At 72.1% G+C, this 115,343-nt stretch carries 103 protein-coding genes, 1 tRNA gene and 2 pseudogenes (1 of these 106 running past the window's edge); 66 read left to right on the top strand and 40 right to left on the bottom strand.

The window, feature by feature from the left end:
- Positions 1 to 148 precede the first annotated feature (148 nt).
- The 3 genes from bagB to G443_RS15080 form a co-directional block, all read right to left on the bottom strand.
- The gene (gene bagB, locus G443_RS15090; protein WP_051313498.1) at positions 149 to 1,315 is read right to left on the bottom strand and encodes an ATPase BagB; all 1,167 of its coding nucleotides are present in this window, start codon (positions 1,313 to 1,315) and stop codon (positions 149 to 151) included.
- Complete coding sequence (gene bagA / locus G443_RS15085) at positions 1,312 to 2,316, bottom strand: ATPase BagA (protein ID WP_026417663.1); 1,005 nt, start codon at positions 2,314 to 2,316, stop codon at positions 1,312 to 1,314. Before bagA ends, bagB begins: the two co-directional genes overlap by 4 nt.
- Before the next feature lie 89 nt (positions 2,317 to 2,405).
- Positions 2,406 to 2,657, bottom strand: a complete 252-nt coding sequence (locus G443_RS15080; RefSeq protein WP_026417662.1) for a hypothetical protein — start codon at positions 2,655 to 2,657, stop codon at positions 2,406 to 2,408.
- Positions 2,658 to 2,770: 113 nt separating this feature from the next.
- Here G443_RS15080 and sp36 point away from each other — a divergent pair, with 113 nt between their 5' ends.
- From sp36 to G443_RS15065, 3 genes are read left to right on the top strand one after another with little or no spacing between them, the layout of a single operon-like run.
- Positions 2,771 to 2,926, top strand: a complete 156-nt coding sequence (gene sp36, locus G443_RS15075) for a Sp36 family protein (protein ID WP_016696652.1) — start codon at positions 2,771 to 2,773, stop codon at positions 2,924 to 2,926.
- A gap of 10 nt (positions 2,927 to 2,936) precedes the next feature.
- Positions 2,937 to 3,410, top strand: a complete 474-nt coding sequence (locus G443_RS15070; RefSeq protein ID WP_245588699.1) for a RidA family protein — start codon at positions 2,937 to 2,939, stop codon at positions 3,408 to 3,410.
- A 25-nt stretch (positions 3,411 to 3,435) separates the two neighbouring features.
- Complete coding sequence (locus tag G443_RS15065) at positions 3,436 to 4,062, top strand: hypothetical protein (protein WP_051313615.1); 627 nt, start codon at positions 3,436 to 3,438, stop codon at positions 4,060 to 4,062.
- On the opposite strand, the gene G443_RS15060 is transcribed toward G443_RS15065, so the two are convergent.
- Positions 4,025 to 4,414 (bottom strand): hypothetical protein, encoded by a 390-nt coding sequence (locus G443_RS15060; RefSeq protein WP_253860224.1) that lies wholly within the window; start codon positions 4,412 to 4,414, stop codon positions 4,025 to 4,027. The two genes, G443_RS15065 and G443_RS15060, sit on opposite strands and share 38 nt — an antisense overlap.
- Positions 4,415 to 5,052: 638 nt before the next feature.
- Here G443_RS15060 and G443_RS15055 point away from each other — a divergent pair.
- Positions 5,053 to 5,817 (top strand): hypothetical protein, encoded by a 765-nt coding sequence (locus G443_RS15055; RefSeq protein ID WP_253860223.1) that lies wholly within the window; start codon positions 5,053 to 5,055, stop codon positions 5,815 to 5,817.
- Between the two features lie 19 nt (positions 5,818 to 5,836).
- On the opposite strand, the gene G443_RS15050 is transcribed toward G443_RS15055, so the two are convergent.
- Positions 5,837 to 6,760, bottom strand: a complete 924-nt coding sequence (locus G443_RS15050) for a Gfo/Idh/MocA family protein (RefSeq protein WP_026417659.1) — start codon at positions 6,758 to 6,760, stop codon at positions 5,837 to 5,839.
- A 135-nt stretch (positions 6,761 to 6,895) separates the two neighbouring features.
- Positions 6,896 to 7,333, bottom strand: coding sequence for a hypothetical protein (locus tag G443_RS15045; protein ID WP_155886036.1), 438 nt, complete (start codon positions 7,331 to 7,333; stop codon positions 6,896 to 6,898).
- Between the two features lie 53 nt (positions 7,334 to 7,386).
- Here G443_RS15045 and G443_RS15040 point away from each other — a divergent pair, with 53 nt between their 5' ends.
- Together G443_RS15040 and G443_RS15035 are read left to right on the top strand one after the other, a co-directional pair.
- Positions 7,387 to 8,313: an NUDIX hydrolase gene (locus G443_RS15040; RefSeq protein ID WP_253860222.1), complete on the top strand. Its 927-nt coding sequence runs from the start codon at positions 7,387 to 7,389 to the stop codon at positions 8,311 to 8,313.
- Positions 8,291 to 9,100, top strand: coding sequence for an MBL fold metallo-hydrolase (locus G443_RS15035; protein WP_026417656.1), 810 nt, complete (start codon positions 8,291 to 8,293; stop codon positions 9,098 to 9,100). The genes G443_RS15040 and G443_RS15035 overlap by 23 nt, the downstream gene beginning before the upstream one ends.
- A gap of 23 nt (positions 9,101 to 9,123) precedes the next feature.
- On the opposite strand, the gene dnaN is transcribed toward G443_RS15035, so the two are convergent.
- From dnaN to G443_RS15015, 4 genes are all read right to left on the bottom strand, one after another.
- Positions 9,124 to 10,263: a DNA polymerase III subunit beta gene (dnaN, locus tag G443_RS15030; RefSeq protein WP_026417655.1), complete on the bottom strand. Its 1,140-nt coding sequence runs from the start codon at positions 10,261 to 10,263 to the stop codon at positions 9,124 to 9,126.
- A 54-nt stretch (positions 10,264 to 10,317) separates the two neighbouring features.
- The gene (locus tag G443_RS15025) at positions 10,318 to 11,625 is read right to left on the bottom strand and encodes an MFS transporter (protein ID WP_035291460.1); all 1,308 of its coding nucleotides are present in this window, start codon (positions 11,623 to 11,625) and stop codon (positions 10,318 to 10,320) included.
- Positions 11,626 to 12,399: 774 nt separating this feature from the next.
- Positions 12,400 to 13,074 carry a Crp/Fnr family transcriptional regulator gene (locus G443_RS15020; protein WP_016700099.1) on the bottom strand — a complete coding sequence of 225 codons (675 nt, stop codon included), beginning with the start codon at positions 13,072 to 13,074 and terminating at the stop codon, positions 12,400 to 12,402.
- A gap of 92 nt (positions 13,075 to 13,166) precedes the next feature.
- A complete protein-coding gene (locus tag G443_RS15015) occupies positions 13,167 to 13,421 on the bottom strand; it encodes a hypothetical protein (RefSeq protein WP_026417654.1) in 255 nt (84 codons plus the stop codon).
- A 318-nt stretch (positions 13,422 to 13,739) separates the two neighbouring features.
- Between G443_RS15015 and nth the strand changes: the two genes are divergently transcribed.
- The 4 genes from nth to G443_RS14995 are packed head-to-tail and all read left to right on the top strand — an operon-like array spanning position 13,740 to position 17,003.
- Positions 13,740 to 14,519: an endonuclease III gene (gene nth / locus G443_RS15010; RefSeq protein WP_245588722.1), complete on the top strand. Its 780-nt coding sequence runs from the start codon at positions 13,740 to 13,742 to the stop codon at positions 14,517 to 14,519.
- The gene (locus G443_RS15005) at positions 14,516 to 15,079 is read left to right on the top strand and encodes a TlpA family protein disulfide reductase (RefSeq protein ID WP_026417653.1); all 564 of its coding nucleotides are present in this window, start codon (positions 14,516 to 14,518) and stop codon (positions 15,077 to 15,079) included. The genes nth and G443_RS15005 overlap by 4 nt, the downstream gene beginning before the upstream one ends.
- Entirely contained in the window at positions 15,076 to 15,822 is a 747-nt protein-coding gene (locus G443_RS15000) for an NUDIX hydrolase (protein WP_026417652.1), read from the top strand. The genes G443_RS15005 and G443_RS15000 overlap by 4 nt, the downstream gene beginning before the upstream one ends.
- Positions 15,819 to 17,003, top strand: coding sequence for a MarP family serine protease (locus G443_RS14995; protein ID WP_026417651.1), 1,185 nt, complete (start codon positions 15,819 to 15,821; stop codon positions 17,001 to 17,003). Before G443_RS15000 ends, G443_RS14995 begins: the two co-directional genes overlap by 4 nt.
- Before the next feature lie 55 nt (positions 17,004 to 17,058).
- Here the strand turns inward: G443_RS14995 and G443_RS14990 are convergent, their stop codons facing one another.
- On the bottom strand, positions 17,059 to 18,015 hold the full coding sequence (locus G443_RS14990) for an alpha/beta fold hydrolase (protein WP_026417650.1): 957 nt from the start codon (positions 18,013 to 18,015) through the stop codon (positions 17,059 to 17,061).
- Positions 18,016 to 18,027: 12 nt separating this feature from the next.
- Positions 18,028 to 18,540, bottom strand: coding sequence for a phage holin family protein (locus tag G443_RS14985; RefSeq protein ID WP_030226157.1), 513 nt, complete (start codon positions 18,538 to 18,540; stop codon positions 18,028 to 18,030).
- A gap of 6 nt (positions 18,541 to 18,546) precedes the next feature.
- On the opposite strand from G443_RS14985, the pseudogene G443_RS14980 reads away from it, so the two are divergent.
- A pseudogene (locus G443_RS14980) lies at positions 18,547 to 19,482 on the top strand (sulfite exporter TauE/SafE family protein); the annotation flags it as partial.
- A 47-nt stretch (positions 19,483 to 19,529) separates the two neighbouring features.
- Here G443_RS14980 and G443_RS14975 read toward each other — a convergent pair.
- On the bottom strand, positions 19,530 to 20,270 hold the full coding sequence (locus tag G443_RS14975) for a Fic family protein (RefSeq protein WP_026417649.1): 741 nt from the start codon (positions 20,268 to 20,270) through the stop codon (positions 19,530 to 19,532).
- Positions 20,271 to 20,517: 247 nt separating this feature from the next.
- Here G443_RS14975 and acs point away from each other — a divergent pair, with 247 nt between their 5' ends.
- On the top strand, positions 20,518 to 22,518 hold the full coding sequence (gene acs / locus G443_RS14970) for an acetate--CoA ligase (protein WP_051313492.1): 2,001 nt from the start codon (positions 20,518 to 20,520) through the stop codon (positions 22,516 to 22,518).
- 70 nt (positions 22,519 to 22,588) lie between these two features.
- Here acs and murQ read toward each other — a convergent pair whose 3' ends face one another.
- The 6 genes from murQ to G443_RS14940 form a co-directional block, all read right to left on the bottom strand.
- A complete protein-coding gene (gene murQ, locus G443_RS14965) occupies positions 22,589 to 23,515 on the bottom strand; it encodes an N-acetylmuramic acid 6-phosphate etherase (protein ID WP_026417647.1) in 927 nt (308 codons plus the stop codon).
- A 5-nt stretch (positions 23,516 to 23,520) separates the two neighbouring features.
- Positions 23,521 to 24,453, bottom strand: a complete 933-nt coding sequence (locus G443_RS14960; protein ID WP_245588698.1) for a MurR/RpiR family transcriptional regulator — start codon at positions 24,451 to 24,453, stop codon at positions 23,521 to 23,523.
- Between the two features lie 351 nt (positions 24,454 to 24,804).
- On the bottom strand, positions 24,805 to 26,079 hold the full coding sequence (locus G443_RS14955) for a serine hydrolase domain-containing protein (RefSeq protein ID WP_245588697.1): 1,275 nt from the start codon (positions 26,077 to 26,079) through the stop codon (positions 24,805 to 24,807).
- Positions 26,080 to 26,081: 2 nt separating this feature from the next.
- Positions 26,082 to 27,422 (bottom strand): exo-beta-N-acetylmuramidase NamZ family protein, encoded by a 1,341-nt coding sequence (locus G443_RS14950; RefSeq protein ID WP_051313491.1) that lies wholly within the window; start codon positions 27,420 to 27,422, stop codon positions 26,082 to 26,084.
- 6 nt (positions 27,423 to 27,428) lie between these two features.
- Positions 27,429 to 29,249 carry a glycoside hydrolase family 3 protein gene (locus tag G443_RS14945; protein WP_026417643.1) on the bottom strand — a complete coding sequence of 607 codons (1,821 nt, stop codon included), beginning with the start codon at positions 29,247 to 29,249 and terminating at the stop codon, positions 27,429 to 27,431.
- A 798-nt stretch (positions 29,250 to 30,047) separates the two neighbouring features.
- The gene (locus G443_RS14940) at positions 30,048 to 30,878 is read right to left on the bottom strand and encodes an HAD-IB family hydrolase (protein WP_026417642.1); all 831 of its coding nucleotides are present in this window, start codon (positions 30,876 to 30,878) and stop codon (positions 30,048 to 30,050) included.
- Between the two features lie 875 nt (positions 30,879 to 31,753).
- Here G443_RS14940 and ssd point away from each other — a divergent pair.
- From ssd to G443_RS14900, 8 genes and pseudogenes are all read left to right on the top strand, one after another.
- Positions 31,754 to 32,854 (top strand): septum site-determining protein Ssd, encoded by a 1,101-nt coding sequence (gene ssd, locus G443_RS14935; RefSeq protein ID WP_026417641.1) that lies wholly within the window; start codon positions 31,754 to 31,756, stop codon positions 32,852 to 32,854.
- Positions 32,851 to 34,059, top strand: a complete 1,209-nt coding sequence (locus G443_RS14930; RefSeq protein WP_026417640.1) for a TadA family conjugal transfer-associated ATPase — start codon at positions 32,851 to 32,853, stop codon at positions 34,057 to 34,059. The genes ssd and G443_RS14930 overlap by 4 nt, the downstream gene beginning before the upstream one ends.
- Complete coding sequence (locus G443_RS14925; RefSeq protein WP_155886034.1) at positions 34,047 to 34,853, top strand: type II secretion system F family protein; 807 nt, start codon at positions 34,047 to 34,049, stop codon at positions 34,851 to 34,853. The genes G443_RS14930 and G443_RS14925 overlap by 13 nt, the downstream gene beginning before the upstream one ends.
- Entirely contained in the window at positions 34,850 to 35,578 is a 729-nt protein-coding gene (locus tag G443_RS14920; protein WP_030226171.1) for a type II secretion system F family protein, read from the top strand. Before G443_RS14925 ends, G443_RS14920 begins: the two co-directional genes overlap by 4 nt.
- 243 nt (positions 35,579 to 35,821) lie before the next feature.
- A complete protein-coding gene (locus G443_RS14915; protein WP_269808388.1) occupies positions 35,822 to 35,995 on the top strand; it encodes a DUF4244 domain-containing protein in 174 nt (57 codons plus the stop codon).
- A pseudogene (locus tag G443_RS14910) lies at positions 35,995 to 36,363 on the top strand (TadE family type IV pilus minor pilin); the annotation flags it as partial. The gene G443_RS14915 and the pseudogene G443_RS14910, both read left to right, overlap by 1 nt.
- Before the next feature lie 465 nt (positions 36,364 to 36,828).
- The gene (locus G443_RS14905; RefSeq protein WP_162147271.1) at positions 36,829 to 37,206 is read left to right on the top strand and encodes an Rv3654c family TadE-like protein; all 378 of its coding nucleotides are present in this window, start codon (positions 36,829 to 36,831) and stop codon (positions 37,204 to 37,206) included.
- Between the two features lie 443 nt (positions 37,207 to 37,649).
- A complete protein-coding gene (locus G443_RS14900; RefSeq protein ID WP_026417639.1) occupies positions 37,650 to 38,285 on the top strand; it encodes a bifunctional DNA primase/polymerase in 636 nt (211 codons plus the stop codon).
- A gap of 26 nt (positions 38,286 to 38,311) precedes the next feature.
- Here G443_RS14900 and sftH read toward each other — a convergent pair whose 3' ends face one another.
- Positions 38,312 to 40,684 (bottom strand): DEAD/DEAH box helicase, encoded by a 2,373-nt coding sequence (sftH, locus tag G443_RS14895; protein ID WP_026417638.1) that lies wholly within the window; start codon positions 40,682 to 40,684, stop codon positions 38,312 to 38,314.
- 219 nt (positions 40,685 to 40,903) lie between these two features.
- On the opposite strand from sftH, the gene G443_RS14890 reads away from it, so the two are divergent.
- From G443_RS14890 to G443_RS14865, 6 genes are all read left to right on the top strand, one after another.
- A complete protein-coding gene (locus G443_RS14890; protein WP_026417637.1) occupies positions 40,904 to 43,222 on the top strand; it encodes a sodium-translocating pyrophosphatase in 2,319 nt (772 codons plus the stop codon).
- A 606-nt stretch (positions 43,223 to 43,828) separates the two neighbouring features.
- A complete protein-coding gene (gene topA, locus G443_RS14885) occupies positions 43,829 to 46,558 on the top strand; it encodes a type I DNA topoisomerase (RefSeq protein WP_030226182.1) in 2,730 nt (909 codons plus the stop codon).
- A 231-nt stretch (positions 46,559 to 46,789) separates the two neighbouring features.
- Entirely contained in the window at positions 46,790 to 47,077 is a 288-nt protein-coding gene (locus G443_RS14880) for a hypothetical protein (RefSeq protein WP_155886032.1), read from the top strand.
- A gap of 354 nt (positions 47,078 to 47,431) precedes the next feature.
- A complete protein-coding gene (locus tag G443_RS14875; RefSeq protein ID WP_026417634.1) occupies positions 47,432 to 49,459 on the top strand; it encodes a bifunctional MFS transporter/dTMP kinase in 2,028 nt (675 codons plus the stop codon).
- A gap of 70 nt (positions 49,460 to 49,529) precedes the next feature.
- The gene (locus G443_RS14870) at positions 49,530 to 50,774 is read left to right on the top strand and encodes a DNA polymerase III subunit delta' (RefSeq protein ID WP_051313598.1); all 1,245 of its coding nucleotides are present in this window, start codon (positions 49,530 to 49,532) and stop codon (positions 50,772 to 50,774) included.
- Between the two features lie 168 nt (positions 50,775 to 50,942).
- Positions 50,943 to 51,016 (top strand) — tRNA-Thr (locus G443_RS14865).
- A 207-nt stretch (positions 51,017 to 51,223) separates the two neighbouring features.
- Here G443_RS14865 and G443_RS14860 read toward each other — a convergent pair.
- The 6 genes from G443_RS14860 to G443_RS14835 all read right to left on the bottom strand — a co-directional run bounded on the left by G443_RS14860 (position 51,224) and on the right by G443_RS14835 (position 55,539).
- Positions 51,224 to 51,700 carry a hypothetical protein gene (locus G443_RS14860; protein WP_026417632.1) on the bottom strand — a complete coding sequence of 159 codons (477 nt, stop codon included), beginning with the start codon at positions 51,698 to 51,700 and terminating at the stop codon, positions 51,224 to 51,226.
- A gap of 497 nt (positions 51,701 to 52,197) precedes the next feature.
- The gene (locus G443_RS14855) at positions 52,198 to 52,875 is read right to left on the bottom strand and encodes a hypothetical protein (RefSeq protein ID WP_026417631.1); all 678 of its coding nucleotides are present in this window, start codon (positions 52,873 to 52,875) and stop codon (positions 52,198 to 52,200) included.
- 36 nt (positions 52,876 to 52,911) lie between these two features.
- Positions 52,912 to 53,628, bottom strand: a complete 717-nt coding sequence (locus G443_RS14850; protein WP_026417630.1) for a hypothetical protein — start codon at positions 53,626 to 53,628, stop codon at positions 52,912 to 52,914.
- Entirely contained in the window at positions 53,622 to 54,761 is a 1,140-nt protein-coding gene (locus tag G443_RS14845; RefSeq protein ID WP_026417629.1) for a WXG100 family type VII secretion target, read from the bottom strand. Before G443_RS14845 ends, G443_RS14850 begins: the two co-directional genes overlap by 7 nt.
- Positions 54,758 to 55,090, bottom strand: coding sequence for a hypothetical protein (locus G443_RS14840; protein ID WP_026417628.1), 333 nt, complete (start codon positions 55,088 to 55,090; stop codon positions 54,758 to 54,760). Before G443_RS14840 ends, G443_RS14845 begins: the two co-directional genes overlap by 4 nt.
- A gap of 8 nt (positions 55,091 to 55,098) precedes the next feature.
- On the bottom strand, positions 55,099 to 55,539 hold the full coding sequence (locus G443_RS14835) for a YbaB/EbfC family nucleoid-associated protein (protein ID WP_051313483.1): 441 nt from the start codon (positions 55,537 to 55,539) through the stop codon (positions 55,099 to 55,101).
- A gap of 321 nt (positions 55,540 to 55,860) precedes the next feature.
- Between G443_RS14835 and G443_RS14830 the strand changes: the two genes are divergently transcribed.
- From G443_RS14830 to G443_RS14820, 3 genes are all read left to right on the top strand, one after another.
- A complete protein-coding gene (locus G443_RS14830) occupies positions 55,861 to 56,082 on the top strand; it encodes a hypothetical protein (RefSeq protein ID WP_155886031.1) in 222 nt (73 codons plus the stop codon).
- Between the two features lie 189 nt (positions 56,083 to 56,271).
- The gene (locus tag G443_RS14825; RefSeq protein WP_026417626.1) at positions 56,272 to 57,063 is read left to right on the top strand and encodes a S1 family peptidase; all 792 of its coding nucleotides are present in this window, start codon (positions 56,272 to 56,274) and stop codon (positions 57,061 to 57,063) included.
- Positions 57,064 to 57,959: 896 nt separating this feature from the next.
- The gene (locus G443_RS14820; protein WP_051313481.1) at positions 57,960 to 59,720 is read left to right on the top strand and encodes a DHA2 family efflux MFS transporter permease subunit; all 1,761 of its coding nucleotides are present in this window, start codon (positions 57,960 to 57,962) and stop codon (positions 59,718 to 59,720) included.
- Between the two features lie 85 nt (positions 59,721 to 59,805).
- Here the strand turns inward: G443_RS14820 and G443_RS14815 are convergent, their stop codons facing one another.
- Entirely contained in the window at positions 59,806 to 60,294 is a 489-nt protein-coding gene (locus tag G443_RS14815) for an inorganic diphosphatase (protein ID WP_026417624.1), read from the bottom strand.
- 1,268 nt (positions 60,295 to 61,562) lie between these two features.
- Here G443_RS14815 and dacB point away from each other — a divergent pair.
- The 11 genes from dacB to G443_RS14760 all read left to right on the top strand — a co-directional run bounded on the left by dacB (position 61,563) and on the right by G443_RS14760 (position 73,159).
- Positions 61,563 to 62,903, top strand: a complete 1,341-nt coding sequence (gene dacB, locus G443_RS14810) for a D-alanyl-D-alanine carboxypeptidase/D-alanyl-D-alanine endopeptidase (protein WP_253860221.1) — start codon at positions 61,563 to 61,565, stop codon at positions 62,901 to 62,903.
- 99 nt (positions 62,904 to 63,002) lie between these two features.
- Complete coding sequence (locus G443_RS14805) at positions 63,003 to 64,085, top strand: Rv3626c family coenzyme F420 biosynthesis-associated protein (protein WP_245588696.1); 1,083 nt, start codon at positions 63,003 to 63,005, stop codon at positions 64,083 to 64,085.
- 34 nt (positions 64,086 to 64,119) lie between these two features.
- Entirely contained in the window at positions 64,120 to 65,112 is a 993-nt protein-coding gene (gene tilS, locus G443_RS14800; protein ID WP_026417621.1) for a tRNA lysidine(34) synthetase TilS, read from the top strand.
- Positions 65,113 to 65,175: 63 nt separating this feature from the next.
- Positions 65,176 to 65,730, top strand: coding sequence for a hypoxanthine phosphoribosyltransferase (hpt, locus tag G443_RS14795; protein WP_026417620.1), 555 nt, complete (start codon positions 65,176 to 65,178; stop codon positions 65,728 to 65,730).
- Between the two features lie 337 nt (positions 65,731 to 66,067).
- On the top strand, positions 66,068 to 68,617 hold the full coding sequence (gene ftsH / locus G443_RS14790; RefSeq protein WP_026417619.1) for an ATP-dependent zinc metalloprotease FtsH: 2,550 nt from the start codon (positions 66,068 to 66,070) through the stop codon (positions 68,615 to 68,617).
- A gap of 18 nt (positions 68,618 to 68,635) precedes the next feature.
- Entirely contained in the window at positions 68,636 to 69,262 is a 627-nt protein-coding gene (folE, locus tag G443_RS14785) for a GTP cyclohydrolase I FolE (protein WP_026417618.1), read from the top strand.
- A gap of 133 nt (positions 69,263 to 69,395) precedes the next feature.
- The gene (gene folP / locus G443_RS14780; RefSeq protein WP_035291504.1) at positions 69,396 to 70,220 is read left to right on the top strand and encodes a dihydropteroate synthase; all 825 of its coding nucleotides are present in this window, start codon (positions 69,396 to 69,398) and stop codon (positions 70,218 to 70,220) included.
- Positions 70,217 to 70,597, top strand: a complete 381-nt coding sequence (gene folB / locus G443_RS14775; RefSeq protein ID WP_026417616.1) for a dihydroneopterin aldolase — start codon at positions 70,217 to 70,219, stop codon at positions 70,595 to 70,597. Before folP ends, folB begins: the two co-directional genes overlap by 4 nt.
- Positions 70,594 to 71,094 carry a 2-amino-4-hydroxy-6-hydroxymethyldihydropteridine diphosphokinase gene (gene folK / locus G443_RS14770; protein WP_026417615.1) on the top strand — a complete coding sequence of 167 codons (501 nt, stop codon included), beginning with the start codon at positions 70,594 to 70,596 and terminating at the stop codon, positions 71,092 to 71,094. Before folB ends, folK begins: the two co-directional genes overlap by 4 nt.
- A 43-nt stretch (positions 71,095 to 71,137) precedes the next feature.
- On the top strand, positions 71,138 to 71,620 hold the full coding sequence (locus G443_RS14765; RefSeq protein ID WP_026417614.1) for a DUF3180 domain-containing protein: 483 nt from the start codon (positions 71,138 to 71,140) through the stop codon (positions 71,618 to 71,620).
- A 153-nt stretch (positions 71,621 to 71,773) separates the two neighbouring features.
- Positions 71,774 to 73,159 (top strand): DUF6779 domain-containing protein, encoded by a 1,386-nt coding sequence (locus G443_RS14760; RefSeq protein ID WP_026417613.1) that lies wholly within the window; start codon positions 71,774 to 71,776, stop codon positions 73,157 to 73,159.
- A gap of 10 nt (positions 73,160 to 73,169) precedes the next feature.
- Here G443_RS14760 and G443_RS14755 read toward each other — a convergent pair whose 3' ends face one another.
- Both G443_RS14755 and G443_RS14750 read right to left on the bottom strand, forming a co-directional pair.
- The gene (locus G443_RS14755; RefSeq protein WP_026417612.1) at positions 73,170 to 74,330 is read right to left on the bottom strand and encodes an NADH-quinone oxidoreductase subunit D-related protein; all 1,161 of its coding nucleotides are present in this window, start codon (positions 74,328 to 74,330) and stop codon (positions 73,170 to 73,172) included.
- Positions 74,331 to 74,498: 168 nt separating this feature from the next.
- A complete protein-coding gene (locus G443_RS14750) occupies positions 74,499 to 75,539 on the bottom strand; it encodes an SAM-dependent methyltransferase (protein WP_026417611.1) in 1,041 nt (346 codons plus the stop codon).
- Positions 75,540 to 75,690: 151 nt separating this feature from the next.
- Between G443_RS14750 and G443_RS14745 the strand changes: the two genes are divergently transcribed.
- From G443_RS14745 to G443_RS14725, 5 genes are all read left to right on the top strand, one after another.
- Positions 75,691 to 76,926 carry a PrsW family intramembrane metalloprotease gene (locus G443_RS14745; RefSeq protein WP_372493016.1) on the top strand — a complete coding sequence of 412 codons (1,236 nt, stop codon included), beginning with the start codon at positions 75,691 to 75,693 and terminating at the stop codon, positions 76,924 to 76,926.
- A gap of 152 nt (positions 76,927 to 77,078) precedes the next feature.
- Positions 77,079 to 78,044 (top strand): Rossmann-like and DUF2520 domain-containing protein, encoded by a 966-nt coding sequence (locus tag G443_RS14740; protein ID WP_051313477.1) that lies wholly within the window; start codon positions 77,079 to 77,081, stop codon positions 78,042 to 78,044.
- Complete coding sequence (gene panC, locus G443_RS14735; protein ID WP_026417608.1) at positions 78,041 to 78,958, top strand: pantoate--beta-alanine ligase; 918 nt, start codon at positions 78,041 to 78,043, stop codon at positions 78,956 to 78,958. Before G443_RS14740 ends, panC begins: the two co-directional genes overlap by 4 nt.
- Positions 78,959 to 78,992: 34 nt before the next feature.
- Positions 78,993 to 79,478 (top strand): aspartate 1-decarboxylase, encoded by a 486-nt coding sequence (panD, locus tag G443_RS14730; RefSeq protein WP_026417607.1) that lies wholly within the window; start codon positions 78,993 to 78,995, stop codon positions 79,476 to 79,478.
- Between the two features lie 43 nt (positions 79,479 to 79,521).
- Positions 79,522 to 80,307 (top strand): type III pantothenate kinase, encoded by a 786-nt coding sequence (locus tag G443_RS14725; protein WP_026417606.1) that lies wholly within the window; start codon positions 79,522 to 79,524, stop codon positions 80,305 to 80,307.
- Positions 80,308 to 80,341: 34 nt separating this feature from the next.
- Here G443_RS14725 and G443_RS14720 read toward each other — a convergent pair whose 3' ends face one another.
- Complete coding sequence (locus tag G443_RS14720) at positions 80,342 to 81,121, bottom strand: class I SAM-dependent methyltransferase (RefSeq protein ID WP_026417605.1); 780 nt, start codon at positions 81,119 to 81,121, stop codon at positions 80,342 to 80,344.
- A 114-nt stretch (positions 81,122 to 81,235) separates the two neighbouring features.
- Here G443_RS14720 and lysS point away from each other — a divergent pair, with 114 nt between their 5' ends.
- The 3 genes from lysS (at position 81,236) to G443_RS14705 (ending at position 84,777) form a co-directional block, all read left to right on the top strand.
- Positions 81,236 to 82,699 carry a lysine--tRNA ligase gene (lysS, locus tag G443_RS14715; RefSeq protein ID WP_051313594.1) on the top strand — a complete coding sequence of 488 codons (1,464 nt, stop codon included), beginning with the start codon at positions 81,236 to 81,238 and terminating at the stop codon, positions 82,697 to 82,699.
- 173 nt (positions 82,700 to 82,872) lie between these two features.
- A complete protein-coding gene (locus tag G443_RS14710; protein ID WP_016700451.1) occupies positions 82,873 to 83,223 on the top strand; it encodes a histone-like nucleoid-structuring protein Lsr2 in 351 nt (116 codons plus the stop codon).
- 702 nt (positions 83,224 to 83,925) lie between these two features.
- Positions 83,926 to 84,777, top strand: a complete 852-nt coding sequence (locus tag G443_RS14705; protein WP_030106765.1) for an ABC transporter ATP-binding protein — start codon at positions 83,926 to 83,928, stop codon at positions 84,775 to 84,777.
- 100 nt (positions 84,778 to 84,877) lie between these two features.
- Here G443_RS14705 and G443_RS14700 read toward each other — a convergent pair whose 3' ends face one another.
- Together G443_RS14700 and G443_RS14695 are read right to left on the bottom strand one after the other, a co-directional pair.
- Positions 84,878 to 85,030, bottom strand: coding sequence for a (2Fe-2S)-binding protein (locus tag G443_RS14700; protein ID WP_253860220.1), 153 nt, complete (start codon positions 85,028 to 85,030; stop codon positions 84,878 to 84,880).
- Positions 85,027 to 85,761: a hypothetical protein gene (locus G443_RS14695; RefSeq protein ID WP_253860219.1), complete on the bottom strand. Its 735-nt coding sequence runs from the start codon at positions 85,759 to 85,761 to the stop codon at positions 85,027 to 85,029. The genes G443_RS14700 and G443_RS14695 overlap by 4 nt, the downstream gene beginning before the upstream one ends.
- A 559-nt stretch (positions 85,762 to 86,320) precedes the next feature.
- Here G443_RS14695 and G443_RS14690 point away from each other — a divergent pair.
- Positions 86,321 to 88,879, top strand: coding sequence for an ATP-dependent Clp protease ATP-binding subunit (locus G443_RS14690; RefSeq protein WP_026417601.1), 2,559 nt, complete (start codon positions 86,321 to 86,323; stop codon positions 88,877 to 88,879).
- Positions 88,880 to 89,027: 148 nt separating this feature from the next.
- The gene (locus tag G443_RS14685) at positions 89,028 to 92,348 is read left to right on the top strand and encodes an AfsR/SARP family transcriptional regulator (RefSeq protein WP_051313475.1); all 3,321 of its coding nucleotides are present in this window, start codon (positions 89,028 to 89,030) and stop codon (positions 92,346 to 92,348) included.
- A 14-nt stretch (positions 92,349 to 92,362) separates the two neighbouring features.
- On the opposite strand, the gene G443_RS14680 is transcribed toward G443_RS14685, so the two are convergent.
- The 6 genes from G443_RS14680 to G443_RS14655 all read right to left on the bottom strand — a co-directional run bounded on the left by G443_RS14680 (position 92,363) and on the right by G443_RS14655 (position 97,356).
- Entirely contained in the window at positions 92,363 to 93,175 is an 813-nt protein-coding gene (locus G443_RS14680; protein WP_026417600.1) for an ABC transporter permease, read from the bottom strand.
- Positions 93,172 to 94,155 (bottom strand): daunorubicin resistance protein DrrA family ABC transporter ATP-binding protein, encoded by a 984-nt coding sequence (locus tag G443_RS14675; protein ID WP_026417599.1) that lies wholly within the window; start codon positions 94,153 to 94,155, stop codon positions 93,172 to 93,174. Before G443_RS14675 ends, G443_RS14680 begins: the two co-directional genes overlap by 4 nt.
- Positions 94,156 to 94,572: 417 nt before the next feature.
- Complete coding sequence (locus G443_RS14670) at positions 94,573 to 95,403, bottom strand: SIR2 family NAD-dependent protein deacylase (protein ID WP_026417598.1); 831 nt, start codon at positions 95,401 to 95,403, stop codon at positions 94,573 to 94,575.
- Positions 95,400 to 95,717, bottom strand: a complete 318-nt coding sequence (locus tag G443_RS14665; RefSeq protein WP_026417597.1) for an antibiotic biosynthesis monooxygenase family protein — start codon at positions 95,715 to 95,717, stop codon at positions 95,400 to 95,402. Before G443_RS14665 ends, G443_RS14670 begins: the two co-directional genes overlap by 4 nt.
- 86 nt (positions 95,718 to 95,803) lie before the next feature.
- The gene (locus G443_RS14660; RefSeq protein ID WP_026417596.1) at positions 95,804 to 96,331 is read right to left on the bottom strand and encodes a 2'-5' RNA ligase family protein; all 528 of its coding nucleotides are present in this window, start codon (positions 96,329 to 96,331) and stop codon (positions 95,804 to 95,806) included.
- Positions 96,332 to 96,471: 140 nt separating this feature from the next.
- Positions 96,472 to 97,356 (bottom strand): iron-sulfur binding domain-containing protein, encoded by an 885-nt coding sequence (locus tag G443_RS14655; protein ID WP_026417595.1) that lies wholly within the window; start codon positions 97,354 to 97,356, stop codon positions 96,472 to 96,474.
- A gap of 217 nt (positions 97,357 to 97,573) precedes the next feature.
- Here G443_RS14655 and G443_RS14650 point away from each other — a divergent pair, with 217 nt between their 5' ends.
- The gene (locus tag G443_RS14650; protein WP_051313473.1) at positions 97,574 to 98,308 is read left to right on the top strand and encodes a hypothetical protein; all 735 of its coding nucleotides are present in this window, start codon (positions 97,574 to 97,576) and stop codon (positions 98,306 to 98,308) included.
- Positions 98,309 to 98,545: 237 nt separating this feature from the next.
- Positions 98,546 to 100,786, top strand: coding sequence for an Ig-like domain-containing protein (locus G443_RS25520; RefSeq protein WP_026417594.1), 2,241 nt, complete (start codon positions 98,546 to 98,548; stop codon positions 100,784 to 100,786).
- A gap of 24 nt (positions 100,787 to 100,810) precedes the next feature.
- Here the strand turns inward: G443_RS25520 and radA are convergent, their stop codons facing one another.
- Positions 100,811 to 102,205, bottom strand: a complete 1,395-nt coding sequence (gene radA, locus G443_RS14640) for a DNA repair protein RadA (protein WP_026417593.1) — start codon at positions 102,203 to 102,205, stop codon at positions 100,811 to 100,813.
- A gap of 139 nt (positions 102,206 to 102,344) precedes the next feature.
- A complete protein-coding gene (locus G443_RS14635) occupies positions 102,345 to 103,025 on the bottom strand; it encodes a copper chaperone PCu(A)C domain-containing protein (protein ID WP_155886030.1) in 681 nt (226 codons plus the stop codon).
- Positions 103,026 to 103,322: 297 nt separating this feature from the next.
- On the opposite strand from G443_RS14635, the gene G443_RS14630 reads away from it, so the two are divergent.
- From G443_RS14630 to G443_RS14565, 14 genes are all read left to right on the top strand, one after another.
- Positions 103,323 to 103,811: a CarD family transcriptional regulator gene (locus tag G443_RS14630; protein WP_016698477.1), complete on the top strand. Its 489-nt coding sequence runs from the start codon at positions 103,323 to 103,325 to the stop codon at positions 103,809 to 103,811.
- A gap of 191 nt (positions 103,812 to 104,002) precedes the next feature.
- Positions 104,003 to 104,773 carry a 2-C-methyl-D-erythritol 4-phosphate cytidylyltransferase gene (ispD, locus tag G443_RS14625; protein ID WP_026417591.1) on the top strand — a complete coding sequence of 257 codons (771 nt, stop codon included), beginning with the start codon at positions 104,003 to 104,005 and terminating at the stop codon, positions 104,771 to 104,773.
- A 4-nt stretch (positions 104,774 to 104,777) separates the two neighbouring features.
- Entirely contained in the window at positions 104,778 to 105,248 is a 471-nt protein-coding gene (gene ispF / locus G443_RS14620; protein ID WP_030226214.1) for a 2-C-methyl-D-erythritol 2,4-cyclodiphosphate synthase, read from the top strand.
- Between the two features lie 106 nt (positions 105,249 to 105,354).
- The gene (locus G443_RS14615) at positions 105,355 to 106,056 is read left to right on the top strand and encodes an HAD family hydrolase (protein WP_026417589.1); all 702 of its coding nucleotides are present in this window, start codon (positions 105,355 to 105,357) and stop codon (positions 106,054 to 106,056) included.
- Positions 106,057 to 106,191: 135 nt separating this feature from the next.
- Positions 106,192 to 107,613, top strand: coding sequence for a cysteine--tRNA ligase (cysS, locus tag G443_RS14610; RefSeq protein WP_026417588.1), 1,422 nt, complete (start codon positions 106,192 to 106,194; stop codon positions 107,611 to 107,613).
- A complete protein-coding gene (rlmB, locus tag G443_RS14605) occupies positions 107,613 to 108,572 on the top strand; it encodes a 23S rRNA (guanosine(2251)-2'-O)-methyltransferase RlmB (RefSeq protein WP_026417587.1) in 960 nt (319 codons plus the stop codon). Before cysS ends, rlmB begins: the two co-directional genes overlap by 1 nt.
- A 39-nt stretch (positions 108,573 to 108,611) precedes the next feature.
- Complete coding sequence (locus G443_RS14600; RefSeq protein WP_026417586.1) at positions 108,612 to 110,045, top strand: MBOAT family O-acyltransferase; 1,434 nt, start codon at positions 108,612 to 108,614, stop codon at positions 110,043 to 110,045.
- A gap of 226 nt (positions 110,046 to 110,271) precedes the next feature.
- Positions 110,272 to 110,700: a hypothetical protein gene (locus tag G443_RS14595; RefSeq protein WP_081715284.1), complete on the top strand. Its 429-nt coding sequence runs from the start codon at positions 110,272 to 110,274 to the stop codon at positions 110,698 to 110,700.
- Positions 110,701 to 110,741: 41 nt separating this feature from the next.
- A complete protein-coding gene (locus G443_RS14590; protein ID WP_253860218.1) occupies positions 110,742 to 111,296 on the top strand; it encodes a DUF3558 domain-containing protein in 555 nt (184 codons plus the stop codon).
- Between the two features lie 298 nt (positions 111,297 to 111,594).
- Positions 111,595 to 112,194 carry a DUF3558 domain-containing protein gene (locus tag G443_RS14585; protein ID WP_308208857.1) on the top strand — a complete coding sequence of 200 codons (600 nt, stop codon included), beginning with the start codon at positions 111,595 to 111,597 and terminating at the stop codon, positions 112,192 to 112,194.
- A 347-nt stretch (positions 112,195 to 112,541) separates the two neighbouring features.
- Positions 112,542 to 113,096 carry a DUF3558 domain-containing protein gene (locus tag G443_RS14580; protein WP_103055814.1) on the top strand — a complete coding sequence of 185 codons (555 nt, stop codon included), beginning with the start codon at positions 112,542 to 112,544 and terminating at the stop codon, positions 113,094 to 113,096.
- 320 nt (positions 113,097 to 113,416) lie between these two features.
- On the top strand, positions 113,417 to 114,016 hold the full coding sequence (locus G443_RS14575; RefSeq protein WP_308208856.1) for a DUF3558 domain-containing protein: 600 nt from the start codon (positions 113,417 to 113,419) through the stop codon (positions 114,014 to 114,016).
- A gap of 298 nt (positions 114,017 to 114,314) precedes the next feature.
- On the top strand, positions 114,315 to 114,914 hold the full coding sequence (locus tag G443_RS14570) for a DUF3558 domain-containing protein (RefSeq protein WP_308208855.1): 600 nt from the start codon (positions 114,315 to 114,317) through the stop codon (positions 114,912 to 114,914).
- A 335-nt stretch (positions 114,915 to 115,249) separates the two neighbouring features.
- On the top strand, positions 115,250 to 115,343 hold the beginning of the coding sequence (locus G443_RS14565) for a DUF3558 domain-containing protein (RefSeq protein WP_253860217.1). It continues 464 nt past the right edge of the window; the window shows 94 of its 558 coding nt (coding positions 1–94); the start codon lies at positions 115,250 to 115,252; its stop codon lies beyond the right edge, outside the window.

Raw genomic sequence — 115,343 nt, 5'->3', positions numbered from 1 at the left:
GTGACGCCGGGCCGGCGCGACGAGGGCGTCGGCCCGGCGGCCCCGCCGAATTGCGTGATCAACCAGTTGTCCGCCCATTGGCCGGCCGTCCGGCCAAATTCCAGGCGATTCCCGATCGCTTTCGCCATTAGCGCGGGAGCGCGTGGGGCTAACCGGCGTCGGGCCTACTCGCGAGTCGTTCGCCGATCTCACGGAGACCCCGCATATCGTGAACATCTTTCGCGAGTGCTGGGACACCGATGATCGGCACTCCCGGATGAGCCCTGGTGAAGCGTGACAGCAACCGGAGTTCGCGGTCCGCGACCGACACCCGGTCGGCGTGCAGGCGGAGCACGGCGGCGGCGAGCGGGGCACCTCCACCGAGCTGGTCCGCCGCCGCGAGGGCGCTGGCGGCCGGCAGGTCGGTGAGCACCGGGTGGGTGCGGTTGGCGACGAGACCCGCCAACGGCATCCGCTCGGTGGCGAGCCGGTCGACGAAGTAGGAGGCCTCCCGCAGGGCATCCGGTTCCGGGGCGGCCACCACCAGGAACGCCGTGCCCGGGGAGCGCAGCATCCGGTAGGTGTGCTCCGCCCGCTCGCGGAAACCCCCGAACATGCTGTCGAAGGCCTGCACGAACGCGGAGGCGTCCGCGAGCAACTGGCCACCGACGATCGTCGAGACCGCCTTGCTGAACAGGCCGAACCCCGCGCCGACGACCCGCCGGATGCCCCGCCCGCCAGCCCTGGCCGGGCCGGCCAGCAACCGGATCAACGTGCCGTCGAGGACCGTCGACAACCGCTGCGGCGCATCGAGGAAGTCCAGTGCGGACCTGCTCGGCGGAGTGTCCACCACGATCAGGTCCCAGTCCCCCTCCGCGGCCAGCTGCCCGAGCTTCTCCATCGCCATGTACTCCTGCGTGCCGGAGAAGGACGAGGAGATGGTCTGGTAGAAGGGGTTGGCCAGGATCTGCTCGGCGCGTTCGTCCCCCGCGTGGGCCAACACCATGTCGTCGAAGGTCCGGCGCATGTCGAGCATCATCGCGTGCAGCTCGCCGGCCGGTTCCTCCTCGGCGAACTCGACCCGACGAGGCTGGTTGCCCAGCTCCCGGAGCCCCAGCGCCTGTGCCAGGCGTCGGGCCGGGTCGATCGTCAGCACGACCGTCCTCCTGCCGAGGCGCGCGGCACGCAACCCGAGCGCGGCCGCGGTCGTCGTCTTGCCGACGCCACCCGAACCGCAGCACACCACGATCTCGGTCCTCGGGCTGGCCAACAACCCGTCGACGTCGAGCGCGGCCGGCCGACGACGGCTCCCGGCCGCTGGTCCCGGTGCCGTCATCGCAGGCCCTGGTCGCGCATGGTCTCGGCGAGCTCGTACAGCGAGGCGAGGTCGACGCCCTCGGTCAGCTCCGGCAGTTCCAGCAACGGCAGGTCGAGCTGGCGGAGGTGCCGCCACGCCTCCTGTTCGGACCGCACCCGCAGGGCGTGCTCCACCGTCTCACCGACGAGCCCGTCCAACTGGTCGTCGGTGAGGGCGAGACCGGCCGACTCCAGCCCGGCCCGAACGCGGGCCTCGTCGAGACGGCCGTCCGCCGCCGCGGCCACCGACCGGGCCGGCAGCCGGTTCGGGCTGATCCGGTTCACCACGACGGCGCCGGGGCGCAGGTCGGCGGCATCCAGTTCCTCCACGGCCTCGACCGCCTCCTGCGCCGGCAGCTCCTCCAAGGTGGTCACCAGGTGCACCGCGGTGTCGCCCGAGTGCAGGAGCCGCACCACCCCCTCGCTCTGGGCCCGGATCGGACCGACCTTCGCGAGGTCGACCATCGCCCGCGTGACGTCGAGGAACCGCACGATGCGGCCGGTGGGTGGCGCGTCCACCACGACCGCGTCGTAGACGTGCCGTCCCCGCTGGTCGGTGCGGCCGGCGCACTCCTTGATCTTGCCTGTCAGCAGCACGTCCCGCAGACCGGGAGCGAGGGTGGTGGCGAACTCGATCGCTCCCATCCGGCGCAGCGTCCGCCCGGCGAAGCCGAGGTTGTAGAACATGTCGAGGTACTCCAGCAGCGCGGCCTCGGCGTCCACGGCCAACGCGCGGACCTCACCACCGCCCGGTGCGAGCGCGAGCCGCTCCTCGGAGTAGGGGAGCGGCGCGGTGTCGAAGAGCTGGGCGATCCCCTGCCGCCCCTCGACCTCCACGAGCAGTACCCGACGGCCCCCGTTGGCCAGCGCGAGCGCCACCGCGGCGGCGACCGTCGACTTCCCGGTGCCACCCTTACCCGTGACCACGTGCAGCCGGACCCGCGCGAGCTGCTCGGTCCATCCGGAGCTTGAGGCCCTCACACGGTCAGCCTAAACGCCACGACACGGTCCGGCTCCCGTGCAGTGCCACCACTCCTCCCACCCGGGTACCGGGCGAGCCGGGACACGGGTCAATCCACCATCGTCAGCACGGCCACGGCGATGCCCGCGGCCGCCACCAGCCCCCAGGCCACGGTCGAGGGAAGCCACAACGCCACGCAGAGGATCGCCACCACCAGCACCGCCGAGGCGATGGCGCCGTTGCGGACCACGTCCCCGCGCGACCGTCCCTTGCGGTCCCTGGCCTGCGCCATCACCACGAGCACCAGGATGCCGCCGAACAGCACCAGCAGGGCGGTGGCCGCCATCCGCCAGATCTCCACCCAGCCACATTACCGACTCGATCCCATCACTCGGTCCCGCCGAACGGTGGTCGGGGAGTCCCCATCCGTGGGACGCGGACGGTGGCCCTTCCGTTACGACTACCCTCCGACACATGACCAAGTGGGAGTACGCCACGGTGCCGTTGTTGATCCATGCCACCAAGCAGATCCTCGACCAGTGGGGCGAGGACGGTTGGGAGTTGGTCACGGTGCTGCCGGGGCCGACCGGTGAGCAGCTGGTCGCCTACCTCAAGCGTCCCAAGGGCTGAGCGCGGAGAGATGAGTGAGGACATGAGGCCTTCCTGGACCCAGCGAATCCAAGAGATCGGGGTGTCGCTGCCCGCGGTCGCCGCGCCGGTGGCCGCCTACGTGCCAGCGATCCGCACCGGCTCCCTCGTCTACACCTCCGGTCAGGTACCGATCGTCGACGGGGCGCTCGCCGCCACCGGGAAGGTCGGGGGCGACGTCAGCCCGGAGGAAGCCAAGCAGCACGCCAGAACCTGCGCCCTCAACGCCCTCGCGGCGGTCGACGCCCTCGTCGGGCTGGACTCGGTGGTCCGGATCGTCAAGGTCGTCGGCTTCGTCGCCTCCGCTGACGGGTTCACCGGCCAGCCCGCCGTGATCAACGGTGCCTCCGAGCTGTTCGGCGAGATCTTCGGCGAGGCCGGCCAGCACGCCAGGTCGGCCGTCGGGGTGTCCGAGCTGCCGCTGGGCGCCCCGGTCGAGGTCGAGATCATCGTCGAGGTCGACTGAACGGGGTTGCACGATGGGGCGCGACATGCGGGATCTCCGCCACGAACTGCTGCTCAGGTTGGCCGGGCGACTGCCCGACCGACAGCTCTGGCGGTTCCGCGACTGGCTGGCCGGTGACGCCGACGCGGTACTCGCCAGGACGCTGCCCCGCGCGCTGGCGCACGGCAGGCTGGGACTGACCGACCACGAGCACGAGCTCCTCGCCGAGGGTTTCCTGCCCGCCGGTGCCGACCCCGTGCTCGTGGCCGCCATCCCGGCCCTCGCCGAGGAGCCAGAACCCGCGCACGTCTTCGGGGTCTCCCCGGCGGCCGTCAGCGACGTGCCGGTGGAGGTCCCCCACGGAGCGGACTCGACGCCGGTGGTTCTCGGAGCCATGCTCCGCGGCCGCCCCGGCGTCCGCGAGGTCCGGTTCGCCTGGCGGGCACCCGTCACGGGCGGCCCACCCCGGCGAGTGCTCCTCGTGAGCGCCGAGACCGGACGGATCGGCCTGACCGCCGAGTTGCAGCGCGTGTTGCGGGCACTCGGCGAACGCGAACCGCGTGTCGAGGTCGTCCCTCCGTCGATGACCCTGACCGCCTACCACCGGGCCGCCTGGGTCGGGTCAGAACCGGTGGTCACCGGCCTGAACCACGGGCAGTTAGCCCACGTCTGAGCTTGCTTGACGCCCGTCCGCCGGCGGCGGGTCGGAAGGAGAGAACGGCATGGCGGAGGCCACGCGGAACGGCGACGACCAGGACCGTCGCGTCCCGACTCGACTGCACGACCTGCTGCTGGGGCTCGCGGGGAGGATCGACGACGAGTCGCTGACGGACGCCAGGGAGTTCCTGGCGCTCGCCGAACCGGACCAGGCCGCGGAACTGGTCGTCGGCGCCCTGGTCGCCGGTGACGTCGCACTGCCAGCCGCGACCAGGGCCGAGCTGGCGGACCTGCTGGTCGAGGTGCGGTCGGACGCCGCGCTGGCCGACAGGGTGCGGGAGCTGGGCGACGAAGGGGTCGGTGCCCACCGGTTCGTCCAGGACAACGCCCCGGAACGCGGGGTCGGGCAGGCCGTCGCCGGCCTCGGCCGTCGGTTGTCGGCGGTGAGTTCCCTGCGATGCGCCTGGCGGGTCACACCGGCCGGGGCCGCGCCGATGGGTACTCCGCAACGGGTCGTGGTCGTCGAGTCCACCGACGCGGCCGTCGCCCCCGCCACCGCGTTCCAGGTCGCGCGGGCACTCGACGCGGCGGACCTGCCCGCGACCGTCGAGGTCCTGTTACCAGGAAGACCGGTCCCCGAGTACCAGCGGGCCGCCTCGGACGCCGGGGTCCTCGTCGACCTGAACGGTCACGCGCGTCCCGGCCCCGACGGTGGGCGCGAACCCGAGCGGGGCGCGGGGCCGGGCCCCGACCGCGAGCGGCCCCGGCGGAGCGCGAGGCCGGCGGCACCCGCACCACCACCGACGAGGAGCCGGCCCCCGCCGAGGCGCACGCCGGTCGTCGACGGCGACCGGACTCCGAGGAGGCGGCTCCTGCTGGCCGGAAGGACGACCAGGGCGTCGCGGGTGAGCCACCACGGCCGGAGGCGGCCCCTTCCGCGCCCCGGTCTCCGCGACGCGGCCCGGACACCGCGCCGTCCGGCGCGGACCAGCAGGTCACCGAGCCCGTGGGCGAGGTGGTCGCGGAGGACCGTCGCCCGCCCCGCCCACCCCGAGGGCGTCGCTACCCGGCCACCACGGTCCCCGAGGCGACACCGGAACTGTCCGACGAGGACGTTCCGGGAGAGGCGGACACCCCGGAACGGGCCGCCCCGAGGCTCGCCGAGAACGTCCGGGTGCTCCGACCGGCCAGGGACGGCTCCGGGCGAACGCCGTCCAGCGGCCGGGGAGGTCGCCCCGGGGACGAGGCCACCGACCAGGAGGGCTCCACGGCCGCGAACGAGAGGACGCCGGCCCCGGAGCAGCCCGCTCGCCGCCCCGAGCGGGCGAGCCGGCCCGCGCCCCGGCCGGAGGACGTCGGCCCGGTCCGCCCCGATACCGACCCAGCCCCCGACCACGGGCAGGCGCAGGCCGCGACTCCCGTGTCCAGCGGCCAGCCCCGCGCCGCCGCCGGTGCGCCGACCGCCGACCGGGCGGTGCCGGGCCCGGAACGGCCTCCGGGGGACGAGGGCAAGCTGAACGGCAGGGAACGGGACCTCCTCCGGCAGCTGCACGAGGAACTGGCCGAACGGGACCACGAGGGCACGGCGACGGGCCAGCCGAGTTCGGAGGCCGCGCGAACCCCCGCGCCCAGGCGCGCGGTGTCCGCGCCGAGCAACGTCGAACAGACCGGGCCCATCAGCCGCCTTTCCGCCAGTGCTGGTGGCCACCCCACCTCTGGGCCACAACGGCCCTACACGAACGGGCATCCACCGTTCCCGCCGACCGCCTGAGCAGCCGGCGGAGCGGCCGTCAGGCCGGGGTGCCGAGCCGTACCCCGGACGGTGAGCCGGCCAGCGAGGTGGCGGCGGCGAGCACGCGTTGCAGGTGCAGTCCTCGGGCCACGTCGCAGGGGTGCTCCCGGGCTCCGCTGTGCACCATGGCCACGAAGTCGTCGAGCATCGAGGCGTAGCAGTCCGCCCGGGAGGTCTCCGGCGCTCCCAGCGCCCGGAGGCCACCACCGCCGAAGACCGACACGTCGGTGACGGTCGGCCTCGCGGGGAAGCGCAGCGACAGCGACAGCGTGCTCGTCACGCCGCCCTCGTGGCCGAGCACGAGCTGCCAGAGGTCGTCGGGGGAGCGGTGGGCGGCGAGGACCTCCACCACCGGGCCGAGCGCCGCGTCCACGAGGTCCACGGCGTGCGGCCCCACATCGAGCAGCCCGCCGTCCTCGTGACGCCACGAGGATCCCGTGTTGCCGTCGTCCAGGAGCGCGCCGGACAGCCAGGTGACCGAGCCACCGGCCCACCCGCCACCGTCCTGGAGGCCGGCGAGCCACTCGCGGGTCTCCGGGGCGAACCGGCGGGTCAGCATCACCAGGGAGCACACCTCGCGACGGCGGACCTCCTCCGCGAGACGCGAGGCGGACGCCAGATCGGCGGCGAGCGGTTTCTCCAGGATGACGTGCCTGCCGGCCGACGCGGCACTGGTCGCGAGCCCGGCCTGGACGGACGGGGGTACCGCGAAGGCGACCACGTCGACGCTGGCCACGAGTTCCTCTGGGCTGGACATCACCTCGGCGGAGTACGGCGCGGCCAGCTCGGCGGCGGCGTCGGGCCGTCGGGACCACACCGCGACGAGACGGGTCCCCGGGTGGTCGTCGATCCCCGGGGCGTGCGTCGTCCTGGCCCACCGGCCGGCCCCGACCAGACCGACCCGCAGTTGATCCTCCACCACTGGTGCCGGGGCCTCGGCGTCCAGTGGTCCGTCGTCGTGGGCTGGAGAAGTAGGCACGACACCATCTTTCCCGCTCCACCCCGGACGCCAACCATGATCCGACTGATCCGAGGCCCGGTTCAGTCGGAAGGATCATCACTCCAAGATCAGGGGAACCCGGATCTCCACACCGTCGGCGAGGCCGACGAGCACCGAGCCCTCGTTCCACGCCACCCGCCACGGACCCGCCGCCACCGAGCTCGAGGGCACCGGCACGGCGCGCAGGACGGTGTCCTCCCCGTCGTGCCGGTCCACGAGCACCACCTCCGCTTCCTCGGACGAGAACAGGGTCGCCGGTCGCTCCCGCAGCTCGACCACGAGTGATGACCGCCCGGTGGCCGCGGCGACCTCGGGCGGGGCGGTGTCGGAGGCGGGTGCGCGCCCGCCGTGGGGTACCGCCAGCAGCAGGAGGAGCACCCCGGTGCCGACCGTCCCGGCGATGACCCCGAGCACCAGGGTCAACAGCGGCACCAGGCACCCCCGGACCCGCCGTCCGTCCACAGCTGGCTCCACCCGTTCCTCCTCGTGACGCACCAGCTCATTCTCGCGTGGTTCCCCCACGAGGGCCGGGCGCCTAGGGTGGCACCGTGCCCCCGCTGCCAGAACCGTTCGACCTGCCGCCGGAGCTGGTCGACTCGCTCTCCGCCGTCCCGGGGCGCCCACCCGCCACGCCGAGGGACTCGGCGAGCGTCGTGCTCGTGCGCGACCACCCAGCGGGCGGTGTCGAGGTGTTCCTGATGCGCAGGGCAGCCACCATGGCCTTCGCCCCGGGCATGACCGTCTTCCCCGGCGGATCCGTCGACGGCAGGGACCGGGTCGGGGGCGCGGTCCGGGCACATTGGGCGGGCCCCGCGCCGGAGTGGTGGGCCGAGCGCTTCGGCTGCGCGCCCGACCTCGCCGCCGCACTGGTCAGCGCGGCGGTCCGCGAGACCTTCGAGGAAACCGGTGTGCTGCTCGCGGGAGCCGACGACCGCGATGTCGTCAGGGACGCGGGCCGGTACTCGTCGGCGAGGCCGCTCCTCGAGAGCGGCGCCCTCTCCCTCGGGGAGTTCCTCGCGGCCAACGAGCTCGTGCTGCGCGCCGACCTCCTCACTCCCTGGGCGAACTGGGTGACGCCCGAGGTGGAGGCGCGTCGCCACGACACCCGGTTCTTCCTCGCCGAACTACCACCCGGACAACGAGCTGACGGCAGGACCTCGGAGGCCGTCCAGGCGAGGTGGCTGACCCCGGCGGCCGCGTTGGAGGAGTGGCGTCAGGGCGACCGCGCCCTGCTCCCCCCTACCTGGGTGACCCTGTCCGAACTCGCCGACCAGGACAGCGTGTCCTCGGCACGTCGGACCCCCCGCGTGATCGGCCGCACCGTTCCCCGCATCATCCGTGAGGGCGGCCGGCTGCGAGTGGTGGTGCCGGAACCGTCCGAAGGGGGCCGGGCCGTCACGAGGCGGGGCGGGCCCCCACGGTCCGGGACGAGCGAGCGGATGGGGGGCCGTCGTGACCGAACCGCGTGGTGGTGACCTCCCGAGCGACGCGCACCCGGCGTACGGGAGACGGCGGGACGTGGCGGACGTGGCCTCGGTGTGGCTCGCGAACAACCCCTCGGCCATGACCCTGGAGGGCACCAACACCTGGGTCCTCCGGGCCCCTGGCGCGACGGGTCGGGTCGTCGTCGACCCGGGACCGGACGACGAGGAGCACCTCCGCCGGGTCGGTGAGGAAGGCCCCGTCGAACTCGTCCTGCTCACCCACGGGCACCACGACCACAGCGCGGGGCTGGCCCGGTTCGCCGACCTGGTCGGCGCGCCCTCGGCCGCGATCGACCCGCGCTGGTCGTCCGGAGAACCACTCGTCGACGGCGCGGTGCTCGACGTGGCCGGCCTGCGGCTGGAGGTGCTCCACACCCCGGGCCACACCGACGACTCGGCGTGCTTCCTCGTCCACGGCGGAGCGGGTCCGGTGGTGCTCACCGGGGACACGGTGCTGGGGCGGGGGACGACGGTGCTGACGGGGAGCCTCCGTGACTACCTCACCACCCTCCGAGGGCTGGCCCGGGTCCCCGCCGGAACCCGTCTGCTGCCAGGGCACGGTGCGGAGTTGCCCGATGCGGCCGCGACGGCCCGCGACTACCTCGCGCACCGCGAACGTCGGCTGGACCAGGTGCGCGCCGCCCGCGCTCGGCTGGGCGCGACGGCCACCCCCGTGGAGGTGGTGGCCGCCGTCTACCCCGACCTCGACCCGGCGCTGTCGTTCGCCGCGGAGCAGTCCGTCCGGGCGCAGCTCGCGTACCTGGACGAGGAGGGCTGACCACCCCGGCGCGGTCGCCGTCCTCAGCCCCGGGGGGATGGTGGTCGGGTGGGGGCGACGAGGTGGGTCACCGCCACACCGTCATCGCCAGGGTCCGCCGTGAGCACGGATCCCCGCCGTTCGTGGGCGGGGACGCGCAGTTCGACGACGCGGCCCGTGAAGCCGCGCAGCGCGTCCACCAGGTGCCGGGCCTGGTAGGTGCGGGAGATCCGGTTGCCGGCCACGTCGGCCTTCACGGTCTCCTCCGACTCGCCGATGGTCGGATCGCTGCCCAGGACTCGGACACCGCCGTCCTCGGCGACGAGGGTGAGGAGCCCGCGCCCTCCACCGAAGGTGGCCGCGCGCCGCACCGCCGCGGTCAACTCGTCCGCGTCCGCCCGCAGCACGCAGTCGACATCGGACGGGAACAGCCGGTCCGAGTTGGGGAACGGTGTGGCGAGCAGCGCCGTGGTGACGAGGGTGCCCTCCCACGACAGCGCGAAGCGGTCGGTGTCGGCTCGCAGATCGACCTCGCCCGACCGGGGGAGCTGCCTGGACAACTCCGCCAGGAGGGCGGCGGGGACCAGGACGTCCAGGTCGGCAGCGTCCTCCGCCGGGCCGGGGAGGGGGATCTCCGCCTTCGCGAGTCGGAAACGGTCGCTGGCGAGCAGCGCGAGGACGCCGTCCTCGACCGAGAGCCGCACGCCGGTGAAGACGGGCAGCGCGTCGTCACGCGACGCCGCCGCCGCGACGACCGCCAGCGGCCCGCGCAGCGCGGCCGAGGGCACGGACAGCCGGTGCGGAGGTGAGGGCGCCAGCCCCGGGTGCGCCGCGAGATCCATCATGGGAAGGGCGAACCGCGCCCGACCAGCGCGGACCGCGAGGCGGGACCCCTCGACGACCAGGCGGACCTCCGGTTCGGCCAGGGACCGCAACGTCTCGGCCAGGGGACGGGCGGGTACCAGGACCGAACCCTCGGAACCCACCAGGCCGTCCAGGTCCGCCTGGAACCCGCGCTCGTGGTCGGAGGAGGCGACCCGTACCCCGGTCGCGGAGGCCACGACCACCACGCCACCGAGCACGGGATCGGTCAGGCGCCCGGGCAGGAGCCGGACCAGCTCGGCCAGGCGAGTCGCCAGCGGTGTGGTTGGCACTGTGGCGTCGAGACCCAGGTGGGCGGTCATGCCGGCAACCTAGTGGTCTCCTCCGACAGTTCCGGCGCACGTAGCCGTGTGGGTTCAGGTGGCCGAGCTGGCCGCGTGGGAGTCGGCGGTGGGGCGGGGCGTCCTCCCGTCGTCGTCCGGCTCCCTCTCCTCGGCGGCGACGGTGCCGCGGAACAGGAACACCAGGCCCGCGATCACGACTCCGCAACCGGCCGCCGCGAGGAAGGCCTGGGGCACGCCCACGTTCTCGACCAGCTGGCCGCTGATCGACTGCCCGAGCCCGATGCCGACGGTCACCGAGGTGATCACCCATCCGAACGCCTCGGCGGCCTTGTCCGACGGCGCGACCGCCTCGACCGCGAGCGAGTGGGCCATCGACTGCGGAGTGACCAGCGCGCCGACGACGAACATCACGGCGGCCAGCCCCGCCAACGTCACCGGAACGGCCAGCAGGGTCGTCAGCACGGCGAACCCGCCGAGGAGCACCGGCAGGCGGAGGTGGAGGGGGCGTGGCCACGGGCGGAGCCCGTACAGGAGGCCGAAGACCACGGAGCTGACGGACCAGAGGCTCAACAGGAGCCCGCCGATGGCGGGGTGACCGGCCTCGGTGGCGGCGGCGGGGACGGCGACCTCGACGAACCCGATGACCACACCGAAGCCGAGGACGGCGAGCGCCACGGTCCGCATGCCCGGGACGGCGAAGGCTCCCAGCAGGTGGGCGAGCCGGGACCCGCCGTCAGTCCGGGCCGAGGTGCGCTTCGCCCGGGGCTCCGGGCGCCAGGAGCGGACGGTGGTGGTGAGGGCGAACCCGGTGCTGCCCCCGACCATCGCCACCGTTCCCACGACGAGACCGGTCCCCGGCCAGGGTGATGCCGCGAGCAGCCCCGCCAGGCCCGGGCCGAGGATGAAGAACACCTCCACGCTGATGGCCTCGTAGGAGAGCGCCGCCGTGCGGGCGGGGCCCGGCGGCAGGAGCCTGCGCCAGAGGGCGCGGGACGCCGTTCCGAGCTGGGGTTCGGACAGTCCGATGCACAGGGCCAGCGCCACCAGGGCCGGCACCGGCGCCGAGGACTCGACCAGGGCGATCTGCCCGCAGGCGAGGACGACGAACACCGAGCTGATCGTCAACAGGGGCCGGGTCGGCCCCAACCGGTCGACGATCCGGCCCTGGACCACCGAGCCGAACGCGACGCCGAACAGGGTGGCCGCGGACACGAGCCCGGCGATGGCGAAGGAACCGGTCCGGTCGCGGACGTAGAACAGGATGGACATGCCGATCATGGCGATCGGCAGCCGTCCGACGAGTGAGGTGATGACCGGCCATCTGGCCGCGGGGGTGCTGAGGGCCGCGCGGTAGTCCGCGAGGGAGGCCGAGTGCGACACGGGCCCAGTCTGCGCTCTTTGGTACGGGAGTACCAATCCGTTTTTCGGGTGTGTTGTGTCACCAGGACGGCCTAGACTGAGTGTGGTCGAGCCGTCACGGCCCACTCGTCGGACGCGGGTGGTCCCGGTTCACCAGTCAGGTCATCACTCTTGGTATCGAAGTGCTTGCTCTCTTCGTGGCCGGTAATCGGCGCGGGCGAGTTCAGCGTTACTCTTGGCTACGGGAGTGTGAGTTAGGTTTCAGCTTGGTAACACTGCCGAGCGAATCGTGGAGGGGTAGGCAACGCGGGGAACCCCGTATCCGTCTACCTCGTAGATGTTCCGTTCTCCACGGACGCCATCCGTGGAGGGCAGCGACACTGAGTACAGTGTTGGTGACGGTGGGATGTTGACGGAAGCGGTCGGGGCCGTGACCGTGCCGAGTGAGGCGAAATCCCCCCGTCACGTGAACTGACTCCTCCGGAGATGCGGATCGGGGCCGTGGCCGGAGGGTGGGAAGGTGTGGCCGTCGGGGGACGTGCTACGCCAACGACGGAAGGGTCGGAGCGCCGCGTCGGGGGCGGCGCCCGACCCTTCCGTCGTCTCTCACGTACTGGGCACCCACGGTCATGGCGAAACCCTTCGATGCGTGTTTCGAAGGAACCGGATCTGGTGCCGGCGTCAGACCGGCGGCGCCGAGCCTCCGATGGGCGTGCCGGGGCACGCCACCACTGGGAGTCCCGGGCCTGGAACGTGCGGAGCCACACGTCCCACGGGTGACGGTCGCGTCCTGGGTCAGCGGGCCCGTCGAGCCAGCCGCTCCGGGTCCAGGATCAGCACGCTCTTGCCCTCCAACCGCAGCCAGCCGCGGTGGGCGAAGTCGGCCAGGGCCTTGTTCACCGTCTCGCGGGAAGCTCCGACCAGCTGGGCGATCTCCTCCTGGGTGAGGTCGTGCGTCACCCGGAGCAGGCCCGCCTCCTGGCTGCCGAAGCGCTGCGCCAGCTGGAGCAGCGCCTTGGCGACCCGGCCGGGTACGTCGGTGAAGATCAGGTCGGCCAGCATGTTGTTCGTGCGCCGCAGTCGCCTCGCCAGCACCCGCAGGAGCTGCTCGGCGATCTCCGGACGCTTGCTGATCCACTCCCGGAGCGCGGGGCGGTCCATGCTGAGCGCTCTGACCTCGGTGACCGTGGTCGCCGTCGACGTCCTCGGCCCCGGGTCGAAGATCGACAACTCACCGAACATGTCGGACGGCCCCATGATGGCCAGCAGGTTCTCCCTGCCGTCCGGGGACTTGCGCCCGACCTTGACCTTGCCGGACTGGATTATGTAGAGCCGGTCGCCGGGCTCACCTTCTGTGAAGATCACATGGCCGCGTGGGAAGTCCACGGGCTCCAGTGTCTGAGTCAGCGCCTCGATGGCCGCCGGCTCGACACCCTGGAAGATCCCAGCGCGTGCCAGGGTCTCGTCCACCTCATCCCTCCTGTTGAGAGGCGGCGGCAGCCCGTGACTGGGTACCCCTCGTTACGAATACCTGATGGGTGCCGCCGATCGCTCCTTGCAGTCTAAGACGGGCGGCGTGATCTGCGTGGACGCAGCCTTCCCGCGCGCCCCGAGCGGCGCAGCCGGAAGAGTTCGAGCGCCCGCCCGATGCCCTGCTTGAACAGCGCCCGCACCTCGTCCGGGCGAGCGTTCTCCAGCAACTCCTCGACGTCGTTCTCCTGAACGACCCCGTGGCGGATTCCCTTCTCGACGCGCTCCATGAAGAGCGCGAAGAGCATGATCACAACGGGGACGGCGATGACGAACCAGGCAGTCATGATGTGTCCGATGGTGGCGCATCACGGTGGGTGGCGGCGCCCGGGGTCATGGGTGACCCCGGTAGCCCTTTCGGAATACCCTCGACCTCTCCTCGTCCAGGCTAGGGGTGAGGAGGTGGGCACGCGAACCGATCAGCGGAGCGGGCCGCCGCCGCTGGTACCGACGCGACCGACCACCGACCCGCCTCTCGGCGGGGAACCGCCGTCCCCGGCGGCCGCCGCCCGTACCCTGTGGGAGTGCCGTCCCCCGCGAAGTCCTCCGCGCCCCCCGGCCGTGCCGGTGAGACCCGGCTCGCCCTGGTCCGCCGGGCGAGGCGCATGGACCGCACCCTGCGGACGGCCTATCCGGACGCGCACTGCGAACTGGACTTCACCACCCCGCTCGAACTCGCGGTCGCCACGATCCTGTCGGCCCAGTGCACCGACCGGCGGGTCAACGAGGTGACGCCGGCGCTCTTCCGCCGCTACCGGTCGGCTGCTGACTACGCGGCGGCGGACCGGACCGAGCTGGAGGAGTTGATCCGTCCGACCGGCTTCTTCCGGAACAAGGCGTCGGCGTTGATGGGGCTGGGCGCCTCCGTGGTCGAGCGGCACGGGGGCGAGGTGCCGCGCACCCTGCCGGACCTCGTCGCACTGCCCGGCATCGGCCGGAAGACCGCCAACGTCATCCTCGGGGACGCCTTCGGGATCCCGGGGATCACGGTCGACACCCACTTCGGCCGGCTCACCCGCCGGTGGGGCTGGACGAACCAGAACGACCCGGTCAAGGTCGAACACGAGGTCGGAGAGCTCATCCCCAGGCGGGACTGGACCATGCTGTCCCACCGGGTGATCTTCCACGGTCGCCGCGTGTGCCACTCCAGGACGCCCGCCTGCGGAGCCTGCCTCCTGGCCAGGGACTGCCCCTCGTTCGGGGCCGGACCGACGGACCCCCTGCTGGCTGAGCGGCTGGTCCGGGGCCCCGAAGCCCCCCGACTGCTCCGGCTGGCCGGCGTCCCGGGACACGAGGGCACTCCCGACGAGCCGGCGGGAACCAGCGGCGCGTCGGGTCCCGGTGCCGCTGGACCCACGCCGCCGGCCCAGGGGGGACGGACGTGAGGTCCAGCGTCAGGTGGACCGTCGTCGTGGTGGTCCTCGCGGTCGCGGGCATCGTCGCGCTCTGGCCGAGGGAGGGGGACACCCTCCCCCCGACGGCCTCCGACGACGCCACCGACCCCGCCGTGGCGACCACGCTCAACGCGCTCGACGTGGTTCCGGTGACCCCGCACGACGGGGGTGAGCGGGGTGACCTCGCCGCCGTGGTGGGGGAGGGACCCGCGCTGGTCAACCTCTGGGCCACCTGGTGCGGGCCCTGCGTGGACGAGCTACCGGTCCTCGACGAGTACGCGGCGGGCCAGGACGCCGTCCCCGTGTTCGGGGTGCAGGTGCAGAGCGACCGGGACGCGGGTAGACGGATGCTCGACGAACTCGGGGTGGGCTTCCCGACGGTGCACGAGGACGGGGACCAGCTCCGACGCCTGGTCCGGGCCCCCGTCATGCCGACCAGCTTCGTGGTGGATGCTGCCGGCGACATCCACCGGGTCGAGCCACCCCGCGCGTTCGCCAGCGTCGACGAGGTGGAGCAGGCGGTGCGGAGCTATCTGGGGGGAGGCCGATGACCGAGCGAGCGAGCGCTCACGGCGATCTGGGGCGGGGCGGAGCGTTGGTCGATCCGCGCAGCACGCCACCCTGGCTCGGCCCACTGGTCGCGGCCAGCGACCACATGGAGTCACCGTCGCCGACGGCGGGTGGTGGCGTCGCGGAGAGCGTCCGACCCGCCGCGGTGCTGGTGCTGTTCGGGGAGGACGGCAGCCCGCTGGGCCCGGGTCCGGACCTGCTGTTGTTGCGCAGGGCTGACGGACTGACCCATCACCCCGGCCAGGTCGGTTTCCCCGGTGGAGTCGCCGAGGACGGCGACGACGGACCCGTGGCGGTGGCCATTCGGGAGGCGGAGGAGGAGGTCGGTCTCCACCGCGCCGGGGTGCGTCCGGTGGCGTTGTTGCCGGAGCTCTACATCCAACGGTCGAAGTTCAGGGTGACACCGGTGATCGCGCACTGGCGGCAGCCCTCGCCGGTGCGGCCGGTCGACCTCGCGGAGACCTCCGCCGTCGCCCGGGTCCCCGTCCGCTACCTGGCCGACCCGGGCAACCGCTTCCAGGTCCGGCACCCCTCGGGGTACGTGGGCCCCGCCTTCGCCGTGCCGGGGATGTTGGTCTGGGGGTTCACCGCTGGGCTGATCTCCAGCCTGCTCTCCGTCGGTGAGTGGGCGGAGCCGTGGGACGCCACTGACATCCGGGATCTGGCGGATGCCTGGCAGGCGGTGGAGGCCCCGGCCGGGGCTGGCGGGACGGTCGGCGAGTGAACTGGGTCGACGCGGCCGTCCTGGTCGCCGTCGTGCTCGGCGCCATCTCGGGGGTCCGGCACGGCATGGCGGTGGCAATCTGCGCTGGCCTCGGTGTCGCCGGAGGCGCCGTCGGGGGCCTCATGCTGGCGCCCTGGGTTGCCGACCAGCTGGAGGGGCCGTCCGTCCAGCTCGCGGTGGCCCTGAGCATCCTGTTCAGCCTGGTCGTCATCGGGCAGCTCGCCGGCGTGTACGTGGGCAGGAGCATCAAGCGGAGGTTGGGGCACTCCCGGCTGAGCCGCGTCGACAACTTCCTCGGTGGCGTCGTCCAGGGCCTGATGGTCGTCCTGGTGGCCTGGCTCGTCGCCCTCCCGATCACCTCGGCGGCATCCGTGCCCTGGCTGGCGGCCGCGGTCAAGGAGTCCCGGGTGCTCGGGACCGTCGACGACGTGATGCCACCCGAGGCGAAGGGGCTCCCCAACGAACTCGGACGGCTCTTCGCCTTCTCCGGGTTCCCGCACGTCCTCGACCCGTTCTCCCGAACCCCGGCGGCGGAGGTCGACCCACCCGACCCGGAACTCCAGGCGAGCGCCACGGTGCGACGGGTCAGGGAGAGCGTGGTTCGCGTGCACGGCCAGGCGAGGAGCTGCCAGCGCCTGCTCAACGGCAGCGGGTTCGTGGTCGCACCGCACCGCGTGATGACCAACGCGCACGTGGTCGCCGGAGCGGACCAGGTGACGGTGGAGGTGGAGCGGGCGAGCCTGCGGGCCACCGTCGTCCTGTACGACCCGAGCCGGGACGTGGCGGTGCTCGATGTCCCCGACCTGTACGCCGAACCACTCGACTTCGCCCCGGACCCCGCGGCGACCGGCGACGGGGGGATCGTGCTCGGCTACCCGTTGGGCGGCCCCTACACGGCGAGCGCAGCCCGGATCCGGCAGCGGATGACCCTGACCGGCCCGGACATCTACGACCAGAACACGGTCGAACGGGAGATCTACACGGTCAGGTCAGCCGTGCGCAGCGGGAACTCGGGAGGACCGCTCGTCGACCCGGACGGACGGGTCCTGGGCGTCGTGTTCGGAGCCGCGGCCGACCAGAGCGAGACCGGGTACGTGCTCACCAACGCCGAGATCGACGAGGACGTCCGGACGGCCACCGGTCTGACCGACGAGGTCCCGACAGGTGAGTGCTCCGCCTAGGTGATCCGCCCCGGCCACCCTCGGCGAGGTCAGGACCGAGCCCGCCCGTGACGGATCAGGCCGTCACCCGCGTGAGGAAGCGGACGAGCAGGTCGTTGACCCGGTCCGGGGACTCGTGGTGGGGGAAGTGGCCGACGCCGGGCAGTTCCACGCGCTGCGATCTCGGCCCCGTCCAGGGGCTGGACCTGGCGGCCGTCGCGGGGAGGAAACACGGGTCGAGCCGCCCGTGCACCTGGAGGACCGGAACCGTGGCCCGCCGGTCGACGGCCTCGGCGAAGTGCCGCCCGTCGGATCGGAACTGGGAACGCACGCTCCAGCGGTAGTACTCCATCGCCGAGTGCGCCACCCCGGGGATGAGCATCGCGGTCCGGTGCGTGCGCGCCACCTCCGCGAAGTCCGACGTCTGCCGCCAGTCCGGCCCCGACCACCCCCGCAGCAGTGCCTCGACCTGGCTCGCGGCGTTCCTGGTCAGCCGCGTCTCGGGGAGGCGGGGCAGTTGCGCGGCGAAGAGGTGCCGCGCACTCCGGGCCTGGGCGCGGGCGGTTCGCCGCAACGGTCGGGTCAGCCCGAGCCAGATCGCCCGCCGCAACGCCAGGGGATGCGCACCACCGAGGACCGTGATCGAGTTGACCAGCCTCGGGTGCAGGGCCGAGAGCGTCCACGCCAACATGCCGCCCCAGGCGTGCCCCACCAGGTGCGCTCGCTGCTCACCCAGCGCCTTGACCAACCCGGCGACGTCACCGGCCAGCGTCCAGCCGTCATACCCCCTGGGGGGCTTGTCGGAGTCGCCGTAGCCGCGCAGGTCGACGGCGACCGCCCGGTAACCGGCCTCGGCGAGCGCGGTGAGTTGCCCTCGCCAGGCCCACCAGAACTCGGGGAAACCGTGCAGCAGGAGGACCAGGGGCCCCTCACCGAGCTCGGCGACGTGCAGGCGGATCCCGTTGGCCGAGACGTCGTGGTGCGCCCACGGGCCGGCGAGCCGGGCGGTGGACGGGTCGGGTGGCAGGCTCACCGTGGCGGTTGCTCAGCCGGTCCGGTCCGGGTCGCCGCCGTCGAGGCGGTCCCGGTGGCCGCTGAAACCAGCGGCTGTCTCCCGCACCGTGCTGATGGTTCGTTCGGGCTTGCGGATGCTGCGGACCCGGCGGTATCCCTTGTAGGCGAGGAAGCCGGCGACCAACAGCATCAGCAGGAAGACGATTCCGAAACCCGCCCACCGGGGCAGCCACACCGCCAGCAGCTCGGCGAACGTGAAGAACAGGAAGAAGGAGCTGAAGGCGAGGACGGTGAGGGCCAGCACGAAGTAGACGCTGCCCCGCAGGCCCTTCTTGACCTCGGCCGTGATCTCCTGTTTCGCCAGCTCGACTTCGGCCCTGATCAGGGTGGACATGTGAACGGTGGCCTGGCGGACCAGGTTGCCGATCGACTTCTCCCCGGCGGCTCCGTCGGTGCGGTCGTCCTCGGACAGCGGGATCGAGGGGATGGGTGGTGTCCCCTCTCCGTCCCAGCGTCCGTTGCTGTGGTGTCCGGCGCTGCTCACCGCGTCATGGTGCCATGTCGCCGGACACCCGCACGCGCGACACGGGTGATCTCCACCTGGGCCCGTTGGCGCTCCGCCGGACGGCCGAAGCGGAACCGCCGAGGTGAGCTAGGTAATCGTTGCCCCCGGAGAGCGGGGCGGCCGGCGTATGTTGCTCGGGTGTCTGAGAACGCCGCTGACGAGAGAACGCTGGACGGGGTGCCCTGGGCGAAGCTGGTGATCATCGGACTGGTCGCGGGCGCGCTGTCGGGGCTGTTCGGACTCGGCGGTGGCGTGGCGATCGTTCCGCTGCTGGTCACCCTGGTCGGATTCGACCAGCGGCAGGCCGTGGCCACCTCGTTGCTCGCGCTGGCCCCGCTGTCGGTCGCCGGGGCCGCGTCCTACGCGTGGCACGGCCAGGTCAACCTGTGGATGGCCGTGCCGCTGGCGGTCGGGTGCATGACCGGCGCCTGGTTGGGCGCCTCGCTGTTGAACCGGGCGCCGCTCGCCCTGCTGAGGTGGGCCTACGCGGTCGTGTCCATCTGCACCGCCGTCTACCTGTTGGTCGGGCCGGCGCCCCAGGTGTCCTCGGACGTCGGGCCCGGGTGGCCGCTGCTGTGGCTGCTGCCGATCGGGCTGGCCATCGGCGTGCTCTCGGCACTGACCGGTATCGGGGGCGGGGCCATCATGGTTCCGGTGATGCAGCTGGGGTTCGCCGCGCCCGCGGCGATGGCCAAGGGGACCTCGCTGCTCGTGATCACCCCGACCTCGATCCTGGGCGGGGCGCGCGCCCTGCGCAAGGGGAACGGATCGCTGCGCGCGTCCTTGTGGATCGGCTGCTCCGGGGTGTTGGCCACCGTCGCCGCCAGCCAGTGGTCGGTGGTGATGGACCAACGGCTGTCCGACCGGCTCTTCGCCGCGCTGTTGGTCTTCGTGGCCCTCAAGACCGTCTGGGGGGACCTGCGGGCGCTCCTGCGGCGGCGCCCCCGCGCTCGGACCGCTGACCCGGGTCAGCCCGCGAGCGCGTCCGCGATCGCGTTCGCCTCGGTGGCCCCGGTGGTGAGCGCCGCACAGCAGTGCTGGATCCACCGGCCGACCGCCTCCGGGTCGCCGCTGGCGAACCCCTCGGCCGCCGAACGGTAGTCGTCGCGCCGGCGGAGGAACGCCACCTCGGGCACGACCAGGCCCTTCGGGTCCAGGCCGGTCGCGATGGCGGTGAGCCGAGCCGCCGCCCTGGCCACCAGGCCGTCCGCCGAACCGAACGGTCGCAGCGCCAGCAGCTCGCCGTGCACGACCGCGACCAGGACCGGAGCTGGCGCCCGCGTGCCACCGGCCACCAGCTCGGCGAGCAGCGTCAGCCGGTCCGTGGCACCAGCGTCGGCGCGCGGCCGGCCGAGTCCCGCGCGGCCAGCGTCGTCGACGAGGTCGGCGGCCGCGAGCACGTGCATCCGCGCCAGCACCTGGCCTGGCGCCCGCTGCCACGTGGGGAGGAGGCCTCCCAGCGCCTCGGCCAGCCGGAGGGAGCCCGCCAGCACCGGATCGCTGACCGCACCGGAGTCGGGAAGCGTGACGGCGGCTCCCTCGATCCCCGCCGAGGCGCGCGCAGCCCGCACGGAGGCCTCCGCGCCCGTGGTGGCCCAGCCACGCCGGTTCGCGGGGTGGCGGTGCACCGCGTCGACGTCGGCGCGAGCACGCCGCACGGCCTCCTCCACGCCGGGAAGGCCGAGCAGCGGGGCGAGGGGGTCGGTCATGAGGCGGACAGTACCCAACCGGTGGGCACCGCGACACCAGCCGGCGCCGCCCCCGGTTGGCGACCACCACCGTCCGGGCGGACATCCGGGTCGCCACCCGGACGGGGGAGGTGGTGGCGTCCTGGCGCCGCCGCGGAGCTCGCGCGGACTCCCCGGCTCGGACCTCGGGCTGCTACCCAGAAGGCCGCCCGACGTCTACGGTCACCCTCACATGATGATGTAGACCACGCAGGGGAGGTCCTTCGCGATGACCAACGACACCGGTCACTCCGAGGCCGAGCACGACGCCGTCACCCTGGACAACCTGCTTCGCGAGAGCAGGGAGTTCCCACCGAGCGAGCGGTTCGCGTCCCAGGCCAACGCCACGCCGGACCTCTACCGGGTGGCCGACCGGGACCGCCTGGCGTTCTGGGCCGACCAGGCCGACCGCCTGCGCTGGGAGACCCGGTGGGACGAGGTGTTGGACTGGTCGGACGCGCCCTTCGCCCGCTGGTTCGTCGGGGGCCGGCTGAACGTCGCGGTGAACTGCGTGGACCGGCACGTGGAGGCCGGCCACGGCGACCGCGTGGCCATCCACTGGGAGGGCGAACCCGGCGACACGAGGACCATCACCTACGCGGACCTCCGCGCCGAGGTGTCGCGCGCGGCGAACGCGCTGACGGAACTGGGTCTGCGGGCCGGTGACCGCGTCGCCGTGTACCTGCCGATGATCCCGGAGGCGGTGGTCGCCCTCCTGGCCTGTGCGCGACTCGGGCTCACCCACAGCGTCGTGTTCGGCGGTTTCTCGGCGGAGGCGTTGCGCGCCCGCATCCAGGACGCCGAGGCGAAGCTGGTCATCACCAGCGACGGGCAGTACCGGCGCGGCAAGGCGCTACCCCTGAAGTCCAACGTCGACCTGGCGCTGCGGGACGCGCCCAGCGTCCGCCACGTCCTCGTGGTCAACCGGACCGGCGCCGACGTGGAGTGGACGGCGGACCGGGACCTCTGGTGGCACGAGACCGTCGACCGGCAGTCGCCCGAGCACACCCCGGAGGACTTCGACTCGGAACACCCGCTCTTCATCCTCTACACCTCCGGCACGACGGGGAAGCCGAAGGGGATCCTGCACACCTCGGGTGGCTACCTGACCCAGGCCGCCTACACCCACCACGCCGTCTTCGACCTCAAACCCGAGACCGACGTGTACTGGTGCGCCGCCGACATCGGCTGGGTCACCGGGCACTCGTACATCGTCTACGGTCCGCTCGCCAACGGCGCCACCTCCGTCATGTACGAGGGCACGCCCAACACCCCGCACGAGGGCCGCTGGTGGGAGATCGTGCAGCGCTACCGGGTGTCGATCCTGTACACCGCTCCCACGACGATCCGGATGTTCATGAAGTGGGGCAGCGACATCCCGGCCAACTACGACCTGTCCTCGTTGCGCCTGCTGGGCAGCGTCGGTGAGCCGATCAACCCGGAGGCGTGGATCTGGTACCGCCAACACATCGGCGGCGGGGCGACCCCGGTCGTGGACACCTGGTGGCAGACCGAGACGGGCGCCATCATGATCTCCCCGCTGCCGGGGGTGACGGCGACGAAGCCCGGTTCCGCCATGCGGACGTTGCCCGGGATCTCGGCGGAGATCGTCGACGAGACGGGTGAGCCGGTCGGCCCCGGCGGGGGTGGGTACCTGGTGTTGACCGAGCCGTGGCCGGCGATGCTCCGCGGCATCTGGGGTGACGACGAGCGCTTCCGGGACACCTACTGGTCGCGGTTCGCCGATCGCGGCTACTACTTCGCGGGCGACGGGGCGAAGTACGACGAGGACGGCGCGTTGTGGCTGCTCGGCAGGGTGGACGACGTCATGAACGTCTCCGGCCACCGCATCTCCACCACCGAGGTCGAGTCGGCGCTGGTCTCCCACGCCGCCGTGGCCGAGGCGGCGGTCGTCGGCGCCAGCGACCCGGCGACCGGCCAGGGGATCGTCGCGTTCGTGATCCTCCGCGGGGACGCCACCGAACACGCGGGCGGCGACGAGCTCGTGGCCGAGCTGCGCCAGCACGTGGCGACGGTCATCGGTCCCATCGCCAAACCCCGGCAGATCATGGTCGTCCCCGAGCTTCCCAAGACCAGGTCGGGCAAGATCATGCGCCGCCTGCTGCGGGACGTCGCCGAGAAGCGCGAACTCGGTGACGTCACGACCTTGCAGGACTCCTCGGTCATGGAGTTGATCTCCTCGGGTCTGGGCAAACCCGCCGACGACTGACGCCCGCGTCGTTCGGACCGGTGCCCGGCGGTCTCCTCCGACTGCCGGGCACCGCCGGGCCCGTGGCGCCTCAGGCGTGCGTCAGCTCGGTCAGGGCGGCCCGGACGTGCCCGTCCGCCTCGTCGAGCGCCTGTCGCGCCCGGTCGGCGTCGACGCCGGCGAGCAGGGTCACCAGCGCGGTCTTGACCTCGCCCTCGGCTTCGGTCAACGCCCGTTCGCAGGTGACGTCGTCGGCACCCGTGGCCTCGCGAAGGATCGTCACCGTCCGTCCGCGCAGCTTCGCGTTGCTCGCCTGCATGCTGACCATCAGGTTGGAGTAGGTGCGGCCGAGCCGGACCATCACCGCGGTGGAAAAGGCGTTCAGCACCAGCTTCTGGGCGCTTCCCGCCTTCATCCTGGTCGAACCGGCGATGACCTCGGGGCCGGTGTCCACGGCCAGTGCCACGTCGGCCTGCTGCCGGCAGGTCTCCAGGTTGGAGGGGTTCGCGCTCACCAGCGCCGTCGTGGCTCCCAACCGCCGGGCGGCGGTCAGCGCCCCGATCACGTAGGGGGTCCGCCCGGACGCGGTGAGCCCGAGCACGAAGTCGCGGGCACCCGCCGCCCGTTCGATCGCGGAGGCACCGGCGTCGGCGTCGTCCTCCGCGCCCTCCAGGGCGTGGGCGAAGGCGGCCTCACCACCGGCCTGGTGGACCACGAACAGGTCCGGTGGAACGTTGTAGGTGGGCATCAGTTCGGCCGCGTCGAGGACCGCGAGCCGGCCGGAGGTGCCCGCTCCCACGTAGTGCACCCGGCCGCCGGAACGCAGCGCGTGGACCGCCAGGTCCACCGCGATCGCGAGCTGCGGGAGCACCTCGCGGACGGCGTCGGGCACCAGCCGGTCCTCTGAGTTGATCATCCTGAGGATGTCGGCGCTGGGGAGCAGGTCGATGTCCGTCGTTCTCGGGTTGCGCGTCTCCGTGGGGGAGTTGACGCGTACCACCGTCTGGCCCGTCCGCATGTTCATCAGATGCCGTCCCTCGCCTTGCGCCTGCCATCCGGGCGACTTCCCAGACGCTGTCCCACGACCGCGGCGTAGGTGACCTCCAGCGCCTCCTGAGCCGTTTCGTAGTGCTGCTGGGCGACCCCGATGAACAGGCAGTCGATCAACGTGAGCTGTGCGATTCGGCTCGCCATCGCGCCGCTGCGGAAGGTGGTCTCCCGGGCGGCGGTGGTGAGCACATGGTCCGCCACCTCGGTGATGGGCGCGCGGGGGAAGTTGGTGATGGCCACCGTGGTGGCTCCCCTCGCCCTGGCCACCCGCAGCGCCTCGATGACGTCGGCCGTCGAGCCGGTGTGCGAGATGCCCACCGCGACATCGTCCTCGGAGAGCACCGCGGCCGAGGTCAGCGCGATGTGCTTGTCGTTCCAGGCGAACGAGACTCGCCCGATCCGGTGCAGTTTCTGCTGGAGGTCCATCGCGACGAAGGCGCTGGCCCCCACGCCGTACACGTCCACCCGGCGAGCGGCGGAGACGCGGTCCACGACCTTGCGGAGGGCGATGGGGTCGAGCTGTTCGGCGGTTTCCTCGACCGCCCGGGCGTCGGCGTAGGCGACCTTGCCGATCACGTCGTGCAGGTCGTCGCCGGGGCCGATCTCGCCGCCGAGCTTCTGCTCGTCGCGGACGGCGTTCCGGGCGGTGTCCGCGGCGAGGGCGAGCCGCAGTTCCGGGTAGCCGCGGATGCCGATCGCCTTGCAGAACCGGGTCACCGTCGTCTCGCTCGTCCCGGCGGCCTCCGCCACCTCGGTGATGCTGCGGTGCGTGACCGCCGCCGGGTCCTCCAGTACGACGTTGGCTACTCGCTGCTCCGCTCGGGCCAGGCCAGGTAGCAGTGAGCGGATCCGAACAAGAGGGCTGCCCTCGGTCTGCGCCGCGCTCTGCCCGATACGCTTCGTCACGTCGGAAACTTACTAACAATCATTTTGATTGGTCAATCCTCGTATCCATCTCGTCATCACTCGGTTATCTCGATCGCCTCGAAGGCCGTTCCACCACCAGGAACGTCGCGAAAACCCGAGAAACGCCGTTGCGGAACGGCCTATCGCCGAACGGGCCACCCGCGTTATCACCGTTGCCCGCTTGTTTACGAAACGTGTTAAAGCCACCCGTTAGTGGTTGCGCGCTCACCGCAACGGATGGTGGTGGGAAAAGGGCCGGGATGGGACGGGCCGCGTCGGGGGCGGCCGAACGCGATCGGCCCGTGACCACGAAGCGTGATCACGGGCCGAGGTCCGGCGGGGGCGACAGGGCTACGGAGAGTTCCCGTCGCCGCGGCCGACCACGGAGGCCAGCGCATCGGACACCGCCGCCCGTGCTGGGTTGATCGAGCCCCAGTCCCGAGAGGGGTGCACCCGGTTCGTGAGCAACACGACGACCGAGTTCGAGAGCGGGTCGAGAACCAACGAGGTACCCGTGTAGCCGGTGTGCCCGGCGGTGAGGGGACCACTCAGCCCTCCCATGTAGAAGGGCTGGTCCAACTCGAAGCCCAGCCCCCGGGGGTTGCTCGGGAAGGCGTCGTTGTGGTTGGTGAGCATCTGGCGAACCGTGCTCGGCCGGAGGATCCTGGCCCCGCCGTAGCACCCGCCGTTGAGCATCGTCTGACCGAACACCGCGAGGTCGTCGATGGTGGAGAACATCCCGGCGTGGCCGGAGACCCCGCCGAGCGACCAGGCGTTCTCGTCGTGCACCTCGCCGTGCACCATCCCCCTGGCCGGCACGACCTGGTACTCGGTGGCCGCGACGTCACCCACCGGGTCGTCCGCGTTCCGGAACCCGGTGCCAGCCAGCCCGAGCGGTTCGGTGACGTCCCGCCGCAACAGTTCGTCCAGTGGCAGGCCCGTCACCCGCTCCAGCACGACCATCAACGCGATCATGTTCAGATCGGAGTAGACGTAGGCGCTTCCCGGGGGCACCTGCGGGCGTACCGCGAGGACGGCCCGGAGCCGGGACTCCCGATCCGGCCAGTCCCGCCACAGCGGCAGGAACGGCTCGAGCCCGGAGGTGTGCGTCAACAGCTGGCGAAGGGTCACCCGCTCCTTGCCGTTGTCACCGAACTCGGGGACGTACCGGGACACCGGGGCGTCCAACAGCAGGGCGCCCTCCTCCACCTGCCGCATGACGAGCACCGACGTGAAGAGCTTCGACAGCGAGGCGATGTCGAACACCGTGCCCGTCCCGGCAGGGCGCTGCTCCTCGCCTGGCAGCTCACGGCCCTCGCCGTCCGCGTACCGGAGCGCGTACCCCGCGGAGTCCCGCCGCAGCACCACGTTCTGGTGGGCGTACAACACCGCGGCCCCGGCGAAGAGGGGACGGCCCGTGGCGGGTTCCGCCCAGCGCCGCAGCCGGTCCGCCGCCTCGACGAGCGGCGTGGAGTCCAGGCCGAGCTCCTCCGGGGACCCCTCGCGCAACGTCGGACACGACTCCGCCGACCACGAGGAACTCGCCGACGTCTCCCCGGCCCCCCAGCCAAGACCACTCGCCAGGAACACCGCCGTCACGCACAGGGTGGACAGGGTGGCGCGCACGGTCACCTCCCCGGGTAAGTGAGGTGGGGAGCCCGCCGCTCCTCGAACTCGGCCAGCTCGGCGGCCCAGGACCCGGTGATCTCCTCGACCGGGGCACCCGCGTCCACCATCGTGCGCAGCGTGGCCGACCCGGCCAGCTTGTCGATGAAGTGGTCGGGACGCCAGCCCCACTCGTCCGGGTAGAGCTGGCGCGCCGACACCAGCATGCTCACCCCGACCTCGATCGGGTCCACGGCCGCCGGATCCGTCACGTGCGCGGTCACGCCGCCGCACTGGACCCCCTCGTGCTTGCCGAAGGTGGGCACGAAGTAGGTCTCCCGGAACCGGACGCCCGGCAAGCCCCGATCGTTGAGCCACCCCGCCCACCGCCAGTCCAGGCCCGGCGCGCCCACCGTCTCGAACGGACGTGTCGTGCCCCGGCCCTCCGAGAGCACCGTCCCCTCGAACAGGCAGGTGCCCGGGTACAGGGTCGCGGTGTCGGGAGTGGGCATGTTCGGGCTCGGTGGGACCCACGGAAGTCCGGTGTCGACGAACACCTGCCCCCTGTCCCAGCCCTCCAGGCGCACCACCTCAAGGGAGGGCACTCCGGAGCCCGCGTCCTCGGGAAGGAACTCGGCGTCGAACAGGCCGGCCAGCTCCCCGGCCGTCATGCCGTGCCGCAACACCACTGGCTTCCGGCCGACCCCCGAGGCGAACGCCGGGTCGAGCTGGGGTCCGTCCGCCCGGCCACCGATCGGGTTCGGACGGTCGAGTACCACGAACGAGACCCCGGCCAGCGCGGCGGCGTGCATCGCGGTGTACATCGACCAGATGTAGGTGTAGAAGCGGGCACCCACGTCGGCGATGTCGAACACCACCGTGTCCACCCCGGCCTTCCGGTACATCGCCGCCAGAGCCCCCGCGTCGACCCCGTAGGCGTCGTACACGGGGATGCCGGTCCTCGGGTCGACGTAGTCGCCCTCCGAACCGCCCGCCTGCGAGGTGCCCCGGAACCCGTGCTCCGGGCCGAACGCGGCGACAACGTCCACTCCCTCGGCCGCGTGCATCGAGTCCACGACATGCTCCAGGTCGGCGAGCACCGCCGTGGGGTTGCTCAACACCCCCAACCGACGTCCCGCCAGCGGTGCCCAGGCCCGCGCCGCCAGCTGGTCGGCTCCGGTGCGCACCGGGCCGCCCTGGCGTGCGAGGGCGGCGCCGGAGCCCTCCTCAACCGTCGAGCCAAGCGCGGTACCCGCACCCGCCGCCAGGACCGGTGTCACGGCCGTGGCCGTCAGGAAGCCGCGCCTGCTCAGCCCCCGGGAGGACCGGCCAGCCGTCCCGCTCTCGCCCGTTCGTCCCGCCATCGCCGGTCACCAGCTCAAACCGTGGCCGAAGGGGAACCGGTCGCCGGAACCGGCCGGCTCGGGCACCGAGACGGGCAGGGAACCCCGAGGACTCGTCTCCCCCAGCAGCACCCGGGCCAGCGATCCCATGGTCACCCGGTTGAAGGAGTGGGTCGCCACCCAGGTCCCGGCCTCCTCCACGTACGCGGCGTCGTAGGGGTCCCGCACGGCCACCGCCACCACCGGTTGCCCCGTGGCAACGAGCTCGCGCACCAGGTCCCGCTGCCCCGAGCGCGCGTCCTGCCACGCGCCGTTGGTGAGCACCACGGTGAGGTCGTGCTCCCCGGCGGCCGCCGTCGCCCGGCCGATCTGCTCCCGGCTGGGTTGGAAGTCGTTGGGCAGCGTCGTCGTGGTCGCGCCGCGCTCGCCGAAGCCCTCCGCCAACGCGGCGGTCGTCGCCTCGTCCCACCCGGCCACCAGCACGCTGCCCGGTGCCGAGTCGAGCGGCAGCAGGTCGGCGTCGTTCCGGAGCACCGTCACGGTGCGGTCGGTGATCTCCCGCGCCGTGGCGAGGTGTTCCTCGGAACCCACGAACGCCTCGGCGTGGTCCGGGTCCACGTGCGGCTCGGCGACGATGCCCCGGTCCCACTTGGCGCGCAGCACCCGCCGCACGCTCTCCTCGATCCGTTCCTCGGTGAGTTCGCCGGACCCGACGGCGTCCAGCACGCCCTGGACCGCCACGTCCAGGTGCTGCGGCATCAGCAGCTGGTCGGCGCCCGCGAGCAACGCGAGCACCGGGATGCGGTCATCCGGGTACTGCGAGCGGACCCCCTCCATCTGCAGCGAGTCGGTGTAGATCAGGCCGTCGAAGCCCAGCTCCTCCCGGAGCATGCCGGTGAGGATCGTCGGTGAGAGCGTCGCCGGCATCCCCGAGTCGTCGAGACCGGGCACCATGAGGTGGCCGCTCATCACCGAGTCCGCGCCCGCCTCGATCGCGGCTCGGAACGGAGGAGCGTCCAACTCCTCCCACTCCTCCCGGGTGTGTTCGATGATCGGGAGGTCGTGGTGGCTGTCCACGTTGGTGTCGCCGTGCCCGGGGAAGTGCTTGATCGAGCTCGACACGGTTCGTTCCGGCGCATCGGAGTCCTGGTAACCCTCGACCTGGGCGGTGACGAAGTCGGCCGCGAGCTCCGGGTCGGAGGAGAAGGAACGCACCCCGATCACGGGGTTCGCCGGATTGACGTTCACGTCCGCGACGGGCGCGAAGTTCTGGGTGATGCCGACCGCCCGCAGCTCCTGTCCGGTGATGGCGGCCGCCGCACGGGCGTCCTCCACGCTGCGGCCCGCTCCCAACGCCATGCTGCCGGGGAACTCCGTGGCCGGGGCGCCGAACCGGAGGACGGCGCCCTGCTCCTGGTCGATGGAGATGGTGAGCGGGACACCGGCTCCCGAGGAGAGCGCGGCGTCCTGCACTCCGTTCGACAGCTCGGCCACCTGCCGAGGGCTCTCCAGCGAGTCGGTCCAGGAGAAGTGGATGATGCCGCCCAGGTGGTACCGCTGGATGATCTCCGCTGGGGTGGCCAGGCCGAACTCCTCCAGGTTGCTGTCGTGGGCCGTGTCGGCGCTGGTGCCGTAGACGTAGGTGACGAAGAGCTGGCCGACCTTCTCCTCCAGGCTCATGCCGGCGATGGTCTCGTCGATCCACTCGGTCATCGCGTCGGCGGCCTCCCCGCCGCCCGGCGCCGCCGACTCGGAACCGTCAGATGTGCCGCCTCCGGCGCACCCGGCCAGCAGGGCCGCTCCCACCCCCAGTGCGAGGAGCTGCCGGGACCTGCGTGTCGTGCCCATCAAACCTCCTGGAAGCAGCGGTGGGCCGGAGCTCACGGTGGTGGCGGCCCAGTCGTCACGTCAACGCCTGACCGACTGGGGTCCCGCTCTGGAAGCTACCCACCTGGTGATGGAGGGTCAACGTCACACCACGCAGCGTGTTGCCAGGGCGTGGCGCTTTGGTGCTCCCGGGCCCGAACGGATGGATCTTGAGCCAGGTTATTACTCGATGGAGTGGTGCCGGAGCGAGGAGGGGGCGGGGGTGCCGCCGTCAGGCAGGGGCCCCGCCGGCGGCGCTCGGGAAGGCCAGGAGCGCGACCCTACGAGCGGTGGCGAGCTGACCCGTTCAGGTGGTGGCCGCACCCGGCGCGGGGGCAGGAGGAGGGCCGAGCGGGAGCCGGTCCGAGCCCGCCGCGCGCTCGACGAGAGGGAGGCATGGGTGGGCGAGGGTCCCGTGCGACCGTTCCACGGCGGCGGTGGGGGCGCGGCGGTGGAGACGGACGATGGCGCGCTCCCCTCGGGTGGAGGGGAGCGCGCCATCCGACAGGAACTGAGCGCGGCCCCAGGCGTTCAACTGTGTCGTACTTTCAGGACTCGGCGTCCGGCGTCCCGTACGCAGTCCCTTGCCGACGAAAGCCTCCCGCGGCGTGCTGAGCGTGGGTGCCCGCCGTTCGAGCCAGGCGCCCTTCCGGGGTGGATGACGCTTCTCCTCCGCGTCATCCCTGGCCGTACGGGCTCCTCAACTCCTTTGTAGCTCGACTCACCGCCCCCGGCAAGGTGCCCGTTCGAGTGGAAAGGCCGGCTAGGGGCGGCCGCGTCTCAGCCGCGGTTCCGACGACGGCGAACCCCGAACCAGGCGACACCGGCCGCCGCGACCGCCCCGAGGCCCACGGCCGCCGCCGCCACGGCCGTCCCGGACGGGGTGGGGATCTTGTTGCGGAGCGAGACCGGGTGGTCGAAGGTCAACGACGGCCACCCCCGCTGCGCGGCTTCCTTGCGCAGCGCGCGGTCGGGGTTGACCACGGTGGGATGGCCGACCGCGCCCAACAGGGGGAGGTCGGTCACCGAGTCCGAGTAGGCGTGGCTCGAGCTGAGGTCGTACCCGCGCGTCTCCGCGAGCTCCGCCACGGCGACGGCCTTGTTCTCCCCGTAGCAGTAGAAGTCGATCTCCCCGGTGTAGCGGCCCTCCGTGACCACCATTCGCGTGCCGATGCTGTGGTCGGCGCCGATCATCCGCGCGATCGGGGCCACCACCTCCTCCCCGGACGCCGACACCACGACCACGTCGTGCCCCTGCTCGCGGTGGTCGGCGATGAGCTGGGTCGCCTCCTTGTAGACCAGGGGATCGACGATGTCGTGCAGGGTCTCCTCCACGATGGACCGGACCTGTTCCACATCCCACCCGGCGCAGAGCGAGGTGATGTGCGCGCGCATCCGGTCGGTCTGGTCCGCGTCGGCCCCGGCGAGCATGAAGACGAACTGCGCGTACGCGCTCTTGAGCACCGCGCGGCGGTTGATGAGCCCTTCCTGGAAGAAGGGCCTGCTGAACGCGAGGGTGCTCGACTTCGCGATGACTGTCTTGTCGAGGTCGAAGAACGCGGCCACCCTGGGGGGCCGCGTCGTCTGCTCGGCGCTCTTCGTGGCCGTCACGTCGACAGCATAGGTGCCGGTAGGTCATAGTGGGTGAGCGCTCGCGCGGACTCGGCGCATCGGAGCCTCCGAGCGGGATACAGTAGAGACGTCCGGCAGCGCCGGACGGGTTCAGCTCGACCCCCCGGGGCTGAACCCCTGACGACCCCCGTCCCTCCCCCCTGGCGGGGGTCGTCCCATCTCCGGGGTCGGTCACCCGCCAGCACGCGACCCGCCCAGGCCCCTCCACGCGCGCCGTGGGTTCCGCGCTCCTGACCCGCGCCGGCCGAGGCCATCCCGTTCCTCCCGCCTCCTCGGTGGGCCGTCCGGACGCCCGCCTCGGGGAACGGTGCCGATCAGCGACCTGGACGCCGGCAAGCTCGCGGTGTTCCCGCTTCCCGGTGCGGCGAGCGGCTTCGGGGCGCGCCCGGAGCCGAGCCGAGGGACCCCGCCCGACGCGAGCGGGGCCTGGAGCGCCGAGGTCGCCGCGCGGACGTGCCCCGCGCCGCCCACCGGAAGCGGCGACCCCCGCTCCGTCCGACGCGGGGGCTCGTCGCATCGCCGTTCGCGCGGCGGGAGGGACCCCGCTGGCCCGGGGACTCCCCGTCACCCCACCCCTGCGCGGAAGGGGTCCCTCGCCCCCCGGGGGGCGAGGACACCAGCCGGCTCGGAGGCGTGCGGTCGGCAGCGCGACACCGGCGTGACACCTGGCAGTGGCCGGTGGGGAGACGTACTCCTCGGTCGGCCCGGGACGCGGCTCGGCGGCCGAGTTGTCCACAACCGACGGTTGTCCACAGGGCGGTGTCCAGCCCCTCGTCGGAATCCGGAGACCGGGCCACTGTGGAGACGCGAGTTCGGGACGTCGTCCCGGCAGCCGTCCGGACAGGAGGTGCGCGGTGGAGACGCGAACGCTGGTGCTCGTCGAGGACGACGAGCTCGCTGACGAGGTGCTGCGGGTCGCGGCCGCGGCCGGGTGCGAAGTCGATCGGGTGTGGGACATCGCCGAGGCGCGACGGCGGTGGGCGGCCGCACCCCTGGTGCTGGTCGGCGCGGACACCCTGCCCCGGTTGCCCGAGGCCGGCCTCGGGCGGAGACGGGGAGTTCTCGCGGTTTCGACCAGTCCGCTGCCCGAAGGGAACTGGCGCGCGGCGGTGCTGCTGGGCGTGGACCGGGTCGTCACACTCCCCGGAGACGACGAACTCCTGGTCACCGCGCTGGCCGACGCCACCGAGCCCCCCGCCACCCGCGCCGCCCCCGTCGTCGGTGTCCTCGGTGGCCGGGGCGGGGCGGGAGCATCCACGTTCGCCGCCTCGGTGGCCTGGGCCTCGGCCAGGTGGGGCGGCCATCCGCTGCTGGTCGACTGCGATCCCCTCGGAGGGGGCCTCGACCTGGCGCTGGGCATGGAGAAGGTGTCGGGCCTGCGGTGGTCGGGCTGCTCGACCGCCACCGGGCGGCTTACCGCGAGCACGTTGCGCTCGGCTCTCCCCGCGGTGGACGAGGGGGCGGGACGGCTCACGGTGCTGTCCTGCGACCGTCCGAGCGCCGGAGGAGCGCCGACCGAGCCGCCCAGCCCGGAAGCACTGCTCGCCGTCCTCGACGCCGGGCACCGAGCCGGAGAACCCGTGGTCCTCGACCTGCCCCGGGAGCTGCCTCCCGCCGTCGTGGCGTGCCTGTGGCGGCTCACGCTCTGCGTGCTCGTCGTTCCCGCGGAGGTCCGGGCCTGCGCCGCGGCCGGTGCGCTCGTCCGTCGGCTCACCCACCACGGTTGCGAACCCCGACTGGTCGTCCGTGGCCCGGCTCCGGGAGGACTCACCGCACGGGACGTCTCGACAGCCGTCGGAGTCCCGGTGCTGACGACGATGAGACCGGAGCCAGGTCTGGCGGGGCGCCTGGACCGGGGAGCCTTCCGAGGCCGTCCACGCGGCCCTCTCGCCACGGCGGCGGAACGGGTGCTCGGCGCGGCGGGTCCGTCGGCGGCGCAGGGGAGCGCGGCGTGAATCCCTCGACGAGCACGACCGCCGGTGAGCGGGTGCGCTCCGGAGCGCTCGTCGCCCGCACTCGCCGCAGACTGGCCGAATCGGCGTCGCCCACGACCCCCACCGCCATCGCTCGCGCGGTTCGCGCCGAGGCCGGTGTGGTGGGACATGCCGACGTCCTGCACGCCCTCCGCGTCCTGCACCAGGAGTTCGCGGGCCTGGGCCCGCTGGCCGAACTCGTTCGGGACACCACTGTGACCGATGTGCTGGTCACCAGCCCGGACGAGGTGTGGGTCGACCGGGGCGGCGGCCTCGTGAGAGCCGACGTTTCCTTCGATACCGAGGACGCGGTCCGCCGGCTCGCCCAACGGCTCGCGGCGGCGGTCGGGAGGCGTCTCGACGAGGCGTCTCCCTTCGTCGACGCCTGGCTTCCCGAGACCACGTCGCACGGCGAGGTCCGCCTGCACGCGGTGCTGCCACCCATCGTGCGGTCCACCAGCCTGTCGCTCCGGGTTCTCCGGCCCGCCGCGCACACCTTGGCCGGACTCCGGGCCAGCGGCACGTTCGACGAGAGCATCGCGGTGCTGCTGCGCCAGGTGGTGCTCGCCCGCCTCTCCTTCCTCGTGGTGGGCGGGACCGGTTCGGGGAAGACCACCCTGCTCGCGGCGATGCTCGGTGCGGTCCCGCCAGGGGAACGCGTCGTCTGCGTCGAGGACGCGCACGAACTGCGCCCGGACCACCCGCACTTCGTACGACTCGTCGTCCGTCCCCCCAACGTCGAGGGAGCCGGTCGCATCAGCACCCGCGACCTCGTCCGCCAGGCGCTGCGCATGCGACCTGACCGGTTGGTCGTCGGCGAGGTGCGCGGTGAGGAGGTGTGCGAGTTGTTGGCCGCCCTGAACACCGGCCACGAGGGCGGAGCCGGGACCCTGCACGCCAACTCGCCCGCCGAGGTGCCAGCCCGGGTGGAGGCGCTGGCCGCCCTGGGAGGGCTGGGGCGGGCCGCTCTGCACAGCCAGCTGGGAGCGGCTGTCCGGCTCGTGCTGCACATGGTCCGCCTACCCGGCGGCGACCGGGTCCTCGACTCGATCAGCGTCCTGGCGAAGGAGACCGACCGTGTCGTGGTCACGCCAGCATGGCGGCGGGGAGCTGGGCGGGGGCCGGCGTGGGAGGACCTGGCGGAGCTGGTGCGCCACCGAGGGGGGTGGGCTTCGTGTTCGGCCTGATCACGCTGGCCATCGGCACGGCCCTGCTTCCGCTGCCCGGGGGCGGCGCTGTTCGTCGTCTGAGGCGCGGCGCCGCGGGGCCCGAGCGCGGGCTGGGAGGACGGGCAACGCGCCACGCGACCGGAGCCTTCGTCCTCCTCGGTCCCGCCGTCGCGGGTCTGGTCGGCGGCTGGGCGCTCGGGGTCTCCAGCGTCGTGGTGCTGCTGGGGTGGTGGGCGCGCCGAGGCGCGTCTCGTCGCATCGCCCGAACGCTCGACGTGACCAGGGATTGGTGCGCCAGCCTGGGCCGGCTGGTCGCCGACCTCAGATCCGGCGCCCACCCGGAAGCGGCGGTGCGGCGTGCCGCCGCCGACAGCGGGTCGGAGGTGTCGGCTCTGCTGGATCGGGTGGCGGCCACGGTTCACCTGGGAGGCGACGTCGAACGCCAACTGGCGCGGCCAGGCGCCACCGGGCTCTCCTCCGACGTCCCCGCCCGGCTCGGTCGCGCCTGGTCGTTGGCGACCACCCACGGGCTGCCGCTGGCACTCGTCCTGGACGCCGTGCGCTGCGACGTGGCGCACCGGCTTCGGTTCGCCGACAACGTGCGGGCGAGGATGGCCGGCCCCCGGGCCACGGGAACACTGCTGGCCGGACTCCCCCTCCTCGCGCTCGGGCTGGGGGAGGCGGTCGGGGCGGGGCCGGTCGCGGTCCTGCTGGGTACGAGCGCCGGCGGAGCCCTGCTCGTCGCCGGGTCGTTGCTCGTCACCACCGGTTCCTGGTGGATCCACCACCTGACGACCAGGACGATCCGATGACGGCCGTCACCATCATGGTCTGGGCGGTGGCGGTCGTGGTCGCGCCACTCGGTTGGCGGGTGGCACGGCGTCGCCTTCGGACCACCAGCCCAGTCCACGAGCGCCGGGTGAAGATCCTGACCAACGGGCCGGCGGTCCGAGCGGGGGCGGCGGCGGTTGTCGGGTTCCTCCTCGCGGAGGGGCCGGCCGCCCTGCCGGTCGGAGTGGCCGCTGCGGTGCTCACCGTCCTCGTGGACCGTTGGCACGCCGGCCGGCGGCGGAGCCGGCCGCCGGACCCCGCGACCCTCGCCGCCACCTGGGACCTGCTCGCGGCCTGCCTGCGCTCGGGGATGTCACCACCCGCCGCCGTTCGGCTGGCGTCCGACGAGCTCGACCACTCGGACTGCCGCGTCGTGGCCCGCCCCCTGCGGTTGGTCGCCGACCTCCTCGTGCGGGGGGAGGACGCCGCGACCGCCTGGAGACCCGCCCGCGCCCAACCGGAGCTGCGGGAGCTGGCCACCGCCGTGCGGCGCAGCGCGAGCGCTGGGTCGGCGCTGGCGGAGACAGCGGAACGGCTGGCGCGCGAATCGCGAGCGGCCGCCCTCGACACCGCCGAGGCCGACGCGCAACGGGCGGGCGTGCTGGTGGCCGCGCCACTCGCCCTGTGCTTCCTTCCCGCATTCCTCCTGCTCGGAGTCGTGCCCGTGCTCGTCGGACTGGCCGCCGACGTCCTCTCGACCTGGTGACTCGACCACCCTCCACCGTCCACACCGCCTCCACCCACCCCCTTCCCTGAGGAGCAGCCGATGTCCCGCCCGTCGTTCCAGGGGCCATCGCCCCTGGCCCGTCTCTACCGCCGTCTTCGGCAACCCGACCAGCCGCGATCGTCCTGGCCGTCGTGGCACGCCGCCAGGTGGGTGGCCCGGTCCCGGACACGAGCGGCGCCCGGGCGCCACCGCTCGGTGTCCCCCTCACGAGGACCGGCCCAGGTGCTCCCCGCGTCCGCCACGACCGGCGAGGAGGGGATGAGCACCGCCGAGTACGCGATCGGGACAGTGGCTGCCGCCGCGCTCGCGGCGGTGCTGTACACGCTGGTCACCGGTGACTCCGTGGCCTCCGCGCTCGCCTCGCTGGTCCAACGCGCCCTCTCCGTGGGCTTCTGATGGCAGCGGCCCGTGAACGACCTGTCGCGCGCGCCCCGCGCGAGGAGGTCGCCGTCAGCGCTGAGCGGGGCGCCGTCACGGTGGAGGCAGCACTGGCCATCGGCTCCCTGGCCGTGGTTCTCGCACTCGCCATCGGCGCTCTCGCCGTGATGGTCGCCCAACTGCGCTGCCAGGACGCCGCCGGGATCGCCGCCAGGCTCGCCGCACGGGGAGAGCAGGGCCGGGCGGAGGTCGCGGTCCGGCGGGTCGCGCCGGTCGGGGCGAGCCTGACGCTACGAGTCCAGGGTGACGAGATCGAAGCCCTGGTCGAAGCGGCCCCCCTCGGGGGGCTGGTCCCACCGGTGAAGGTCACCGCTCGCGCCTATGCGGTGGCGGAACCCGACGTGCCGACCGGCCGACCGGCCGGCCCGCCCCCGACACCCCGCCCCGAACAGGCGTCGGCGCCCGACACGGCTGCCCCACCCTCGTCAACACCACCCGTCACCCCACGTGCGGCCGGGAGCGGCAGGGACTTCCCGGTGTCGTCGCGGGCTGGCTCGGAACCGCACGAGCTCCACCCCGCCTGGGTGCGGAACTCACCGGGAGCGGGCCGCCGTGGCCGGCGGGGGGCGGATCGGTGGGGATCTCCCTCCCCGCACCTGGGCACGCGACCACGCGGTGTTCGATCGGTGCCGCCGGACGTGCGGCGTGCGGGGGCAGTCGGGGGTGTCGCCACACATGCCCTCCGAGCGGGACCGAAGGCGGCCGGGGAACGCTCCCCGCCCGGGACCTCACGTCGAGCGGCATCCCGGACGGGCCGACCACGGATCGGTTCGCGGGGAGGTGAGCCAGCGTTGTCCGGTCTGAGCCCTGGATCGGGCGCTCCCAGCTTGGAGGGAGGTTTCGCCACGATCCTGTCCACGGTGTTGTTGGCGGTACTGGTGATCGCCCTGGCACTCGGTGTCGCCCTGGGTGTCGTCTCACTCACCCGCCAGCGAGCCGTCACCGCCGCCGAGCTGGCGGCCCTCGCGGCGGCCACCCGGGCGCTGGAGGGCGACCCGAACGCCTGTGGGGGCGCGGAGCTGATCGCGACGAGGATGGACACGGTCCTGGTCTCCTGCGAGCCGGGAATCGCGGACTACCGCGTGGAGGTGCGCGCCGAAGCCCCCGGGTTCGAGTTCCTGGGTGCGGTCCACGCCCGCGCCAGGTCCGGTGTCCTCGTCGCCCGGTGAACCGGGTACCACCAGCGGCCCGCGGCGGGTCGTGGCCGCACCGGGTAGCGGTGGCCGGTCGGCCCTCCTCGGCCGACCACCGGCATCTCCCGCCCGGGCCGAGCCGCCCTGGGAACGGCCGCCAGGGCGGGGAGACCTGCCGGGGCAGCGGTGGACGAAGGCGCCAGCATCCTCGGCGGGCTGGGTTGTCCCGCACGCGTCGAATGGTTGTTGACCGGCGGTGAGCGGCGGGTTCGGCGCGATTCGGTGTTCCGGGGAGGAACGCGGGGCGAAGTGGAACCTTCGGTCGCCCGGTCAGGTGGGTGCACTCGGCGTGCCGTACCTACCGGCTGTCGACGAGTGGTTATCGAGTGGCTCCCGGCTGCCGTTGACTGGTTGTGGGCGGTGATCGAGATCTCACCCACGAAGAACCGCAGTGGTGACATCAGGAGAGGCGGACAACCATGGACTGGTCCGGAGGATGGCGTGATGCCTTCCGCATCGAACTCCGCGCCGAGGCGATCGGCCTCGCCTGGCGGAAGTGGCCGGTCTTCCCTGGCAGCTACCTCGACGGTGGCCAGTGGGTGGGCGGCGACGCCGCGGCCGAGCACTCCGGCCCGGTGCCCGTCGAACCCGACTGGGCCGACCACCTCCTGGTGGACGCGAACAGGGCCGCTTCCTGGTGGTCCGTGCGTCCCTACAGCCTCCTGCTGGCCACCGGCTACGTCGTCGACGCCGTGGAGGTGGACGCACCCTTCGGTCGCCGCATCGCCAGCACGCTGCGCCGCCGGCACGCCCAGCCCGTCCCGATCGTGGCCACCCCGGACAACACCTGGCTCTTCCTGGTCGCCGCCGGCTCGACGACCCCCTCTCGAATCCTCGCCCAGCCTGGCGTCGTGCTGCACGGCAGGGGAAGTTGGATCACCCTTCCGCCGACCCCCGCCGAGCACGGTGTCGTGCACTGGCGGGTCAAGCCTTCGGTGTGCGGGTGGAAGCTGCCCTCGGTGACCCTCGTGGAGGAGGCCGTCGCCGCCGCCGTCCGCGCGGAGGCCCAGGAACTGCGTGCCCGGGGAGAGCGCCTGCTCACCGTGCGCCGTTGACGGTGCGCCGCGCTCACGACCAGCGCTCAACCGCCCTCGTCCGCCGACCCCAGTGGTGCCACGAGAGGGGTACCCGACCGCCGAAGGCACGACAGCACCAGGTCCAGCACCACCACCGCCCCCGCCTTGTCCAGCGGTTCGTTGCCGTTCCCGCACTTGGGTGACTGAACGCAGGACGGGCATCCCGCCGAACACTCGCAGGAGGTGATGGCCTCCCGCGTCGCCGCCAGCCAGGGCATCAGCGCGGAGAAACCGCGCTCGGCGAATCCGGCTCCCCCCGGATGTCCATCGTGGACGAACACCGTTGCCTCCCCGGTGTGCTCGTGGACCACGGTGGAGACGCCGCCGATGTCCCAGCGGTCACAGGTGGCGAACAGCGGTAGCAGGCCGATCGCCGCGTGTTCGGCCGCATGGAGTGCGCCGGGGACGCGCGCCGGGTCGAGACCGGCGCCCCCCGGCGCCACTCCGCGCACCAGCTCGTCGGAGAGGCTGTACCAGACCGCGCGCGTCCGCAGGGTCCGGCTCGGCAGGTCCAGCGGTACCTGGTCGAGCACCGCCCCGCTCGGGGCCCGCCGCAGGTATCCGACGACCTGGGAGATCACCTCCACCTCGCCGAAACCGACCGTGAGACCACCCGGGTACTCCAGCCGTCTTTCCTCCCCCACCACCACGACGTCGGTGACCGTGCGGGGGAAGGTGCTCCAGTCGGGTGTTTCCCGGTGCACCAGGGCGAGGTGTTCGGCGAGGTCCAGTTCGTCGACGACGAACGACTCACCCTGGTGCAGGTACACCGCACCGGGGTGCACGGACGAGCACGCCGCCTCGGGAGCCACCGTCCCGAGCAGGCGACCGGTGTCCCCCTCCACGACGACGACCTGCTCACCGCCCGACCCCCGGATGTCCACCTGGCCGTGGGGTCGGTCCCGGTGGGTCCAGTACCAACCGGTCGGGCGGCGCCGCACGACTCCAGCCTCCACCAGTCCAGCCAGCACCGTCTCGGCCTGCCCACCGGCCAGGGCGGGTAAGCAGCCCGGGGTGAGCGGCAGTTCCGCGGCCGCGCAGGCCAGTTGGGGCGCCAGGACGTGGGGGTTGGCCGGGTCGAGCACGGTGGACTCCACCGGTGCCCCCAGCAGTGCCTCGGGGTGGTGCACCAGGTACGTGTCCATCGGGTCGTCCCGCGCCACGAAGACCACCAGCGAGCTCTGCCCAGCCCGCCCCGCCCGCCCCGCCTGTTGCCAGAAGGACGCCCGGGTCCCCGGGTAGCCGGCGACGACCACCGCGTCCAGGCCGGCGATGTCGATGCCGAGTTCCAGTGCGCTGGTCGTGGCGAGCCCCAGCAGCTCGCCGGACGCCAGTGCCCGCTCCAGCTCCCTGCGCTCCTCCGGTAGGTAGCCGGCGCGGTACGAGGCCACCCGCGCTGGCAGACCCGCGTCCACCTGCCCCAGCGCGTCCCGGGCGTGCAGCGAGGCCAGTTCGGCGCCCACCCTCGACCGGACGAACACGAGCGTCCTGGCACCGGCGACGACGAGGTCGGTGAGGATCCGCGCGGCCTCGGCCCCGGCCGACCTCCTGCTGGGCGCCGCTCCCTCCACTTCCCCGTCGGAGGAGAGCGGAGGCTCCCACAACGCGACGACGCGTTCGCCGCGCGGCGCGGTGTCCCGGGCGACGGCGACGCACTCCCGACCGGTGAGCAGGGTGGCGCTCCCCTGGGGATCGGCGGTCGTCGCGGAGGCCAGGACGAAGACGGGGGAGGCCCCGTATCGAGCCGCGATCCTGGACAGGCGCCGCAGGATCACCGCCACGTGCGAGCCGAACAGGCCGCGGTAGGTGTGGCACTCGTCGAGGACGACGAACGACAACCGGCGGAAGAACCGCGCCCACCGCTGGTGCCGAGGCAGGACACCGAGGTGGAGCATGTCGGGGTTGGTGAACACCCACCGGGAATGCGAACGCACCCACTCCCGGTCCTCCTGGGGGGTGTCGCCGTCGTAGGCGGCTGGCCGCACGTCCCGCTCCGACAACTCGAGGGCGGCCCTGAGCTGGTCCGCGCCAAGGGCTTTCGTCGGTGACAGGTAGAGCGCCGTCGCCCTGGGGTCGTCGGAGAGACCAGCCAGGACCGGGAGCTGGTAGGCCAGTGACTTCCCGGAGGCGGTCCCGGTGGCGATGACCACGTCCTGGCCCGCCCGCGCGAGGTCGGCCGCCGCCACCTGGTGCGCCCACGGCCTGTCGATACCGAACCCCCGCAGACGTTCCACCAGGGCACCGGGCACCCAGGCCGGCCAGTCGGCATGCTCCCCGTCCCGTGCCGGCAGCGTGGCGACGTGCGTCAGCGGGTCCTCGCCCGCCGTGACGCCACCCAGTACCTGGTCAAGCAGGGTCCTCGCGTGTCCCCGGTCCATGCCGCGAGCCTCGCACAACCGGACCACCAGATCTTGGCCGGTCCACCTCCGCTAGCAGGCGATCAACGATTTCGGCGAGCTTTGGCCGAAGAAAAGATGAGTTGATCGACACACCGTGAGGTACGCCACCAATATGGCCAATACAATCCGCGCCCATGACGCGGGTCGCCACTCTCGTGACAGGCCCGGACACAGAAAGCGACCAATCAGGAGGACGGAATGTCCCGGCTCCACCTCGCCCAGAGCACCTGGGCGCAGGGCCTAGAGCTGTCCGGGGGTGATTACGGCGTCGTCGCCGTCGTCGCCGTCGTCGCTCTGGCCGCTCTCGCCGTCGGATACTTCCTGCTTCGGGAGGTACTCGCCGCCGGGCAGGGCAGCAGCAAGATGCAGGAGATCGCCGTCGCCGTCCAGGAAGGGGCGACGGCCTACCTGAGCAGGCAGTTCCGCACACTCGGCGTGTTCGTCGCTCTGGTGTTCCTCCTCCTGTTCGCGCTCCCCGCCGAGGATGCGAACGAGAGGATCGGCCGGTCCCTGTTCTTCGTGATCGGTGCCGCGTTCTCCGCGGCCATCGGCTACCTCGGGATGTGGTTGTCCACCAGGGCCAACCTCCGGGTCGCGGCCGCCGCCGGTGAGCCCGGCGGTCGGGAGAAGGCGACCAGGATCGCGTTCCGCACGGGTGGGGTGGTCGGGATGACCACGATCGGCCTTGGGCTGCTCGGCGCGGCGGTCGTGGTCATGGTCTACGCCGGACAGGCACCGAAGGTCCTCGAAGGCTTCGGTTTCGGGGCCGCCCTGCTCGCGATGTTCATGAGGGTCGGCGGCGGCATCTTCACCAAGGCGGCCGACGTCGGCGCGGACCTGGTCGGCAAGGTCGAGCAGAACATCCCGGAGGACGACCCGCGCAACGCGGCGACCATCGCCGACAACGTGGGCGACAACGTCGGTGACTGCGCGGGCATGGCCGCCGACCTGTTCGAGTCCTACGCCGTCACCCTCGTCGCGGCGCTGATCCTGGGTACCGCGGCATTCGGCACGCACGGCCTGCTGTTCCCGCTCATCGTGCCCGCGATCGGCGTGTTGACCGCGGTCGTCGGCGTGTACACGACGAAGGCGCGCCAGGGTGAGAACGGCCTCCGAGCGATCAACCGGGCGTTCTACCTCTCGGCGGCGATCTCGGCGGTGCTCTCCGTCATCGCGGCCTTCGTCTACCTCCCCAGCACCTTCGCGGAGCTGACCGGCGGCGAGAACACGACCGAGGGCAACCCCGCGCTCATCGCCGCCGCGGCGGTGTTGATCGGCATCGTCCTCGCTGGGGTCATCCTCTGGCTCACGGGGCGGTTCACCGGCACCGAGCACCGGCCGGTGCGGGACGTCGGCCGCAGCTCGCGGACGGGGGCGGCCACCGTCATCCTCTCGGGGATCTCCGTCGGCTTCGAGTCCGCCGTGTACACGGCGCTGGTGATCGGCGCGGCCGTCTACGGGGCGTTCCTGCTCTCCGGCTCGATCACCGTCGCGCTGTTCGCGGTGGCCCTCGCCGGCACCGGACTGCTCACCACCGTGGGCGTCATCGTCGCGATGGACACCTTCGGCCCGGTCAGCGACAACGCCCAGGGCATCGCCGAGATGGCGGGGGACAGCGATCCGGAGGCCGCGCGCATCCTCACCGACCTGGACGCGGTCGGAAACACCACGAAGGCGATCACCAAGGGCATCGCGATCGCCACCGCGGTGTTGGCGGCGACCGCGCTCTTCGGTTCCTACACGGACGCGATCCAGACGGCCTTGGCCGGTATCGCCGGAGTCGTGACCTTCGACCTCTCCGGCTTCCTCGTCTTCAACCCCGGGCTGCTGGTCGGCCTGGTGATCGGGGCAGCCGTCGTCTTCATGTTCTCCGGGCTCGCGGTCAACGCGGTCTCCAGGGCGGCCGGTGCCGTGGTCATGGAGGTCCGTTCCCAGTTCCGGAACAACCCGGGGATCATGGACGGGACGGTGCGTCCCCAGTACGGCCGAGTCGTGGACATCTGCACCAAGGACTCGCTGCGGGAGCTGGCCACTCCTGGCCTGCTCGCCGTGTTCGCGCCGATCGCGGTGGGATTCGGCCTCGGGGTGGGCCCCCTCGCCGGCTACCTGGCCGGTGCCATCGGGGCCGGGACGTTGATGGCGGTCTTCCTCGCCAACTCGGGCGGCGCATGGGACAACGCGAAGAAGCTGGTCGAGGACGGGCACCACGGGGGCAAGGGCTCGGACGCGCACGCGGCGACCGTGATCGGGGACACCGTCGGAGACCCGTTCAAGGACACCGCCGGACCCGCCATCAACCCGCTGCTGAAGGTCATGAACCTCGTCGCGGTGCTCATCGCCCCGGCGGTGGTCACCCTCTCGGTCGGGGACGGCGCGTCGCCGGTGGCCCGGGCGCTGATCGCCCTGGCCTCGGTGACCATCATCGTCGTCGCCGTCGTGATCTCCAAGCGGCGCTCCACCGCCATCGGTGAGGAGGCTCCCGAGGAGACACGGGACCCCGCCAACACGACCGCCTGACCCACCGGGCGGTCGGGGGTGCCGGCGTCGTCGCCGGCACCCCCACCGGCGATCGGTCGGTCTGACCCACCGCCACGACTCCGCCCGGCCCGGCACGGCACCCGCTCGTGATCTACTTGTGCCCCTTCGGAGTAGAACGTGTGTTCTAGGATCGGGGACGAGCGGGGAAGGCACGGGCGGGTGCCCTCGCGGCGGAGGTTTCGTGTGTGCTCACGTCCTCCCCGTCACCCGCGCGACGGCCCAGCGTGAGCTCGCGGCCGCCGTGGCGCCGCCGTCCCCGTGCGCCGCCGTGGTCGCGGGTCCCGCGCTTCTCGCCTCCGCCGGCCGGCGTCCTCCTGAGGTGGACCAGCCTCTGGCCAACGTCGCCCGATGTGGGGTCGAGGCGGCGCGGCCAGCGGAACGGCATGACTCTGAGTAGCCATGAGGGGCGCCGGCCGGCCCCGGCGGTCGGGGGCGCGGAACACAACGGCCCAGGCTGGACGTTCCACTCCTGGAACGGGTGGGGCGGGGGCGCGCCCAGGTGGCTCCTGAGTCACCCTGGGCAGCGCGGAGTGTCGCTGTCGGTGCACACTGGCGAGTCCGGGAACCGAGTGAGAGCAGGAGAGCGTGGCAGGGTCGACACGGGCGAAGAAGGGCGGCGGGAGCCGTTCGGGGGGCTCCGGCGGTCGTCGGCTGGTGATCGTCGAGTCGCCCGCCAAGGCACGCAAGATCTCCTCGTACCTGGGGCGTGGATTCGTCGTCGAGTCCTCCCGGGGGCACATCAGGGACCTCCCCCGGGGAGCGGCCGACGTACCGGCCAGGTACAAGAGCGAGCCGTGGGCCCGCCTCGGCGTGAACGTCGAACACGATTTCGAACCGCTCTACGTCGTCACCCCCGACAAGAAGTCGACCGTCAGCGAGTTGAAGGACGCCCTCAAGGACGTCGACGAGCTGTACCTGGCGACGGACGGCGACCGCGAGGGCGAGGCCATCGCCTGGCACCTGCTGGAGACGCTGAAACCGAAGGTGCCGGTGCGCCGCATGGTGTTCCACGAGATCACCGAGCCCGCCATCAGGGCGGCGGCGGCGAACCCGAGGGATCTGGACCACTCCCTGGTGGACGCCCAGGAGACCCGGCGCATCCTGGACCGGCTCTACGGCTACGAGGTCAGCCCCGTGCTGTGGAAGAAGGTCATGCCCAAGCTGTCCGCCGGCCGCGTCCAATCGGTGGCGACCCGCATCGTGGTGGAACGCGAGCGGGAGCGGATGGCCTTCGTCTCGGCCGACTACTGGAACATCGCCGCCGTCCTCGACGGCGGGCCCGAGGCACAGCCCCGCACCTTCCAGGCGCGGCTGGTCAACGTCGACGGGGACAGGCTCGCCACCGGCCGGGACTTCGGGCCGGACGGCCGCATCCGCTCCGGCGAGGTGCGGGTGCTGGCCGAGGACGAGGCACGCCAGCTCGCCCGTGGTCTCGACGGCGCCGAACTGACGGTGTCCAGCGTCGAGGAGAAGCCCTACACCCGCAGGCCCTACGCGCCCTTCATGACGTCCACCCTGCAACAGGAGGCCGGGCGGAAACTCCGCTTCTCGGCGGAGCGCACCATGCGGACCGCGCAGCGCCTGTACGAGAACGGCTACATCACCTACATGCGGACTGACTCGACGACCCTGTCGGACACCGCCATCACGGCGGCGCGTTCCCAGGCGGCGGAGCTGTACGGCGACCGGTACCTGTCACCCCAGCCCCGCCAGTACACGCGGAAGGTCAAGAACGCGCAGGAGGCCCACGAGGCGATCCGCCCCGCCGGTGAGGTGTTCCGCACTCCGGGCGAGGTCGCGGGGGAGTTGGAGACCGACGAGTTCCGGCTCTACGAGCTGATCTGGCAGCGGACCATCGCCTCGCAGATGGCCGACGCCAGGGGCACGACGCTGAGCGTGCGGATCAGCGGGACCGCGCGTGACGGCGAGCGGTGCGTGTTCGCGGCGTCCGGGCGGACGATCACCTTCGCCGGTTTCCTCAAGGCCTACGTGGAGTCGGTGGATTCGGAGGCCGGTGGCGAGGCGGACGACGCCGAGCGCCGACTGCCGGTGCTCACCGAGGACCAGCGGGTCACCGCCTCCTCCCTCGACCCGGAGGGTCACTCCACCAACCCGCCGCCCCGGTTCACCGAGGCAAGCCTGGTCAAGGCGCTGGAGGAGCTCGGGATCGGCCGCCCCTCCACCTACGCCTCCATCATCAGCACCATCCAGGACCGGGGGTACGTCTGGCGCCGGGGCTCGGCCCTGGTGCCGTCCTGGGTGGCCTTCGCCGTCGTGGGACTGCTCGAACGGCACTTCGGTCGCCTCGTCGACTACGACTTCACCGCCGGCCTCGAGGACGAGCTCGACGGGATCGCCGCGGGCCGCCAGGAACGCACGGCGTGGTTGTCGGACTTTTACTTCGGGGGTGACATCGGCCCGAGCGGATCGGTGGGCCGAGCGGGCGGGCTGAAGAAGTTGGTCGGCTCCGGCGTCGAGCACATCGACGCCAGGGAGATCAACTCCATCCCCATGTTCACCGACGCCGACGGGAGGACCGTCACCGTACGGGTCGGCCGTTACGGCCCCTACCTCGAGCGGGAGGCGGCGCCCGACGCGGCCGGGGGGGAGGGCGCCCAGCGCGCCAACCTGCCCGAGGACCTGCCGCCGGACGAGTTGAACCCCGAGATCGCCGAGAAGCTGTTCGCCACTCCGATGGAAGGGCGTTCGCTGGGCACCGATCCGGACACCGGGCGCGAGATCATCGCCAAGGAGGGCCGCTACGGGCCCTACGTCACCGAGGTCCTCGGTGAGGACGAGAAGGGCAAGCCCAGGACGGGATCGTTGTTCAAGTCGATGTCGCTGGACACGATCACGCTCGCCGACGCCCTGCGGCTGCTGTCCCTGCCCCGCGTCGTCGGACGGGATCCGGAGACCGACACCGACATCACCGCGCAGAACGGCAGGTACGGCCCGTACCTCAAGAGGGGAACGGACTCCCGTTCGCTCGACTCCGAGGCGCAGCTCTTCGACATCACCCTCGAGGAGGCCCTGCGCATCTACGCGGAGCCCAAGAAGCGGGGGAGGCGCACGGCCGCCGCCGCCCCGCCGCTGCGTGAGCTGGGCTCCGACCCCGCCTCCGGCAAGCCGATGGTCGTCAAGGACGGCAGGTTCGGCCCCTACGTGACCGACGGTGAGACCAACGCCTCGCTGCGCAAGGCCGACGCGGTCGAGACCCTGACCGACGAACGAGCCGCCGAACTGCTGGCGGAGCGGAGGGCGAAGGGCACCACCCCGAAGCGGGGCCGGAAGCGCGCGACGTCCAGCAAGTCCTGACCGGGCCGCCGAGGCGGGAGCACCGGAGCAAGGCCCCGGGCGGCGGTTGGGCGCCCGCCGTCGGGGCACCCCTACCCTGAGGAGGGTGCTCAGGAGGTGGCGCCTATGTTCGGGGACGCGTTGACCGGGCCTGACGGGACCCAGGCCCCACCCGCCCCACCGCCGCGGACCGACGCCGCCGGTGGTCCGGTGACGGCGTGGACGGCGGTTCGGCCTGGCGAACCCGGTGCGGTGGCAGCGCCGGTCGCCGCGGTGCGCCCACCCGAGCCGAGTGAGCGGATGCGGCGCGCGGCCGAGCGGGAGGGCGGGCTCTGGGGGGCGGCCCCGCGCCCGAGCCAGTCCCGAGCTCCTCACCGGGAATCCGTCTCCCCCGAGGTGTGGGCCGAGAGCGCGGCTGGCTCCTACCCCATGCCCGAGGTGATCGCGGAGCGGCCCGGCCCCACTCCCCATCGACTGCTTCCGCTGGTCATGGCGCTGCTGATGCTCGCGGTCATCATCGGTGCCCACTGGGTCTCATGACCTTCGGGGGAGGCGGGATGTCCGTTCCGTCGTCCTGCCGTGCTCCCCGACCCCTGACCGAGGGACCGGTGTCCTCAGCGAATCCTCAACGTCGGGGACGTAGCGTGCGAAGCCGGGGTCGGAGGGGACGTGCTGTGATCGCTGTCATCACCCGGACAGCCGGTTCGGCCGTCTTGATCACATTTTCCGACTACTCTGAGCGCAGGTCCTTGCAGCGACGGCCAACAGGGGGTGGTCAGCATTAGCGCGGCGCAGCCGGCCATTCCGACTGGCCAGCAAACCGGGGGAACGGGCACCACGACCGCCCACCGGATACGGAGCGTTCTGGCCATCCCGGCGTTCCGCCGGTTGTGGATGGTCAGCGCGATCTGCAGCATGGGTGACTGGCTGTCATTCCTGGCGCTGACGGGACTGGTCGCCAAGTTCACCGACAGTTACCTGGCCCAGAGCTTCGCCCTGAGCGCGGTCGTCCTGACCCAACTCCTGCCGGGCTTGTTATTCGCCCCGGTGGGGGGGATCCTCGCCGACCGGTTCGACCGCCGCAAGGTGATGGTGGTCTGCGACAGCCTGCGATGCCTGTTCTTCCTCTCCATCCCGCTGGTCGGTTCGCTGTCGGACAGCGTGACGGGCCCACTGCTGTGGCTGTTCGTCGCCAACTTCCTCATCGGCTGCTGCGCGCTGCTGTGGATACCCGCGAAGGACTCGGCGATCCCCAACCTGCTGCGCCGGCGGGACCAGGTGGAGACCGCCAACCAGCTCAGCCTGGTGATGACCTACGGCATCTCCGTGATCAGCGGTGCCGGGTTGTACGCGCTGATCACGGCGATCGGACCGATCCTCCAGCTCGAGAGCGAACTGGGTATCGCCTACATCGCGGTGGTCGTCAACGGTCTGCTCTTCCTCACGTCCGCCATCCTCGTGGCGACCAGGATCCCGGAGCTGTCCCTGCGGCGCAGGGTCGGTGATGAGGCCTCGGGGGAAGCACGGGAGACACCCCAGCCCGCCTCCGAGGGGAGCGACGGCGGCGAGGCCGTGGCCGCGAAGCGGCCAGGAGCGCTGTCAATGCTCCGGGACGGGTTCCGCTTCATCGGCACCACCCCGTTGATCCGCGGTCTGGTCATCGGTGTCATCGGTGCGGTGGCCGCGGGGGGCGCCGTGGTCGCCACCGCCCAGCTCTACTCCAACAGCCTCTCCGCCGGTGACACCGGGTACGGCCTGTTGTTCGCCGCCATCTTCCTCGGGCTGGCCGGTGGCATGGCGGGTGCGCCCAAGTTCGCGCAACGCATCCCGCACAACCGGCTCTTCGGCTCGGCCATCGTCGGGGCCGGCCTGGCCCTGTTCCCGGTGGCGCTGGCCCCGCACCTGTGGATCGCGCTCCTGGTGGTCCCACTGGTGGGGGGATTCGCCGGTGTGGCCTTCCTGACCGGTCTCACCATCATCGGCACCCAGGTGGACGACGCGGTCCGGGGACGGACCGTCGCGATGGTCCAGTCGCTGCTGCGGGTGGTGCTCGTGGGCGCCCTGGCGCTCGTGCCGACCCTGCTGGCGATCCTGCGGCCACGGACGCTGTCCTTCTTCGGGGCCCAGGTCGAGGTCGACGCCACCCGGCCCATCCTGCTCGGGGCCGGAGTCGTGGCCGCCGTGCTCGGGGTGGTCGCCTACCGCCAGATGGACGACCGGCGCAGCCGGCCCATCCTCGCCGACCTGCGAGCCGTCTTCCGGTCCAGGCGGGAGGGCAACGGCCTCCTGATCGCCGTCGAGGGGGACACGGCGGTGGACACCGCCGAGCAGGCGCGGCGGCTCACGGACTGGTTGACCGCCGGCGGCAACCGGGTGGTGCTCGCCGCTGACCCGGCGTTGGACGAGCAGCGCCTGCGCAACGTGCTCAAGTCAGTCGAGGTCTCGGGTGCTCGGGCCAACGCGCTGGTAGCGGCGGCCGTGCGCAGCGATGTGGTGGAGCAGGTGGTCCGCCCCGCGCTCGACGGGGGCGCCGTCGTGGTGATGGAACGCTACGTGGACAGCCCGCTGGCCCACTTCGGCGCGGCGGCGGGACTGGCCCAAGGCGAACTCGAGGGGCTGGGGGACTGGGCGACCGGGCGCCTCCACGCGGACATCACGGTGCTGCTCGACCGGGAGCCCCGTTCGGACGGGGGGGCCGGCACCGAGGACCTCAAGCACAACTGGCAGGTGAAGCGGCTGCTGGGAGAGATGGCGGCCGCCAATCCCGACCGCTACCTGGTGGTTGACGCGGACGGCAGTGAGGACGAGATCGAGCGGCGTGTCCGCGAGTCGGTGGGGCGCGTGCTGCGGGACCGCCGCTTCCGGATGATCAGCGACTCCCAGGGGTACGAGGGGCGGACGGTCTCGCTGCCGGAGGCCTGAGCCGCCGGGTCCGTTCGCGAGGGGCTCGCCCGCTCCGGGGGCCCCTCGCGGGGGACTGCACAATGTGGGGATGACTGGGAGCGTGGAAGCCGTCCTCGGCCAGCCGGCGGTTCCCACCACCGGTGTCTGGGCGGAGGTCGTGGGCCAGCGGTCGGTGCTGGCCGAGCTGTACGCCGCCGCGGTCGCCGCGGCCGGGGCGGTCTCCGGCGGAGGGACTGGCGGGGGCGCCATGACCCACGCCTGGCTGTTGACCGGCCCCCCCGGCTCCGGGCAGACGACGGTGGCGCGGGTGTTCGCCGCCGCGCTCCAGTGCGTCGTCCCCGGTCCGGTACCCGGGTGCGGAGCCTGCCAGGGGTGCCGTACCGCGCTCGCCGGGACCCACGCGGACCTGCGGATCGTCGCGCCGGACGGGTTGTCGATCTCGGTCGCCGAGATGCGCGCTCTCGTGCAGACGGCGGCCAGGCGACCCACCGCCGGCCGCTGGCAGGTGGTGTTGGTGGAGGACGCGGACAGGTTGACGGAGGGGGCGGCGAACGCGCTGCTCAAGGCGGTGGAGGAACCAGCGGAGCGGACGGTGTTCCTGCTGTGCGCCCCCTCGGACCACCCCGACGACGTCCCGGTGACCATCCGGTCCCGATGCCGGCCGCTGGCGCTGGGTACCCCCCGCCCAGCGGAGATCGCCAGGGCACTGCGTGACCACGACGGAGTGGACCCCGAACTCGCCGACTGGGCTGCTTCGGTGTGCGGGGGCCACGTGGAGCGGGCACGTCGCCTGGCGGCGGACGAGGCCGCCAGGCAGCGTCGTGCGGCGGTGCTGGCGATACCCACCGCGCTCCACCGGTCCGCCGACGTGTTCCGGTGCGCGGACGAGCTGGTCAAGGCCGCTGAGACCGACGCGGTCGAAGCCAACGAGATCCGGAACGAGGAGGAGAAGGAGGCGCTGCGCACGGCGATGGGCGCCGGCGGAACGGGGAAGGGCACCGCCGCGGCGACCAGAGGAGCGAACGCCGCCGTCCGGGAGCTGGAGAAGCGGCAGAAGTCCCGGACCACCCGCACCCAGCGTGACTCGCTGGACCAGGCGCTGATCGACCTCACGGCCTTCTACCGGGACGTACTCGTCCTCTCGGCCGGGGCGGCGGTGCCGCTGAACCACCCGGACCGGGAGGCGGACAGCCGGTCGGCGGCGGCGCGGTGGACGCCGGAGTCGACGCTGCGCCGGCTGGAGTCGGTACTGGAGTGCCGGGACGCGCTCGCCGCGAACGTCAAACCGCGCATCGCCGTGGAGGCCATGCTCATGGTGCTGTGGCGCGGCTGACCTGACCGAGCTCCCGGTGTGCGGGGCACTGGCCCCGCTGCCTCGGACGGGGCGCGGGCGGACCCGCCTGCCTCCTCCCGTGGGCAGGCACGAGGTCGCCGGAATACCGACCCCGCTCGTCCCGGTCGCTCCCCGTTCGCTAGACTGTTCGTGCTGTGCCCGCAGCGCGCCGCCTTAGCTCAGTCGGCCAGAGCGACGCACTCGTAATGCGTAGGTCGAGGGTTCGATTCCCTCAGGCGGCTCAGCCCGAAGCCCAGGTCTCCCGAGGCCTGGGCTTCGTCGCGTTCGGGGGCTCTCGTCGGGTAGGAGATCGATGGGACGGGTCCGGCTGCGACGGGCTTGGCCGCTGATCGCGGCGACGTCTTCCCGACGGCGCTCGCGGCGAGCCCTACGCCGCCCGATCGGCACGCATCGGTACCACCGCCACCTCGGTCCTCACGCGTGACCGCTCAGAACCGCAGCACGATCCAGTGCGCGAGTACGGGCGAGACATCCCCAACGACATCCAGCTGAGGACCGTAGTTGTACCCAAGTGCGATGAGTGCGATGGCAAGAAATGCGCGGAACGAACGAAAGCTGGGATTGGGGTATATCCAGGAGTGGGTGTGGAACATCACTAGGACCAGGCCCGCGGTGACAACCGGTAGCAGTGCCCACTCCCACCACGTGAGCCGCATGTCGTTGACCAGATGGGAGTAGGCGGCCGCTGTGACGAACAGGGTGAGGAACAGAGTGGCTCCCGCGTACCGGAATATGTGGTAGTGGAACACTCCGTGATCGCGCTCGTAGTAATTGACATCCCCGTGGATGTCACGCGCCCGCACGACGTTGGTCACGTCGCCCGAGTAATGGTTGATGTGGGCGAATTCCTCGTCGTCATCCTCGTCCGCGCAGTCGTCCTCGTCCTCGTACTCGTACTCTCGCATCGCCTGACCCGTACTCGTCGCTGGTCTCGAGCCGCCGTGCGCGAACGGCCGGGGCCTGGGAGAAATCGTGCCAGCGGCGCCCCTGACGTGGGACTTGGTCGCCCAGCTTCACCAGATCGGGGCACTCGTCCTCGGCGGCACGTGGCCGACAGCCGGGGCAGCGGGAGCGAGGGGGTCTCCTGTTCCCTGTCCGCAGGGGAAATGTCGGGGTGGTGTGGCTCGGTGAATTCCGTCCCGGGCGGTATGGGTGTGTGATGAGCCGTAGGCGGGCCGGGGACGTGCGGCCTGGTCCAGTAGTGTGCTGTTCGCTGGGCGGATCACGATTGCGGAGAATCGCGTTGCCCCGGAGCCGGTTCATCCTCGGGTACGTCGTTTCCTGACGAGGTGGTTCCTCCTTGTCGTGAGGGATTTCCGCGCTTCCTCCCGCTGATACGGCGTCAGCTGGCCACCACCGACGCCGCGTGACACGGAATGCGCTGCCGGGTCCGGGCCTCAGGTCACGGGTTCAGGCGGAGGGTCTCCACCAGCTGCTCGGGGTCCTCGTGGCGGACGAGCAGGGAGGAGCCGTCCACGAAGGTGAACCCCAGGAACCACTCGGGAAGCGCGGCGCGGCCGAGCGGCGCCGCCGAGACCGACCGGAGCTCCGGACGGTCCACCTCGTGCAGGGCGACGACGCCACGTTCACCGGCCCCACCCCGCACCTGGCGCAGCAGGCCGCCGAGACGGCCCGCGAAACCGGCTTCGTGCCCCCCGGGTGAGGCCTGGGCCGGCTCGCCGCTCGCCACCTCGCCCGCCTCCACCAGCACCGCGAGCCGGCGGTTGGACAGGGCGAGGCGACAGCGTGCGCCGGCGTGGGTCAGCGCGTCGCCCAACCGGACCGCGTGGTCCCCGGGGTCCACCCCGGTGATCCACCCCCACATCGCCGGGTCGTGGGCCCACTCGTCGTCCGACCACCCGCCGGCCGCCAGTGGGGCGGTGAGCGCGGGTCGCGCGATGTCGGTGTTGGTGGCGAGCGCGCTTGGCGCGGTGGGGCGGTGGGGCAGGTGGGTTCGGCCGCCGAGGCTCGACCCCAGGTGCCCGGCGCCGGGGCCACCGAGCACGGCGAGCAGCAGTTCGCCCCGTTCGGCCCGGGTCCAGGTTCGGGACAGCGCTCGTGCGGTGAGTTCGCGGGACACCAGGAGGTTCCGTTCTGGTTCGGGGTCGGGTGCGGGTCAGGAGGACGCGAGGGCGAGCATTCGGCGGGCAGCCGCCTCGGTCCGGCCGGGGGCGGCGAGTTCGAACGCGGACCCGTCGTCGAGGACGACACGCAGGTAGTGCGGGGGGACGCCGCTGCTGCCGCCGCCCTGCTTCCTCGCCACCACCCCCACCGACCGGACCCGACTGGCCGGCAGTTCCACCCGTGCGGTGGCGAGAGGCAGACTGCCCCGGAGGGGTGGCGCTGCCGGGTCCCCGTTGCCGAGGATGCCGGTGCCGAAGCGTCGGGCCCGGTCGAGCAGGCCGGTGTCCGCCTCCGCGGGTGTTCCGCTCGTGGAACCGGTCGCCTCGGTGCCGGAGGGCAGGAAGGAGAGCAGGGCCAGCCGGGTGGAGGTGAGGAACCAGTGGTCACCCGGAGCGAGCGTGTCCACCCCACTGAGGGTGGACACCGCGAGGCACTCCGGACCCGGGCCGGTGACCAGGGTGGTGGGCACCTGGCCAGGGTCGGAGCTGAGGTTGTCGTTGCCGGAGAGGGCGTCCACCAGCCCGAGGAGCGCGCCTCCCGCCGCGCCGCCGACGGCGCCGGACGTCCTGGCGAGCCAACCCCGCCGAGGCGCGCCGTGTTCGTCCAGACCCGCGACGTCGAACCGCAGCCGGGCCCCGAGGGGCGTCGCGAGCCGGATCCGTTCGCTCGGCGCGCACCAGGTGTGCCGTGCCGCGAGCACCTCTACCACTGGAATCCCCGTTCCTGGGCGGCTCGTCGTTCCTCAGCGGAGGGTTCGGGTGTCGCCGCGTCATGGGCGAGTTCCGCGCCCTGCTCGATCGCGGCCGAGGTGAGCTGGTCGCCCGCCGCGGCCATCGCCGCTCCGCTGGTCCTGCTCTGACCGCCGAGCGCGTTCCGCAACACGGCCTCGCTGATGTTGGTGGCCAGCGCCTGGGTGCCCTCGACGCCGGCGGAGAACCGGTTGCCCGTGGTGGACGCGAGCGTGCTCCCATCGGCCCTCGTGAAGATGTTGACCAACGGGTTCCCGTCGACGCGCCGCATCGCGAACCGCTGCGCGGCGTTGCCGCTTCGCAGCGACCCCGCCTGGTTGACGAGGTCCCGGAAGGGGCCCCGCAGTCGAGTGAGCAGCGCCTCCAGCCTGCGCACCAGCTGCCCGATCCGCTGTTGCAGCCTGGTGACCCTCATGGTGAGCCGGATCCCGGTGCTCCCGACCTGGATGGTGGTGGTCACGTTCGCGGCGGCGACCGAGGCTCCGGCGGTGATCCAGGCCGCCGCGAGCGCGGCCAACCAGGAGACGATCAGCCCGATGACCAGTTCGGTGATGAGCTGGATGGTGAACTCGACGAAGGCGTCGAACAGGTCGGCGACCAGGTCCAGGACCTGCCGCAGGTCGCGGATGTCGGCGGCGAGGGCGGCGACGCCCTCCGCGAATTCCGCGAACCGCGAGCGGAAGGCGTCTCCGGCCTCACCCCGCCACGAGTCCTCCGTGGCCTCGGCTCGTCGACCCTCGGCCTCCGAGACCTCGTCCAGCCAGCGGGCGACCTGTTCCCAGCCCTCCCCAGTGGCCCGCATCTGCTCCGGGTCGCCGATGGCCCACTCGGCGATCTCCACCAGGGGGCTGAGCACGATGGACACCAGGAAGCCGAGCCCGTTGCCGACCAGGGCCTGTCCCGGTGACCGGATTGCCTCCAACAGTTCCAGGCGTCCCGTGATGGTCGCGGCGGTGATCTCGGGCGGTGTGGTCGCGTCCTGGAGGTCCTGGTAGGCCCCGGACCAGGAGCTGCCCCGGGCCGCGGCCTGGCCGAACCAGCCGCGCTGGTCCGCGTTCTCGTTCAGTTCCTCGAAGCTGGGTGGGCCGGTCACCGCCCACCTCCGCGCAGGGTGTCCCCGATCGACTCCAGCGCGCGGGCCAGGCCGTCGTCGACGCCGAGGTAGGTGGCGGCGCTCTCCCTGGTCATCTCGGCCCCGGTCCGCAGGAAACCGGCGGCCTGGGTGGCGAGCGCCTCGCACTCCTCCAGCGCGGAGTGGTATCCGCCGCTGAGGTGCAGCGCGTCCCCGATCGGGCCGAAGCACTGGTCGTCCACCCTGGCGCGGTCGAGTAGCGCACCCAGCTCCTCGAACTTGTCCGCGAGTCGCTCACTGCCGGCCCCGTGGGCCAGCAGCGCCTCCGGATCGACGTCGAACCCGGTCACGTCGCCTCCTACCGCAGGAAGGTCTCGGGCGGTTCGTCGGACGGACCACCGCCGGGGTCACCCCGGGGTGCGGACGGGGGGTCCTCGTCCGGACGGGGGACCGGGAAGTCACCGGCGGAGGACACCGCGTCCCGGATGCGCTGGGCGTCCTCGCCGAGCACGGGACCGACCATCTCCTCCAGGCGCTCGGCGGCATCGCGTGTCGCCGCCCGCACCGTCTCCAGGATCTCCTGTCGCAGCGCCACGTGGCTCCGGTCGGTGGCGGCCGGGGAGAGCCGGAGGTCGACGAGTGCTCCGGAGGGCGTGACGGTCGCCGTCACCACCCCACCGGAACTGGTGGCGACTCCTCGAACCCCGCTCAACCGTTGGCCGAGTTCCGTGACCTGCCGTGCGCGTTCCTCGAACGAACGCAGGAGGTGCCCTACCCGGTCGGACGCGCCTGAGGTCATGCCGACTCCTCCGTGGAGTGTTGGCGTGCTCGGTGATCGGCCGCGCCTCCAGTCAACCAGGAGGTGTGCTCCGGGTAGATCCCCTGACCGGGTGCATCGCCCGCGGCCGTTCGGGGCGGTCAGCGGTCGGCGTCCCGTCGGCCCACCACCGGGGTGCGGCCCGGCGTCCCGGCACGCGCCGTGCCTGGTGACGTGACCCCGGTGGGAGCGGAGGCTCGGAACGACCGTGTTGATCCGTTCGAGTGAAGATCACGGCTGGGACGTCATCCCTCCGGGGGCACGTGCTCTCGGCCAACGGAGGAGGTGCTGATCATGTCCATGATGAGTGGCACTGTGATCGGGATCATGGTGAGTTGGTGGGTGCTGACGCTGGTCTGTCCGCTGGCGCGGTACGTGCGCCGGTCACGACGACGTCGTCGCGTCGTGGACCGGGTGCGCTGGGAGTTACGCGCCTTCCGGCGGGGTGCGGTGTCCCCGCGAGGAGGGGCGTCGGACGTCGAGGTGGAGGGGGAGCGGGAGTTCGGACGGAGGTCGGCCGCCTGATCCCTCGGGTGAGGAGGCGCGCCGGCGCTCGAGGCCCGGCCGAGGACGGTGCCGACCGAGGTCGGGAGCCGGGGCGAGCGGTGGACCGGTAGTCACTCTTCAGGGGGTACACGGGCCGCGTGAGCGCGCCGATGGAGGGCGTGTCGGGCGACGATCGTCCCCGTTGCCCCTCGCCGAAGGACGTGGCCCGTGCGCGCACTCTTCCTGGCGGCCGTCGTGGCCGCGCTGTCCACCACCGCCGTCTCGCCCGCCGAGCCGAGGAGGGAGGTCGCCGCCGCCGAGGAGGCCACCTCGGCGGAGCCCGCCGCGCGCATCGTGGGAGGGGTCGGGGGCGACGAGGACTACCACTTCGTGGTCTCGATCCAGCGTCCGACCGAGGGCAAGGACCACTGGTGCGCCGGAGCGCTCGTGGACCCGGAGTGGGTGCTGACCACGGCGCACTGCGTCCAGGGCGAGCTCACCGCCTACACGGCCAGGGTCGGGACGAACCACCGGTCCGAGGGCGGCAGCTACGAGCGGGTCGTCGAGATGGTGACCCATCCGCACTGGAACGGGCACACCGGGGACATCGCGCTGTTCCGGTTGGCCCGGCCGGTGCCGGCGCCGACGCTGCCGCTCGCCGCGCGGCGACCTCCCGAGGGAGCGACGGTTCGGATACTGGGCTGGGGCAAGACCTGCGGCACCTTCGAGTGTTCCTGGGAGTACCCGGAGCTGCTGCGGCAGCTCGATGTTCCCGTGGCGGCGGCCGCCGGCTGTCGTGCCGCCGGAGTGGACGCCGCCACCGAGCTCTGCCTGCGGGTGAGCAGGGATGCCACTTCCTGCTACGGGGACTCCGGCGGCCCGGCGGTGGTCAGGGAGGGTGGGGCCTGGCGGCTGGCCGGCCTCGACTCCCGGGGCGGCGACCCGGTCTGCGGAGTTGGCGGGCTCGTGTTCACCGAGGTGACGGTGTACCGGGACTGGGTTCGCTCGGTCATCTCCTGATCCCGATCCCCCTCGGCCCGGACCTGCCGCCAGTCAGGGCCAGGAGGGCGGAGCGGCGGTCGACGGTCGTGATGGCGGCTCGGCCACCGCTCGCCGCGGGTCACCCCGCTGAGCCATCGTCCGCCCCCGGCCCCCGGCCCCGGCCCCGGCCCCCGATACCCGGGCGCCTGGTCGGCCCGGACGTGCCCTGGGCTGATGCCGCGCCCTTGGGACGGGAAACGCGCCAGGGCCAGCCGACGCGCCTGCCCACGACGCGCCTGCCCACGACGCGCCTGCCCACGACGCGCGATCCGCGCCGTCGAAGCGGTGGGGCCGCGAGCACCGCGATGGCGCGGGGTGCCCGGTCGGTCACCTGGAGCAGCTGAGAGTCGGCTCATAGCCAAATCGGTTGCCGGCCGTCCCTGATCGGCGGAAGCTTGCTTCGTGCAACTAGTTGTGTGATGCGGGCAAACAGGGGTTGGCGATGCGGGAACCGGACGAGGAGACCGACGCGGTCGCGGCGGTGCGGCGGGGCCAGCGGGCCTCACCCCGTTTTCCCACTTCCACGCCCGCCCCCGCCGTTCCGGTGAGCTCGCCGCCGCGCTCCGGACGGAGCCGTCCACGGTGAGCCGACGGGTCGCCGCGCACGTGCGGGAGGGGCCGCCGCGCGGTGCACCGGGGCCGGCCGATCGCCGAGCGCGCCCGCTCGCCGTTCGGGGGAACGGCGACGGTCCGCTCCAGGAGCGGTGCCGATCCCGACGCCGACTCCACGGCCGTGTCCTCGACGGCGGGGGCGTGGCGGACGGCGAGGCGCTGACCCCCCAGCCCGCCAGGCCGAACACGGCCCGTGCCGAACGATTACCAACTCGTACCACCGAGCTCGCCGACGAGCGGGCCGGTCCACTCAGGGGAAGTGAATGAGCAACAGCATGGCGGCACGGGACACCGGTCCCCGCGCCGACGGGGGACTGACCCACCGGCAGGTACTCACCATCATCAGCGGCCTGCTCGCCGGCATGTTCCTCTCCGCGCTCGACCAGACGATCGTCTCCTCGGCGATGCGGGTCATCGCCGACGAACTGCACGGGCAGACCGCGCAGGCCTGGGCGACCACCGCCTACCTGATCACCGCGACGATCTCGACGCCGCTCTACGGCAAGCTGTCCGACATCTACGGCCGGAAGCCGATGTACCTGACGGCCATCACGGTCTTCGTCGTCGGCTCGGCCCTGTGCGGCGTCGCGGCCTCCATCTACCAGCTCGCGGCCTTCCGCGCGGTCCAGGGCCTCGGCGCCGGCGGGCTGATGTCGCTGGCGCTCACCATCGTCGCGGACATCGTCAGCCCCCGGCAGCGGGGCCGGTACCAGGGCTACTTCATGGCCGTCTTCGGCGTGTCGAGCGTGCTGGGGCCGGTGCTCGGGGGATTCTTCGCCGATCTGGACGACCTGGCCGGGGTGGCCGGCTGGCGCTGGGTCTTCCTCGTGAACGTGCCCGTGGGCGTGGTCGCCTTCCTCATCGTCGCCAAGGTGCTCAACATCCCGCACCACCCGGTGCGGCACCGCGTGGACTACTGGGGAGCGGCCGCGCTCGTCGTGGGCCTCGTCCCCCTGCTGACGGTGGCGGAACAGGGCAGGGAGTGGGGCTGGAGCTCACCGCTGTCGCTGCTGATGTTCGCGGTCGGCACCGTCGGGCTGGTGGCCTTCGTGCTGGTGGAGCGGCGGATGGGGGACGAGGCGCTGCTGCCCCCTCGGCTCTTCCGATCCGGGACGTTCCGGCTCGCCAACGTGCTCAACTTCGTGGTCGGCCTCGGGATGTTCGGCGGGATGATGTCGGTCCCGCTCTACCTCCAGATCGTGAAGGGGCTCAGCCCGACCGAGGCCGGGCTCATGATGTTGCCCACCACCTTCGGGATCATGGTCGCGACCGGGGTCGTCGGCCAACTCATCGCCAGGACCGGACGGCTGAAGGTCTTCCCGATCCTCGGTACCGGGCTGCTCACCCTGTCGTACCTGTTGTTCTCGCAGGTGACGGTGGACACGCCGCTCTGGCAGATCGGTCTGGTCATGGTCGTCCTCGGCGGCGGGCTCGGCCAGTGCATGCAGACGCTGACCCTCTACGTGCAGAACGACGCCCCGCCGAGGGACTCCGGGGCGGCGACGGCCTCGGCGAACTTCTTCCGCCAGAACGGGGGGACCGTCGGAGTCGCGGTGTTCCTCTCCGTCCTGTTCTCCGTCGTGGGGGACCGGATCACGTCCGCTTTCGAGTCGGCCGCGCGGACACCCGAGTTCCAGCGCGCCCTGACCGACCCCGCCGTACAGGCGGACCCCGCGAACGAGCGGTTCCTGGCGTCGCTGGAAGGAGCTGGCGGCGGGTCCGCTGGCCTCGACCTGAACGACACCTCGTTCCTGAACGGGCTGGACCCGAGGTTGGCGCGGCCGGTGTTGGAGGGATTCGCGAGCGCGGTCGGCACGGTCTTCCTGATCGGACTTGGCGTGGTGGCCTTGGCCTTCGCCCTGTCCTGGTTCCTCCGGGACGTGCACCTGTCCGACCGTTCGAACCTCGAGCAGCTCGCGGCGGAGCGCGCGGCGGCCCAGGCCGAGGGTGCGCCGGAACCGAGCGCTCGGTCGGAGGAGGGAACCGCTCGGGGGGCGGAACCTTCGACGACCAGCCAGGTCTGATCGTGTTCGGAGGCAGGGTGGCGCGGGCCCGGCGGGCCGGTGACCACCCTGCCTCAACCCCACCTGGCGGTGGGCGCGGACCCGCTCAGTGGTCCGAGGTCCTCAGCCGCTCGTAGGACCGCTTGATCTCGGCCTCGGCCTCGGCCCGGCCGACCCACATGGCGCCCTCGACGCTCTTCCCCGGCTCCAACTCCTTGTAGACGGTGAAGAAGTGCTGGATCTCCAGCTTGTAGAACTCGGCGAGGTGGTGGATGTCCCGCAGGTGCTCGGAACGGGGGTCGTCGGCGGGGACGCACAGGACCTTGTCGTCGCCGCCCTTCTCGTCCCGCATCCGGAACATCCCGATGGCACGGGACCGGATCAGGCAGCCGGGGAAGGTCGGTTCCTGCACCAGCACCATCGCGTCGAGCGGGTCGCCGTCCTCACCCAGCGTGTTGTCCACGAAGCCGTAGTCGGCCGGGTACTGGGTCGCGGTGAACAAGGTCCGGTCGAGACGGATCCGACCCGTCTCGTGGTCCATCTCGTACTTGTTCCGCTCCCCCTTGGGAATCTCGATCGTGACGTCGAACTCCACTCGGATCCTCGCTTGTTCTGTGTGGGTGCGGCGCGCCGACCGCACCGTGCGTCCTGCTGGTGCCCGCGTCCTAGTCTGGAGCGCGAACTTCGTCGAAGCCGCGTCCGAGCCGCCGTCGCGGATGTCACTCCAGTCCCGTGTTGCCCGAATGACTGCCAAGGAGCTCCGAGTGTCCGGAACCGGACAACCACCGGTGGGTGCGCCCAGGCCACCGGACGACCGGCCGACAGGCCGGACCGACGGTGCGCAGGACCGCTCACGGGACCGCTTTCCGGACGGCACCGTACCCCGTGGCCCAGCGGAACAGCAGCCTGTGTCGGCCTCACCACGGTTGGAGGGCCAGGTTCCGTGGCCATCCTCACAGTCCGGTCCCCCCGGGCAACCGCCTCCCCCCGGCGCTCCACCGCGTACTCCACCCGGCGGGCAGCCCCAGCCGGGGCAACCGCCCATGCGCGGTGTGCTGCCCGTGAACGAGCGCGACGCGGCGGGGGAGCAGCACCCCGGGCCTGGCGGGCGCCCAGGGGGCCACCCGCGCGTCCGGCGGGTGCCGCCGGCGCGGGGCCGGCCGCGACCTCGCTCTCCGGCTCGCTGCCGTTGGACGGTCCGCCTGCCGGTGACCGGCCGACGGCCGCGCTCCCCACGCCGCCGCCCCCCGCGCGCCCGCCCTCCGATCGCGGGCCGAACCCGGCCCCACGCCCGCTGGGCCGGCCGGCCCGCCCCGCCGGGCCGTCCGGGCCGCGCGGGGTCGGGGCGCGCCCGGCCGGACCGCCGCCAGGCCCGCCCGGCGGCGCCCCGAGGCACCCGGGGACCCCGCCCGCCGGGATGCCGGCGTCGCACCGGCCGGGCCCGCCACCCACGTCCACGGCTCCGCCCACCCCGGCCAACCCGGACGCGCTGCCGACGGTGCGCACCCGGGTGCCCACGCCAGCCCACGGCCTCCCCACCCCCGGGGGACCAGACCCCCTCGGCCGGCCCACCGCCGCGCCCGACGGCGACGCCGCCACCGGCCGGGGCGGCACCACGTTCATGCGGCCCGACCCCGGCCCGTCGGCGGCCTCGTCCTCGAGCGAGGAGACCGGGGATACCCCCCAGGCCCCGGTCGCCACGGCCCCCGAGGGCGTGGAGCGGGCGGAGGAGTCCGGGGGGAGCCCCCTCCGGGAGGTCCGCCGACGGAGCCCCCGGAGGACGAGGAGGAGAGGCCGGCGCCGAAGGGGCGAGGCCGCCTGCTGGCCATCGGAGCCCTGGCCCTCGTGGTCGCGGTCGGCACGGTGACGGCGTTCACGGTCGAGCCGGTCGGACGGTTCCTCGGTCTGCGTGGGCCCGAGGTGGCCCCCGGCCCACCCGCCCCCCCGGCGGTGGAGCCGGATCCGGTGCTGCGCGCGCTCGACCTGGGCGCGAGCGGCCCCTCCGCGGAGGGGCTGACGGCGCGGCTCGACCAGGTCGGCGCATCCCCGGCGTTGGGCAACCTGAGCGGGGTCGTCCTCGACCCCGCCAGCGGTGAGACCCTGTGGGCTCTCGACGAGGCCGTCCCACGCACACCGGCGTCCACCACGAAGCTGCTCACCGCGGCGGCGATCCTGCTCACCGTCGAGCACGACACCACTCTGGAGACGCGGGTCGTCCAGGGGGAGGAGCCGGGGACCCTGGTGCTGGTCGGCGGCGGCGATCCGACGCTGTCGGTCCTCCCCCGTGACACACCGACCTACAACTACCCCGACGCCGCCCGGCTGGACGACCTCGTGGAGCAGGTCCAGGCGGCCACGTCGGAGCCGGTCGAACGCATCGTGGTGGACGCGAGCCGGTACACCGGTGAGCGGCTCGCCCCGGGCGTGGGCGAGTCGGACGTCCCGGGCGGGCACATCGCGCCCGTCGAGCCGGTGATGCTCGACGTCGACCGGCAGGACCCCCTCCTCGCGACCACCCCGCGTTCCTCGGAGCCGGCGCTCGCCGTCGGGCGGGCGCTCGGTGAGCGGCTGGGCGTGCCTCCCGACGCGGTGGCGGTCAGTCGGGAGCCGGTGGCGGGAGAGGGAGCGACCGTTCTCGGCGAGGTCTCCTCACCCAGCATCGAGCGGATGGTCGAGTCGATGGTGTTGACCTCCGACAACACCCTCGCCGAAACCCTCGCCAGGGAACTCGCCATCGCCACCGGGCACGAACCGAGCTTCGCCGGAGCCACCACCGCCATCCTGGAGGTCCTCGCCGAGCACGGGCTCGACGTCTCCACGGTCGCCCTCTCCGACGCGAGCGGGATGTCCACCGAGAACGACATCTCCCCGGCCGTGCTGGCCGAGCTGCTCGCCGAGGCCGTCGGGCCGGACCGCCCGGACGAGGTCGCCATGATGCTGCGCCCGATGTTGCCCGGCCTGCCCGTCGCGGGTGCCAGCGGAACCCTGGGTGGCAGGTACATCGACAACGCGCGGGAGGGCCGCGGCTGGGTGCAGGCCAAGACGGGCACCCTGACCGGGGTGAGCACGTTGGCGGGCATCGTCACCGACGTCGAGGGCAAGCTCCTCGTCTTCGCGCTGATGTCAGACGGGGCGAACACCCTGGAGGCGAGGGCCGCCCTCGACGAGATGGCCGCGGCCATCCGCACCTGCGGCTGTCGCTGAACGGGGCGGGCGGGGCCGGGAAGGGGGCGCACGGTCGGTGAGGGCCCCGGCACCGCTCGCGGTCACCTGCCCGGGGTGCCCTCCGGTAGCGTCTGGGGTGTGGACGCCAAGTCAGTGGCAACCGTGCCCGCGCGGGTCGACCGGACGGGCCCCATCGCCTGGGACGTCGCCAGGTCCACCGCGGTACGCCTCGTCGGCCGAGGGCCGCAGGTGCCGATGGAGGACGCACTCCGCGCCGTTTCGGGGCTCCGCGAACTGAGCGGGGAGGCGGAGGGCCACGTCAGGGAGCTCACCGGGCTCGGGCACGACCTCCCCCTGCGGGAGGGGCTGGTGCTCGACCGCCCGGGGTGGGCGTCCTCCGCGGTGGAGGGCATGGCGGCCCTGGTCGACCGGGCCATGCCCGCTCGGCGTAACGCGGGGTTGATCGCCGCGCTGGCCTCGAAGGCGGCCGGCGTCCAGGCCGGAGCGGTGCTCGCCTACCTCGGTGGGCGGGTGTTGGGCCAGTACGACCCGTTCGGCGGCGACGACGGGCAGGGGCGGCTCCTGCTCATCGCGCCCAACATCGTCGGGGTCCAACGTGCGCTGCGGGTGCCGCCGGCCGACTTCCAGATGTGGGTGTGCCTGCACGAGGCGACGCACCGGCTGCAGTTCACCGCCGTCCCGTGGCTGCGCGACCACTTCGCCACCGAGGTGGGAACCCTGCTCGGGTCGATGGACGAGACCGTCGTCGGAGCGCTTGACCGGCTACCCGAGCTGGTGCGGGCTCTCCGCAACCGGCGGTCGTCCGACGGCGGCGAGCCGCCCGCCCTCGTCGAGCTGCTCCAGTCACCGGCCCAGCGCGCCCACCTGGACCGGCTGCTGGCCCTGGGCACCCTCCTCGAAGGGCACGCCGACCACGTCATGGACGCCGTCGGACCCAGGGTGGTGCCCTCCGTGCGGCGCATCCGGGCGCGGTTCACGGTGCGCCGGCGAGGCGGCGGACTGCTCGACCGTGCCCTGCGGGTCCTGCTGGGAGTGGATGCCAAGGTGCGCCAGTACGCCGAGGGAGCCGCCTTCACCAGGCACGTCGTCCGGCGGGCCGGCATGGACGGGTTCAACGCGGTCTGGACCTCACCGGAGACCCTGCCGACCCGCGCCGAGATCTCCGAGCCGGCGGCCTGGCTCCGTCGCGTGCACGGCTGAACGGCCACGCGGCGACGGCGTCGTGACGTGAACGATGAGTGACCGAACCCCCGCCGTGTCCCGCACGCGGGTCGCGGTCCGGGCCCTGCTGGACACCGCGACGAGTGGGGGGCACCTCGAACCAGGCTGCCTCGACGTGGCCTGCTCGGGTGGCGCCGACTCCCTGGCCCTGGCGGCCGCGGCCGTGTACGAGGGGCATCGTCGCGGCCTGGTGGTGCGGGGCGTCGTCGTGGACCACGGCCTCCAGCCCGGTTCGCGCGAGGTGGCCGAACGGGCGGCCGAACAGCTGGTCGGCCTCGGCGTGGACGAGACCCTCGTCCTCCGACCGGAGGTGGCCGGGGGAGGAGGGGTCGAGGCCGCTGCCCGCCGTGCCCGGTACCAGGCCCTGCGGGGGGCGCTGCGTGATCCACGCCAGCTCGTCCTCCTCGGCCACACCCTCGACGATCAGGCGGAAACCGTCCTCCTCGGGCTGGGGCGCGGCTCCGGTCCCCGGTCGATCTCGGGTATGCGCGCCCTCGACCCGCCCTGGGGGCGCCCGTTGCTGGGCTGCTCCCGCGCCGTGACCGCGCGGGCGTGCCGCGAGCTCGGACTGGAACCCTGGACCGACCCGCACAACAGCGACCCGAGGTTCACCAGGGTGCGGCTCCGCCGTGAGGTGCTCCCCCTCTTGGAGGAGGTGCTCCAGGGGGGTGTCGCCGAGGCACTGTGCAGGACGTCCGCGCAGCTCAGGGAGGACGGGGCCGCGCTTGACCAGTGGGCCGACGAAGTGCTCTCCCGAGCCGGGAGTGACCAAGGACACGGTGCGCTGGAGGTCCGGGCCGTCGAGGGCGCGCCGGTCGCGGTGCGGCGCAGGGTGCTGCGCGGGTGGCTGATCTCCCACGGGGCTCGTGAGCTCACTGACCTGCACCTGCGCGCTGTAGATGATCTTGTCGGGCGCTGGCGCGGGCAGGGCGGGGTGTGGCTACCGGGAGGGTTGGTCGTCGAGCGCGCGCATGGCAGGCTTCAGGTCGGTCGCCCGGCGGGGTGAGCCTCGGCGACGCGGCCTGGCGACCACCCACGACTGGACCTGATTCCCAAGGGGATGCCCTCCGTGTACGACGGCGACATCGCATCGGTACTCGTCTCTGAAGAGCAGATCAAGGACAAGGTCACCGAGCTGGCCGGTCGGCTGGCCGAGGACTACCCGGCCGGGTCGAGATCGACCGACCTGCTCCTCGTCGGCGTGCTCAAGGGCGCCGTCATGTTCATGACCGACCTGGCCAGGGCCCTGCCGGTGCCCACCCAGCTGGAGTTCATGGCGGTCAGCTCCTACGGCTCCTCCACCTCCTCCTCGGGAGTGGTGCGCATCCTCAAGGACCTCGACCGGGACATCGCCGGCCGGGACGTGGTCATCGTCGAGGACATCATCGACTCGGGGCTCACCCTGTCCTGGCTGCTCAAGAACCTGAGCACGCGGGGCCCGGCGTCCATCGAGGTCTGCACCCTGCTCCGCAAGCCCGACGCCGTGCAGGTGGACCTGCCGGTGCGCTACGTGGGCTTCGACATCCCCAACGAGTTCGTGGTCGGCTACGGCCTCGACTACGCGGAGCGTTACCGCGACCTGCCCTACATCGGTTCGTTGGAGCCGAGGGTGTACTCCAGCTGACCGGCAGGACGGCCCGTTCGGCGGTAGGCGACCACCCCGGGTGAGGTGACCCGCCTCACCGCGAGATGCGGGGTGGTTCCCCTCCAGGGGGGAACTTTCCCGAGGGGCGTTCCGTTGGACCCCACGTCAGGCGCCGTGCGAGGACAGCACGGCGGTGCCGGCCAGCCGGTGCCTGTACGTACGGACCGCCGCTCGGGCCGGGTGGTACCACTCCGGGGGTGGAGGCCGCCGTGGGCGGTACGCTGGTCCGAACGGGGAGCCATTGCCCGGGCGGCGCCCAAGTTCCGCCCGACACGCACGCCAGGGAGGGTCGAGGCCGGAAGACGGCCGTAGCCGAATGGACCGTAAGCGCCTGCTCCGCAACCCATTCATCTGGATCCTGCTGATCCTGCTGTTGATCGTGGGGTACAACGTCCTGTCGGACGACACCCGTGGCTACCACGAGGTGCCGACGTCGCAGGCGCTTGAGCAGATCGCCAACGGCAACGTCCGGACCGCCCAGGTGGAGGACAAGGAGCAGCGGCTCCGACTCACCCTGAACTCCCCGGTCGAGGGCAACGAGCAGATCATCACGCAGTACCCGGCGGGTGGCACCGAGCAGATCGTCGACGCGCTGCGGGGCGCCTCGGGCATCGACGAGTGGGACACCACCGTCAACCAGGACAGCCTGTTCACCCAGCTGCTGATCTACATGGTCCCGCTGGTCCTGCTGCTCCTCCTGCTGCTGTGGATGATGAACAACGCCCAGGGTGGCGGCAACCGCGTCCTGAACTTCGGCAAGTCCAAGGCCAAGCAGCTGAACAAGGACATGCCCAAGACGACCTTCTCCGACGTCGCCGGTGCGCAGGAGGCCGTGGAGGAGCTCTACGAGATCAAGGACTTCCTCCAGTCGCCCGGCCGCTACCAGGCGCTGGGAGCGAAGATCCCGAAGGGCGTCCTGCTCTACGGACCGCCGGGAACCGGGAAGACGCTGCTGGCCAGGGCGGTCGCCGGTGAGGCCGGTGTTCCCTTCTACTCGATCTCCGGATCCGACTTCGTCGAGATGTTCGTCGGCGTCGGGGCGTCCCGGGTGCGTGACCTGTTCGAGCAGGCCAAGCAGAACGCACCCTGCATCATCTTCGTCGACGAGATCGACGCGGTCGGCCGCCAGCGCGGCGCCGGGCTCGGTGGCGGGCACGACGAGCGGGAGCAGACGCTGAACCAGCTGCTCGTCGAGATGGACGGCTTCGACTCCCGGGGCGGCATCATCCTGATCGCCGCCACCAACCGTCCCGACATCCTGGACCCCGCGCTGCTGCGCCCCGGTCGTTTCGACCGGCAGATCCCGGTGGCCGCCCCCGACCTGGCGGGGCGGAAGGCGATCCTCCGGGTGCATTCCAAGGGGAAGCCGCTGGCGCAGGACGCCGACCTCGAATCCCTGGCCAAGCGGACCGTCGGCATGTCCGGCGCGGACCTGGCCAACGTCATCAACGAGGCCGCCCTGCTCACCGCCCGGCAGCAGGGGCAGTTGATCACCTCCGCCGCGTTGGAGGAGTCCGTCGACCGCGTCATCGGCGGGCCCGCCCGCCGCAGCCGCGTCGTCTCCGACAAGGAACGCAAGATCGTCGCCTACCACGAGGGCGGGCACGCGCTCGCCGCGTGGGCGATGCCCGACCTGGAACCCGTCTACAAGCTGACCATCCTGCCGCGAGGCCGAACCGGAGGGCACGCGTTGGTCGTGCCCGAGGACGACAAGGACCTCATGACGCGGTCGGAGATGATCGGGCGGCTGGTGTTCGCCCTGGGCGGGCGGTCGGCCGAGGAGTTGGTCTTCCACGAGCCCACGACGGGTGCGTCCTCCGACATCGACCAGGCGACGAAGATCGCCAGGGCGATGGTGACCGAGTACGGCATGAGCCACCGGTTGGGCGCGGTGAAGTACGGCAAGGACGAGGGCGACCCCTTCGTCGGCCGCACGATGGGAACGCAGCCCAACTACTCCCTCGAGGTCGCGCACGAGATCGACGAGGAGGTGCGCAAGCTCATCGAGGCCGCGCACACCGAGGCCTGGGAGATTCTCAACACCTACCGCGACGTGCTCGACGACCTCGTGCTGGAGCTGTTGGAGAAGGAAACGCTGCAACGGCGTGACCTGGAACGCATCTTCTCCCGGGTGGAGAAGCGGCCGAGGATCACCGCCTTCAACGACTTCGGTCACCGCACCCCCTCCGACAAGCCGCCCATCAAGAGCCCGGCCGAGTTGGCGAAGGAGCGCGGCGAGCCGTGGCCCCCGGTGCCGGCCGTGGAAGCGGCTCCGGAGCGACCGGCCGCTCCCGAGCAGGGCGCGGGCGCCGTCGAGGAGCCGAGCCAGCAGCAGCCGGACCAGCCGGCCGAGGGGCAGCCGGACCAGGGGCCAACGCAGCAGGCGCCACCCCAGCAGGCGCCGTGGCCGGGAGGCCAGGCCGCGCCGCAACCGGCGGTGCACCCCAACCACCAGGCGACACGCCCCATCCCCAAACCCGCCGGTGGTAGCCGCTCCGGCCCGCCGAACTACGGCGCGCCCCCCGGGTGGACGCCGGCGACCTCGCCGTGGACGCCGCAGTCCTCCGGGTGGACCCCCTCCTGGGAGCGCGGGACGAACCCGAACTGGGAGCAGCAGCCGTCCACCTCTCCGGAGGGCGAGAGCGGTGGGGTGGCGCGGGAACCCGCCGCCGGCGAACCCTCCGGGGCCGAGAAGCCCGACGAGGGCGGCACGGCACCGGACACCGGCGACGAGGGCACGCGGCGGTTCAGCCGTGACGAGTTGCCGGGGCAGCAGGGGCCCAGCGCGGGATCGGGTCAGCAGGAGCAGCCCGACGACCCTCGGCGCGGGACGAGGAACGACCAGGAGGACGGTGATGGTCGCTGACCTCCGGAGAGGGCAGCGGTGACCGGCACCTTCGAGGACCTGGACGGTGACCTGGTCGCCCCCACGACCGGTCCCGGCCGGTTCGACCAGGCACGTGCCCAGGCGGCGATCCGCGAGCTGCTGATCGCCTGTGGCGAGGACCCGGACCGCGAGGGCCTGGTGGAGACACCGGCCCGGGTGGCCCGGGCCTACCGGGAGATGTTCGCCGGGTTGCACACCGACCCGGACACGGTGTTGTCCAAGACGTTCGACGAGAGCCACGAGGAACTGGTGCTCGTCCGGGACATCCCGATGTTCAGCAACTGCGAGCACCACCTGCTCCCCTTCCACGGGGTGGCCCACGTCGGGTACATCCCCAACGAGCGGGGGCAGGTGACCGGCCTGTCGAAGCTGGCCAGGCTCGTCGACCTCTACTCGCGGCGCCCCCAGGTCCAGGAACGGTTGACCTCACAGGTCGCCGACGCCCTCGTCCGACGGCTCGCCCCGCGTGGCGTGATCGTGGTGATCGAGGCGGAGCACCTGTGCATGACCGTTCGCGGGGTGCGCAAGCCCGGGGCCAGGACGACGACCTCGGCCGTTCGGGGCCTGCTCAGGACCTCGGCCTCGTCCCGCGCCGAGGCGCTGAACCTGATGCGCTCGGGCTGAGGGGAGGGCAACGCTCCGCACTGGTGCGCGCACCGTGCGGGCACGGCCAGAATGGCGGCAGGTCGGACATCGAGCTGAGGAGCGATCCGCCGTGTTAGTACAGGAGACGCACCACGTTCCACGGGTGCTGCCGATGCCGGGCCGCTGTGCCGTGATGGGCGTGCTGAACGTGACGCCTGACTCCTTCTCCGACGGTGGCCGCTACCTCGACCAGGCGCAGGCGATCCACCACGGGGTGGAGATGCACCGCCAGGGAGCCGACATCATCGACATCGGCGGCGAGTCCACCAGGCCAGGGTCGTCCCGCGTCGACGCGGACGTGGAGATCGCCAGGGTCGTACCGGTGATCAGGGAACTGGCGGCTCTGGGCGTCACCCTGAGCATCGACACGTCCAGGGCGACGGTCGCCGAGGCCGCGCTCGCCGCCGGCGCGGCCGTCGTCAACGACGTCTCCGGTGGGTTGGCCGACCCCGGGATGGCCAGGGTGGTCGCCGAGGCGGGAGCCCCCTGGATCCTCATGCACTGGCGGGGCCACAGCAAGGGCATGAACAGCCTGGCCCGCTACGAGGACGTGGTCTCCGACGTGCGTGCCGAGCTCCTCACCCGGGTCGACGAGGCCGTGGCGGCCGGCGTGGCCCCCGAGTCCCTGGTGCTCGACCCGGGCCTGGGGTTCGCCAAGAACGCCGAGCACAACTGGGCACTGCTCAACCGGCTCGACGCCCTGCTGGAACTCGGGTTCCCGGTGCTGGTGGGCGCCTCGCGGAAGCGGTTCCTGGGAGCCGCGCTCGCCGACCCGGACGGGACCCCCCGCCCCCCCGCCGGCCGCGAGGTGGCCACCGCGACGGTGTCTGCCCTGTCGGCCGCGGCCGGGGCGTGGGGCGTGCGGGTGCACGACGTCGTCGGTTCGCTCGACGCCATCACCGTGGAGCGGGCCTGGCGTGCCGGGGGTGCGCGGTGACCGATCGCATCAGGGTGACGGGGGTCCGGGCGCGGGGACACCACGGGGTCTTCGAGCACGAGCGGCGCGACGGGCAGGACTTCGTCGTCGACCTGACCGTGTGGGTGGACCTCTCCGGCGCGGCGGCCACCGATGATCTCCGCGACACGCTCGACTACGGCGCGCTGGCGGAGCGGATCGTCGCCGTCGTCGGCGGCCCCCCGAGGAACCTGATCGAGGGGGTGGCCGCCCAGATCGCCGACGAGGTGATGGCCGACCGGCGGGTCCACGCCGTCGAAGCCACCGTCCACAAGCCCTCGGCGCCGATCGCGGTGCCGTTCGACGACGTCGCCGTGACCGTCCGCAGGTCGAGGCGCGGCGGCCGGGGAGCCTCGTGACCAGGGCGGTGCTCTCGCTGGGCTCGAACCTCGGCGACCGCTTCGCGCACCTCCGGTCCGCGGTGACCGGGCTCGGCGCGGCCGTGGTCGCCGTGTCCCCCGTCTACGAGACGGCCCCGTGGGGAGTGACCGACCAGCCGGACTTCCTCAACGCCGTGGTCGTGGTCGACGACGCCGGGGTGGACGCGTGGGGCTGGTTGTACCGGGCTCGGGAGCTGGAGGAGGCCGCTGGGCGGGAGCGCACCGTCCGGTGGGGCCCGCGCACCTTGGACGTGGACGTGGTGACCGTCGACGGTGTCCGGTCGGAGGACCCGGAGCTGGTGTTGCCCCACCCCGGCACCCCGGATCGGGCGTCGGTGCTGGTGCCGTGGTTCGACGTCCAACCGGAGGCGGTCCTGCCCGGGCACGGACCCGTGCGGGAACTGCTGCGGAGCGTGTCCAGGGCGGGGGTCGCGGTCCGCTCGGACCTGGATCTGCGCGGAGCGGCCGGGCGTTGAGAGACTGGGGCCGTGCGACGACCAGGATGAAGGAGGCGGGCGGATGAGATTCACCAGGGCCCGCGACCTGCTGGCCGTGGGACTGGGCAGCCTGCTCGTTGTCTACCTGCTGCTCACCCTCTTCTACTCGTCGCTGCCCCGCCTGCCGACCTTCGCCGGTGCCACCCTGGTGCTCATCGGTGCGGTGGAGGCCGTCCTGGGCTTCTCGATCCGCGTCCGGGTGCGTGAGCGGGACCGGCGAGGCGCCGTTCCCCGGGAACTCGCCCTGTTCGCGGCGCGTGCGGTGGCCCTGGCGAAGGCGTCCTCGCTGCTGGGTGTGATCATGCTCGGGGCGTGGTTGGCCGTGTTGCTGTACGTCTCACCGCACCGGGGCGACTTCGACGCCGCGGCTGGGGACCAGGTGACGTCGCTGATCGGCGTCGCCTGCGCGGTACTGCTCGCGGCGGCCGCCCTCTGGCTGGAGCACTGCTGCCGAGCGCCGGAAGACCCCGACTCCGACGAGGACCGGAACAACCATGACGACTAGGCGCGTACCGCCGTGCGGCCGGAGGCAGGACGCTGCCCCCGTTCCCGCCGGCACGAACCCCCCGTCGGCGGGTCCTCCCGCTCGTCCGAGGTCGTGGGAGCGGCCCCCCGCCACAGGTCTCGGTTCGATTACCGACCGGTACCGTGTGGCGTTATGAGCGGCCTCTCTGGCTCGGATGACGAGCGGAACCGTGTCGGCCGTGGTCCCGTTCTCTGGATCGGCGGTTGTGCGCTGGCCCTCGGTGCCACGGTGCTGCTGCTGCTCAGCGACGACGCCCGCCTCCTGCGGTTGGGCATCGTCGCGGGACTGTGGGCCGCGCTGTTCGGTGCCTTCGCCGCCGCCCGGTACCGGCGGGAGGCTGCCGAGCGGGCGGACCAGTCCGAGGAACTGCGGCGGGTCTACGAGCTGGAGCTGGAACGTGAGGTAGCCGCGCGTCGTGAGTACGAACTCGACCTGGAAGCGGAGACCCGCCGGCAGGTCGAGGACGAGCTGCGAGCGGAGTCCCAGGAACAGCTGGCCGGTCTCCAGCGGGAGCTGGAGACGCTGCGCCGCGGCCTGGAGTCCCTGCTGGGCGGGGACGTCCTCGTCGAACGGGTGGCGCTCCGCGCCGAGTCCACCAGGGTGCGTTCCCTGTCCGACCAGGGCGGGCGGGTGATCTCCTCGGGTGAGCAGGAGAACCCTCCCGTGCGCGCGCTGGCCGTCGGTGCGCGGACGGTCGATGACGCCGCCGAGGTCGAGCCCGATCCCGAGGCCCGCCAGGGGAACCCGCCTCCCGCTCCCGCCGACCGGACCCAGGTGATCGGGGGTGCTCCGACGGGTCGTCCTCCCGCGCCGGGCAGGCCGGCGCGTGGCGGCCCGGCACCCGCCGGACACCCGAACGACCAGGGCCCGCCGCCCCCGAACCCGGACCACCCCCGGGGCGGAGCGCCCGGGCCGCGTCGGCCCCAGCCGGCACCCAGCTCCCCCCGAGGGGAACCCCCCGTCCCCGCCGAACAGCGTCAGCCACCCGCCGGCCCGGATCCGGCTACCACCCGCGTCCCCCATCCCGCCCGGCCACTCGAGCCCGGGGAGGACCCCCGGTCCGCCGCCGGTGGCCCGCCGCGCCCACCCGGCCGACCAGGAGGGCGGGGACCAGCGCCGCGCCCGCCGGCGGAGCCGGAGACGGTGGCCCGCCCCGCCCCTCGGCGTGCCCCGCAGGGCAAACAGCGGCAACAGCGGCAACAGCGGGAGGAGGCCACCCGGCAGCTCCCCCGCCCGCAGCGGCCGCGCCGGGCGCAGCCGCCGGCGCCCCCGAAGGCGCAGCCGGTCGCCGCCGCGGCGGAGGCGGAGGCAGTCGAGGACACCCCGGCCTGGGAGGCGGTGGACGCCTGGCAGCCCGACGTCGCCGAGGAGACGACCCCGGAACCGAGGGAGAGTGCGAGCGAACCGCCCGCCGAGCCGGAGGACGCGGGAGCGCACGCCTCGGGCCGGTCGGTCAGCGAGCTGCTGGCCGCCTACGGGGAGGACAAACCGCGCCGCCGCCGTCGGCGCGGGAACTGACCACGGCGGCTCAGCGGTCGATGTCCCCGACGACCACCGCGAAGGAGGCGAGCACGGTCGGCAGGTCGGCCACCCGGCAGCCGACCAGCAGCGGGGAGAGCGCCTGGACGTTGTTGAAGGACGGCGTCCGCAACTTCAGCCGCCAGGGGGTCCGGTCGCCCCGGGACACCAGGTGGACGCCGGTGACCCCCAGCGGTGCCTCCGTCCACACGTAGACCGACCCCTCGGGTGGTTTGACTGCCTTGGGCAGCCGCAGGTTCACCGGCCCGGGTGGCAGCCGGTCGAGGCAGGAGCGGACCAGCCGCAGTGCCTGGTCCGCGTCGTCGAGCATGCACTCCACCCGGTCCAGGGCATCGCCCCGCGTCCCCAGCCGGGGGGTGACGCCCAGCTCGGCGTGGGCCGGTCCCGGATCGTCCCGCCGCAGGTCGAGGTCGACGCCGGCCGCCCGACCCGCCGGGCCGGTCACACCCAGCCGCAGGGCCGCACCCGTAGTCAGGACGCCGAGCCCGCGGTGCCGGTGTCGGAAGTCCCCGTCGGACACCGTCACCGACCTGGCGGCGTCGAGCCCCCTCGCCACCACGTCCAATGCGGCGCGGACTCCGTCCCGCCACCCAGCCGGCACGTCCTCGCGGAGCCCGCCGACGCGGTTGGCCATGAAGTGGATGCGTCCGCCCGCCGCCTCCTCCAGGACCCGCTGGACGGACTCCCGCGCCCTGACCAGTCCATCCCGGGCGGCTACGTGCCGAGGTCCCCGGCCACCCGCCTCGGCCACCGGGGCGAGGAACACGACCAGGGCGAGGGCCCGGTTCAACTCGCAGAAGGCGGTGCGCAACCAGCTCGCCCGGTCGGGCACCGTCATGCCCAGCATCCGCTCCACCGCCATCGCCACCGCCATCTCGTTGCAGAAGGCGGCGAGCCAGTCGTGCCGGTTCGCCAGGGCGAGGATCTGCCGGTAGTCGCGGACCTCGAAGAGCTTCTCGGCACCCCGGTGCAGGTGCCCCACGAGCGGGGTGGCGGAGGTGATCACCGGGTCGTCGGCGGGTCCCGACACCGCGAGCCGGAGCCGGTAGGCACCGTGCGCCGCCGGGTGGAGGGGACCCAGGTCCACCACGCGGTCCACCCCGAGGTGGGCGGCTCCCGCGCCGACGCCGACTGTCATCTGGTCAGACACGCGCCCATGCTCGCACCGCCACCCCCGCCCGCCCTCCCGGTGGTCGGGAGGGGGACCCGGGACGCGAGGTGGCTCGGGGCATCGGACGAGGGCTCCCCGGCCCTCCTCGACGCACCGGTCGGCCCGGTGCCCCTCGCGGCGGTCCGGAGCCTCGCCCGGGCGCGCGCCTCAGTGGACCGGGCTCCGGCCCCCGGACGCCAGCACCCGCACGGGGAGGGCCACCTCGTGCACCAACCAGCCGAAGCCCCCGAGCCCCTCGGGAGACGTCAGTTCCGCGACGCCTCCGCTCCGCGCGGCGGCGTCCAACCAGCCGAACGGGTCGGTGGCCGCCAGCGACGGCGACGGGGCCGCGCGGACCACACCGAGGTCGGCGAGCACCCGCCGCTGGGTGGTCAACGTGGTGCGCAGCGGCCCCCCGACCCCGGCGTGGACGGCCGCCGCGCACGCGTCCAGCGCCACGTGGGCCGTCAGATCGCGGGAACCGTCGGGGATCGGGGCCACCCGCCGTCCGCGCAGGTAGCCGGCGAGGGTTCCGGCATCCACCCGACCGGCGAGCCGGTCGGCCAGCCGGTGGTGGTAGTCGACGGCCACCGCGACCCCGGCCCGGACCCCGCGCACCACCGAGGTCCACGCGCGGTCCCGAGGTGTCCCCGCCTCCGCCCGGAGCTCCGCGCCGCCCCGCGCGCGCCGACCTATCGGCCACCAGCGCCCCAGCCACGCCCGGACGGCGGCGTCCACGGGGTCGAGCACCGCCTCCCGACCCGCCGAATCCACCCCGACCCGGCGCCACCGACCGCCGCGTCGCACGAGCACCGGGCAGGGAACGGCGTCCAGCCACTCGTTGGCCACGACCAGGCCGACCACCCGACGCGGCGGCGTGGAGCGCCAGACCACGCCCGGAACCCGGCACGCGGGCGACGGGGCCACGTCGACGGCGGTGACGACCACCCTGTCCGCGAGCCTGGACGGGGCCCGTTCCCGAACCTCCTCGGCGAGCTCGCCGCCACCCGCCCCCACGTCGACGAAGTCCACCCGGGCTGGCCGGCCCAGCGCGTGGTCCACTCGGTCGAGCAGGGTCACCACGGCCTCGGCGAAGGCCGGCCCCACCAGGGGGGAGGTGCGGAAGTGCCCATCGGGCCGTTCGCCCCGCGCGAAGAAGCCGTTCGGGCCGTAGAGCGCACGGGACCAGGCCAGCTCCCAGTCCAGCATCAGCACAGTCTCCGACAGCGGTGCCCTCGGCTGGGCGGAACCCGGCGGCGCGAGCGGCCCAACGCCAATAAGGTTCGGAAGGGAACGGCCAGGACCGGAGGCCGTGTCCTTCGACTACCGGCCGGGCGCTCGCCGCCGGCCCTGGCGCGAGGTGGGCGGCGTGGCGATCGACGAGCGGACGCCGGTTCGGCACCTGACCAGCGCGCGCCTGGAGCGACGTCGGGTCCTGCTGTGGCCGGTCGTCGTGCTCGTGCTGCTGGGCGTGTCCGGCCTCGCCCTGCTCGGCGTCGCCACCGCCAGGGTCGGGTTCGTCCCGGTGATCGTCGGTGCCCTGCTGGCCCTGCTCCCGGTCGGCCCCGTGCTGGCGGCCTTCCTGTGGATCGACCGGTGGGAGCCGGAACCGCCGAAACTGCTGCTCGCCGCGTTCGTGTGGGGTGCGTGCGGGGCCACCGGGTGCGCCCTGCTGATCAACAACACCGCCGAGGTCGTCGGGGAGTCCCTGCTCGGAACGGGAGGTGGTGACGTCGTCGCGGCCGTGATCTCGGCGCCCCTGGTCGAGGAGGCCGCCAAGGCCCTGTTCGTCGTCGGGGTCTTCCTCCGCCGCCGGGTGGAGTTCGACGGGATCGTGGACGGCATCGTCTACTCCGGTGTCACCGCCATCGGGTTCGCCTTCACCGAGAACATCAACTACTTCGGCCTGGCCTTCCGCGAGGGCGGTTTCGGTGACCTCACCGGCGGTATCGTCGCCGTCTTCGTGCTGCGGGGCATCCTCACCCCCTTCGCGCACCCGCTGTTCAGCGCCATGGTGGGCATCGGGGTCGGTATCGCGGCCGGGTCGAGGAAGAAGTGGGTGCGAACGACGGCGCTGCTCGTGGGATACGTCCTGGCCGTCCTGCTGCACGCGGTGTGGAACGGAGCGGCCACGCTGGGCGGCGGCGCCACCTTCGTCGACACCTACTTCGTCGTCATGGTGCCGATCTTCGTGGCGACGCTGGTGCTCGTGCTGTGGCAACGACGCCGGGAACAACGGACCGTCGTCGCCCAACTGCCCGGCTTCGCCGAGGAGGGCTGGATCGCCCCCGGCGAGGTGACCCTGCTCTCCAGCCTGCCCAGCCGGAAGGCGTGGCGGAAGGCGGTGCGGGAACGGGCGGGCGCGGAGGCCGCCCGCGCGGTCCGCGAGTACCAGCACGCGGTCACCGAGCTCGCGTTCCTCCGGCACCGGGTCGCCCAGGGGCTCCCGGTGCCCAACGCCGCGCGACGGCAGGCGCAGGCGGTCGGGGTGCTGCTCGGCGCCCGCGCCGAGGCCGTCCGAGACGGCCTCGTCCGCAGCGCCGCGACCAGGGCCGCCCACGCCGAGAGGCGGAGGGGGACCCGCCCCCGGCGTTGAGCGTTGATCGGGGAGCGGGGAGCGGCGCCGCACGGGGCCGGCGTGAAGCTGCTCACCCGACCGAGGACCGGGCTCCTCCCAGCGGCTACCCTCGCGGCTGTCCGGTACCCGACGGGAGTCGGGACTGGAACACAACGAAGGAGTCGCGCACGATGAGCGCTGTGGTCCCGGGGGCCGCTGGCGAGGATGCCAGCCTCGGAGGTCGGCCAGCCAGGCTGGCGACCGGAGTCATCTCGGCGGGACGCGTCGGCGCCGTGCTCGGCGCCGCCCTCGCCAAGGCCGGGCACGTCGTCGTCGGTGCCTCGGCCGTCTCCTCGGCCTCGCGCCGCCGGGCCGAGGAACTGCTCCCCGATGTTCCCCTGCTACCACCCGACCAGGTGGCTCGGCGTTCCGACCTCGTGGTGCTCGCCGTTCCCGACGACGTCCTCCCCGGGCTGGTGCGCGGTCTCGTGGCGACCGGGTCGCTGCGTCCGGGGCAGATCGTGGCCCACACGTCCGGCGCGCTGGGGGTGTCGGTCCTGCGTCCCGCCGCCGAGGTCGGGGTGCTCCCGGTGGCGCTGCACCCCGCCATGACGTTCACCGGACGTCCCGAGGACCTGCAACGGCTCGCCACCTGTTCGGTGGCGGTGACGGCCGCCGCCGGCGAACCCGACGAGCCGAGCACCAGCACGGCCGGCGGAATGGGCTGGCACGTGGGCGAGGCGCTCGTCGTGGAGCTCGGAGCCGAACCCGTTCGCGTGCCAGAGGAGGCTCGTCCCCTCTACCACGCGGCGCTCACCCACGGGGCCAACCACCTGATGACGCTGGTGGGTGACTGCCTGGAGCTCCTCGAGTCCAGCGGGGTGCGGGAGTCCGGCCGTCTCCTCGGGCCGCTGCTCGGAGCGGCTCTCGACAACGCCCTCCGGCACGGGGACCGCGCGTTGACCGGCCCGGTGTCGCGGGGTGACGTCGGCACCGTCCGCCGGCACCTGGAGGTCCTCTCCGAGGCAGCGCCCCAGGTCGAACCCGCCTACCGGCTGTTGGCAGCGCGGACCGCCGATCGCGCCGAGCGGGCCGGTCTCCTGCCGCCCCACGTGGCGGACGACGTGCGGACGTCACTCGACGAGGAGGACCGATGACGACCGATCCCGCCGCCCGCCCGTTCCGCCCCGGTGAGCTGACCACCCACACCGACGTGGAGGCGTTGTCGAAGGTCACCAGGACGCTGCGTGCCGCCGGCCGGCGGGTGACGCTGGTCCCCACGATGGGTGCCCTGCACGCCGGTCACCGCGAGCTGATCCGCCACGCCCGTCGAGTGCCCAACTCCGTCACCGTGGTGTCGGTCTTCGTCAACCCGTTGCAGTTCGGTGACGGCGAGGACTTCGACCGCTACCCGAGGGACCTCGCGTCGGACCTGGAGGTGTGCCGGTCCGAGGGCGTCGAGCTGGTGTTCGCCCCGACCGCCGAGCGGATGTACCCGCACGGCCGTTCGGTGAGCGTGCGTCCCGGCCCGCTGGGTGACGAGCTGGAGGGCGCGGCCCGGGCCGGCCACTTCGAGGGCGTCCTCACCGTCGTCGCGAAACTGTTCAACATCGTGCGGCCCGACGTGGCGTTCTTCGGGGAGAAGGACTACCAGCAGCTGGTGTTGGTGCGGCGGATGGCGCGCGAACTCAACCTGGACACGGCCGTGGTGGGCGTTCCGACCGTACGGGAACCGAGGGGACTGGCGCTGTCGTCCCGCAACGCCCGCCTGCGGGAGGACCAACGCGCGGCGGCCGTCGCCCTCTCCGCCGCGCTGACCGCCGCCGTGCACACCGCCGGCGCCGGTGCGGCGACCGCGCTGGCCACCGCCCGTGAGGTGCTGGCGGCCGAACCCGCGCTGGACGTGGACTACCTGGAGCTTCGCGGGCCGGACCTGGAACCGGCGCCCGAGGAGGGCAGTGCCCGCCTGCTGGTCGCCGCGCGGATCGGTGACGTCCGACTGATCGACAACGCACCACTCGTGCTGTCTCGGCCCGACGACACCGCCTCGGGCACGACGTTCGCCAGCTGAACCGAGCCGACCGCAGGAAAGAGAGGGCACCTCCATGTTCCGCACGATGCTCAAGTCCAAGATCCACCGCGCGACGGTCACCCAGGCCGACCTGCACTACGTGGGTTCGGTGACCATCGACGAGGATCTGATGGAGGCGGCGGACCTGCTTCCGGGTGAACTGGTGACCATCGTGGACGTCACCAACGGCGCACGGCTGGAGACCTACGCCATCCCGGGTGAGCGCGGCACGGGTGTGCTGGGGATCAACGGCGCCGCGGCGCACCTGGTGCACGTCGGCGACATCGTCATCCTGATCGCCTACGGCGTGATGGACGAGGAGGAGGCGAGGACCCGGCCGCCGAGGGTCCTCTTCGTCGACGGCGACAACCGGGTGCTGCGACAGGACGGCGACCCCGCCGGAGTGCCCGAGGGGTACGGGTTGCGGTCTGGGGCGGTCGTGGCGGGAGGCTCCGAGGACCAGCCCGGGGAGACCGCGGACGCGGCGCGGTCGGACGCGCCGCTCCAGACCGAGGGCTGAGCGAGACCGCTCGTAGCCGTGGATGAGGGAGAAGGGGCAACCGGTGCTGCTTGCCATCGACATCGGTAACACCAACATCGTGCTCGGCCTGTACACCGGCCGAGGGGCGGACGCCACGCTGCTGCGCGACTGGCGGATGCGTACCGACGCCAGGATGACCGCCGACGAGCTGGCGCTGACGATGCGGGGGCTGTTGGGCGAGCACGCGGATCGCATCACCGGCGTCTCCGCGTTGTCCACGGTGCCCGCGGTGCTCCGGGAACTCCGGGTGATGTTGGGCCGGTACTACTCGTCGGTGCCCCGGATGCTGGTGCAGCCGGGGGCGCGGACCGGTGTCCCGCTGCTCGTGGACAACCCCAAGGAGGTCGGCGGTGACCGGGTGGTGAACACCCTGGCCGCGCACCACCTGTACGGGACCGCCTGCGTGGTCGTCGATTTCGGAACCTCGACCAACATCGACGTCATCTCCGAGAAGGGGGAGTTCCTGGGCGGCGTGTTCGCGCCCGGGATGGAGATCTCGGTGGACGCGCTGGCCTCGCGCGCGGCGCAGCTCCGCAAGGTGGAGCTCGTCCGGCCGAGGGCGGTGATCGGCAAGAACACCGTCGAGTGCCTTCAGTCCGGCATCCTCTACGGCTTCGCGGCCCAGGTCGACGGCCTGGTGCGCCGCATCGTGGGTGAACTCAGGTCGGGTGGGGACACACCGGTCACCGTTATCGCGACGGGGGGACTGGCGCCGCTCATCGTGGGGGAGACGGAGACGATCGACCACCACGTCCCCGACCTCACCCTGGTCGGTCTCAGGCTGTTCTACGAACGCAACGTGCACTGAGCCGCTGCCCGCTCGTCAGCCGGGCGGCCGCCCGTCAGCGGCGGACCGCCCGGTTCACGACGGCGATCTGCGGGAGGTCGAACTCACCCTCGCGGGTCTCCGGCCTCCCGGCGAGGTAGGACCGGAGTTCGGCCCGCATCCGTTCTCGCTCGTCCGGGTCCTGGACCAGTACCCACGAGTGGGTGGAGATCATCTGGACCAGTGACTCGGCCGTGCGGCGGTGGGCGTGCTCGAAGCGGGCGGTCTCCACGGGCGCGAACCTCGGGTGCGCCGGGACGTAGTCCGGGTCCTCCTCGCTGATTCCCGGGCTGGGGATCCCGGTGCGCTGGAGACCCGCCACCCACTCCCGCCGGTCGTCGTTGTAGTTGGTGAGCGCCGCCACCACCCCGCCGGGCCGCAGGACGCGGGCGATCTCGTCCAGCGCCCTCGGCGCGTCGAACCAGTGGAAGGCCTGGCCGACCGTGACCGCGTCGACGGAGGCGTCAGGCAGGGGTAGGGCCTCGGCGTTGCCGTCGAGGACGCGCACGCCCGGCACCCGCCGGGTGAACTCGGCGCGGAGCCGGGGGTCCGGCTCGACCGCGACGGTCTCGGCGGCGAGCCCGCGCACGGACCGGGTCACCTTTCCCGTGCCCGCCGCGAGGTCCAGCACGGCGACGTGGGGTCTGGACAGGACCGGCTCGAGGGCCCAGCGCACCGCCAGGTCCGGGTAGCCGGGTCGGTGCTCGGCGTAGTCCTGGGCCACCTGCCCGAAGGAACCGGCCTGCGCGGCGTCCGAGCGTCGATCGTCGGCTGAGCCGACCGCAACGTGATCCACTCCGAGGATGGTATCCGGTTGGGGGTATTGGGGGGAAGGAACGTAGTCTGTTCCCCCGTGAACGGGCAGCCGGACAATGACACTGTGACCAGCGAGGACACCCTTCCCGAGCAGATGCGCGTGCGCCGCGAGAAGCGGGAGCGGATGCTTGCGAGCGGTATTGAGCCGTATCCGGTCTCGCTCCCCGTCACGCACGGCCTCGGGCAGGTGCGCGCGGAGAATCCCGATCTCGCCCCGGATACCTCGACTGGGCGGATTGTCGGGGTCGCCGGCCGGGTCATGTTCCTCCGAAACACCGGAAAGCTGTGTTTCGCCACGCTCCGTGCTGGTGACGGCGCGGAACTGCAGGCAATGGTCAGCCTCAAGCAGGTGGGGGAGGAGGCTTTGTCGGCCTGGAAGGCCGACGTCGACCTGGGCGACCACGTTTTCGTCTCCGGCGAGGTCATCACGTCCCGCCGGGGCGAGTTGTCCGTCCTGGTGGACGAATGGCGAATGGCCTCCAAGGCTTTGCGGCCGCTGCCGGTGGCCCACAAGGACCTGGCCGAGGAAACCCGGGTGCGGCAGCGCTACGTGGATCTCATCGTCCGCCGGCAGGCGGCGGAGACCGTGCGCACCCGGTCCGCCGTCGTGCGCTCCCTGCGCGAGTCCTTTCACGAGCGCGGCTACCTCGAAGTCGAGACGCCCATGCTCCAGACCCTCCACGGCGGGGCCGCGGCCCGGCCGTTCCTCACCCACTCGAACGCCTTCGACATCGACCTTTTCCTGCGGATCGCCCCCGAGTTGTATCTGAAGCGGTGCGTGGTCGGCGGAATCGAGCGGGTTTTCGAGATCAACCGCAACTTCCGGAACGAGGGCAGCGACTCCTCGCATTCGCCCGAGTTCGCCATGCTGGAGTTCTACGAGGCCTACGGCACCTACGACACGATGGCCGTCCTGACCCGCGAGCTCGTGCAGGAGGCGGCGACCAGGGTCTTCGGCACCCAGGTCGTCACGCTCGCCGACGGTTCCGAGTACGACCTGTCCGGTGAGTGGGCCTCGCTGACGATGTACGAGTCCCTCGCCGAGGCGGTGGGGGAGGAGGTCACCCCGGAGACCCCCGCCGAGCGACTGCGGACGTTGGCGGCCTCCCACGGGCTCGACCTCGCCGGCGGCGGGGCGAAGCTCGGCCACGGCAAGCTCGTCGAGGAACTGTGGGAGCACCTGGTGGGCTCGGCGCTGCACGAGCCGACCTTTGTCCGGGATTTCCCGCTGGAAACCTCCCCGCTGACCAGGCAGCACCGGGACAAGCCCGGGGTCGCCGAGAAGTGGGACCTGTATGTGCGGGGTTTCGAGCTGGCGACCGGCTACTCGGAACTGGTCGACCCGGTCGTGGAACGGGAAAGGCTGCGGGAACAGTCCAGGCTGGCGGCGGCCGGGGACGAGGAGGCCATGCAGTTGGACGAAGACTTCCTGCGGTCACTGGAGTACGGAATGCCCCCCAGCGGCGGCACGGGAATGGGGATAGACCGCCTGTTGATGGCTTTGACCGGACTGGGCATCAGAGAGACCATCCTCTTCCCGCTCGTGCGCCCTGAATGAACCAGCGGAACTCGCTAGGCGGAGTGCGTCCTGCCGAAAACGCGTTAGTATTGTGGGAACAGCGACCGGTATTTTGATCGTCGCTACCGGTCGGGAACTGGTCCCGGAACCGGCATGGGCTGGCCCAGGGCGGGCCTGAGCCTTGAGCGAGCTTTTGGGGAAGGACGAGGACTATGGCGCAGAAGGTAACCGTCACTTTGGTCGACGATCTCGACGGCAGCGAGGCCGAGGAGACCGTTGACTTCGCACTCGACGGTGTCGCTTACCAGATCGACCTCTCGTCGAACAATGCCTCGCAGCTCCGCGACGCGCTGGCGAGCTACGTCCAGGGCGCCCGGCGTTCCGGTGGTCGTCGTCGCTCCGCTGGTCGGGCGCCCGCCGGCAGGAGCAACGGAAGCACCACCACTGCGGACCGCGAGCAGAACCAGGCGATCCGGGAGTGGGCCCGGAAGCGGGGGATGGAGGTCTCGGACCGGGGCCGGATCCCCGCCGAGGTGCTCGAGGCCTACAACAAGGCCAACTGATCGCCACCGGAGGTCGACCGCCCCAGCGGCCCTGCTCCACGGGCCCGCTGGGGCGAAGCGCGCTCCACCTGGCCGTGGTGTTCGGTTAGGCTCGCCTCACCAACGACGTCGGCTGGGTTGGGGGCTGCATGAGGTGGGGCGGGAGGGGGACGCCGGCGGTCGCGTCCACTCGCGAACGGGCGCACGCCACGTCCACCTCGGACACCCGCGGCGGTAGCCCGCCGCCGGCTGTCGCCGTCGTGGACGCCGTCCGACCGAGGCTGGTCCTGGTCGGAACGGGGCCCCACGCGCCAGACGGCGTGCGGGCACCGGGGCATCGGGGCACGTCGACCCCGGCCGAGGGGCCAGACGGCCCCCAACTCCCCGGAGTGGGCGGGGCGGGGGCCGGCGGCGCCGCCTCCCCACCGCCCGCGCCGCCTCCGGACTCCTGGTCGGTGCCGAGTCCCGCGTGAACACGGAGGAGCTCGCGGGTCCTGGCGCGGGTGGGACCACCGCCGTGGGCGCCCTGCCGGTCGACCGATCCCGGTGTGGAGCGGGCCGGAGCACCCGGCTCGCGGCTTCGCCGGTGCGGGGGGCACCCGGCCACGAGCTACCTCGGCCGGCTCGGTGTGACGCCGGGGACGCGCGAGGTGCGTCCACCCCTCGGGGACGGCTGGTCGCTGTCGCCGGAGGAGGCGGTGGCGGGGTCCGGGAGGGGGGAGCATGACCAGGCCGGTCCCGGCGCGGCCCCGTTCCCAGGACCGACCCGGTCCACCGGACGCCCGGTTGGGCGCGCGGTCGTTGCGGCTGTCCTACGGCGAGCGGGTCGTGGTCCACGACCTGGACCTGGACGTGCTCGACAACACGGTGACGGCCGTCATCGGCCCGAACGGGTGTGGGAAGTCCACCCTCCTCCGGGCGCTGGGCCGGCTCCTGACCCCGGCCGAGGGCACGGTCCTCCTCGACGGGAAGCGGATCGACCGGCTACCGACTCGCGAGGTGGCCCGGGTCCTCGGCATCCTCCCGCAGTCACCGACCGCTCCGGACGGCCTGACCGTGGCGGACCTCGTGGCCAGGGGGAGGCACCCGCACCAGTCCTGGTACCGCCAGTGGTCCTCCGCCGACGAGGAGGCGGTCGCCGATGCGCTGCGCATGACGGGGATGGAGCGGCTGGCTGATCGGGCCCTCGACGAACTCTCGGGTGGGCAGCGGCAGCGGGCGTGGATCTCGATGGCGCTCGCCCAGGGCACCGAGCTGCTCCTGCTCGACGAACCCACCACCTACCTGGACCTCGCGCACCAGATCGACGTGCTCGACCTGGTGGAGCGGTTGCACACGACCAGGGGACGAACGGTCGTGATGGTGCTGCACGACCTGAACCTGGCCGCCCGGTACGCGCGCCGACTGGTCGCGATGCGCGGTGGTGAGGTGGTCGCCGAGGGGGAACCGGCCGAGGTGCTCACCGAGGACCTGCTGTTCCACGTCTTCGGGCTCGACGCCAGGGTCATCGAGGACCCGGTGTCCGGGACGCCGCTGGTGGTGCCCGTCGGGGCACGCCATCGCACGACCGTCTAGCGCCACCGGCCGGGCCCGAGCGCATCCCGAGCTTCAGGGGGTGGGGAACGGTCACGACCGCCGGTTCGGAACGGCCACCGCCCCCCAGCCGGGTACCTCCTCAGTCGCCACCCCGGCGGACCCGGTCCGCCCGTTCCGCGTCGGAGACCCGGGGGCAGGTCACGCAGGCCCGCTCGACCCCGGGGAGCGCGTAGTGGAAGCAGCAGCTCTGCCGGCGTCGGGTCCAGTGCTGGCCGTTGTCCTCGCCCGTCACCGAGTAGAGGGTCGACCCCGAGGTGAGGGGGTCGGTGTCCGAGCACCCGAGCACCAGCGAGGCGTCGCCGACGCCGGCCCCCTCGTCGCCACCCAGCCGCCCCGCGTTCCAGAGGGCGGTGTCGAGCACGTCCGTCGCGGCGGCCCACAGGGTGCGGCGACCGAGCCGGGTGTGGGGGCGAAGGCCGTGACGAACCGGGCCGCGTGGTCGACGAAGCGCGCGCGGAGCAGCGCGGCCAGCGCCCGCTCGTCGGCCACCACCGTCGCCCGCGCCGTACCGGCCGCCGGGTCGTCGGGCAGGCAGGCGAACCCCTCGCTGAGCAGGGCCACGCCGTCGACGTGTGGGCGGGAGTCCGCGAGCCGGAACGCCAGGTCCGCCGGCCGGAGGTGCGGAACCCGCCGGGCGGTGTGGAAGAGCATGCCGGCCAGGAACCCCGGTGCGTGCAGGTACCAGCTCATCAGGTACCCGGAGGTCGTGCGGTCCGGGGACTCACCGAAACGTTCCCGTAGCCAGTCGCCGAGCCGCGCCTGCCAGGACGGGAAGAACCCGGGGTCGGCGAGCGCCCGCGCGCAGCCGACCCACGTCTCCCCCTCCTCCGGTGGGGCGCCGAAGCGCAGGGCCATCCAGCTGGGAGCCCGCGTCGCCTCGATGGAGTGGGCGATCGTCGTGCCGGGCTCGGGGGCGGGCGGAGCGCTCCGGTGACCCGCCCGGACGCGGGTGAGCATGCTCACGACGTCACCTCCGGCTCGTTCCGCCACCTGGTGTTGGTTCACCCGATGGGTTCCTCGTCTCCTCTGGCCCTGTCCTCCCGGGTACCCGGCGGCCGGCTGTTCCTCCTCGGTTCCGCCCGGCGGCCGGGGCAGGGTTGCCTAACCTTATCCCCGAGGGGTGGCGTGGTGCGCGACCCGGTACCGCCAGCGCGTTCGCCGGGGTCCAGCGGCACGGGGCTCCCCGCCGGGAGTCGGGCCGGGACGGCGGGTCCGCCAGGGCACCGAGCGGCGGCTCGGGCCACCCGAGGTCGGACGCGCGCGCCGGTGGCGACCGCGTGTTCGCTCTGGGCGGACAGCCGGCACAACCCAGCGTGACCAGGAATTCAGGGCGGCCCCGGCCCGTTGAACCCGCTGTCGGACGTGTGACGGCCGCTTTCCGGAGCTAACGGAAGCACGCCGCAGCGAGAATGCCTACTACAGTGGTCGTAGGGTGCCGACCTCGTCGCAGAGCGCCAGTGGGGCTGCGTGTCACTGCCTGGGGCGAGTTGGAAGCCGCTGTCGCCGCTGTCAGGGAGTGCGAATGTTCGAAAGATTCACCGACCGCGCGAGGCGGGTTGTCGTCCTGGCCCAAGAAGAGGCCAGGATGCTGAACCACAACTACATCGGCACTGAACACATCCTCCTGGGCCTGATCCACGAGGGTGAGGGTGTCGCCGCCAAGGCGCTGGAGTCGCTGGGGATCGCCCTGGAGGGCGTGCGCCAGCAGGTCGAGGAGATCATCGGCCAGGGTCAGCAGGCTCCCAGCGGGCACATCCCGTTCACGCCGCGCGCCAAGAAGGTGCTGGAGCTGTCGCTGCGGGAGGCGTTGCAGCTCGGCCACAACTACATCGGTACCGAACACATCCTGCTCGGCCTCATCCGCGAGGGTGAGGGCGTGGCGGCGCAGGTGCTGGTGAAGCTCGGCGCGGACCTCAACCGCGTCCGCCAGCAGGTGCTGCAGCTGCTGTCCGGCTACCAGGGCAAGGAGCCGGCCGAGACCGCCGGTCGTGGTGAGGGCACCCCGTCCTCGTCGCTGGTGCTCGACCAGTTCGGTCGCAACCTGACCTCCAGCGCCCGCGAGGGCAAGCTGGACCCGGTGATCGGCCGGGACAAGGAGATCGAGCGGGTCATGCAGGTGCTGTCCCGCCGGACGAAGAACAACCCCGTCCTCATCGGTGAGCCGGGCGTCGGCAAGACCGCCGTCGTCGAGGGGCTGGCCCAGCAGATCGTGCGGGGCGAGGTTCCCGAGACGCTGAAGGACAAGCAGCTCTACACCCTCGACCTGGGCTCGTTGGTCGCCGGTTCCCGTTACCGGGGTGACTTCGAGGAGCGCCTGAAGAAGGTGCTCAAGGAGATCCGCACCCGGGGCGACATCATCCTGTTCATCGACGAGCTGCACACGCTCGTCGGAGCGGGCGCCGCCGAGGGCGCGATCGACGCCGCCAGCATCCTCAAGCCCATGCTGGCCAGGGGTGAGTTGCAGACGATCGGCGCCACCACCCTCGACGAGTACCGCAAGCACGTCGAGAAGGACCCGGCGCTGGAGCGCCGCTTCCAGCCCATCCAGGTGGGCGAGCCCTCGCTGGACCACACCATCGAGATCCTCAAGGGCCTGCGGGACCGCTACGAGGCCCACCACCGCGTGTCCATCACCGACTCCGCGCTGGTCGCGGCGGCCACCCTGGCCGACAGGTACATCAACGACCGCTACCTGCCGGACAAGGCGATCGACCTGATCGACGAGGCGGGCGCCCGGATGCGGATCCGCCGGATGACGGCGCCGCCGGACCTGCGCGAGTTCGACGAGAAGATCGCCGACGTCCGCAGGGACAAGGAGTCGGCGATCGACGCGCAGGACTTCGAGCGGGCCGCCAGGCTGCGCGACGAGGAGAAGCAGCTTCTCGCGCAGAAGGGCGAGCGCGAGAAGCAGTGGAAGTCCGGTGACCTGGACGTCGTGGCGGAGGTCGACGACGAGCAGATCGCCGAGGTCCTCGGCAACTGGACCGGCATCCCGGTCTTCAAGCTGACGGAGGAGGAGACCACCCGCCTGCTCCGGATGGAGGACGAGCTGCACAAGCGGATCATCGGCCAGGAGGACGCCGTGAAGGCGGTCTCCCAGGCGATCCGCCGCACGCGGGCCGGGCTGAAGGACCCCAAGCGCCCCTCCGGCTCGTTCATCTTCGCCGGGCCGTCCGGTGTGGGGAAGACCGAGCTGTCCAAGGCGCTGGCGAACTTCCTGTTCGGTGAGGACGACGCGCTCGTCCAGATCGACATGGGCGAGTTCCACGACCGCTACACCGCCTCGCGGCTGTTCGGTGCTCCTCCCGGCTACGTCGGCTACGAGGAGGGCGGGCAGCTCACCGAGAAGGTGCGCCGCAAGCCGTTCTCCGTCGTGCTGTTCGACGAGATCGAGAAGGCGCACCAGGAGGTGTACAACACGCTGCTCCAGGTGCTGGAGGACGGCCGCCTGACCGACGGTCAGGGCCGGACGGTGGACTTCAAGAACACCGTCATCATCTTCACCTCCAACCTGGGCACGCAGGACATCTCCAAGGCGGTGGGCCTCGGGTTCTCCGGCAGCGGGGAGCAGGGCTCGAACTACGAGCGGATGAAGCAGAAGGTCAACGACGAGCTGAAGAAGCACTTCCGCCCGGAGTTCCTGAACCGGATCGACGACATCATCGTCTTCCACCAGCTGACCGAGTCCGAGATCGTTCGGATGGTGGACCTGATGGTGACCCGCGTCGAGACGCAGCTCAAGAACAAGGACATGGCGCTGGAGCTGACCGAGAAGGCCAAGAAGCTCCTGGCCAAGCGGGGCTTCGACCCGGTGTTGGGTGCCAGGCCGCTGCGGCGGACGATCCAGCGGGAGATCGAGGACCAGCTGTCGGAGAAGATCCTGTTCGGCGAGCTGCAGCCGGGTCAGATCATCATCGCCGACGTCGAGGGCTGGGACGGCGAGGACAAGCGCGACGACGAGGCCCGCTTCGTCTTCCGCGGCGAGACCAAGCCGGTCGAGGTCCCGGACTCGCCGCCGGTGGAGCTGTCCGGCTCGGGTGGGTCCAGCACCGAGAACCAGAACGACACCGAGAACGACTGATCCCGGCACGAGGCCGGAGGAGGCCCCGCCGACACCCGTCGGCGGGGCCTCCCGCATGCGGTGGGTCGGGCCTCCTCGTTGCCTCGCGAACGTCGCCGCCCCGAGCGGCGGGGGTCGGGTGGTGGGCGGCGCATGACAGGCTGGCCCCATGCGCGTGGCGATGCTCGGAACGCTGGAGGTGCGCACCGGCGACGGCGGCGTCGCGGAGATCGGCGGTCGCTTGCTCAGGGTGCTGCTCGTCCGGCTGGCGCTCGACGTCGGGCGCTCGGTACCCGTGGATACCCTGCTGACCGACCTGTGGGCTGGTGATCCTCCGGCGGGAGGCGCGAACGCCGTCCAGACCCTGGTCGCACGACTACGCCGCTCGCTGCGACCGCACGGGGCGGCGGAGGCGATCCGGTCGGGAGGCGGCGGCTACTGGCTCGACCTGGACCCGAGCGACGTGGACATCCCGCGCGCCGAACGGCTCGCCGCTCGCGGCCGGGCGGCGGCCAGGGCCGGGGAGACGGCCGGCGCGGCGCGGAGCCTCACCGAGGCGCTGTCGTGCTGGCGCGGACGGCCGCTGGCGGACCTCCCGCCGTTGCCCTTCGTCGAGGAGGCCCGCCACCAGCTGGTCGAGAGCCGCCTCACCCTCACCGAGGACTGGGCCGAGGCCCGGTCCGCTCTGGGGGACTTCGCCGAGGTGGTCCGCGGGCTGGAGCCGTTGGTGCGTGAGTGGCCACTGCGCGAGCGACTGGCGGGCGCGCTGATCGAGGCCCTCGCGGCGGTCGGACGGCTGGCGGACGCCCTCGCCACCTACGACCGTCTCCGCCGCGCCCTCGCCGAGGAGCTCGGTGTCGATCCCTCACCTGCCCTGCGGGGCCTGCACCTCCGCCTGCTGCGGTCGGACCGGCCCAGCTCGGAGACCGAACGCGAGGTGTCGAGCGCCGCCGGGACGCGCCGCGAGCTCCCACCCGCGCGGCGGTCGCGTGGTGGACCTCGGGTGCCGGTCACGAGTTTCGTCGGTCGGGAGGCCGAGTTCGAGGTCGCCCTGGAACTCCTCGACCGGTCCAGGCTCGTCACCCTGGTGGGGCCGGGCGGTGCGGGGAAGACCCGGATGGCGACGGAGCTCGTCGGAGCGATCGGCACCCCGGCCCCCTCCTCGGGGCCGGACGACCAGGGAGACCCGGGCGAGGCCGTCTTCGTGGAACTCGCTCCCGTCGGCGACCCGGCCGAGTTGGTGGACGCCCTGGTCAACGCCCTCGATGTCCGCAAGACCGCGTTGATGCCCGCGCAGGCGGGGTGGCGGCAGCCCATCGTCGAACTGGTCGACGTGCTCGCCAGCCGGCCGTCGTTGCTCGTGCTGGACAACTGCGAGCACCTGGTCGATGCGGTCGCCCCCCTCGTCGCGGACCTGCTCGCCAGGTGTCCCCGGCTCCGGGTGCTCGCCACCAGCAGGGAAGCCCTGGTCGTGCCAGGGGAGGCCCTGTGCCAGATCGGGTCCCTGAATGTTCCCGACGACGGGGCGGACGACGCCGAGATCCGCCAGTCGCCGGCGGTCCGGCTCTTCGCCGACCGGGCAGCCGCCGTGTCGCACGGGTTCCGGTTGACCGACGAGAACGTCGAGGCGGTCGCTGACGTGTGCCGCCGACTCGACGGGCTCCCGCTGCCGATCGAACTCGCCGCCGCCCGACTGCGGTCGATGACCCTCCGCCAACTCGTCGACCGGTTGGACGACCGGTTCCGCCTGCTCGCCGCCGGCGCCCGCTCCGCGTTGCCCCGGCACCGCACCCTGCGCGCCGTGGTGGAGTGGAGCTGGGATCTGCTGCTGCCGCAGGAGCGGGTGTTGGCCCGGCGGCTCGCGGTGTTCGCCAACTCCGCCACCGTGGAGTCGGCCACCGAGATCTGCGCCGGCGAGGACCTGCCCGCCGACGACATCTTCTACCTGCTCACCTCGCTGGTGGACAAGTCGCTGGTCGACATCGTCGACGACCATGCCGGCCGCGGCCGGTACCGGATGTTGGAGACGGTCCGCGCCTACGCGGCGGAGCGGTTGCGGGACGCGGGGGAGGACGGCCGGCTCCGGGCCACGCACGCCCGGTACCACCTCCGGCTCGCCCAGTGGGCCGACCGCCTGCTGCGGGGCCAGGACCAGCTCACGGCGATCGCGGCGGTCCACGCCGAGCACGACAACCTGCACGCCGCGCTCCGCTGGGCGGTGGAGACGTGTGAGGCGGACCTCGCGCTCGAGTTCGGCATCGCCCTGGGCTGGTACTGGTGGCTCTTCGCCAACGAGCCGGAGGCCGCCGCCCGGATCGCGGAGATCCTCCGGGTCGCCGACGAAGCGGATGTCGAGGGGACAGCGACCGACCCCGCGGCCCGCGCGGCGCTCCGCGCGATGCACGCGGTCCTCCGGGCGACCTTCGCCGAAGCGGTGGGACCTGACTGGGGCGAGCTGCACCGGGCCTGCCGGGAAACGGAGGCGATGCTGCGATACCCGGTGCTGACCATGATCGAGCCGGTGCTCGCCCTCTACGCCGGGCGGCCGGAGGCCGCCCATGCCAGCCTGGCGAGGGCGTCCGCCTCACCGGACGCCTGGGCGCGGGCCATCACCCAGTTGAACCGGCTGTTGCTGCTGGAGATCGAGGGGCGGTTCGAGGACATCCGGGCGGCGGGGGACGAGGTGGTCCGGGCCCTCACCGCCGTCGGCGATCGCTGGGGGACCAGCCGGGCGTTGTTCACCCAGCTCGTCCAGCAGTCCCTCGAAGGGGACCACGAAGCGGTGCTGCGCACCGGCGAGCGCATCCTGGCGCTGGTCACGGAACTCGGTGCCGAGCCCGACATCGTCCACGTGCGGGTGTGCATGGCCCAGGAGAAGATCCGCGCCGGCCGGCTCGACGAGGGGGAACGGGAGATCCGCGAGCAGTTGGCCGCCTCGCTCCGCGCCGGGCGTTCCAGCCTGGAGGCGGGGGCGCGGTGCCTGCTCGCGCAGGTGCACCGCCATCGGGGGCACCACGTCCAGGCGAGGGAGGAGCTGGCGAGGGCCAGGTCACGGTTGCGGGTCCAGCGGCACGAGCTCTCCCAGCAGTTCGTCGGCCTCGTGATGCTCGAGGAGGCGTTGCTGGCGCTGGGGGAAGGCAGCCCGGGTGCCGCCAGGGCGTCCGCCGACGAGGTGCTGGCCCGCTTCACCCGCCCCTACGAACGTCCGATGATCTCGGTGGCCGCCGAGATCCACGCCGAGGTGGCGCTGCGAACGGGCGATCCGGCGGGAGCCGCCCGGCTGTTGGGCGTGTCGCACGCGCTGCGGGGGACCCTGGACGAGGGGAACCCCGACCTGCGCCGGGTGCGGGAGGGGGTGCGGGCCGCGTTGGGGGACGACGAGTGGCACCACCACTTCTGGTCGACGGCCAGCCTCGGCCAGGCGAAGGCCGAGGAGGTGCTGCGGGCCGGGAGGCCGGGGTCGTTGCCCGACGCTCCCGGCCTCGGCTGAGGTACGGCGGGTGTTCAGCCGCGGCTGAGCCGCCGCCGGTAGGCCCAGGACGCCGCGGGGAACAGCACCAGCAGCAGGCCGGCCATCCACAGCAACGACGCCACCATCGGTCCGGCGACCTCCCCGCCGATCATCAGCCCACGGGCGGTGTCCGAGAGCTGGGTGATGGGGCTGATGTTCACCCAGGCCTGGAGCCACCCTGGCATGGTCTCGGTGGGCGCGAAGATGTTGCTGCCGAACATCAGCGGCCAGATCACGACCATCGACATGCCCATCACGGCCTGCGGGCTGCGGACCAGCATCGCGAGCAGCACCGACAGCCAACAGATCGACAGGCCGAACGCGATCACCAGCAGTACCGCGACCAGCACCGACACCGGGTCGGTCGTCGCCCGGAAACCGAGCAGCATCCCGAATCCCAGCAGCACCGCCAGGGAGACCGCGTACCGGACGATGTCTCCGAGAACCGCGCCCACCAGGGGAGCGGACCGGGCGATCGGCAGGCTGCGGAACCGGTCGAACACCCCCTTGGAGATGTCCTGGCTCAACGCGAACCCGGTGCCGAGGCTGGCGGTCAGGGCGATCATCACCATCAGCCCGGGCAGGACCAGCTGGAGATAGGCGTCCGTGCTCCCCGCGATCGCCCCACCGAAGAGGTAGACGAACATCAGCAGCATCAGGATCGGCTGGAGGGTGACGTCGAGCAGGGTCTCCGGGGACTTCCGGATCTTGGCGACGCTGCGGCCGGCGAGGATCAGGCCGTGCCTGACCATGCTCCCGGGCCGGGAACCGGAACGGGCGGGTGGGGACACGACGGCGGTGCTCATGCCAGGTTTCCTTCCTTGACCGGTGCCTCGGTGATCTCCTCGGGCCCGGTCGTCCTCCCGGTCAGCGCCAGGAACACGTCGTCGAGGCTCGGCAGGCGCAGGGCCAGCTCGTCGGCGACCACCCCGGCGGCGTCGAGCCTGCGGACCAGCGTCGACAGCACGACGGGGTCCTCCACCGGCACCGTGAGGAGGTTGCTCTCCTCGTCACGGTGCGGCGCCCGACCGACGAGGTCGGTCAGGATGCCAGCGACGGTGTCCAGGTCGGCTGGCAGGCTCGTGCGCACCTGGAGGGACTGGCCCCCCGTCCTCCGCTTGAGCTCGTCCGCCCGCCCCTCCGCGACAACCCGGCCCTGGTCGATGACGGTGATCCGGTCGGCGAGCCGGTCAGCCTCCTCCAGGTACTGCGTGGTCAACAGCACGGTCACCCCCTCGTCCGCCAGCGAACGGACCATCGACCAGACCTGGTTGCGGCTGTGGGGGTCGAGGCCGGTGGTCGGCTCGTCCAGGAAGAGCACCTGGGGGCGGCCGACCAGGCTCGCCGCGAGGTCGAGCCGCCGGCGCATCCCACCCGAGTAGCCCTTGGCTGGCCGTCCGCCGGCGTCGGACAGCTCGAACTGTTCCAGCAGTTCCTCCGCCCTGGCCCTCGCGGACCGCCGGTTCATGTCCAACAGGCGCCCGATGAGGGCGAGGTTCTCCAGGCCGGTCATCTCCTCGTCGAGCGCCGCGTACTGCCCGGTGAGGCCGATGATCTCCCGGACGCGGAGCGGTTGACGGCTGACGTCGAAGCCGCCGACCGACGCCTGCCCCCCGTCCAGGCGGAGCAGGGTCGCGAGAATCCGGACGGCGGTCGTCTTCCCCGCGCCGTTCGGCCCCAGCAGGCCCGCGATGCTGCCGGCGGGCACCGACAGGTCGACCCCTGCGAGAGCGGTGTGCTCCCGGTACCGCTTCACCAGGCCTTCGGCCTGGATCGCATACGACATGCTTTCCTCCCCTTGGGTGTTCGTCCGCCACCCTGCCCCCCGGAGCTGGCGGACCGCGCACAGCCCGCTGTCACCGTTCGTCCCCCTGCTGTGCGCAGTTACCCGGATGACTGGTGGATCTGACCCGGCAGTCGTACACCCACGGCGACATGACTGGCTGGCCGTCACCCCGTGGGGGACGGCGTCAGGGGCGGGCGAGCGGGCGCGGCAGGACGAGCGGAGCGGTGCGTGAGGGCGGCGGTCGCCGCCCACACGGGTGGCGGTGGGCGCAGGCTACCCGCCTACCGGCCCTGATCGCCGTTCCACGCCGGGAACGCGGCCGAGTGGGAGGTCCGACGGGGACGCGGATGGCGGTCGCGGACCGGACCGGGCAGGGGGCGGCGACCTCGGCAGGGGAGACATCGGGAGGCGTTCACCTCACCGCAGGAGGTCGTCGAGCGCCCGGAGGGTGTCGAGGGCCGGCCCGGGCAGCGACACGCCCCGGCCGTGCCGCACCTCCGCCTCCCGAGGGTTGACGCGCACCAGGGCACCCGTGGCCGCGCTCGCGAGTTCGGCCTGACGTCGAACGGTCGGAACGGCGGTGCCCGCTCCCACCTCCACGACGACGAGCCTGGCCCTCCGGAGCTCGCGCCGCCACCGCACGTACTCGGACATCACCGCCTCGGTCCGGGTGCCGAGCCAGGCGCCGTCCCCGAACATCAGGATGTTCGGGCGGGCCACCGCGCCGCAACGCGGGCAGGTCGGGAGCGGCGACGACGCGCGCATCGTCTCCGCGTCCACCGTGAGCCGGACATCGTCCGCCGGCCACACGTCCGGCCCGCAGGGAACACCGCACTGGAGGTGGTGGATCGAGCCGTGGCACTCGACGACCTCGTCCTCCGAAAACCCCGCCCGTTGGAACTGCCCGTCGACGTTGGAGGTGAAGACACGGACGCCCCCGAGCAGGTCCGCGCCCCAGGACCGCAGCACCCCGAAGCCCGCGTGCGGCAGGGTCGACCGGTACAGCTCGAGGCGGTGGCCGTAGAAGCCCCACGCCAGTTCCGGGTCGGCGTCGAAGTGGACCGGGTCGGCCAGCTCGACGAAGTTCACCCCGAGGCGGCGGTAGGGCGGGTAGGCACGCCAGAACCCCTCGTCCCCCCGGAAGTCCGGGAGGCCGGAGTCGACGCCCATGCCCGCCCCGGCGCAGACCAGCAGCGCCTCGGCGCCGCGCAGGAGTTCGGCGGCGCGGTGCAGGTCGTCCTTCGTCATCCCTGCCCGGCGGAGGGTTCCACGTGCTGGACCACCTCGAACTCCAGGAGGTCCGCCCCGCTGGCGACCGGCTTCGCCCGTTCCCCGGAGTGCGCCTCCTTCGCCGGCCCCCCGGCCCAGGCCTGGAAGTCCTCCTCCGTCTCCCACCGGGTGTAGACGAAGTACCTGGTGTCCCCGCTGACCGGGCGGAGCAGTTCGAAGCCGAGGAAACCGGGAGCCTTCTCGACCGCGCCGGCCCTGGCGGCGAACCGCTTCTCCAGCTCCGGGCCGGCGCCCTCGGGAACCTCGATCGCGTTGATCTTCACGACTGCCATGCCACGACCGTACCGGGGAATCGGGCAGGTGACGGCGGATGTTCGGGGTCGGGCGCCCACCCGGCCGACGTCCCGGTGCCCGTCGGTCATCTCGCGAGGAGCGTCGAGACCTTCCCGGTGACCGTGTCGACGATCCCCACGCCGCTGACCCTGGCGTGGATCGCGGGCACCGGGCGCAGGGCGGCGAACCCGGCCACCAGCTGCTCGCCGGTGATCCCCATGGCCAGCGTGCAGTGCGGGACCCACGAACCGGGCAGGTAGTACGCGGAGGGTTGCCGCACGCCACCGGCGAGCACGTCATGCACGGCGGAATGCACCGCGAGCAGTTCGACGTCCACCATCGCCCCGAGCATGAGCACGTCCTCGCTGGTCGTGAAGGTGCCCACGGTGTGCAGCCAGAGGTCGGGCAGGTGGATCCGGTCCAGTTCCCCGGCGAGCTCCCGGCGGATGGGCACTGGGAACGCGGCCCCCATCGCCAGGGTCAGGTGCGGCCGGTGCTGCCCGTGGCCCAGCCGAGCGAGACTGGGCACCCCGGCCCGCTCCAAGCGTTCCCACAGCACCCGAACGGCCCGTTCGGCCTCGTCGTCGAAGTAGAACACCAGTGCCTCAGCCACGAGGCGCAGTGTGCCCCGGCGAGGCGGCCCCCGGTGGCCGGATCGGTGAATCCACCCGAACGGCGCGCGGGCACCCGGGGCGGCGGCGGGCGGCCGCTCACCCGCGTTCCCCGGTGGGACCAGGGCGGCCGCGGAGGTCCTCAGCGCTCGCCTGGCAGCGCGAACAGGCCCTCGTCGGTCTGTTCCATCAACCCGTCGACGAGCAGGCTGTCCAGGCAGCGGTCCCGCTGGCCCGCGTCCGCCCACACCAGGTCGAGCCGGTGCCGCTCGACGGGCCGGTCCGACCCGCGCACCACGTCGAGCAGCAGCCCCCGCACCTGGCGGTCGGTCCCGGCGAAGCGCTGCACGGGTTTCGCCGGTCCGCTGTAGGCGGGGCGGCCGGCCCGCTGCCAGGCGCAGTCGGACAGGACGGGGCAGTCGGCGCACCTCGGCGACCGCGCGGTGCACACGATCGCGCCCAACTCCATCAACGCCGCCGAGTACCTGGCCGCCCTCGACTCGGTGGTGGGGAGCAACACCGCGACGTCCGCCAGGTCCCGTGTCGTCGACGGAGGACCGGCGTCCGCCGCGCCGTGCACCGCCCTGGCGACCACCCGCCGGACGTTGGTGTCGACGACGGGGGTGCGTTGACCGTAGGCGAAAGCGGCGACCGCCCGTGCGGTGTACGCGCCGATCCCGGGCAGCGCCAGCAGGACGTCCACGTCCGAGGGGACGACGTCGTCATGCCGTTCCGCGATCTCGGTGGCGGCCGCGTGCAGGCGCAACGCCCGCCTGGGGTAGCCGAGCTTGCCCCAGGCGCGGACGACCTCGCCCTGGGTCTCGGCCGCCAGGTCCGACGGGCGCGGCCAGCGCGCCATCCAGTTCAGCCAGACGGGTTCCACCCGGGACACCGGCGTCTGCTGGAGCATGATCTCGCTCACCAGGACGCCCCACGCGCTCGTGTCCGGATCACGCCAGGGCAGGTCCCTGGCGTGGACGTCGAACCAGGCGAGGACGGTGTCCGGCGGCAGTTCTCGGCTTCTCATGACGGTCTGATCCTGGCAGTGCGTCCGCGCGGGGACGACGCGGGGTGGTGGCCGGCGGCCCCACACCCCACGGGTCCCGGGGGGTCGGCGCCCCACGGAGGGCCCTCGCCGGAACGGGGTTGAGTTCGACCACCCCGAAAACGGGTCATACGACACGCGTGGCTGAACGAAAGGCCATTGCTCCACCTGGAGTAGTGATCGGGTTACCGTCGGACGCGTGATCCAACCGACCGGCCCGCTGCCCCCCACCGTGTACTGGCGACGTCGCCTGGTCGCACTCGGTGGTGCGATCCTGGTCGTGGTCCTGGCGCTCTGGGCGGTGGCCGCCGCCTCCGGCGGCGAGGACACCGACCGGGCCGCGTCACACGAGGAGGCCCCGGTGAACCCGCCCGGCCACCCGCCGCCCTCCCCGGATGCCGGTCCCGGCCCGGCCACCAGCACCCCGTCAAGCCGTCCCGCCGGGTCCGAGGACCCGGCGGAGGACGGCGCCCCCGGTTCCGCCCGTCCCGGGACCAGCGGGGCCCCGGCGTCTTCCTCGGCCCCACCGGGACCCCCACCGGTGTGCCCAGACGAGGCGATCTCCGTGCGGGCGTCGAGCTCCGGACCCGAGCACCGGGTCGGGCAACGACCGGTCCTGAGCCTCCTCGTCACCAACGAGGGGACCGAGCCGTGCGCGAGGGACGTCAACCGGGAGCTGCGCGAACTGACCGTCACCACGGCGGACCAGCGGACCGTCCTGTGGTCCAGCAACCACTGCTACTCGGCGGACCAGCCAGAGGTGCCCGTGCTCGACCCCGGCGAGGAGCTGAACTTCGAGATCACCTGGGCGGGCAGGACCTCGGAACCAGGGTGTCCCACCGACCGGCAGCAGGTGCCGGCGGGGGATTACCTCCTGGTCCCCAGGCTGGGCGAGCTCGTCGGCGAACCGGTCCAGTTCCGGCTCCTGCCCTGACCGGGCGGCCGGTGTCCCGCCAGCCCTCCGACCGTCGGCCCAGCTCGCCAGGCCGCCCGTCGACCGCGCATAACTCCGCAGGTCACGGCGTTGTGTGCTTTTCGCATGCGGAAGCTAACGAGCCGAACACCGTTCAGCGTCTTTTCGCTCCCCACGCCGGTCGCGCACCGTCACGCGCGCTAGCTTCGCGACTATGTCGCCCAGCCGGGGAAGCGCCCCTGAACCGGGCCGGACACGGTGAGAGCGAGAAGACGCTTCACCGCCCGGCTGCTCGTCCTCCTGACCGCCGCGTCCCTCGGGACGGCGACCACGGTCGACGGGCCGACCGCGCGCGCACGGCCGAGCGAACCGCCTGCCCTCGTCGCCGCCGAGGACACGACGGCACCGATGAGCCCGGGCGAGCAGGCGGCCACCTACCCGGACGGGCTGTCCGAGGCGATCCGTCGAGACCTGGAGACCGACCCCCGCACCTACGCGGTGCGCGCCGTGCGGGCGGCCGCCGCGGCGGAGACCGCCGAGGAGCTGCGGGAGTCGCTTGGTGACCGATTCGGCGGAGCCTGGTTCGACCCGGACGACGGTGGCCTGAACGTGGCGGTCACCAGCCAGGCCGCCGCCGAGACCGCGCGAGCCGCCGGAGCGCGGACGCACCTCCGAGGGCTGGACGCCCGCAGGCTGTCCGAGGCCGCCGACCGCGTCCGGGACTGGGTGAGCGAACTACCCGTGGACCAGGAGGCCCTGGTCCACGCCGTCGGCGTCAGCTCCAGGACCAGCACCGTCGAACTCACCGTCGTGAACAGCCCTACCGGGCGGGAACTCGCGGCCCGAGCACCCGAGGACGACGTCCGGGTCAGCGTCAGGGTCGCCGATCACCGGCCCCACCCCCAGCTCGACCTGTTCGGATGGGACGGGATCACCTCCCGCCGCGAGGACGGCGGCGCCGGGCGTCCCTGCTCGCTCGGGTTCAACGCACTCGACGCGGTGGGGCGGGCCACCTCCCTGACCGCCGGCCACTGCGGGCACGGGGGCGCCAGCCAGGTCAGGAGCCGACGGGACGGCAGCCTGATCGGCATCTTCGAGGCCGTGTTCTGGGACAGCCTCACCGGGGGCGGGCGCGGCCACGACCACGCGGTGGTCCGCATCACCGACCCGCGGTATCCCATGCGACCCGGGGTCACCGACCAGCGCGGTGACACCCTGCCCGTCGAGACCGTCGCCGCGCCGATCGAGGGCATGCCGGTCTGCGTGGTCGGTCAGGCGTCCGGCTGGGAATGCGGCACGATCGACGCGGTGGAGGTGGACGTCCGGGTCGACGACCTCGCCGGGGGGCTCCACCGCCAGCTGACCTTCCAACACGACGCCTGCACCGCCTCCGGCGACAGCGGCGCTCCGGTCCTGTCCGGGACGGCGGCGATCGGTCTGCACTCCGCCGGAACGACCACACCCGGCGGTCACCGCTGCCCGACGGGGGTGGCCCGCACCGCCGGCTACGCCCAGCCCCTGGCGACCAGCGTCCTGCCGGCGCACGACGACGAGCTGCGCATCCTGACCACCTCCGACGACAGCGACGGCGACGGTGTCCCGGACCACATCGAGCTCGCCGACGACCCCACCGCCGTGCGCGACGAGAACGGCGACGGCGTCCCGGCCTACCTCGACCCGGACGAACCGCAGCTCAGGACGCCGGTCGTCACGTTCCCCGAGGACGGTTCCCGGCACACCGACCGGCTGCTGCCGCTGATCGGCACCGCGAAGCCGAGCGCCGAGGTGACCGTCGAGTACCGGGGGACCAGGACGACCACGGTCGCGCGAACGGACGGGTCGTGGCGCATCGACCCGGAGGAGGAACTGCCACTCGGCCGGTACGAACTCGCCGTCTCCCAGTTCTGGACCGCCCCGAACGGGAGCGAGTGGCAGTCCGGCCTCGTCATGACCTCCTTCGTCGTCTCCCCGCCAGAGCCCGAGATCAGCGCGCCGGTCACCGGCTGGCAGACCACGAACAGCCGCCCGGTGATCGCCGGGACGGGCACCCCAGGAGCCGACGTGTCCGTGTCGGTGGACGGGCACGTCGTGGGCGTCGCCACGGTCGGCGGGGACGGGCACTGGTCGGTGACACCCGCCGAACCCCTGCCGGACGGCGCCAGGACGGTGACGGTCGAACAGGAGGTGGACAGCGTGCTGTCCCAGCCCACGACCGGCACGCTCACCGTGGTGGGCTCGGGGAACGTGCCACCACCGGAGGTCCACGCCGGCCCCGAGGGGTCCGCGGTGGCCAAGCACGCCGAGCCCCGGGTCGTGGAGGGGACGCAGGGCGGCGGCAGCCAACCCAGCCGCTTCGTCGACCAGGCCGCCGAGGGTGAGGACGACGGACTGCTGCGGTTCCTCCCGCTGCTCACGGTCGCCGCCCTGGCCCTCGCGGTGGGCTCCGGCCTGACCTTCGGGCGCCGGCGGCGGGAGGGCGAGGACAACGTCGAGGTCTGAGCGGCTGTCGGGGCTGGCCGGCGGTCAGCCCCGCGCCAGGTCCCGGAGTGCCGCCAGCGCCGCGCCGAGGTGGGGCACCTCGGTGACCACGACGTCCTCCGGAACCCGACCCGAGTCCGGCGGCACCAGTGCCCGCCGGAAACCGAGCCGGCCCGCCTCGGCCAGTCGACGTCCCAGCCCGGTGACCCGGCGGACCTCGCCGGCGAGCCCGACCTCCCCCAGGACCACGAGGTCGGAGGGCAGGGCGACATCGGCCTTGGCTGAGGCCACGGCCAGCGCGAGCGCGAGGTCCGCCGCTGGTTCGGTCACCTTCATCCCACCCACGGTGGCGGTGAAGACGTCGGCGTCACCGAGCCGGACCCGACCGCGTCGCTCCAGGACGGCGAGGATCATCGACACCCGAGCGGAGTCCAGCCCGCTGACGGCACGTCTGGGCGTGGCCAGCGTGGAGGCGGCGACCAGGGCCTGGACCTCGGCGAGCAACGGCCGCTTGCCCTCCACGACGACGGTGACCGCCGTGCCGGGCACGGTCACCTCGCGGTCGCTGAGGAACAGCCCGGACGGGTCGGGGAGACCCACGATGCCGTCGTCCCGGAGTTCGAAGCAGCCGACCTCGTCCGCCGCCCCGAAGCGGTTCTTCACGCCCCGGATCATCCGCAGCGTCGAGTGGCGGTCGCCCTCGAAGTGCAGCACGACGTCGACCAGGTGTTCCAGCACCCGGGGGCCGGCCACGGAACCGTCCTTGGTCACGTGACCGACGAGGACCACCGGGACCCCGCGTTCCTTGGCCATCGCGGTCAGCGCCACGGTGACGGCCCGGACCTGGGTCATCCCGCCGGGGCCGCCATCGGCCTCCGGGGACTGCATCGTCTGGACCGAGTCCACGATGAGCAGACCGGGACGTACCGCGTCCACGTGCCCGAGAACGGCGGACAGGTCGCTCTCGGCACCGAGGTAGAGCCGTTGGTGCAGGCTGCCGGTGCGTTCCGCGCGGAGGCGCACCTGGCCGGCCGACTCCTCACCGGTGACGTACAGCGCCGGCTCGTCCGAGCTCGCCGCCCACTGGTGGGCGACCTCGAGCAGCAGGGTGGACTTCCCGACTCCCGGCTCACCGGCGAGCAGCACCACCGCCCCGGGAACGAGCCCGCCGCCCAGGACGCGGTCGAGTTCCGGCACGCCGCTCGGGCGGGCCCTGCTCGACTCGATGTCCACCTCGACGATTGGTCGCGCCGGGGTCGAGGGAGCCCCGGCGGCGAGGCGGCCCGCCCCGCTCACCCCGCTCGTCCGAGCGGCGGGCATCTCGCCGATGCTTCCCCACGCCTGGCACTCGGGGCACCGTCCCAGCCACTTGGCCACCTCGTGGCCGCATTCCGCGCACCGGTGCCGGGGTCGGGGGGCCCTGGTGTTCTTGGTCGCCACGACCCGCAAGGTAGGGCAACCGCCCGACGGGTCCGGTCAGGGGAGGGTGCCGCGCCCGGGGAGGTGGGCGCACGCTGACCGCCGGGACTGGGCGGGATGGCCGTCCCAGCTGCCGCGGGGGAGCGGGACGGCCGAGACGTCAGTCGCCGCGGGTCGCCGGCTCCGGGTCCTCGCCCACGGGCACCTGAACGCTCAGCGACCCGGCGTTCTCGAACTCGAACACCAGTTCCACGTTCACGCCAGGGTGGACCTCGTCGTGCAGGCCGACGAGGGTGAGGGAGAGCACACCGATGTCCGCGACGTCCTGGCCCGACTGGGCGGCGTCCGTCTCCGGCGCCGACTGGCTCATCTCGGCGGAGGGCTCCCCCGCCTCGGGAGTGGAGGTCTCCAGCTCGGAGGTCGCCTCACCCAGGCCCGTCGCCACCAGCTTGGTGCCGGCCGGCAGCGCGGTGTCGCCCTCGACCGTCACGGACTCGGCCGACGGGGACGTGACCGACAGCAGCGTGTCGGCGCCGGTGCCGCGGTTGACGATCGTGACCGAGACCGGGGCATCCGATCCCGCCGGGTAGGCGGGCGGGTCCTGCTCGGTGGGGAAGGTCAGCTTCGCGTCGCGGACCGCGATCGTTCCCGCGTCCGCGTCGGCGCCCGCGATCACGGGCACCTGCGAGCCGGTCTGCGTGATCTGCCCGGCGCTGCACCCCGTGAGCAGCAGGGCGGCACCCAGTCCGAGCGCGGCGGGGAGCATGCCTACGCGACGCGTGCGGGACGGGAGCGTCCTGCTGGCGCCTCCGACTCCTGGTGCCTCCGGTGCGCCTGTCACGTGCGGTCCTCCCTCTGACCGGGACTGCGGTGGCATGTCCGTGGCGGTAGCTGACGTGTCGGCAGCCTATCCAAGGCTCACCAGCCGCTCACAACCAGATCCCATCAGGGGCGCACGTCCACCCGTTCGGTGCGCCAGCCTGGATCAACGGGTGGGGAAAGGGGCGTCACATGCATGGCGGTCCGGGGTTTGTCAACCCCGCGCACGGCCCCTGACCTGCAACAAGGGTTCGCCGGCTGCTCGGGGTCAGCTTGTGTCCCGTGTTAAGATGGGCGAAGCGAAAGGGGCAGAGGACACATGGTTTTCAAGGTCGGAGAGACCGTCGTCTACCCGCACCACGGTGCCGCTCTCATCGAAGCAATCGAAACCCGAGTAATTCAGGGCGAGGAGAAGCAGTACCTCGTTCTCAAGGTAGCCCAGGGCGACCTCACGGTGCGCGTCCCCGCCGACAACGCCGAAATCGTCGGTGTGCGGGATGTCGTGGGGCAGGAAGGGCTGAACCGGGTCTTCGAGGTGCTGCGTGCTCCGCACACCGAGGAGCCGACCAACTGGTCCCGGCGGTACAAGGCCAACCTGGAGAAACTCGCGTCCGGCGACGTGAACAAGGTTGCCGAAGTGGTGCGTGATCTGTGGCGGCGCGAGAAGGACCGGGGCCTGTCGGCTGGCGAGAAGCGCATGCTGGCCAAGGCGCGGCAGATACTGGTCAGTGAGCTGGCTCTCGCCGAGGGCACCGACGAAGGCAAAGCGGAGACGCTGCTCGACGAGGTCCTCGCGACCGCTTCCTGACCCCCACGGACTTCCGCGCCGTGGGGCTTCCGTTCCGCGGCTCACGGGGGACCGGCCGGAGTGGCCGGCTCCCGCTCGCGGAGGGGCTCGACGTGCCGGCCGTCCGCCGCCGGCCGGTGGTGGAGCCGCAGGCGGCGGGTTTCGGTGGAGTCGTTGCGAGTGGAAGAACGTGTCATGGAACGGCGGTCGTGGTGACCGTCGTCGCACTGGTGCCCGCGGCCGGGCACGGGGTTCGGCTCGGCGCGGGCCGACCCAAGGCCCTCGTGACGGTCGCAGGTGAATCGTTGCTGGTCAGGGCAGTTCGTGGCCTGACCGAGTCAGGTTCTGTCGATCGGGTCGTCGTCGCCGCGCCGACGGACGAGGTGACCGAGGTGACCGGGCTGCTCGCGTCGTTCGGGCGGGCCGTGGACGTCGTCGCGGGAGGCGAGACCCGCACCGACTCGGTCGGGCTGGCCCTGCGGGCGGCGCTCACCGCCCTGCCGAACACGAGCGTGGTCCTGGTCCACGATGCCGCGCGGGCGTTCATGCCCACCTCGGTGATCAGGTCAGTGGTGGACACGGTCCGGGCCGGGGCGGGAGCCGTCACACCGGTGCTCCCGCTCGCGGACACCGTGAAGGAGGTCGACGCCACCGGCTTCGTCCGCCACACGCCCGACCGCGCCGTGCTGAGGCTGACCCAGACCCCGCAGGCCTTCGCCGTCGACGTGCTGCTGCGGGCTCACGGGCTGTCCGCTCGGACCAGCCCCGACGACCCGTCCCGAACCGGGCGATCCGGCGCGGGACCCGGCGCCACGGATGACGCCGGGCTGGTCGAGCGCCGTGGCGAGAAGGTCCTCACGGTTCCCGGCCACCCCCACGGGTTCAAGATCACCACCCCCTTCGACCTGGTGGTCGCCGAGGCACTGGCCGCTGCGACCGCGGGCGACCCCACACCGGAACGGAGCGCGACCAGCGGTGAGTGACCTGATGCCCAGGGTGGGGCTCGGCACCGACGTCCACCCGGTGCTCGCCGGCCGGGCCTGCTGGATGGCCGGTCTCCGCTGGGAGGGCGTCGACGGCTGCGCCGGTCACTCGGACGGCGACGTGGCCGCGCACGCGCTCTGCGACGCGGTCCTCTCCGCCGCGGGGCTGGGAGACCTCGGGGCAGTCTTCGGCACCGACTCCGACCGGTGGGCCGGCGCCCACGGCGTCGAGTTCCTGGCGGAGGCGAGGTCCCTGGCGGCCGAGGCGGGTTTCCGGCTCGGCAACGCGGCCGTGCAGGTGATCGGCAACGCCCCCCGCATCGGCCCCCGCCGCGCGGAAGCCCAGCGGGTGCTCTCCGAGGCCCTGGGCGGCCCGGTGAGCGTCACCGGGACCACCACCGACGGCCTCGGGCTGACCGGGCGGGGCGAGGGCGTCGCGGCGATCGCCACCGCACTGCTGCTCCCCGTGCGGTGAGCCGCCCGAGTCCGGCACGACGAAGGCGCGGGACGGCCACCTTCGGCCGTGGGACGGCGGCAACAGGAGCGTGACCACCGCCCGCCGCCCGCCTAGGGTGGACGGCATGGCGATCGACGGGGTGCTCTTCGACTTCTCGGGAACCTTGTTCCGGTTGGAGCCGGACGGCTCCTGGTTCGACGGTTCCATCGGGGACCCCGGGATGATCATGGACTCGGCCGGGCAGGACCGGCTCCTGCGCGCGCTGATCGCCCCGACCGGTCCCGGGGCGGGGCTGCCAGCAGGGCTCCAACGGGCCTGGGAGCGGCGGGACCTCGAACCGGAGCTGCACCGGCTGGTCTACGTGGAGATCATGCGCGGCGCGGGGGTGTCCACCTCCCACGCGGAACACGTGTACGAGCTGATGCTGGACCCGGCCCACTGGCGCCCCTACCCGGACACCGAGGTCGTCCTGCGCGGCCTCCGCGACCGGGGGGTCAAGGTCGCGGTGGTCAGCAACATCGCCTGGGACATCCGGGCCTCCTTCGACCGGCTCGGGGTGGCGGACCTGGTGGACGCCTACGTGCTGTCCTACGTCGAGAACGCGGCGAAACCGGACCTGCGCCTGTTCCGCACCGCGTGCGACCGGCTGGGCCTGCCGGCCGGCCGGACGCTGATGATCGGGGACAGCGAGGAGGCCGACGGCGCCGCGGCGGCCCTGGGGTGCGACTTCCAGCTCGTGGAGCCGGCTCCGGTCGCCGACCGGCCGGACGCCCTGCTGCGGGCGTTGCGTGAGCGGGGTCTCCTTGACGAGACGGTCGTCGGGTAGGCGATCATGGTGGTGGCGGGCCGTCCCCTCGACTCGCCCGGGAGCCGCGACCACCGCCCCCGGGTCGCCCGCCCAGCGGGTGGCCATCGCGCCCCGTGACCGGCTTCCGCGCGCTGCTTCCGTACCATCTCGGCTGTGAGCCTGCGCCTACACGACACCGGCACCCGCACGACCAGGGAGTTCCGTCCCCTCACCGAGGGGGCCGTGTCGATGTACGTCTGTGGGGCCACCGTCCAGGGCGCACCCCACATCGGCCACCTCCGCAGCGGGCTGAACTTCGACGTGCTGCGCCGCTGGCTGGAGGCGGACGGCTACCGCGTGACGATGGTGCGCAACGTCACCGACATCGACGACAAGGTGCTGCGCAAGGCTGAGGCGGCGGGTGTCCCGTGGTGGGAGTGGGCCGCCAGCAACGAACGTGCCTTCCAGGACGCCTACGACACGCTGAACTGCCTCCGGCCCGCCATCGAGCCAAGGGCGACCGGCCACGTCACGCAGATGGTCGAGCTGATGGAACGGCTGATCGATCGCGGCCACGCCTACGCCGCCGCCGGCGACGTCTACTTCTCGGTCACCAGCTGCCCCGACTACGGCACCCTGTCCGGTCAACGGCTGGACGAGATGCAGCAGGGCGAGACCGCGGCCGAGGGCAAGCGCGACCCCCGGGACTTCACCCTGTGGAAGGCGGCCAAGCCCGGTGAACCCTCGTGGCCGACCCCCTGGGGACCCGGGCGGCCCGGATGGCACCTGGAGTGCTCCGCCATGGCCACCTACTACCTCGGGGACCGGTTCGACATCCACGGCGGTGGCACCGACCTGGTCTTCCCGCACCACGAGAACGAGCTGGCCCAGTCGACCGCGGCGGGAGACCCCTTCGCGCGGTACTGGCTGCACAACAACTGGGTGACCATGGGCGGCGAGAAGATGTCCAAGTCACTGGGCAACACCCTCGCCGTCCCGGTCCTCCTCGAGCAGGTCCGGGCACCGGAACTGCGCTACTACCTGCTGACCGCCCACTACCGCTCGACCCTGGAGTTCCAGCACGAGGCCCTCCGGGAGGCGGCCACCGCCTACCAGCGGATCGAGGCCTTCGTCCGCCGTGCGGTGCGCGTCGCCGGGCAGCTCGACCCAGCCCTCGCGGTCGAGGCCCTGCCAGCGCGGCGCGGCGAGTTCGCCGAGGCGATGGACGACGACCTCAACGTGCCGAAGGCGCTGGCGATCATCCACAACCAGGTCCGGCACGGCAACCAGCTGCGCGCCGAGGGCGAATCCGAACGGCAGGCCCTCGCTGAACAGGCCGGCACAGTACGCTGGATGTTGCAGGTGCTCGGGCTTGATCCTCTCGACCCCCGGTGGGGCAACGCCGAGGCCTCGGAACTCCCGGCGACGGCCGCGCTGGACGCGCTGGTCGGACAGCTGCTCGCCGAGCGGCAGCGCAGCCGGGAGGAGCGTGACTTCGCCACTGCCGACGCGATCAGGGACCGACTGCTGGCCGTCGGCGTGGCTGTCGAGGACGGACCGGACGGACCGGTCTGGACGTTGAAGGGCACCAACTGATGGCAGGCAACTCCCAGCGCCGTGGCGCGATGCGCAAGCCGGGCACCAAGAAGGGCGCGGTCGTCGGCTCCGGCGGGCAGCGGCGCAAGGGGCTGGAGGGCAAGGGGCCGACTCCACCCGCCTCGATGCGTCCCAACCACCCCGCCAAGAAGCGGGCGGACGCCGCGAGGCGGCAGGAAGCCGCCCGGCAGCAGCGGGCGAGGGCGGCGGGCAACCAACCGGAGACGATCGCGGGTCGCAACCCGGTGGCCGAGTGCCTGCGCGCGGGTGTCCCGGCAACGGCGCTCTACGTCGCGTTGGGGATCGACGCCGACGACCGGGTCAGGGACGCGGTCGGCCTGGCCGCAGAGCGGGGCATCTCCGTGCTGGAGGTCGCCCGCACCGAACTCGACAAGATCACCCAGGGAGCCCTGCACCAGGGCCTGGCGCTCCAGGTGCCACCGTTCGACTACGCCCACCCCGACGACCTGCTCACCGCCGCCGAGGAGACCGGGCGCCCGCCGCTGCTGGTCGCGTTGGACGGCGTCACCGACCCGAGGAACCTCGGAGCGGTCATCCGCTCCGCCGCGGCCTTCGGGGCGCACGGTGTCGTCATCCCGCAGCGCCGCAGCGCGGGGATGACGGCCGTGGCCTGGCGCACCAGCGCCGGCACCGCCGCCCGCATCCCCGTCGCGATGGCGACCAACCTGACCAGGACCCTGAAGGACTGGGCGAAGCAGGGACTCATGGTCGTGGGACTGGACGCGGACGGGTCGGTCGAGCTCGACGACCTGTCCCTGGCCACCGACCCCTTGGTGATCGTGGTCGGGTCCGAGGGCCGGGGGCTGTCCCGGCTGGTCCGGGAGAACTGCGACGCCACCGTGTCGATCCCGATGGCCGCCGGAGTGGAGTCGCTGAACGCCTCCGTCGCGGCCGGTGTGCTCCTCGCGGAGGTCGCCCGGCGTCGCCGGCTGCGCTGACCCCACTCCTCCCGGCCGCGGCACAGACCTGGGGGAGTCATGTCGTTCGCCAGCCCGCTCTTTCTCTGGTACTTCATGCCCGCCGTCCTCGCGGTGCTGCTGATAGCGCCGCGAGGGTGGCGCAACGGCGTCGTCGCCGTCGCCAGCCTGCTGTTCTACGCGAGCGGGGCCGGCGGTACGACGCTGCTGCTGCTGGTCTGCATCGCGGTGAACTACCTGGTCGCACCCGCCCTCGAACCGGACGAGTGGGATCTGGGGCGGGCCAGGAAGCGGTGGATGCTGATCGGCGTCATCACGCTGAACGTGTCCATCCTGTTCGTGTGGAAGTACGCCGGCTTCCTCACCGAGCAGGCCGCGGTGCTCGCCGGGTGGTTCGGCCTGGAAACCCCGGTGGTCGAGCTGGCCCTGCCCATCGGCATCTCCTTCTACACCTTCCACCACATCTCCTACGTGGTCGACATCTACCGGGGCGAACGGCGGGCACTGCGGGACCCCGTGTCGTTCGTGACCTACATCTCGATGTTCCCGCAGCTGGTGGCGGGACCCATCGTGCGTTACCACGAGATCGCCGACCAGCTCCCGCAGCGGCGCACCCACCGGCTCGACGACATCGCCGCGGGCTTACCCCGGTTCGCGCTCGGCCTCACCAAGAAGGTCGTGGTCGCGGACTCCCTCGCCCCCGTCGCCGCCGCCTGCTTCGCCACGCCAGCCGACGAGATGACCTTCGCCGTCGCGTGGCTCGGAGCGATCACCTACACGCTCCAGCTGTACTTCGACTTCTCCGGCTACTCGGACATGGCCATCGGCCTGGGCCGGATGCTCGGGTTCCGGCTGCCGGAGAACTTCGCCCGGCCCTACTCCTCGGTGACCGTCACGGAGTTCTGGCGCCGCTGGCACATGTCCCTCTCCCGCTGGTTCCGCGACTACGTCTACATCCCCCTGGGCGGGAACAGGGGGGGCAAGCGGAAGACCTACCGCAACCTGTGGATCATCTTCCTGCTCACCGGGATCTGGCACGGCGCGAACTGGACCTTCGTCGTGTGGGGCCTGTTCCACGGAGCGTTGTTGGTCGCCGAGCGGGCCATGGGCTGGGACCGGGCTCCTGGCGGGGCAGCCGCCGCCATCGGCCGCCGGGTACTGACGATGCTGCTCGTGACCGCCGGCTGGGTCGTGTTCCGGGCACCCGACCTGTCGTCAGCGCTCAGCGTGCTGGCCAACATGCTCCTGCCGGACCTGGCCGGGCTCACGTACGACGTGGAGTCGGCGCTGAGCAACCAACGGCTGTTGATCCTCGTGCTGGCCGCCACCGTGTTCCTGCTGCCCGGGCGGAGCGTGACGGGCCCCTACCTGGAGTCGGCCCGCACCCGGCCAGCGGCGGTGTTGCGCGTCGCCGTCGTCACCGCCGGTCTCTGCTACGCGGCCATCCTCGTCGCCACCGGCACCTTCAGCCCCTTCCTCTACTACCAGTTCTGATCCTGGGCGGGTTCCTTTCCCGGTGGGGAGACGGTTGCCCGGGTGTCCGTACGCAGCGTCTCGCGTCTTGCTCGAATTGGAGGTCACGCGGCGCCGAGGCGGTCCAGGCGCCCGCCATGCGGTGGGACGGGTTGGGCCGACCGTGGGTAGCGTGGATCGAACGGCCGGAATGTTGGTACCGGTGTTGGTAGTTTCTGCCGTGGCGGTGCTTGTGGAGGGAGATCTGATGTACATCGAGAATGGCGGTGGGGGCACGCAGCCGGCGGCCATGCCCGAGGCCGGCAAGATGATGGGCAGCATCGGACGGTTCAGCGCGGCCGCTGCCGCCGGTAAGGTGTCGATCGATCCGGAGAGCGCCGAATCAATGGCGAGGAAGATCGACGCGATAGCCGTAAGAGCGAAGGACCGGCGGCGCCGGGTCGACCAACTGGACCAGGATGTACCCCTCGGTTCGAGCCCGGTGGCCCTGCAGATGTCCGCGCAGACCAGGCTCAGCGCTGCTGGGACGCCGCAGTCCGCTAAGGAGAATCTCGAGCTGTACATCGAGGCGTTGACGGAGTTGGCGGCGGCCATCCGAGCCAGTGCCCGGCGTACTCAGGCCGCGGATGAACAGACCGCAGCCGAGTTCAACCGGCTGGGAGGGGATGAGGCGTGAGGCGCAGGGGCGTGGGTGTGTGGGGAACAGCCCTGGGACTGGTGGGACTGCTGTCTGCCTGCGCGAGCGCGGAGCAGGGGACCGCGGTGGCCGTGGGGCCGACGGTGGGTTCCTCCCTTCCGGGGAGCGCCGATCCGTCGGTGGGTGGGAGTCCCGGTGAGCAGCCGGGGGTGGATGTGGCGGCGGAGCTGTCGGAGATGTTGCCCTGTGAGATCCTCAGTGACGAGGAAGTAACCGCTCTGGGCTTCGACCCGGAGAGTGCCACGTTCGATGACGTCGGCCTGTCCTATGATTGTGTCTATCGTTTAGCACACGAAGCCAGTCCGCTCATGGCAATTCATTTGAACTGGAGACGCAGTGTTGATCAGCTGAATCTGACGAACTACACGGTTGAAGAGATCGATGTGGGTCCATTGCGCGCGCTCCGCATCATTGACAAAACCCCGTCAGAACATTGTCAGATTTCGGTAGACTTGAGTGAGCAGGCCCATGTGTCAGTTTATGTGCATTACGCGGGAACAGTCGAGCATGCGTGTGCTCTAGCGGAGGACACCGCAGCGGCGGTGGAGCCGTTGTTGCCTCGGTCTTCGGGCTGACCAGGATGACGGTGGTGTTGCTCGGGTGCGGGTGATCCAAATCGGGACACTCCCAAATTCTTGGTGCGCCGAGGGCACTGCTCTCATTCATTCCTCGTCGTGGGCGGCGGGCAACGGCATGCGGGATGTCCGTGGTGAGGTGGCGGGCGGTAGTTCGCCTCCACGCTGTCCCAAAAGAGACTGCCCACATCGAGGCATTGACGGAGTTGGCGGCGGCCGTTCGAGCCAGTGCTCGGCGCACTCAGGCCGCGGATGAACAGACCGCAGCCGAGTTCAACCGGCTGGGAGGGGATGAGGCGTGAGGCGCAGGGGTGTGGGTGTGTGGGGAACAGCCCTGGGACTGGTGGGACTGCTGTCTGCCTGCGCGAGCGCGGAGCAGGGGACCGCAGTGGCCGTGGAGCCGACGGTGGGTTCCTCCCTTCCGGGGAGCGCCGATCCGTCGGTGGGTGGGAGTCCCGGTGAGCAGCCGGGGGTGGATGTGGCGGCGGAGCTGTCGGAGATGTTGCCCTGTGAGATCCTCAGCGACGAGGAAGTGGACGATCTCGGTTTTGATCCGGAGAGTGCCTCGTTCGATGACGTAGGCTTGTCCTATGCCTGTGACTACCGTCCTCCTGGGGGCGGACGTCCACCTATGTCCATTCAGCTGAATTGGCAACGCAGCGTTGACCAACTGGACCTGACTAACTACTCCGTCGAGGAAAAGAGCGTGGGGCCGTTGCGTGCTCTCAGGATTGTCAGCGGAGCCGACTCGCAACACTGTCAGGTGTCCGTCGCTCTCAGCTCGGAGGCCCATGTGTCAATCTTCGTCCATTACGGGGGGACGACCGAGCAGGCGTGTGCCACGGCGGAGTCAGTCGCGGCTGCTGTGGAGCCTAAGCTGCCTCGGTCCTCGGGATAACCGGGAAAACGGTACTACTCCACGAGTGAGAGTGACTCCCCTCGGCCTTGGTGGTTCGTTGGAAGAGTTTCGTTCCTCATCTTGCGTGGGTTCGGAGGCTGGGGTCGTTGGGCTTCTCGCGCCCTCCCCATGGACTGGGGTCCGGTGAGGGGGAAGCCTGACCGTTGGCGATTTCAGCAGGGCTGCCATGCTATTCAGGCGTTGACGGAGTTGTCGGCGGCCATCCAAGCCAGGGCCCTGCGTACTTAGGCTGCGGATGAACAGACCGCAGCCGAGTTCAACCGGCTGGGAGGGGATGAGGCGTGAGGCGCAGGGGTGTGGGTGTGTGGGGAACAGCCCTGGGACTGGTGGGACTGCTGTCTGCCTGCGCGAGCGCGGAGCAGGGGACCGCGGTGGCCGTGGAGCCGACGGTGGGTTCCTCCCTTCCGGGGAGCGCCGATCCGTCGGTGGGTGGGAGTCCCGGTGAGCAGCCGGGGGTGGATGTGGCGGCGGAGCTGTCGGAAATGCTGCCCTGTGAGATCCTCAGCGACGAGGAAGTGGACGATCTCGGTTTCGATCCGGAGAGCGCTTCGTTCAACGACGTCGGAGTGTCCTACTCCTGTAATTACCGTCCACCGGCTGGGGGAACTCCGCTCATGTACATTGGTCTGGACTGGAAACTGAGTATTGATCAGCTGAACTTGAGCAACTTCATCGCTGAGGAAATGAGTGTGGGGCCGCTGCGTGCGCTGAGGATCACCGACAAGATTGATCCAGAGTCGTGTCAGATGTCTCTGGCGCTGAGCGAGCAGGCCCACGTGTCGATTTTCGTGAAGTTCGGAGGGACGACCGAGCAGGCGTGCGCCATAGCGGAGGAGACTGCTGCGGCAGTGGAGCCGTCGTTGCCTCGGTCCCCGGGCTGACCGCAGCGAGGTGGTGCTCCCCGGTTGTGGCTGATTCAGGACGGCGCTTGTCCGTATTATCGTTTTTTGAGGGAAGTGTTCTTGTGGGGGCAGCGTCGTGTGGTATTCATATTGCGAGGGGTGGTGAGTGCTTTATCCCTTCACGATCTCCCCGTGGGCTGGTATTTCTACGATTGCGCACCTGCCGCATGTTTATTTCGGCCTGTTGTATGTCAGGGTGACAGAGGTGACGGTGTTGTAGGTCGGTCCAGTACTTGACGTGTTCGTGAGGTGGATGAGCAGAACGCAGCCGAGTTCAACAGGCTGGGAGGGGATGGGGCGTGAGGCGCAGGGGTGTGGGTGTGTGGGGAACAGCCCTGGCACTGGTGGGACTGTTGTCTGCCTGTACGAGCGCGGAGCAGGGGACCGCAGTGGCCGTGGGGCCGACGGTGGGTTCCTCCCTTCCGGTGAGTGCTGATCCGTCGGTGGGTGGGAGTCCCGGTGAGCAGCCGGGGGTGGATGTGGCGGCGGAGCTGTCGGAGATGCTGCCCTGCGAAATCCTCAGCGACGAGGAAATAACCGCCCTGGGCTTCGACCCGGAGACCGCCACGTTCGATGACGTCGGCCTGTCCTACGACTGCCGATACCGTTTCCCGGGCGGAGCGGATCCGGTCATGACGATTCACCTGCACTGGATGCGCGACGTTGATCAGCTGAATCTGACGAACTACACAGTTGAAGAGATTAGTGTGGGGTCGTTGCGTTCACTTCGGATTGTCGGCAAAACCCCGTCAGAACATTGTCAAATTTCGGTGGACTTGAGCGAGCAGGCCCATGTGTCAGTTTTTGTGCATTACGCGGGAACAGTTGAGAACGCGTGTGCTCTAGCAGAGGACACCGCAGCGGCGGTGGAGCCGTTGTTGCCTCGGTCTTCGGGCTGACCAGGATGACGGTGGTGTTCCTCGGGTGCGGGTGATCCAAATCGGGACACTCCCGAATTCTTGGTGCGCCGAGGGCACTGCTCTCAGTCGTTCCTCGTTGTGGGCGGTGGGCAACGGCATGTGGGATGTCCGTGGTGAGGTGGCGGTCGGTAGTTCGCCTCCACGCTGTTCCACAAGGGATTGCCCATATCGAGGCGTTGACGGAGTTGGCGGCGGCCGTCCGAGCCAGTGCTCGGCGTATTCAGGCTGCGGATGAGCAGAACGTGTCTGCTTTCAACAGGCTGGGAGGGGATGAGGCGTGAGGCGCAGGGGTCTGGGTGTGTGGGGAACAGCCCTGGGACTGGTGGTGCTGCTGTCTGCCTGCGCGAGCGCGGAGCAGGGGACCGCAGTGGCCGTGGGGCCGACGGTGGGTTCCTCCCTTCCGGGGAGCGCCGATCCGTCGGTGGGTGGGAGTCCCGGTGAGCAGCCGGGGGTGGATGTGGCGGCGGAGCTGTCGGAAATGTTGCCCTGTGAGATCCTCAGTGACGAGAAAATAACCGCCCTGGGTTTTGATCCGGAGAGCGCTTCGTTTGATGACGTCGGCCTGTCCTATGCCTGTAGTTACCGTTGGCCAAGTGGGGGACTCACGCTCATGGCCATCGACCTCAATTGGAAGCGAAGCGTTGATCAACTGGACTTGACTAATTATACATCCGAGGAGACAAGTGTAGGGTCGTTGCGGGCGCTCAGGATCGTTGACAAACCCGAATCGGAGCACTGTCAGATGTCGTTGGCGCTTAGCTCGCAGGCCCATGTAACAATCTCCGTGCATTATGCGGGGACGGCCGAACAGGCTTGTGACCTAGCGGAACAGGTGGCGGCGGCGGTGGAGCCTGAGCTGCCTCGGTCCTCGGGGTAACCGGGAAAACGGTACTACTCCACGAGTAAGAGTGACTCCCCTCGACCGAGGTGGTTCGATGGGAGGGGTTTTTCGGCATGCCTGGCTCGGAGGTTGGGGTCGTTTGGCTTTCGCGCTCCCCTCATGGACTGGGGTCGGCAACGGGGAGCCTGGCGGGTGGCGATTCCAGTAGGGCTGAACTGCTGTTCGGGCGTTGACGGAGTTGTCGGCGGCGTTCGAGCCAGTGCTCGGCGTATTCAGGCTGTGGATGAGCAGAACGCAGCCGAGTTCAACCGGCTGGGAGGGGATGAGGCGTGAGGCGCAGGGGTGTGGGTGTGTGGGGAACAGCCCTGGGAATGGTGGTGCTGCTGTCTGCCTGCGCGAGCGCGGAGCAGGGGACCGCAGTGGCCGTGGGGCCGACGGTGGGTTCCTCCCTTCCGGGGAGCGCCG

This window comes from Actinoalloteichus caeruleus DSM 43889 (genome assembly GCF_000429185.2).
Lineage (GTDB): Bacteria > Actinomycetota > Actinomycetes > Mycobacteriales > Pseudonocardiaceae > Actinoalloteichus_B > Actinoalloteichus_B caeruleus.
Note: the sequence above shows the minus strand (reverse complement) of the source record. Positions and strands in the feature narration are given on the sequence as shown.

What these genes read in the sequence shown, in the direction of transcription:
- sftH (WP_026417638.1), bottom strand. Translation starts at nt 40,684, where the DNA reads ATGGACCGGGGACACGCGAGGACCCTGCTTGACCAGGTACTGGGTGGC.
- G443_RS14705 (WP_030106765.1), top strand. Translation starts at nt 83,926, where the DNA reads ATGACCAGGCCGGTCCCGGCGCGGCCCCGTTCCCAGGACCGACCCGGT.
- G443_RS14670 (WP_026417598.1), bottom strand. Translation starts at nt 95,403, where the DNA reads ATGACGAAGGACGACCTGCACCGCGCCGCCGAACTCCTGCGCGGCGCC.
- G443_RS14830 (WP_155886031.1), top strand. Translation starts at nt 55,861, where the DNA reads ATGAGTGGCACTGTGATCGGGATCATGGTGAGTTGGTGGGTGCTGACG.
- G443_RS14900 (WP_026417639.1), top strand. Translation starts at nt 37,650, where the DNA reads ATGGACTGGTCCGGAGGATGGCGTGATGCCTTCCGCATCGAACTCCGC.
- G443_RS14690 (WP_026417601.1), top strand. Translation starts at nt 86,321, where the DNA reads ATGTTCGAAAGATTCACCGACCGCGCGAGGCGGGTTGTCGTCCTGGCC.
- G443_RS14945 (WP_026417643.1), bottom strand. Translation starts at nt 29,249, where the DNA reads ATGGGCACGACACGCAGGTCCCGGCAGCTCCTCGCACTGGGGGTGGGA.
- G443_RS14975 (WP_026417649.1), bottom strand. Translation starts at nt 20,270, where the DNA reads ATGACCGACCCCCTCGCCCCGCTGCTCGGCCTTCCCGGCGTGGAGGAG.
- G443_RS14655 (WP_026417595.1), bottom strand. Translation starts at nt 97,356, where the DNA reads ATGAGAAGCCGAGAACTGCCGCCGGACACCGTCCTCGCCTGGTTCGAC.
- acs (WP_051313492.1), top strand. Translation starts at nt 20,518, where the DNA reads ATGACCAACGACACCGGTCACTCCGAGGCCGAGCACGACGCCGTCACC.
- G443_RS14765 (WP_026417614.1), top strand. Translation starts at nt 71,138, where the DNA reads ATGAGATTCACCAGGGCCCGCGACCTGCTGGCCGTGGGACTGGGCAGC.
- murQ (WP_026417647.1), bottom strand. Translation starts at nt 23,515, where the DNA reads ATGCGGACGGGCCAGACGGTGGTACGCGTCAACTCCCCCACGGAGACG.
- panD (WP_026417607.1), top strand. Translation starts at nt 78,993, where the DNA reads ATGTTCCGCACGATGCTCAAGTCCAAGATCCACCGCGCGACGGTCACC.
- G443_RS15070 (WP_245588699.1), top strand. Translation starts at nt 2,937, where the DNA reads ATGAGTGAGGACATGAGGCCTTCCTGGACCCAGCGAATCCAAGAGATC.
- G443_RS14950 (WP_051313491.1), bottom strand. Translation starts at nt 27,422, where the DNA reads ATGGCGGGACGAACGGGCGAGAGCGGGACGGCTGGCCGGTCCTCCCGG.
- G443_RS14600 (WP_026417586.1), top strand. Translation starts at nt 108,612, where the DNA reads ATGTCGTTCGCCAGCCCGCTCTTTCTCTGGTACTTCATGCCCGCCGTC.
- ispF (WP_030226214.1), top strand. Translation starts at nt 104,778, where the DNA reads ATGCCCAGGGTGGGGCTCGGCACCGACGTCCACCCGGTGCTCGCCGGC.
- G443_RS14630 (WP_016698477.1), top strand. Translation starts at nt 103,323, where the DNA reads ATGGTTTTCAAGGTCGGAGAGACCGTCGTCTACCCGCACCACGGTGCC.
- G443_RS14665 (WP_026417597.1), bottom strand. Translation starts at nt 95,717, where the DNA reads ATGGCAGTCGTGAAGATCAACGCGATCGAGGTTCCCGAGGGCGCCGGC.
- G443_RS14875 (WP_026417634.1), top strand. Translation starts at nt 47,432, where the DNA reads ATGGTCAGCGCGATCTGCAGCATGGGTGACTGGCTGTCATTCCTGGCG.
- G443_RS14615 (WP_026417589.1), top strand. Translation starts at nt 105,355, where the DNA reads ATGGCGATCGACGGGGTGCTCTTCGACTTCTCGGGAACCTTGTTCCGG.
- panC (WP_026417608.1), top strand. Translation starts at nt 78,041, where the DNA reads ATGACGACCGATCCCGCCGCCCGCCCGTTCCGCCCCGGTGAGCTGACC.
- G443_RS14740 (WP_051313477.1), top strand. Translation starts at nt 77,079, where the DNA reads ATGAGCGCTGTGGTCCCGGGGGCCGCTGGCGAGGATGCCAGCCTCGGA.
- rlmB (WP_026417587.1), top strand. Translation starts at nt 107,613, where the DNA reads ATGGCAGGCAACTCCCAGCGCCGTGGCGCGATGCGCAAGCCGGGCACC.
- G443_RS14860 (WP_026417632.1), bottom strand. Translation starts at nt 51,700, where the DNA reads ATGCGAGAGTACGAGTACGAGGACGAGGACGACTGCGCGGACGAGGAT.
- G443_RS14920 (WP_030226171.1), top strand. Translation starts at nt 34,850, where the DNA reads ATGACGGCCGTCACCATCATGGTCTGGGCGGTGGCGGTCGTGGTCGCG.
- G443_RS14890 (WP_026417637.1), top strand. Translation starts at nt 40,904, where the DNA reads ATGTCCCGGCTCCACCTCGCCCAGAGCACCTGGGCGCAGGGCCTAGAG.
- G443_RS14680 (WP_026417600.1), bottom strand. Translation starts at nt 93,175, where the DNA reads ATGAGCACCGCCGTCGTGTCCCCACCCGCCCGTTCCGGTTCCCGGCCC.
- tilS (WP_026417621.1), top strand. Translation starts at nt 64,120, where the DNA reads ATGAGTGACCGAACCCCCGCCGTGTCCCGCACGCGGGTCGCGGTCCGG.
- ftsH (WP_026417619.1), top strand. Translation starts at nt 66,068, where the DNA reads ATGGACCGTAAGCGCCTGCTCCGCAACCCATTCATCTGGATCCTGCTG.
- bagB (WP_051313498.1), bottom strand. Translation starts at nt 1,315, where the DNA reads ATGACGGCACCGGGACCAGCGGCCGGGAGCCGTCGTCGGCCGGCCGCG.
- G443_RS15015 (WP_026417654.1), bottom strand. Translation starts at nt 13,421, where the DNA reads ATGACTGCCTGGTTCGTCATCGCCGTCCCCGTTGTGATCATGCTCTTC.
- G443_RS14675 (WP_026417599.1), bottom strand. Translation starts at nt 94,155, where the DNA reads ATGTCGTATGCGATCCAGGCCGAAGGCCTGGTGAAGCGGTACCGGGAG.
- G443_RS14760 (WP_026417613.1), top strand. Translation starts at nt 71,774, where the DNA reads ATGAGCGGCCTCTCTGGCTCGGATGACGAGCGGAACCGTGTCGGCCGT.
- sp36 (WP_016696652.1), top strand. Translation starts at nt 2,771, where the DNA reads ATGACCAAGTGGGAGTACGCCACGGTGCCGTTGTTGATCCATGCCACC.
- nth (WP_245588722.1), top strand. Translation starts at nt 13,740, where the DNA reads ATGGACCGCACCCTGCGGACGGCCTATCCGGACGCGCACTGCGAACTG.
- G443_RS14685 (WP_051313475.1), top strand. Translation starts at nt 89,028, where the DNA reads ATGCGCGTGGCGATGCTCGGAACGCTGGAGGTGCGCACCGGCGACGGC.
- G443_RS14820 (WP_051313481.1), top strand. Translation starts at nt 57,960, where the DNA reads ATGAGCAACAGCATGGCGGCACGGGACACCGGTCCCCGCGCCGACGGG.
- G443_RS14710 (WP_016700451.1), top strand. Translation starts at nt 82,873, where the DNA reads ATGGCGCAGAAGGTAACCGTCACTTTGGTCGACGATCTCGACGGCAGC.
- G443_RS14750 (WP_026417611.1), bottom strand. Translation starts at nt 75,539, where the DNA reads ATGCTGGACTGGGAGCTGGCCTGGTCCCGTGCGCTCTACGGCCCGAAC.
- dnaN (WP_026417655.1), bottom strand. Translation starts at nt 10,263, where the DNA reads ATGACCGCCCACCTGGGTCTCGACGCCACAGTGCCAACCACACCGCTG.
- G443_RS14870 (WP_051313598.1), top strand. Translation starts at nt 49,530, where the DNA reads ATGACTGGGAGCGTGGAAGCCGTCCTCGGCCAGCCGGCGGTTCCCACC.
- G443_RS14595 (WP_081715284.1), top strand. Translation starts at nt 110,272, where the DNA reads ATGTACATCGAGAATGGCGGTGGGGGCACGCAGCCGGCGGCCATGCCC.
- G443_RS15065 (WP_051313615.1), top strand. Translation starts at nt 3,436, where the DNA reads ATGCGGGATCTCCGCCACGAACTGCTGCTCAGGTTGGCCGGGCGACTG.
- G443_RS15000 (WP_026417652.1), top strand. Translation starts at nt 15,076, where the DNA reads ATGACCGAGCGAGCGAGCGCTCACGGCGATCTGGGGCGGGGCGGAGCG.
- folP (WP_035291504.1), top strand. Translation starts at nt 69,396, where the DNA reads ATGCCGGGCCGCTGTGCCGTGATGGGCGTGCTGAACGTGACGCCTGAC.
- lysS (WP_051313594.1), top strand. Translation starts at nt 81,236, where the DNA reads ATGCGCGTGCGCCGCGAGAAGCGGGAGCGGATGCTTGCGAGCGGTATT.
- G443_RS14835 (WP_051313483.1), bottom strand. Translation starts at nt 55,539, where the DNA reads ATGACCTCAGGCGCGTCCGACCGGGTAGGGCACCTCCTGCGTTCGTTC.